The 115,343-nt window shown below is 51.8% G+C and carries 100 protein-coding genes (2 of these 100 cut by a window edge); 60 read left to right on the forward strand and 40 right to left on the reverse strand.

The window, feature by feature from the left end; translation table 11 throughout:
- The 14 genes from murF to mutT all read left to right on the forward strand — a co-directional run.
- Positions 1 to 619 carry the final stretch of a UDP-N-acetylmuramoyl-tripeptide--D-alanyl-D-alanine ligase gene (gene murF, locus D9742_RS02800; RefSeq protein ID WP_130235919.1) on the forward strand. The gene continues 740 nt to the left of window position 1, outside the view, so the window shows 619 of its 1,359 coding nt (coding positions 741-1,359); its start codon lies off the left edge, out of view; it ends in the stop codon at positions 617 to 619.
- Positions 613 to 1,695, forward strand: coding sequence for a phospho-N-acetylmuramoyl-pentapeptide-transferase (gene mraY, locus D9742_RS02805; RefSeq protein ID WP_000964122.1), 1,083 nt, complete (start codon positions 613 to 615; stop codon positions 1,693 to 1,695). The genes murF and mraY overlap by 7 nt, the downstream gene beginning before the upstream one ends.
- A 2-nt stretch (positions 1,696 to 1,697) precedes the next feature.
- Positions 1,698 to 3,014, forward strand: coding sequence for a UDP-N-acetylmuramoyl-L-alanine--D-glutamate ligase (gene murD / locus D9742_RS02810; RefSeq protein WP_130221632.1), 1,317 nt, complete (start codon positions 1,698 to 1,700; stop codon positions 3,012 to 3,014).
- Positions 3,014 to 4,258, forward strand: a complete 1,245-nt coding sequence (ftsW, locus tag D9742_RS02815; RefSeq protein WP_130204918.1) for a cell division protein FtsW — start codon at positions 3,014 to 3,016, stop codon at positions 4,256 to 4,258. Before murD ends, ftsW begins: the two co-directional genes overlap by 1 nt.
- On the forward strand, positions 4,255 to 5,322 hold the full coding sequence (gene murG / locus D9742_RS02820; RefSeq protein ID WP_130204920.1) for an undecaprenyldiphospho-muramoylpentapeptide beta-N-acetylglucosaminyltransferase: 1,068 nt from the start codon (positions 4,255 to 4,257) through the stop codon (positions 5,320 to 5,322). Before ftsW ends, murG begins: the two co-directional genes overlap by 4 nt.
- Before the next feature lie 53 nt (positions 5,323 to 5,375).
- A complete protein-coding gene (gene murC / locus D9742_RS02825) occupies positions 5,376 to 6,851 on the forward strand; it encodes a UDP-N-acetylmuramate--L-alanine ligase (RefSeq protein ID WP_130235920.1) in 1,476 nt (491 codons plus the stop codon).
- A complete protein-coding gene (ddlB, locus tag D9742_RS02830) occupies positions 6,844 to 7,764 on the forward strand; it encodes a D-alanine--D-alanine ligase (protein WP_130235921.1) in 921 nt (306 codons plus the stop codon). Before murC ends, ddlB begins: the two co-directional genes overlap by 8 nt.
- 1 nt (position 7,765) lies before the next feature.
- Entirely contained in the window at positions 7,766 to 8,596 is an 831-nt protein-coding gene (gene ftsQ, locus D9742_RS02835; RefSeq protein WP_000075731.1) for a cell division protein FtsQ, read from the forward strand.
- The gene (ftsA, locus tag D9742_RS02840; protein ID WP_000588474.1) at positions 8,593 to 9,855 is read left to right on the forward strand and encodes a cell division protein FtsA; all 1,263 of its coding nucleotides are present in this window, start codon (positions 8,593 to 8,595) and stop codon (positions 9,853 to 9,855) included. The genes ftsQ and ftsA overlap by 4 nt, the downstream gene beginning before the upstream one ends.
- A 60-nt stretch (positions 9,856 to 9,915) precedes the next feature.
- Positions 9,916 to 11,067, forward strand: a complete 1,152-nt coding sequence (gene ftsZ, locus D9742_RS02845; RefSeq protein WP_064525175.1) for a cell division protein FtsZ — start codon at positions 9,916 to 9,918, stop codon at positions 11,065 to 11,067.
- Positions 11,068 to 11,167: 100 nt separating this feature from the next.
- A complete protein-coding gene (gene lpxC / locus D9742_RS02850; protein ID WP_000595482.1) occupies positions 11,168 to 12,085 on the forward strand; it encodes a UDP-3-O-acyl-N-acetylglucosamine deacetylase in 918 nt (305 codons plus the stop codon).
- Positions 12,086 to 12,315: 230 nt separating this feature from the next.
- Positions 12,316 to 12,828 (forward strand): secA translation cis-regulator SecM, encoded by a 513-nt coding sequence (secM, locus tag D9742_RS02855; RefSeq protein ID WP_130235922.1) that lies wholly within the window; start codon positions 12,316 to 12,318, stop codon positions 12,826 to 12,828.
- Positions 12,829 to 12,889: 61 nt separating this feature from the next.
- Positions 12,890 to 15,595 carry a preprotein translocase subunit SecA gene (secA, locus tag D9742_RS02860; protein ID WP_130235923.1) on the forward strand — a complete coding sequence of 902 codons (2,706 nt, stop codon included), beginning with the start codon at positions 12,890 to 12,892 and terminating at the stop codon, positions 15,593 to 15,595.
- 59 nt (positions 15,596 to 15,654) lie between these two features.
- A complete protein-coding gene (gene mutT / locus D9742_RS02865) occupies positions 15,655 to 16,044 on the forward strand; it encodes an 8-oxo-dGTP diphosphatase MutT (RefSeq protein ID WP_130235924.1) in 390 nt (129 codons plus the stop codon).
- A gap of 562 nt (positions 16,045 to 16,606) precedes the next feature.
- Here mutT and yacG read toward each other — a convergent pair.
- The 3 genes from yacG to coaE are packed head-to-tail and all read right to left on the reverse strand — an operon-like array spanning position 16,607 to position 18,177.
- The gene (gene yacG / locus D9742_RS02870; protein ID WP_130235925.1) at positions 16,607 to 16,804 is read right to left on the reverse strand and encodes a DNA gyrase inhibitor YacG; all 198 of its coding nucleotides are present in this window, start codon (positions 16,802 to 16,804) and stop codon (positions 16,607 to 16,609) included.
- A 9-nt stretch (positions 16,805 to 16,813) separates the two neighbouring features.
- Positions 16,814 to 17,557: a cell division protein ZapD gene (zapD, locus tag D9742_RS02875; protein WP_130235926.1), complete on the reverse strand. Its 744-nt coding sequence runs from the start codon at positions 17,555 to 17,557 to the stop codon at positions 16,814 to 16,816.
- On the reverse strand, positions 17,557 to 18,177 hold the full coding sequence (coaE, locus tag D9742_RS02880; protein ID WP_130235927.1) for a dephospho-CoA kinase: 621 nt from the start codon (positions 18,175 to 18,177) through the stop codon (positions 17,557 to 17,559). Before coaE ends, zapD begins: the two co-directional genes overlap by 1 nt.
- A 224-nt stretch (positions 18,178 to 18,401) precedes the next feature.
- Between coaE and guaC the strand changes: the two genes are divergently transcribed.
- Positions 18,402 to 19,445: a GMP reductase gene (gene guaC, locus D9742_RS02885; RefSeq protein ID WP_001217354.1), complete on the forward strand. Its 1,044-nt coding sequence runs from the start codon at positions 18,402 to 18,404 to the stop codon at positions 19,443 to 19,445.
- 34 nt (positions 19,446 to 19,479) lie between these two features.
- Here guaC and hofC read toward each other — a convergent pair whose 3' ends face one another.
- From hofC to nadC, 4 genes are all read right to left on the reverse strand, one after another.
- A complete protein-coding gene (gene hofC, locus D9742_RS02890) occupies positions 19,480 to 20,682 on the reverse strand; it encodes a protein transport protein HofC (RefSeq protein WP_130235928.1) in 1,203 nt (400 codons plus the stop codon).
- Positions 20,672 to 22,057, reverse strand: coding sequence for a type II secretion system protein GspE (gspE, locus tag D9742_RS02895; RefSeq protein ID WP_130235929.1), 1,386 nt, complete (start codon positions 22,055 to 22,057; stop codon positions 20,672 to 20,674). Before gspE ends, hofC begins: the two co-directional genes overlap by 11 nt.
- 9 nt (positions 22,058 to 22,066) lie before the next feature.
- Entirely contained in the window at positions 22,067 to 22,507 is a 441-nt protein-coding gene (gene ppdD, locus D9742_RS02900; protein ID WP_130235930.1) for a prepilin peptidase-dependent pilin, read from the reverse strand.
- Positions 22,508 to 22,706: 199 nt separating this feature from the next.
- A complete protein-coding gene (gene nadC / locus D9742_RS02905; RefSeq protein WP_130235931.1) occupies positions 22,707 to 23,600 on the reverse strand; it encodes a carboxylating nicotinate-nucleotide diphosphorylase in 894 nt (297 codons plus the stop codon).
- An 87-nt stretch (positions 23,601 to 23,687) separates the two neighbouring features.
- On the opposite strand from nadC, the gene ampD reads away from it, so the two are divergent.
- Both ampD and ampE read left to right on the forward strand, forming a co-directional pair.
- Positions 23,688 to 24,239 (forward strand): 1,6-anhydro-N-acetylmuramyl-L-alanine amidase AmpD, encoded by a 552-nt coding sequence (gene ampD / locus D9742_RS02910; RefSeq protein ID WP_000923720.1) that lies wholly within the window; start codon positions 23,688 to 23,690, stop codon positions 24,237 to 24,239.
- A complete protein-coding gene (gene ampE / locus D9742_RS02915; RefSeq protein ID WP_130235932.1) occupies positions 24,236 to 25,090 on the forward strand; it encodes a beta-lactamase regulator AmpE in 855 nt (284 codons plus the stop codon). The genes ampD and ampE overlap by 4 nt, the downstream gene beginning before the upstream one ends.
- Positions 25,091 to 25,119: 29 nt before the next feature.
- On the opposite strand, the gene D9742_RS02920 is transcribed toward ampE, so the two are convergent.
- The 3 genes from D9742_RS02920 to aroP form a co-directional block, all read right to left on the reverse strand.
- Positions 25,120 to 26,070 (reverse strand): family 43 glycosylhydrolase, encoded by a 951-nt coding sequence (locus D9742_RS02920; protein WP_130235933.1) that lies wholly within the window; start codon positions 26,068 to 26,070, stop codon positions 25,120 to 25,122.
- Positions 26,070 to 27,476 (reverse strand): MFS transporter, encoded by a 1,407-nt coding sequence (locus D9742_RS02925; RefSeq protein WP_001088913.1) that lies wholly within the window; start codon positions 27,474 to 27,476, stop codon positions 26,070 to 26,072. Before D9742_RS02925 ends, D9742_RS02920 begins: the two co-directional genes overlap by 1 nt.
- A gap of 158 nt (positions 27,477 to 27,634) precedes the next feature.
- Positions 27,635 to 29,008, reverse strand: a complete 1,374-nt coding sequence (aroP, locus tag D9742_RS02930; protein WP_165382748.1) for an aromatic amino acid transporter AroP — start codon at positions 29,006 to 29,008, stop codon at positions 27,635 to 27,637.
- A gap of 540 nt (positions 29,009 to 29,548) precedes the next feature.
- Here aroP and pdhR point away from each other — a divergent pair.
- The 4 genes from pdhR (at position 29,549) to lpdA (ending at position 36,793) form a co-directional block, all read left to right on the forward strand.
- Positions 29,549 to 30,313: a pyruvate dehydrogenase complex transcriptional repressor PdhR gene (gene pdhR, locus D9742_RS02935; RefSeq protein ID WP_000331776.1), complete on the forward strand. Its 765-nt coding sequence runs from the start codon at positions 29,549 to 29,551 to the stop codon at positions 30,311 to 30,313.
- Positions 30,314 to 30,473: 160 nt separating this feature from the next.
- A complete protein-coding gene (aceE, locus tag D9742_RS02940) occupies positions 30,474 to 33,137 on the forward strand; it encodes a pyruvate dehydrogenase (acetyl-transferring), homodimeric type (protein WP_000003820.1) in 2,664 nt (887 codons plus the stop codon).
- Positions 33,138 to 33,151: 14 nt separating this feature from the next.
- Complete coding sequence (gene aceF / locus D9742_RS02945; RefSeq protein WP_130235934.1) at positions 33,152 to 35,044, forward strand: pyruvate dehydrogenase complex dihydrolipoyllysine-residue acetyltransferase; 1,893 nt, start codon at positions 33,152 to 33,154, stop codon at positions 35,042 to 35,044.
- 324 nt (positions 35,045 to 35,368) lie between these two features.
- On the forward strand, positions 35,369 to 36,793 hold the full coding sequence (gene lpdA / locus D9742_RS02950) for a dihydrolipoyl dehydrogenase (protein WP_000102485.1): 1,425 nt from the start codon (positions 35,369 to 35,371) through the stop codon (positions 36,791 to 36,793).
- A 70-nt stretch (positions 36,794 to 36,863) separates the two neighbouring features.
- On the opposite strand, the gene D9742_RS02955 is transcribed toward lpdA, so the two are convergent.
- On the reverse strand, positions 36,864 to 38,717 hold the full coding sequence (locus D9742_RS02955; RefSeq protein ID WP_130235935.1) for a DUF3300 domain-containing protein: 1,854 nt from the start codon (positions 38,715 to 38,717) through the stop codon (positions 36,864 to 36,866).
- Between the two features lie 354 nt (positions 38,718 to 39,071).
- On the opposite strand from D9742_RS02955, the gene acnB reads away from it, so the two are divergent.
- Entirely contained in the window at positions 39,072 to 41,669 is a 2,598-nt protein-coding gene (gene acnB / locus D9742_RS02960) for a bifunctional aconitate hydratase 2/2-methylisocitrate dehydratase (RefSeq protein WP_130235936.1), read from the forward strand.
- A 175-nt stretch (positions 41,670 to 41,844) separates the two neighbouring features.
- Positions 41,845 to 42,207 carry a protein YacL gene (gene yacL, locus D9742_RS02965; protein WP_000384306.1) on the forward strand — a complete coding sequence of 121 codons (363 nt, stop codon included), beginning with the start codon at positions 41,845 to 41,847 and terminating at the stop codon, positions 42,205 to 42,207.
- Between the two features lie 37 nt (positions 42,208 to 42,244).
- On the opposite strand, the gene speD is transcribed toward yacL, so the two are convergent.
- The 3 genes from speD to D9742_RS02980 form a co-directional block, all read right to left on the reverse strand.
- A complete protein-coding gene (gene speD / locus D9742_RS02970) occupies positions 42,245 to 43,039 on the reverse strand; it encodes an adenosylmethionine decarboxylase (protein ID WP_130235937.1) in 795 nt (264 codons plus the stop codon).
- A 15-nt stretch (positions 43,040 to 43,054) separates the two neighbouring features.
- Positions 43,055 to 43,921 carry a polyamine aminopropyltransferase gene (speE, locus tag D9742_RS02975; RefSeq protein ID WP_064525119.1) on the reverse strand — a complete coding sequence of 289 codons (867 nt, stop codon included), beginning with the start codon at positions 43,919 to 43,921 and terminating at the stop codon, positions 43,055 to 43,057.
- Positions 43,922 to 44,025: 104 nt separating this feature from the next.
- The gene (locus D9742_RS02980; RefSeq protein ID WP_000846617.1) at positions 44,026 to 44,373 is read right to left on the reverse strand and encodes a YacC family pilotin-like protein; all 348 of its coding nucleotides are present in this window, start codon (positions 44,371 to 44,373) and stop codon (positions 44,026 to 44,028) included.
- A gap of 164 nt (positions 44,374 to 44,537) precedes the next feature.
- On the opposite strand from D9742_RS02980, the gene cueO reads away from it, so the two are divergent.
- Together cueO and D9742_RS02990 are read left to right on the forward strand one after the other, a co-directional pair.
- Positions 44,538 to 46,091: a multicopper oxidase CueO gene (gene cueO / locus D9742_RS02985; RefSeq protein ID WP_130235938.1), complete on the forward strand. Its 1,554-nt coding sequence runs from the start codon at positions 44,538 to 44,540 to the stop codon at positions 46,089 to 46,091.
- Positions 46,092 to 46,419: 328 nt separating this feature from the next.
- Positions 46,420 to 46,788: a hypothetical protein gene (locus tag D9742_RS02990; protein ID WP_130235939.1), complete on the forward strand. Its 369-nt coding sequence runs from the start codon at positions 46,420 to 46,422 to the stop codon at positions 46,786 to 46,788.
- A gap of 152 nt (positions 46,789 to 46,940) precedes the next feature.
- Here the strand turns inward: D9742_RS02990 and gcd are convergent, their stop codons facing one another.
- Positions 46,941 to 49,331: a quinoprotein glucose dehydrogenase gene (gene gcd / locus D9742_RS02995; protein WP_130235940.1), complete on the reverse strand. Its 2,391-nt coding sequence runs from the start codon at positions 49,329 to 49,331 to the stop codon at positions 46,941 to 46,943.
- 205 nt (positions 49,332 to 49,536) lie between these two features.
- Between gcd and hpt the strand changes: the two genes are divergently transcribed.
- Complete coding sequence (gene hpt, locus D9742_RS03000; protein ID WP_130235941.1) at positions 49,537 to 50,073, forward strand: hypoxanthine phosphoribosyltransferase; 537 nt, start codon at positions 49,537 to 49,539, stop codon at positions 50,071 to 50,073.
- Between the two features lie 40 nt (positions 50,074 to 50,113).
- Here the strand turns inward: hpt and can are convergent, their stop codons facing one another.
- Positions 50,114 to 50,776: a carbonate dehydratase gene (gene can / locus D9742_RS03005; RefSeq protein WP_000651599.1), complete on the reverse strand. Its 663-nt coding sequence runs from the start codon at positions 50,774 to 50,776 to the stop codon at positions 50,114 to 50,116.
- 108 nt (positions 50,777 to 50,884) lie between these two features.
- Here can and D9742_RS03010 point away from each other — a divergent pair, with 108 nt between their 5' ends.
- From D9742_RS03010 to D9742_RS03025, 4 genes are all read left to right on the forward strand, one after another.
- Positions 50,885 to 51,811, forward strand: a complete 927-nt coding sequence (locus D9742_RS03010) for an ABC transporter ATP-binding protein (RefSeq protein WP_000150637.1) — start codon at positions 50,885 to 50,887, stop codon at positions 51,809 to 51,811.
- Entirely contained in the window at positions 51,808 to 52,578 is a 771-nt protein-coding gene (locus D9742_RS03015) for an ABC transporter permease (RefSeq protein ID WP_064525104.1), read from the forward strand. The genes D9742_RS03010 and D9742_RS03015 overlap by 4 nt, the downstream gene beginning before the upstream one ends.
- Positions 52,579 to 52,682: 104 nt before the next feature.
- Complete coding sequence (locus tag D9742_RS03020) at positions 52,683 to 53,123, forward strand: PTS sugar transporter subunit IIA (RefSeq protein WP_130235942.1); 441 nt, start codon at positions 52,683 to 52,685, stop codon at positions 53,121 to 53,123.
- 56 nt (positions 53,124 to 53,179) lie between these two features.
- The gene (locus D9742_RS03025) at positions 53,180 to 54,406 is read left to right on the forward strand and encodes a polysaccharide deacetylase family protein (RefSeq protein ID WP_130235943.1); all 1,227 of its coding nucleotides are present in this window, start codon (positions 53,180 to 53,182) and stop codon (positions 54,404 to 54,406) included.
- Positions 54,407 to 54,409: 3 nt separating this feature from the next.
- On the opposite strand, the gene panD is transcribed toward D9742_RS03025, so the two are convergent.
- Positions 54,410 to 54,790, reverse strand: a complete 381-nt coding sequence (gene panD, locus D9742_RS03030; protein ID WP_000621515.1) for an aspartate 1-decarboxylase — start codon at positions 54,788 to 54,790, stop codon at positions 54,410 to 54,412.
- A gap of 273 nt (positions 54,791 to 55,063) precedes the next feature.
- Between panD and rpnC the strand changes: the two genes are divergently transcribed.
- Positions 55,064 to 55,966 carry a recombination-promoting nuclease RpnC gene (gene rpnC / locus D9742_RS03035; RefSeq protein WP_130235944.1) on the forward strand — a complete coding sequence of 301 codons (903 nt, stop codon included), beginning with the start codon at positions 55,064 to 55,066 and terminating at the stop codon, positions 55,964 to 55,966.
- Between the two features lie 277 nt (positions 55,967 to 56,243).
- Here the strand turns inward: rpnC and panC are convergent, their stop codons facing one another.
- The 15 genes from panC to thpR all read right to left on the reverse strand — a co-directional run bounded on the left by panC (position 56,244) and on the right by thpR (position 70,128).
- Positions 56,244 to 57,095: a pantoate--beta-alanine ligase gene (gene panC / locus D9742_RS03040; RefSeq protein ID WP_000905368.1), complete on the reverse strand. Its 852-nt coding sequence runs from the start codon at positions 57,093 to 57,095 to the stop codon at positions 56,244 to 56,246.
- Positions 57,096 to 57,106: 11 nt separating this feature from the next.
- Positions 57,107 to 57,898, reverse strand: a complete 792-nt coding sequence (gene panB / locus D9742_RS03045; protein WP_098030058.1) for a 3-methyl-2-oxobutanoate hydroxymethyltransferase — start codon at positions 57,896 to 57,898, stop codon at positions 57,107 to 57,109.
- A 135-nt stretch (positions 57,899 to 58,033) separates the two neighbouring features.
- The gene (locus D9742_RS03050) at positions 58,034 to 59,146 is read right to left on the reverse strand and encodes a fimbrial protein (protein WP_130235945.1); all 1,113 of its coding nucleotides are present in this window, start codon (positions 59,144 to 59,146) and stop codon (positions 58,034 to 58,036) included.
- An 11-nt stretch (positions 59,147 to 59,157) separates the two neighbouring features.
- Positions 59,158 to 59,748, reverse strand: coding sequence for a fimbrial-like protein (locus D9742_RS03055; protein WP_130235946.1), 591 nt, complete (start codon positions 59,746 to 59,748; stop codon positions 59,158 to 59,160).
- Positions 59,749 to 59,768: 20 nt separating this feature from the next.
- Entirely contained in the window at positions 59,769 to 60,383 is a 615-nt protein-coding gene (locus tag D9742_RS03060; protein WP_113455338.1) for a fimbrial protein, read from the reverse strand.
- 14 nt (positions 60,384 to 60,397) lie between these two features.
- Positions 60,398 to 60,946 (reverse strand): fimbrial protein, encoded by a 549-nt coding sequence (locus D9742_RS03065; protein ID WP_130065358.1) that lies wholly within the window; start codon positions 60,944 to 60,946, stop codon positions 60,398 to 60,400.
- A gap of 13 nt (positions 60,947 to 60,959) precedes the next feature.
- The gene (locus tag D9742_RS03070; protein WP_130235947.1) at positions 60,960 to 63,560 is read right to left on the reverse strand and encodes an outer membrane usher protein; all 2,601 of its coding nucleotides are present in this window, start codon (positions 63,558 to 63,560) and stop codon (positions 60,960 to 60,962) included.
- Positions 63,561 to 63,601: 41 nt separating this feature from the next.
- Positions 63,602 to 64,327 (reverse strand): fimbrial chaperone, encoded by a 726-nt coding sequence (locus tag D9742_RS03075; RefSeq protein WP_000484309.1) that lies wholly within the window; start codon positions 64,325 to 64,327, stop codon positions 63,602 to 63,604.
- Between the two features lie 86 nt (positions 64,328 to 64,413).
- The gene (locus D9742_RS03080; protein WP_130235948.1) at positions 64,414 to 65,007 is read right to left on the reverse strand and encodes a fimbrial protein; all 594 of its coding nucleotides are present in this window, start codon (positions 65,005 to 65,007) and stop codon (positions 64,414 to 64,416) included.
- Positions 65,008 to 65,349: 342 nt separating this feature from the next.
- The gene (gene folK / locus D9742_RS03085) at positions 65,350 to 65,829 is read right to left on the reverse strand and encodes a 2-amino-4-hydroxy-6-hydroxymethyldihydropteridine diphosphokinase (RefSeq protein WP_130235949.1); all 480 of its coding nucleotides are present in this window, start codon (positions 65,827 to 65,829) and stop codon (positions 65,350 to 65,352) included.
- Positions 65,826 to 67,223, reverse strand: a complete 1,398-nt coding sequence (pcnB, locus tag D9742_RS03090) for a polynucleotide adenylyltransferase PcnB (protein ID WP_205712864.1) — start codon at positions 67,221 to 67,223, stop codon at positions 65,826 to 65,828. Before pcnB ends, folK begins: the two co-directional genes overlap by 4 nt.
- Positions 67,224 to 67,282: 59 nt before the next feature.
- Positions 67,283 to 68,179 carry a tRNA glutamyl-Q(34) synthetase GluQRS gene (gluQRS, locus tag D9742_RS03095; RefSeq protein ID WP_240780495.1) on the reverse strand — a complete coding sequence of 299 codons (897 nt, stop codon included), beginning with the start codon at positions 68,177 to 68,179 and terminating at the stop codon, positions 67,283 to 67,285.
- Between the two features lie 66 nt (positions 68,180 to 68,245).
- Entirely contained in the window at positions 68,246 to 68,701 is a 456-nt protein-coding gene (gene dksA / locus D9742_RS03100; protein WP_001155227.1) for an RNA polymerase-binding protein DksA, read from the reverse strand.
- 177 nt (positions 68,702 to 68,878) lie between these two features.
- Entirely contained in the window at positions 68,879 to 69,583 is a 705-nt protein-coding gene (gene sfsA, locus D9742_RS03105) for a DNA/RNA nuclease SfsA (RefSeq protein ID WP_130235952.1), read from the reverse strand.
- Between the two features lie 14 nt (positions 69,584 to 69,597).
- Positions 69,598 to 70,128 (reverse strand): RNA 2',3'-cyclic phosphodiesterase, encoded by a 531-nt coding sequence (thpR, locus tag D9742_RS03110; RefSeq protein WP_130235953.1) that lies wholly within the window; start codon positions 70,126 to 70,128, stop codon positions 69,598 to 69,600.
- A gap of 75 nt (positions 70,129 to 70,203) precedes the next feature.
- On the opposite strand from thpR, the gene hrpB reads away from it, so the two are divergent.
- From hrpB to fhuB, 6 genes are all read left to right on the forward strand, one after another.
- Positions 70,204 to 72,630 carry an ATP-dependent helicase HrpB gene (hrpB, locus tag D9742_RS03115; RefSeq protein WP_130235954.1) on the forward strand — a complete coding sequence of 809 codons (2,427 nt, stop codon included), beginning with the start codon at positions 70,204 to 70,206 and terminating at the stop codon, positions 72,628 to 72,630.
- Between the two features lie 131 nt (positions 72,631 to 72,761).
- The gene (gene mrcB / locus D9742_RS03120) at positions 72,762 to 75,284 is read left to right on the forward strand and encodes a bifunctional glycosyl transferase/transpeptidase (RefSeq protein WP_130235955.1); all 2,523 of its coding nucleotides are present in this window, start codon (positions 72,762 to 72,764) and stop codon (positions 75,282 to 75,284) included.
- Between the two features lie 218 nt (positions 75,285 to 75,502).
- Complete coding sequence (fhuA, locus tag D9742_RS03125) at positions 75,503 to 77,761, forward strand: ferrichrome porin FhuA (protein ID WP_130235956.1); 2,259 nt, start codon at positions 75,503 to 75,505, stop codon at positions 77,759 to 77,761.
- A gap of 50 nt (positions 77,762 to 77,811) precedes the next feature.
- Entirely contained in the window at positions 77,812 to 78,609 is a 798-nt protein-coding gene (gene fhuC / locus D9742_RS03130; RefSeq protein WP_072686427.1) for a Fe3+-hydroxamate ABC transporter ATP-binding protein FhuC, read from the forward strand.
- Complete coding sequence (gene fhuD, locus D9742_RS03135; protein ID WP_130235957.1) at positions 78,609 to 79,499, forward strand: Fe(3+)-hydroxamate ABC transporter substrate-binding protein FhuD; 891 nt, start codon at positions 78,609 to 78,611, stop codon at positions 79,497 to 79,499. The genes fhuC and fhuD overlap by 1 nt, the downstream gene beginning before the upstream one ends.
- Positions 79,496 to 81,478 (forward strand): Fe(3+)-hydroxamate ABC transporter permease FhuB, encoded by a 1,983-nt coding sequence (fhuB, locus tag D9742_RS03140; protein WP_130235958.1) that lies wholly within the window; start codon positions 79,496 to 79,498, stop codon positions 81,476 to 81,478. The genes fhuD and fhuB overlap by 4 nt, the downstream gene beginning before the upstream one ends.
- Before the next feature lie 157 nt (positions 81,479 to 81,635).
- On the opposite strand, the gene hemL is transcribed toward fhuB, so the two are convergent.
- The gene (gene hemL, locus D9742_RS03145) at positions 81,636 to 82,916 is read right to left on the reverse strand and encodes a glutamate-1-semialdehyde 2,1-aminomutase (protein WP_000045305.1); all 1,281 of its coding nucleotides are present in this window, start codon (positions 82,914 to 82,916) and stop codon (positions 81,636 to 81,638) included.
- A gap of 164 nt (positions 82,917 to 83,080) precedes the next feature.
- Between hemL and D9742_RS23325 the strand changes: the two genes are divergently transcribed.
- From D9742_RS23325 to erpA, 4 genes are read left to right on the forward strand one after another with little or no spacing between them, the layout of a single operon-like run.
- Positions 83,081 to 83,143, forward strand: coding sequence for a hypothetical protein (locus tag D9742_RS23325; RefSeq protein WP_240780496.1), 63 nt, complete (start codon positions 83,081 to 83,083; stop codon positions 83,141 to 83,143).
- Positions 83,140 to 84,561 (forward strand): H(+)/Cl(-) exchange transporter ClcA, encoded by a 1,422-nt coding sequence (gene clcA / locus D9742_RS03150; RefSeq protein WP_130235959.1) that lies wholly within the window; start codon positions 83,140 to 83,142, stop codon positions 84,559 to 84,561. Before D9742_RS23325 ends, clcA begins: the two co-directional genes overlap by 4 nt.
- Positions 84,562 to 84,584: 23 nt before the next feature.
- A complete protein-coding gene (yadW, locus tag D9742_RS03155; protein WP_130235983.1) occupies positions 84,585 to 84,650 on the forward strand; it encodes a small protein YadW in 66 nt (21 codons plus the stop codon).
- Entirely contained in the window at positions 84,643 to 84,987 is a 345-nt protein-coding gene (gene erpA, locus D9742_RS03160; RefSeq protein WP_001295564.1) for an iron-sulfur cluster insertion protein ErpA, read from the forward strand. The genes yadW and erpA overlap by 8 nt, the downstream gene beginning before the upstream one ends.
- Before the next feature lie 46 nt (positions 84,988 to 85,033).
- Here the strand turns inward: erpA and D9742_RS03165 are convergent, their stop codons facing one another.
- From D9742_RS03165 to mtnN, 3 genes are read right to left on the reverse strand one after another with little or no spacing between them, the layout of a single operon-like run.
- The gene (locus tag D9742_RS03165; protein ID WP_064525034.1) at positions 85,034 to 85,657 is read right to left on the reverse strand and encodes a TRIC cation channel family protein; all 624 of its coding nucleotides are present in this window, start codon (positions 85,655 to 85,657) and stop codon (positions 85,034 to 85,036) included.
- A 37-nt stretch (positions 85,658 to 85,694) separates the two neighbouring features.
- The gene (btuF, locus tag D9742_RS03170; protein WP_130235960.1) at positions 85,695 to 86,495 is read right to left on the reverse strand and encodes a vitamin B12 ABC transporter substrate-binding protein BtuF; all 801 of its coding nucleotides are present in this window, start codon (positions 86,493 to 86,495) and stop codon (positions 85,695 to 85,697) included.
- Positions 86,488 to 87,186, reverse strand: a complete 699-nt coding sequence (mtnN, locus tag D9742_RS03175; RefSeq protein ID WP_064525028.1) for a 5'-methylthioadenosine/S-adenosylhomocysteine nucleosidase — start codon at positions 87,184 to 87,186, stop codon at positions 86,488 to 86,490. Before mtnN ends, btuF begins: the two co-directional genes overlap by 8 nt.
- Before the next feature lie 83 nt (positions 87,187 to 87,269).
- Here mtnN and dgt point away from each other — a divergent pair, with 83 nt between their 5' ends.
- From dgt to cdaR, 3 genes are all read left to right on the forward strand, one after another.
- Positions 87,270 to 88,787: a dGTPase gene (gene dgt, locus D9742_RS03180; RefSeq protein WP_130235961.1), complete on the forward strand. Its 1,518-nt coding sequence runs from the start codon at positions 87,270 to 87,272 to the stop codon at positions 88,785 to 88,787.
- A gap of 129 nt (positions 88,788 to 88,916) precedes the next feature.
- The gene (gene degP, locus D9742_RS03185; RefSeq protein ID WP_130205012.1) at positions 88,917 to 90,344 is read left to right on the forward strand and encodes a serine endoprotease DegP; all 1,428 of its coding nucleotides are present in this window, start codon (positions 88,917 to 88,919) and stop codon (positions 90,342 to 90,344) included.
- A gap of 154 nt (positions 90,345 to 90,498) precedes the next feature.
- Positions 90,499 to 91,656: a DNA-binding transcriptional regulator CdaR gene (cdaR, locus tag D9742_RS03190; RefSeq protein WP_130235962.1), complete on the forward strand. Its 1,158-nt coding sequence runs from the start codon at positions 90,499 to 90,501 to the stop codon at positions 91,654 to 91,656.
- A gap of 88 nt (positions 91,657 to 91,744) precedes the next feature.
- Here the strand turns inward: cdaR and D9742_RS03195 are convergent, their stop codons facing one another.
- The 4 genes from D9742_RS03195 to map all read right to left on the reverse strand — a co-directional run bounded on the left by D9742_RS03195 (position 91,745) and on the right by map (position 97,022).
- Positions 91,745 to 92,131, reverse strand: coding sequence for a DUF3461 family protein (locus D9742_RS03195; RefSeq protein ID WP_000272188.1), 387 nt, complete (start codon positions 92,129 to 92,131; stop codon positions 91,745 to 91,747).
- Positions 92,132 to 92,441: 310 nt separating this feature from the next.
- Entirely contained in the window at positions 92,442 to 93,266 is an 825-nt protein-coding gene (dapD, locus tag D9742_RS03200) for a 2,3,4,5-tetrahydropyridine-2,6-dicarboxylate N-succinyltransferase (protein WP_001186656.1), read from the reverse strand.
- A 30-nt stretch (positions 93,267 to 93,296) separates the two neighbouring features.
- Positions 93,297 to 95,969, reverse strand: coding sequence for a bifunctional uridylyltransferase/uridylyl-removing protein GlnD (glnD, locus tag D9742_RS03205; protein WP_130235963.1), 2,673 nt, complete (start codon positions 95,967 to 95,969; stop codon positions 93,297 to 93,299).
- A 258-nt stretch (positions 95,970 to 96,227) separates the two neighbouring features.
- On the reverse strand, positions 96,228 to 97,022 hold the full coding sequence (map, locus tag D9742_RS03210; RefSeq protein WP_130235964.1) for a type I methionyl aminopeptidase: 795 nt from the start codon (positions 97,020 to 97,022) through the stop codon (positions 96,228 to 96,230).
- Positions 97,023 to 97,389: 367 nt separating this feature from the next.
- Between map and rpsB the strand changes: the two genes are divergently transcribed.
- The 16 genes from rpsB to dnaE all read left to right on the forward strand — a co-directional run.
- Positions 97,390 to 98,115: a 30S ribosomal protein S2 gene (gene rpsB / locus D9742_RS03215; RefSeq protein ID WP_000246882.1), complete on the forward strand. Its 726-nt coding sequence runs from the start codon at positions 97,390 to 97,392 to the stop codon at positions 98,113 to 98,115.
- Between the two features lie 257 nt (positions 98,116 to 98,372).
- Positions 98,373 to 99,224 carry a translation elongation factor Ts gene (gene tsf, locus D9742_RS03220; protein WP_000818112.1) on the forward strand — a complete coding sequence of 284 codons (852 nt, stop codon included), beginning with the start codon at positions 98,373 to 98,375 and terminating at the stop codon, positions 99,222 to 99,224.
- 146 nt (positions 99,225 to 99,370) lie between these two features.
- Entirely contained in the window at positions 99,371 to 100,096 is a 726-nt protein-coding gene (pyrH, locus tag D9742_RS03225) for a UMP kinase (RefSeq protein WP_000224573.1), read from the forward strand.
- 291 nt (positions 100,097 to 100,387) lie between these two features.
- On the forward strand, positions 100,388 to 100,945 hold the full coding sequence (frr, locus tag D9742_RS03230) for a ribosome recycling factor (RefSeq protein WP_000622418.1): 558 nt from the start codon (positions 100,388 to 100,390) through the stop codon (positions 100,943 to 100,945).
- Between the two features lie 92 nt (positions 100,946 to 101,037).
- On the forward strand, positions 101,038 to 102,234 hold the full coding sequence (ispC, locus tag D9742_RS03235; RefSeq protein WP_130235965.1) for a 1-deoxy-D-xylulose-5-phosphate reductoisomerase: 1,197 nt from the start codon (positions 101,038 to 101,040) through the stop codon (positions 102,232 to 102,234).
- Positions 102,235 to 102,422: 188 nt separating this feature from the next.
- Positions 102,423 to 103,181 (forward strand): (2E,6E)-farnesyl-diphosphate-specific ditrans,polycis-undecaprenyl-diphosphate synthase, encoded by a 759-nt coding sequence (ispU, locus tag D9742_RS03240; protein WP_112014149.1) that lies wholly within the window; start codon positions 102,423 to 102,425, stop codon positions 103,179 to 103,181.
- 12 nt (positions 103,182 to 103,193) lie between these two features.
- On the forward strand, positions 103,194 to 104,051 hold the full coding sequence (gene cdsA, locus D9742_RS03245) for a phosphatidate cytidylyltransferase (protein WP_130235966.1): 858 nt from the start codon (positions 103,194 to 103,196) through the stop codon (positions 104,049 to 104,051).
- An 11-nt stretch (positions 104,052 to 104,062) separates the two neighbouring features.
- Positions 104,063 to 105,415, forward strand: a complete 1,353-nt coding sequence (gene rseP / locus D9742_RS03250) for a sigma E protease regulator RseP (RefSeq protein ID WP_130217326.1) — start codon at positions 104,063 to 104,065, stop codon at positions 105,413 to 105,415.
- Between the two features lie 29 nt (positions 105,416 to 105,444).
- Positions 105,445 to 107,877, forward strand: coding sequence for an outer membrane protein assembly factor BamA (gene bamA, locus D9742_RS03255; protein ID WP_130235967.1), 2,433 nt, complete (start codon positions 105,445 to 105,447; stop codon positions 107,875 to 107,877).
- A gap of 121 nt (positions 107,878 to 107,998) precedes the next feature.
- Positions 107,999 to 108,484: a molecular chaperone Skp gene (skp, locus tag D9742_RS03260; protein ID WP_000758956.1), complete on the forward strand. Its 486-nt coding sequence runs from the start codon at positions 107,999 to 108,001 to the stop codon at positions 108,482 to 108,484.
- A 3-nt stretch (positions 108,485 to 108,487) separates the two neighbouring features.
- On the forward strand, positions 108,488 to 109,513 hold the full coding sequence (gene lpxD / locus D9742_RS03265) for a UDP-3-O-(3-hydroxymyristoyl)glucosamine N-acyltransferase (protein WP_001139282.1): 1,026 nt from the start codon (positions 108,488 to 108,490) through the stop codon (positions 109,511 to 109,513).
- Positions 109,514 to 109,617: 104 nt separating this feature from the next.
- The gene (fabZ, locus tag D9742_RS03270; protein WP_000210739.1) at positions 109,618 to 110,073 is read left to right on the forward strand and encodes a 3-hydroxyacyl-ACP dehydratase FabZ; all 456 of its coding nucleotides are present in this window, start codon (positions 109,618 to 109,620) and stop codon (positions 110,071 to 110,073) included.
- Between the two features lie 3 nt (positions 110,074 to 110,076).
- Positions 110,077 to 110,865, forward strand: a complete 789-nt coding sequence (gene lpxA / locus D9742_RS03275; protein ID WP_130076121.1) for an acyl-ACP--UDP-N-acetylglucosamine O-acyltransferase — start codon at positions 110,077 to 110,079, stop codon at positions 110,863 to 110,865.
- Complete coding sequence (gene lpxB / locus D9742_RS03280; protein WP_130235968.1) at positions 110,865 to 112,013, forward strand: lipid-A-disaccharide synthase; 1,149 nt, start codon at positions 110,865 to 110,867, stop codon at positions 112,011 to 112,013. The genes lpxA and lpxB overlap by 1 nt, the downstream gene beginning before the upstream one ends.
- Positions 112,010 to 112,606: a ribonuclease HII gene (gene rnhB, locus D9742_RS03285; RefSeq protein WP_130235969.1), complete on the forward strand. Its 597-nt coding sequence runs from the start codon at positions 112,010 to 112,012 to the stop codon at positions 112,604 to 112,606. The genes lpxB and rnhB overlap by 4 nt, the downstream gene beginning before the upstream one ends.
- A 36-nt stretch (positions 112,607 to 112,642) precedes the next feature.
- Positions 112,643 to 115,343, forward strand: partial view of a DNA polymerase III subunit alpha gene (gene dnaE, locus D9742_RS03290; protein ID WP_130205034.1) — the 5' portion only. It continues 782 nt past the right edge of the window; the window shows 2,701 of its 3,483 coding nt (coding positions 1-2,701); the start codon lies at positions 112,643 to 112,645; the stop codon falls past the right edge of the window.

Raw genomic sequence — 115,343 nt, forward strand, 5'->3', positions numbered from 1 at the left:
CTTTACTGCCGCCAATATCCATGTGACCTCGCACGGTACTGAATTTACCCTGCAAACCCCAACGGGGAGCGTAGATGTTCTGCTGCCGTTGCCGGGGCGTCACAATATTGCTAATTCGCTGGCAGCTGCGGCGCTCTCCATGTCAGTGGGTGCAACGCTTGATGCTATTAAAGCGGGGCTGGCGAATCTGAAAGCCGTTCCCGGGCGTCTGTTCCCTATTCAACTGGCAGAAAACCAGTTGCTGCTCGATGACTCCTACAACGCCAATGTCGGTTCAATGACCGCAGCAGTCCAGGTGCTGGCTGAAATGCCGGGCTACCGCGTGCTGGTGGTGGGCGATATGGCGGAACTGGGCGCTGAAAGCGAAGCCTGCCATGTACAGGTGGGCGAAGCGGCGAAGGCGGCTGGTATTGACCGCGTGTTAAGCGTGGGTAAACAAAGCCATGCTATCAGCACCGCCAGCGGCGTTGGCGAACATTTTGCTGATAAATCCGCATTAATTTCGCGTCTTAAGTCACTGATTGCAGAGCAACAGGTCATTACGATTTTAGTTAAGGGTTCACGTAGTGCCGCCATGGAAGAGGTGGTACGCGCTTTACAGGAGAATGGGACATGCTAGTTTGGCTGGCCGAACATTTGGTCAAATATTATTCCGGCTTTAACGTCTTTTCCTATCTGACGTTTCGCGCCATCGTCAGCCTGCTGACCGCGCTGTTCATCTCATTGTGGATGGGCCCGCGCATGATTGCCCATTTGCAAAAACTCTCCTTTGGTCAGGTCGTTCGTAACGATGGCCCGGAATCGCACTTCAGTAAGCGCGGTACGCCGACCATGGGCGGGATAATGATCCTGACGGCGATTGTGATCTCCGTTCTGCTGTGGGCTTACCCCTCCAACCCGTACGTCTGGTGCGTACTCGTGGTGCTGGTGGGTTACGGCATCATTGGTTTTGTCGATGACTATCGCAAAGTGGTGCGTAAAGACACCAAGGGCCTGATTGCGCGCTGGAAGTATTTCTGGATGTCGGTGATCGCGCTGGGCGTTGCCTTTGCGCTGTATCTTGCCGGGAAAGATACACCAGCGACGCAGCTGGTGGTGCCGTTTTTTAAAGATGTGATGCCGCAGCTGGGGCTGTTCTACATCCTGCTGGCTTACTTCGTCATTGTTGGCACTGGCAACGCGGTAAACCTGACCGATGGCCTCGATGGGCTGGCGATTATGCCAACCGTATTTGTCGCAGGTGGTTTTGCGCTGGTGGCGTGGGCAACCGGCAACATGAACTTTGCCAGCTACTTGCATATACCGTATCTGCGGCACGCCGGGGAACTGGTTATTGTCTGCACCGCGATAGTCGGGGCAGGGCTGGGCTTCCTGTGGTTTAACACCTATCCGGCGCAAGTCTTTATGGGCGATGTAGGTTCGCTGGCATTAGGCGGCGCGCTGGGCATTATCGCTGTGCTGCTGCGTCAGGAATTCCTGCTGGTGATTATGGGCGGTGTGTTTGTGGTTGAAACCCTGTCGGTTATTTTGCAGGTCGGCTCCTTTAAACTGCGCGGACAACGTATTTTCCGCATGGCGCCGATTCACCACCACTATGAACTGAAAGGCTGGCCGGAACCGCGCGTCATTGTGCGCTTCTGGATTATTTCGCTGATGCTGGTCCTGATTGGTCTGGCAACGCTGAAGGTACGTTAAGCATGGCTGATTACCAGGGTAAAAATGTCGTTATTATCGGCCTGGGCCTCACCGGGCTTTCCTGCGTGGACTTTTTCCTTGCTCGCGGCGTGACGCCGCGCGTTATGGATACACGAATGACACCGCCAGGCCTGGATAAATTACCCGAAGCGGTGGAACGTCACACTGGCGGTCTTAATGACGAGTGGCTGATGGCAGCCGATCTGATCGTCGCGAGCCCCGGTATTGCGCTGGCGCATCCATCTTTAAGTGCCGCTGCTGATGCTGGAATTGAAATTGTTGGCGATATCGAACTGTTCTGCCGCGAAGCGCAGGCACCGATTGTGGCGATCACTGGCTCTAACGGCAAAAGCACTGTCACCACTTTAGTGGGCGAAATGGCGAAAGCGGCAGGTGTTAACGTCGGCGTGGGTGGCAACATTGGCCTGCCAGCGTTGATGTTGCTGGATGCTGAGTGCGAACTGTACGTGCTGGAATTGTCGAGTTTCCAGCTGGAAACCACCTCCAGCTTACAGGCGGTGGCGGCGACCATTCTGAACGTGACAGAAGATCATATGGATCGCTATCCGTTTGGATTGCAGCAATATCGTGCGGCAAAGCTGCGCATTTACGAAAATGCGAAAGTTTGTGTCGTCAATGCCGATGATGCCTTAACGATGCCGATTCGCGGTGCGGATGAACGCTGCGTCAGCTTTGGCGTCAACATGGGTGACTATCACCTGAATCATCAGCAGGGCGAAACCTGGCTGCGGGTGAAAGGCGAGAAAGTGTTGAACGTGAAAGAGATGAAACTTTCCGGGCAACATAACTATACCAATGCGCTGGCGGCGTTGGCGCTGGCTGATGCCGCAGGTTTACCGCGCGCCAGCAGCCTGAAAGCGTTAACCACGTTCACCGGTCTGCCGCATCGCTTTGAAGTGGTGCTGGAGCACAACGGCGTGCGCTGGATTAACGATTCGAAAGCCACCAACGTCGGGAGTACAGAGGCGGCGCTGAATGGCCTGCAGGTAGACGGCACGCTGCATTTGTTGCTGGGCGGCGATGGTAAATCGGCGGACTTCAGTCCATTGGCGCGCTATCTGAATGGCGACAACGTGCGTTTGTACTGTTTTGGTCGTGATGGCGCACAGTTAGCGGCGCTGCGTCCGGAAGTGGCAGAGCAAACCGAAACCATGGAGCAGGCGATGCTCTTGCTGGCGCCACGCGTGCAGCCAGGGGATATGGTGCTGTTGTCACCAGCCTGTGCCAGCCTCGATCAGTTCAAGAACTTTGAACAACGGGGCAATGAGTTTGCCCGTCTGGCGAAGGAGTTAGGTTGATGCGTTTATCTCTCCCTCGCCTGAAAATGCCGCGCCTGCCAGGACTCAGTATCCTGGTCTGGATCTCCACGGCGCTTAAAGGCTGGGTGATGGGCTCGCGGGAAAAAGATACCGACAGCCTGATCATGTACGATCGCACCTTGCTGTGGCTGACTTTCGGCCTCGCGGCGATCGGCTTTATCATGGTGACTTCGGCGTCAATGCCCATTGGGCAGCGCTTAACCAACGATCCGTTTTTCTTCGCGAAGCGTGATGGCGTCTATCTGATTCTGGCGTTCATTCTGGCGATCATTACGCTGCGTCTGCCGATGGAGTTCTGGCAACGTTACAGCGCCACGATGCTGCTGGGATCAATCATCCTGCTGATGATCGTGCTGGTGGTAGGTAGCTCAGTTAAAGGGGCATCACGTTGGATCGATCTCGGTCTGCTGCGCATTCAGCCTGCGGAGCTGACCAAGCTGTCGCTCTTTTGTTACATCGCCAACTATCTGGTGCGCAAAGGCGACGAAGTACGTAACAACCTGCGCGGCTTCCTGAAACCGATGGGCGTGATTCTGGTACTGGCAGTGTTACTGCTGGCGCAGCCAGACCTTGGTACAGTGGTTGTGTTGTTCGTCACCACACTGGCGATGTTGTTCCTGGCGGGGGCAAAATTGTGGCAGTTCATTGCCATTATCGGCATGGGGATTTCAGCGGTCGTGCTGCTGATCCTCGCCGAACCGTACCGTATCCGCCGTGTTACTGCGTTCTGGAACCCGTGGGAAGATCCCTTCGGTAGCGGTTATCAGTTAACGCAATCCCTGATGGCGTTTGGTCGTGGCGAACTGTGGGGGCAAGGTTTAGGTAATTCGGTACAAAAACTGGAGTATCTGCCAGAAGCTCACACTGACTTCATTTTCGCCATTATCGGCGAAGAACTGGGGTATATCGGTGTGGTGCTGGCGCTTTTAATGGTATTCTTCGTCGCTTTTCGCGCGATGTCGATTGGCCGTAAAGCGTTAGAAATTGACCATCGTTTTTCCGGTTTTCTCGCCTGTTCAATTGGTATCTGGTTTAGCTTCCAGGCGCTGGTTAACGTAGGTGCGGCGGCGGGGATGTTGCCAACTAAAGGTCTGACATTACCGCTGATCAGTTACGGTGGTTCGAGCTTACTGATTATGTCGACAGCCATCATGATGCTGTTACGTATTGATTATGAAACACGCCTGGAGAAAGCGCAGGCGTTTGTACGAGGTTCTCGATGAGTGGTAAAGGGAAGCGATTAATGGTGATGGCAGGCGGTACCGGCGGACACGTGTTCCCGGGACTGGCTGTTGCGCACCATTTAATGGCCCAGGGGTGGCAAGTTCGCTGGCTGGGTACTGCCGATCGTATGGAAGCGGACTTAGTGCCGAAGCACGGTATCGAGATCGACTTTATTCGTATTTCTGGTCTGCGCGGCAAGGGTATTAAAGCGTTGCTCGCGGCTCCGCTGCGGATCTTTAACGCCTGGCGTCAGGCGCGGGCGATTATGAAAGCTTACAAGCCCGATGTGGTGCTCGGTATGGGCGGCTATGTTTCCGGGCCTGGTGGTCTGGCAGCATGGTCGTTAGGCATTCCGGTCGTACTTCACGAACAAAACGGCATTGCTGGCTTGACCAATAAATGGCTGGCGAAAATTGCTACCAAAGTGATGCAGGCGTTTCCGGGGGCTTTCCCTGATGCCGAAGTTGTTGGTAACCCGGTGCGTACTGATGTGCTGGCGCTGCCGTTGCCACAGCAGCGTATGGCTGGCCGTGAAGGGCCGGTTCGCGTTCTGGTTGTGGGGGGGTCCCAGGGAGCACGCATCCTTAACCAGACAATGCCGCAGGTTGCAGCAAAACTGGGCGATTCAGTAACCATCTGGCATCAGAGCGGCAAAGGTTCGCAACAAACCGTTGAACAGGCTTATGCCGAAGCGGGTCAACCGCAGCATAAAGTGACGGAATTTATTGATGATATGGCGGCGGCCTATGCGTGGGCGGATGTCGTCGTTTGCCGCTCCGGCGCGTTGACGGTGAGTGAAATTGCTGCGGCAGGACTACCGGCGTTGTTTGTGCCGTTTCAACATAAAGACCGCCAGCAGTACTGGAATGCGCTACCGCTGGAAAAAGCGGGCGCAGCCAAAATTATCGAGCAGCCTCAGCTTACTGTGGATGCCGTCGCCAACACCCTGGCCGGGTGGTCGCGAGAAACCTTATTAACCATGGCAGAACGCGCCCGAGCCGCATCCATTCCGGATGCCACCGAGCGAGTGGCAAATGAAGTGAGCCGGGCTGCCCGGGCGTAATTGTAGCGATGCCTTTTGCATCGTATGAATTTGAGAAGTTAATGGCGTAAAGAATGAATACACAACAATTGGCAAAACTGCGTTCCATCGTGCCTGAAATGCGTCGCGTTCGGCACATACACTTTGTCGGCATCGGTGGTGCCGGTATGGGCGGTATTGCCGAAGTTCTGGCCAATGAAGGGTATCAGATCAGTGGTTCCGATTTAGCGCCAAACCCAGTCACGCAACAGTTAACAAATCTGGGAGCGACGATTTACTTCAACCATCGCCCGGAAAATGTGCGTGATGCCAGTGTGGTCGTAGTTTCCAGCGCGATTTCTGCCGATAACCCGGAAATTGTTGCTGCCCACGAGGCACGTATTCCGGTTATTCGTCGTGCTGAAATGCTGGCTGAGTTAATGCGTTTTCGTCATGGCATCGCCATTGCCGGAACTCATGGCAAAACCACGACCACCGCGATGGTGTCCAGCATCTACGCAGAAGCGGGCCTCGACCCGACCTTCGTGAACGGTGGGCTGGTAAAAGCGGCGGGTGTACATGCTCGTTTAGGCCACGGTCGTTACCTGATTGCTGAAGCGGATGAAAGCGATGCATCGTTCCTGCATCTGCAACCGATGGTGGCGATTGTCACTAATATCGAAGCCGACCATATGGATACCTACCAGGGCGACTTTGAGAATTTAAAACAGACCTTTATTAATTTTCTGCACAACCTGCCGTTTTACGGTCGTGCGGTGATGTGTGTTGACGATCCGGTAATTCGCGAATTGTTACCGCGTGTAGGCCGTCAGACCACCACTTATGGCTTCAGCGAAGATGCTGACGTGCGTGTAGAAGATTATCAGCAGATTGGCCCGCAGGGACACTTTACGCTGTTGCGTCAGGACAAAGAGCCAATGCGCGTTACACTGAATGCGCCAGGTCGTCACAATGCCCTGAATGCTGCTGCTGCCGTTGCGGTCGCCACGGAAGAGGGGATTGAAGACGAGGCTATTTTGCGTGCGCTGGAGAGTTTCCAGGGGACCGGACGCCGCTTTGATTTCCTCGGTGAATTTCCATTGGAACCCGTGAATGGTAAAAGCGGTACGGCAATGCTGGTTGATGACTATGGTCACCACCCGACCGAAGTGGACGCCACTATTAAAGCGGCGCGTGCAGGTTGGCCGGATAAAAATCTGGTGATGCTGTTTCAGCCGCACCGTTTCACCCGTACGCGCGACCTGTATGACGATTTTGCCAATGTGCTGACTCAGGTGGATACCCTGCTGATGCTGGAAGTGTATCCGGCAGGCGAAGCGCCTATTCCGGGAGCGGACAGTCGTTCGTTGTGTCGTACAATCCGTGGCCGTGGGAAAATTGACCCGATTCTGGTGCCGGACCCGGCGCAGGTGGCTGAGATGTTAGCACCAGTATTAACTGGTAACGACCTGATCCTCGTTCAAGGGGCAGGAAATATCGGAAAAATTGCTCGATCTTTAGCTGAAATCAAACTGAAGCCGCAAACTACGGAGGAAGAGCAACATGACTGATAAAATCGCGGTCCTGTTGGGCGGGACCTCCGCGGAGCGGGAAGTTTCTCTGAATTCTGGTGCGGCAGTGTTAGCTGGGCTGCGTGAAGGCGGTATTGACGCGTATCCTGTCGACCCGAAAGAAATTGACGTAACACAACTGAAGTCGATGGGCTTTCAGAAAGTGTTTATCGCTCTGCACGGTCGCGGTGGTGAAGATGGCACGTTGCAGGGTATGCTCGAGCTTATGGGCTTGCCTTATACCGGCAGTGGAGTGATGGCATCTGCGCTTTCAATGGATAAACTACGCAGCAAACTGCTTTGGCAGGGCGCTGGTTTACCGGTAGCGCCGTGGGTAGCATTAACCCGCGCAGAGTTTGAAAAAGGCCTTAGTGATAAGCAGTTAGCAGAAATTTCTGCCTTAGGTTTGCCGCTTATCGTCAAGCCGAGCCGCGAAGGTTCCAGTGTGGGAATGTCAAAAGTAGTAGCAGAAAATGCTCTACAAGATGCATTAAGATTGGCATTTCAGCACGATGAAGAAGTATTGATTGAAAAATGGCTAAGTGGGCCGGAGTTCACGGTTGCGATACTCGGTGAAGAAATTTTACCGTCAATACGTATTCAACCCGCTGGAACCTTCTATGATTATGAGGCGAAGTATCTCTCTGATGAGACACAGTATTTCTGCCCGGCAGGTTTAGAAGCGGCTCAAGAGGCAAATTTGCAGGCATTAGTGCTGAAAGCATGGACGACTTTAGGATGCAAAGGATGGGGACGTATTGACGTCATGCTGGACAGCGATGGACAGTTTTATCTGCTGGAAGCTAATACCTCACCGGGTATGACCAGTCACAGTCTGGTGCCGATGGCGGCACGCCAGGCGGGTATGAGCTTCTCGCAGTTGGTAGTACGAATTCTGGAACTGGCGGACTAATATGTCGCAGGCTGCTCTGAACACGCGAAACAGTGAAGAAGAGATTTCTTCTCACCGCAATAATGGAACGCGTCTGGCGGGGATCCTTTTCCTGCTGACCGTTTTAACGACAGTGTTGGTGAGCGGCTGGGTCGTGTTGGGCTGGATGGAAGATGCGCAACGCCTACCGCTCTCAAAGCTGGTGTTGACCGGTGAACGCCATTACACGCGTAATGACGATATCCGGCAGTCGATCCTGGCATTGGGTGAGCCAGGTACCTTTATGACCCAGGATGTAAACATCATCCAGACGCAAATTGAACAACGCCTGCCGTGGATTAAGCAGGTGAGCGTCAGAAAGCAGTGGCCTGATGAATTGAAGATTCATCTGGTTGAATATGTGCCGATTGCGCGTTGGAATGATCAGCATATGGTTGACGCTGAAGGAAACACCTTCAGCGTTCCGCCAGATCGCACCAGCAAGCAGGTGCTCCCAATGTTGTATGGTCCGGAAGGCAGCGCAAATGAAGTGTTGCAGGGCTATCGCGAAATGGGGCAGATGCTGGCAAAGGACAGATTTACTCTGAAGGAAGCGGCGATGACCGCGCGGCGTTCCTGGCAGTTGACGCTGAATAACGATATTAAGCTCAACCTTGGCCGGGGCGATACGATGAAACGTTTGGCTCGCTTTGTAGAACTTTATCCGGTTTTACAGCAGCAGGCGCAAACCGATGGCAAACGGATTAGCTACGTTGATTTGCGTTATGACTCTGGTGCGGCAGTCGGCTGGGCGCCCTTGCCGCCAGAGGAATCTACTCAGCAACAAAATCAGGCACAGGCAGAACAACAATGATCAAGGCGACGGACAGAAAACTGGTAGTAGGACTGGAGATTGGTACCGCGAAGGTTGCCGCTTTAGTAGGGGAAGTTCTGCCCGACGGTATGGTCAATATCATTGGTGTGGGCAGCTGCCCGTCACGTGGTATGGATAAAGGCGGGGTGAACGACCTCGAATCCGTGGTCAAGTGCGTACAGCGCGCTATTGACCAGGCAGAGTTGATGGCAGATTGTCAGATCTCTTCGGTATATCTGGCGCTTTCTGGTAAGCACATCAGCTGCCAGAATGAAATTGGTATGGTGCCCATTTCTGAAGAAGAAGTGACACAAGAAGATGTAGAAAATGTCGTCCATACCGCGAAATCGGTGCGCGTGCGTGATGAACATCGTGTGCTGCATGTGATCCCGCAAGAGTATGCGATTGACTATCAGGAAGGGATCAAAAATCCGGTGGGACTTTCTGGCGTGCGGATGCAGGCAAAAGTGCATCTGATCACATGTCACAACGATATGGCAAAAAACATTGTGAAAGCCGTTGAACGTTGTGGCCTTAAAGTTGACCAACTGATATTTGCCGGACTGGCATCAAGTTATTCGGTATTGACGGAAGACGAACGTGAGCTGGGCGTCTGCGTCGTCGATATCGGTGGTGGTACAATGGATATCGCCGTTTATACCGGCGGGGCATTGCGTCACACTAAGGTAATTCCTTATGCTGGCAATGTCGTGACCAGTGATATCGCTTATGCCTTTGGCACACCGCCAAGCGACGCCGAAGCGATTAAAGTTCGTCATGGCTGCGCGCTGGGCTCCATCGTCGGTAAAGACGAGAGCGTGGAAGTGCCGAGCGTAGGTGGTCGTCCGCCGCGTAGTCTGCAACGTCAGACGCTGGCTGAGGTGATTGAGCCGCGCTATACCGAGCTGCTCAACCTGGTCAACGAAGAGATATTGCAGCTGCAGGAAAAGCTTCGCCAACAAGGCGTAAAGCATCACCTGGCTGCGGGTATTGTATTAACCGGTGGCGCGGCGCAGATCGAAGGTCTTGCCGCCTGCGCTCAACGCGTGTTTCATACGCAGGTGCGTATCGGCGCGCCGCTGAATATCACCGGTTTAACTGATTACGCTCAGGAGCCGTATTATTCAACGGCAGTGGGATTGCTTCATTACGGGAAAGAGTCACATCTTAACGGTGAAGCGGAAGTTGAAAAACGTGTTACAGCATCTGTTGGCTCGTGGATCAAGCGACTCAATAGTTGGCTGCGAAAAGAATTTTAATTTTTATGAGGCCGACGGTGATTACGGCCTCAGGCGACAGGCACATATCGGAGAGAAACTATGTTTGAACCAATGGAACTTACCAACGACGCGGTGATTAAAGTCATCGGCGTCGGCGGCGGCGGCGGTAATGCTGTTGAACACATGGTGCGTGAGCGCATTGAAGGTGTTGAATTTTTCGCGGTAAATACCGATGCACAGGCGCTGCGTAAAACAGCGGTTGGGCAGACGATTCAGATCGGTAGTGGTATCACCAAAGGACTGGGAGCTGGCGCTAATCCAGAAGTTGGCCGTAATGCGGCTGATGAGGATCGTGATGCACTGCGTGCAGCGCTGGAAGGTGCAGACATGGTCTTTATTGCTGCGGGCATGGGCGGTGGTACCGGTACAGGTGCAGCACCGGTTGTTGCTGAAGTGGCTAAAGATTTAGGTATTCTGACCGTTGCTGTCGTGACCAAGCCTTTCAACTTTGAAGGCAAGAAACGCATGGCATTTGCCGAGCAGGGGATCACTGAATTGTCCAAACATGTGGACTCACTGATCACAATCCCGAACGACAAACTGCTGAAAGTTCTGGGCCGCGGTATCTCCCTGCTGGATGCGTTTGGCGCAGCTAACGATGTGCTGAAAGGCGCTGTTCAGGGTATCGCCGAGCTGATTACTCGTCCGGGTCTGATGAACGTGGACTTTGCAGACGTGCGTACTGTGATGTCTGAAATGGGCTACGCAATGATGGGTTCTGGCGTGGCGAGCGGTGAAGATCGTGCGGAAGAAGCGGCAGAAATGGCTATTTCTTCTCCGCTGCTGGAAGATATCGACCTGTCTGGCGCACGCGGCGTGCTGGTTAACATCACTGCGGGCTTTGACCTGCGTCTGGATGAGTTCGAAACCGTAGGTAACACCATCCGCGCATTTGCTTCGGACAACGCGACTGTGGTTATCGGTACTTCTCTTGACCCGGATATGAACGACGAACTGCGTGTAACTGTGGTTGCGACGGGCATTGGCATGGACAAACGTCCTGAAATCACCCTGGTGACCAATAAGCAAGTTCAACAGCCAGTGATGGATCGCTACCAGCAGCATGGTATGGCGCCGCTGACCCAAGAGCAGAAGCCTGTGGCCAAAGTGGTGAACGACAATACGCCACAAACCGTGAAAGAGCCGGATTACCTGGATATCCCGGCATTCCTGCGTAAGCAAGCTGACTAAGAATTAGCTGGAATTTGGGTTGCGAGGCTCTTTGTGCTAAACTGGCCTGCCGAATGTATAGTACACTTCGGTTGGATAGATAATTTGGCGAGATAATACGATGATCAAACAAAGGACACTTAAACGTATCGTTCAGGCGACGGGTGTCGGTTTACATACCGGCAAGAAAGTCACCCTGACCTTACGCCCTGCGCCGGCCAACACCGGGGTCATCTATCGTCGCACCGACTTGAATCCACCGGTAGATTTCCCGGCCGATGCCAAATCTGTGCGTGATACCATGCTCTGTACGTGTCTGGTCAACGAGCATGATGTACGGATTTCAACCGTTGAGCACCTGAACGCAGCGCTCGCGGGCTTAGGCATCGATAACATTGTTATCGAAGTTAACGCGCCGGAAATCCCAATCATGGACGGCAGTGCCGCTCCGTTTGTTTACCTGCTGCTTGATGCTGGTATCGACGAGCTGAACTGCGCCAAGAAATTTGTTCGCATCAAAGAGACTGTTCGTGTCGAAGATGGCGATAAGTGGGCTGAATTCAAGCCGTACAATGGTTTTTCGCTGGACTTCACCATCGATTTCAACCATCCGGCTATCGATTCCAGCAATCAACGCTATGCGATGAACTTCTCTGCTGATGCGTTTATGCGCCAGATCAGCCGTGCGCGTACGTTTGGTTTCATGCGTGATATCGAATATCTGCAGTCCCGTGGCCTGTGCCTGGGCGGCAGCTTCGATTGTGCCATCGTTGTTGACGATTATCGCGTACTGAACGAAGACGGCCTGCGTTTTGAGGACGAGTTTGTACGTCACAAAATGCTCGACGCGATCGGTGATTTGTTCATGTGTGGTCACAACATTATCGGTGCATTTACCGCTTATAAATCCGGTCACGCACTGAATAACAAACTGTTGCAGGCTGTCCTGGCGAAACAAGAAGCCTGGGAATATGTGACCTTCCAGGACGACGCAGAACTGCCGTTGGCCTTCAAAGCGCCTTCAGCCGTACTGGCATAACGACATCTATACTGTCGTACAAAATTCGACTGGCAAATCTGGCACTCTCTCCGGCCAGGTGACCCAGTCGTTTTTTTTTGAGTTTTTACAGCGTCGTAAGAAATCGGTGCGAACGCTGCTTTCTTAAGCACTTTTACGTGTTACTTATCTTGAATACTGCTGTGGACTTCTGGCTTTAATGATAAGATTTGTGCGCTAAAAACGTTGAATACGATCGGGATGGCAATAACGTGAGTGGAATACTGACGCGCTGGCGACAGTTAGGTAGACGCTACTTCTGGCCGCATCTCTTATTAGGGATGGTCGCGGCGAGTTTAGGTTTGCCTGCGCTCAGCAACGCTGCCGAGCCAAACGCGCCCGCAAAAGCGACAACGCGCAATCACGAGCCTTCCGCCAAAGTTAACTTTAGTCATTTGGCCTTGCTGGAAGCGAACACGCGCCGCCCGAACTCGAACTATTCCGTTGATTACTGGCATCAACATGCTATTCGCACGGTAATCCGCCATCTCTCCTTTGCAATGGCGCCGCAAACGCTGCCCGTTGCCGAGGAATCTTTACCGCTTCAGGCGCAACATCTTGCTTTACTGGATACGCTCAGCGCGCTGCTGACCCAGGAAGGCACGCCGTCTGAAAATGGTTATCGCATTGATTATGCGCATTTTACCCCTCAAGCAAACTTCAGCACGCCCGTCTGGATAAGCCAGGCGCAGGGCATCCGTGCTGGCCCTCAACGCCTCTGCTAACAACGAAAAACCTTTACTTCATTTTATTTACACCGCAATGCGGGGTGTTTGAGATTTTATTATGCTAATCAAATTATTAACTAAAGTTTTCGGTAGTCGTAACGATCGTACCCTGCGCCGGATGCGCAAAGTCGTCAACATTATCAATGCCATGGAACCGGAGATTGAAAAACTCTCCGACGAAGAACTGAAAGGAAAAACGGCAGAGTTCCGCGCGCGTCTGGAAAAAGGCGAAGTGCTGGAAAACTTGATCCCGGAAGCCTTCGCTGTGGTGCGTGAAGCCAGTAAGCGTGTTTTTGGCATGCGCCACTTCGACGTACAGCTGCTCGGCGGTATGGTTCTTAACGAACGCTGCATCGCCGAAATGCGTACCGGTGAAGGTAAAACCCTGACCGCAACGCTGCCTGCTTATCTGAACGCACTAACCGGTAAAGGCGTGCACGTAGTTACCGTCAACGACTACCTGGCGCAACGTGACGCCGAAAACAATCGTCCGCTGTTTGAATTCCTTGGCCTGACTGTCGGTATCAACCTGCCGGGCATGCCAGCACCGGCAAAGCGTGAAGCTTACGCAGCTGACATCACTTATGGTACGAACAACGAATACGGCTTTGACTACCTGCGCGACAACATGGCGTTCAGCCCTGAAGAACGTGTACAGCGTAAACTGCACTATGCGCTGGTGGACGAAGTGGACTCCATCCTGATCGATGAAGCGCGTACACCGCTGATCATTTCTGGCCCGGCTGAAGACAGCTCGGAAATGTATAAACGCGTGAATAAAATTATTCCGCACCTGATCCGTCAGGAAAAAGAAGACTCCGAAACCTTCCAGGGCGAAGGCCACTTCTCGGTGGATGAAAAATCTCGCCAGGTGAACCTGACCGAACGTGGTCTGGTGCTGATTGAAGAACTGCTGGTGAAAGAAGGCATCATGGATGAAGGGGAGTCTCTGTACTCTCCGGCCAACATCATGTTGATGCACCACGTAACGGCGGCGCTGCGCGCTCATGCGCTGTTTACCCGTGACGTCGACTACATCGTTAAAGATGGTGAAGTTATCATCGTTGACGAACACACCGGTCGTACTATGCAGGGCCGTCGCTGGTCTGATGGTCTGCACCAGGCTGTGGAAGCGAAAGAAGGGGTACAGATCCAGAACGAAAACCAGACACTGGCTTCGATCACCTTCCAGAACTACTTCCGTCTGTATGAAAAACTGGCGGGTATGACCGGTACTGCTGATACCGAAGCCTTCGAATTCAGTTCCATCTACAAGCTTGATACGGTAGTCGTTCCGACCAACCGCCCGATGATTCGTAAAGATCTGCCGGATCTGGTCTACATGACCGAAGCGGAAAAAATTCAGGCGATCATTGAAGATATCAAAGAACGTACTGCGAAAGGCCAGCCGGTGCTGGTGGGTACTATCTCCATCGAAAAATCGGAGCTGGTGTCAAACGAACTGACCAAAGCCGGTATTAAACACAACGTCCTGAACGCCAAATTCCACGCCAACGAAGCAGCGATTGTTGCTCAAGCAGGTTATCCGGCTGCGGTGACTATCGCGACCAACATGGCGGGTCGTGGTACTGACATTGTGCTCGGTGGTAGCTGGCAGGCAGAAGTTGCTGCGCTGGAAAATCCGACCGCAGAGCAAATTGAAAAAATTAAAGCCGACTGGCAGGTACGTCACGACGCAGTACTGGCAGCAGGTGGCCTGCATATCATCGGTACTGAGCGTCACGAATCTCGTCGTATCGATAACCAGTTGCGTGGCCGTTCTGGTCGTCAGGGTGATGCCGGTTCTTCCCGTTTTTACCTGTCGATGGAAGATGCGCTGATGCGTATTTTTGCCTCTGACCGCGTATCCGGCATGATGCGTAAGCTGGGGATGAAACCAGGCGAAGCCATTGAACACCCGTGGGTAACCAAAGCGATTGCCAACGCCCAGCGTAAAGTTGAAAGCCGTAACTTCGACATTCGTAAACAGCTGCTGGAATACGATGACGTAGCTAACGATCAGCGTCGCGCCATTTATTCCCAGCGTAACGAACTGCTGGATGTCAGCGATGTGAGCGAAACCATCAACAGCATTCGTGAAGATGTGTTCAAAGCGACCATCGATGCCTACATTCCACCACAGTCACTGGAAGAAATGTGGGACATTCCAGGTTTGCAAGAGCGTCTGAAAAACGACTTCGATCTTGATTTGCCGATTGCCGAGTGGCTGGACAAAGAGCCAGAACTGCATGAAGAGACGCTGCGTGAGCGTATCCTGGAGCAGTCCATCGAAGTGTATCAGCGTAAAGAAGAAGTGGTTGGCGCTGAGATGATGCGTCACTTCGAGAAAGGGGTGATGCTGCAAACGCTCGATTCCCTGTGGAAAGAGCATCTGGCGGCGATGGACTATCTGCGTCAGGGTATTCACCTGCGTGGCTACGCGCAGAAAGATCCGAAGCAGGAGTACAAACGTGAATCGTTCTCCATGTTCGCGGCGATGCTGGAATCGTTGAAATATGAAGTCATCAGCACGTTGAGCAAAGTACAGGTACGCATGCCGGAAGAAGTTGAAGAGCTGGAGCAGCAGCGTCGTATGGAAGCTGAGCGTTTAGCGCAAATGCAGCAGCTTAGCCATCAGGATGACGACTCTGCAGCCGCAGCTGCGTTGGCAGCACAAACTGGCGAACGTAAAGTTGGACGTAACGATCCTTGCCCGTGCGGTTCTGGTAAAAAATACAAGCAGTGCCACGGTCGCCTGCAATAAAAGCTAATTGTTGAAATAAAAGGCGCAGGATTCTGCGCCTTTTTTATAGGCTTAAGACAATGAAAAAACTGCAAATCGCGGTAGGTATTATTCGCAACGAAAACAACGAAATCTTTATAACCCGTCGCGCCGCAGATGCGCACATGGCAAATAAGCTTGAGTTTCCGGGCGGAAAAATAGAAACGGGAGAAACGGTAGAACAAGCGATGGTGCGGGAGCTTCAGGAAGAAGTCGGCGTTACCCCACAACGTTTTTCGTTGTTTGAAAAGCTGGAATATCAGTTCCCTGACAGGCATATCACACTGTGGTTTTGGTTGGTCGAGAGCTGGGAAGGGAAACCGTGGGGGAAAGAGGGACAACCCGGTGAGTGGATGGCGCTGGCCAGCCTCAATGCAGAAGATTTTCCGCCAGCCAATGAACCGGTAATTGCGAAGCTTAAGCGTCTGTAGGTCAGATAAGGCATTTTCGCCGCATCCAACATTCGCACACGATGCCTGATGCGACGCTGGCGCGTCTTATCAGGCCTACGTGGATTTCTAACTCATTGATAAATTTGTTTTTTTAGGTCGGATAAGGCATTTTCGCCGCATCCGACATTTGCATACGATGCCTGATGCAACGCTGGCGCGTCTTATCAGGCCTACGTGGATTTCTAACTCATTGATAAATTTGTTTTTGTAGGTCGGATAAGGCGTTTACGCCGCATCCGACATTTGCACACGATGCCTGATGCGACGCTGGGCGTCTTATCAGGCCTACGTGGATTTCTAACTCATTGATAAACTTGTTTTTGTAGGTCGGATAAGGCGTTTACGCCGCATCCGACATTCGCACACGATGCCTGATGCGACGCTGGCGCGTCTTATCAGGCCTACGTGGATTTCTAACTCATTGATAAATTTGTTTTTGTAGGTCGGATAAGGCGTTTACGCCGCATCCGACATCCGCACACGATGCCTGATACGACGCTGACTGCGTCTTATCAGGCCTGCGTGGGGCATCAGACAAATGTCAATGCTTTGGCTCTTCGCTCCAGTCATCGCTTTCGGAAAGATCGCCACTGCTGGGGATTCGTTTTTCTTCAGCTGCCCATTCTCCGAGGTCGATCAACTGGCAGCGTTTGGAACAAAATGGCCGAAATGGGCTGACTTCACCCCAGACCACCGTTTTCCCGCAGGTTGGGCAGTTCACCGTAATAGTTTCTGACATTTTTACTCCTTAGCAACAGGCCAGTTCGAAATCCAGACGTTCCGGTACTTGTCCATTTTCACTGTCCAGCGGCATAAAGCGAATGGCAAAACGGCTTTTATGACCGGATATTTGCGGATAAAGCTGTGAATCGAGTGCCAGATTCAGGCGTAACAAATCGGCGTCTTCGCCATTATCCTGATAAAAACCGTTAAGACTGGTCAGTTTGCGGAACGGTGCCGACTGACGAATCAAATCCAGCACCATTGTAAGTGCCTGTGTCAGCGGGCTCAGGCTGGCAATCCACGTTTCTACCTGACTGTCGCGCTGCGACTGGGGTAAATGCAACCAGATATGCAACGTAGGTAAATCAAAGCTGCAACACCCGCCGGGAATGCTTAGACGCTGGCGCACTAGGGCAATCATTCTGTCTTCACGCAGAAATTGCCCGATACGCGGCGCGGAAATCAGCACGCTACCGGCGGCCTTCAACTGCTGAATTAATGCTTCAATACGGCTCTGGTCCACGCCAGGCACACCAATCCAGGTCTGGAGTTTACGTTGCTGCCGGTCAAGTTCTTTCAACAGCTCAGTGCGGACTTCGCCGCGCTCGAAAACATCCAGTAATTCACTAACATTACGGAAGAAATGCAGAGCACCAGCGTAGTCAGCAATAGGTAAATTTACGGTGAGTTGTTGAATCAAAAACTCAATGCGCAGCCATGTACGCATTTTTTCATTTAGCGGATGTTCAAAAAGGACCTGGGTCTGCATTAAGGTTTTTCCTGTGAGACAAACTGCGACGCGAGCTGCAAATAGTGTGCGTGCAGGCGGGCAACATCTGATGCAATAGCATTCGGTGTGCCGTTATTATCAATGACGTCATCTGCCACCGCAAGACGGGCTTCGCGCGTTGCCTGGGCAGCAAGAATTTGTTCAACATGCTCGCGAGTGACATCATCACGTTGCATAGTGCGCATAAGCTGAGTTTCTGGACTGACATCCACCACCAGTACACGATTCGCTTTTTTATACAGCGAATTTTCTACCAGCAAGGGCACAACCCACAGTACATAAGGTGACGTTGATTGCTGGATCTGGCGTTGCGTCTCCTGCTGAATCAGAGGATGCAGCAGGGCATTAAGCCAGTTTTTCTCTTCCGGATAGGCGAAGATCCGCTCGCGCAAGGCGCGACGTTGCAATGTTCCATCAGCAGCAATCATGTCAGCGCCAAAGTGTTCAGCAATGGCATGCAGTGCAGGTGTACCTGGTTCAACCACCTGACGCGCAATAATATCGGCATCAATGACATTAATTCCGAGGTCAGCAAATGCATTTGCAACAGTACTCTTGCCACTGCCAATGCCGCCTGTTAAGGCAACTGTATACCTCATAATCTATATTCCTGGGAATTCATCATGATTATCAAAATGTTAATAAAGAGCACGCGAAAGCGAAATTGATGAAACGTTCGCCCACTATTTACCAGGTAAATTTATGGGATTGTAGCGTAAAAAAAGACAATTTCGCAGTCTTGCGCCATATCGATTAGTGCGTATGATAGCGTCACTGGAGTTGCGCTCTTACCCTTATAGCCATTAACCCCAGGAATCTGCACATGCGTATCGAAGAAGATCTGAAGTTAGGTTTTAAAGACGTCCTCATCCGCCCTAAACGCTCTACTCTTAAAAGCCGTTCCGATGTTGAACTGGAACGTCAATTCACCTTCAAACATTCAGGTCAAAGCTGGTCCGGCGTGCCAATTATTGCCGCAAATATGGACACCGTAGGCACTTTTACCATGGCTACGGCATTGGCTTCTTTCGATATTCTGACCGCTGTACATAAACATTACTCTGTTGAAGAGTGGCAAGCGTTTATCAACAATTCTTCCGCTGATGTGCTGAAACATGTGATGGTTTCTACCGGCACGTCTGATGCGGATTTCGAAAAAACTAAACAGATTCTCGACCTGAACCCGGCATTAAACTTCGTTTGTATTGACGTGGCGAATGGTTATTCCGAACACTTCGTGCAGTTCGTTGCGAAAGCGCGTGAAGCGTGGCCGACCAAAACGATTTGTGCAGGCAATGTGGTAACTGGCGAAATGTGTGAGGAGCTTATTCTCTCCGGTGCCGATATCGTTAAAGTTGGCATTGGCCCTGGTTCTGTTTGTACAACTCGCGTGAAAACGGGCGTCGGTTATCCGCAGCTTTCTGCGGTAATCGAATGTGCCGATGCTGCGCACGGTCTGGGCGGAATGATTGTCAGCGATGGCGGCTGTACCACTCCGGGCGATGTGGCTAAAGCTTTTGGCGGCGGTGCCGATTTCGTAATGCTTGGCGGCATGCTGGCGGGTCACGAAGAGAGCGGCGGCCGTATTGTTGAAGAGAACGGCGAGAAATTTATGCTGTTCTACGGTATGAGCTCTGAGTCCGCGATGAAACGTCACGTTGGCGGCGTTGCGGAATATCGCGCAGCAGAAGGTAAAACCGTTAAGCTGCCTCTGCGAGGTCCGGTTGAAAATACCGCGCGTGATATTTTAGGCGGCCTGCGTTCAGCCTGCACTTACGTTGGGGCTTCACGCCTGAAAGAACTGACCAAGCGCACCACATTTATCCGTGTGCTGGAACAAGAAAACCGCATCTTCAACAACCTGTAATCTTCCAACGCTGGTGTGGAGCAACACGCCAGCGTTATCCCATCCCACTCATCGCATCGCCTAAATGGAAAATTGGCAGATACATCGCCACCACCAGCGTACCGATAATTCCTCCGGTAATGACCAGCAACGCCGGTTCCAGTAAGGCGGCAAGGTTATCTGCCAGCGCCAGCGTGTTATCCCGATGATGATGGGCAAGATTCTCCAGCATGAGATCCAGCGACCCGGACGCCTCTCCTGTTCTCACTAACTGCAAACAGAGTGGGCTAAACTCCCCTGCATTTTTTAGCGCCAGCCAGATGGGGTGACCGTTACTGATATCATGCTGAATTTGTGTCAGAAGTTGCGCCCAGTACGGGCAGCGCATCGTCTCTCTGGCGCTCTCCACTCCCTGTAAAAAAGTAATCCCCGCACTTTGTGTCAGCGCCAGAATCGTAAAGATCTGTGTGAGTTTTTGTCCCCGCATCAGGGCTCCCATGATCGGGATGCGTAATAACCATTTCTGCCGCGCAATAAGCCAAATTGGGTAACGCATCAGCAGTTTGTTGGCTATCGCCAGCAGAAAGCCGAGCACTATCAGCAGCCAGCCCCATTCGCCACTCAAGTCTGCCAGCGTCATGATCCCCTGCGTTAGTGCCGGTAACGGGGTGTTAAAGGTTTTATAGATAGCGGCAAACTCCGGCAGCACAAAATGCAGCATTGCCATTACTACCATTATCGCCATCGTTAAAATGATGATGGGGTAACGCAACGCTGATTTCACTTTGTCGGTTAACTGGCGCTGGGCTTTTTGCTGACGCGCCAGTTCAAAGCAGCATTCATCCAGCTTGCCGGTCACTTCCCCCGTGCGGATCATCGACTGGTAAAGCGGCGGAAAAACCTCTGACCAGGGCAATAAGGCACTGGAAAAGGCCACGCCCTGTTCGAGATCGTGAGCCAGCGATTGCAACAATGCCTGCCATTGCTTACTTGGATGCTGTTCAGCCAGCAGAACCAGCCCTTCAGAAAGCGTTAACCCGGCTTTAAGTAGCGTTGCCAGTTGATGAATGACTTCCGCGCTTTTATCTCCGCGCCACTGTGCAGAACTGATATTGATTCGCTTCAGTTGCAGTGGAGTAACCCTTTGCTGCTGTAGAGTCAAAAGTAGCAAAGCGCGGCTTTCTGACCATTGCATCCCATCTTGCGCGCTGCCGTCACGAGTTATGCCATGCCATCGCCAGAGTTGCTTATTCGCCATGCGGCATCCCCAACACGCGGATTAACTCTTCAAAGGTGGTTAAGCCCTGTTCCACGGCCAGGCAGCCGTTTTCAAAAAGTGAGCGCATACCTGTCCGCCTGGCGTGCGTTTCCAGCGATTCAACTTCAGTATTAGAGGAAATAAGCTGGCGTATGGCTGGTGTAATGGGCAGGACTTCAAACAAGGCGGTACGACCATAAAAACCGTGGTAGCAATGTTCACAACCCGGTGCCTGCCAGCGGGACAGCGGAGATGACCATACATTGTCCGGAAGGCGGATCGGTTCCCCTTGCCGCTGGCGGCAATGCGGACAAAGTTTACGTACCAGGCGCTGGGCTATTACCAGAGTGAGGGCCGACGAGAGCATCCAGCGAGCAACGCCCATTTGCTGTAAACGCACCAGCGTTTCGCAGGTGGAGTTGGTGTGTAGCGTGGACAATACCAGATGACCCGTTTGCGCGGCTTTAATGGCAATTTCTGCCGTTTCGCCATCGCGGATCTCTCCGATCATGATGACGTCAGGATCCTGGCGCAATAACGCACGCAAAACGCCCTGAAAGGTGAGTCCGGCACGCGGATGGATTTGTGTCTGGTTTAGCCCAGCGATGGGGATCTCAACCGGATCTTCCACGCTGCAAATATTAATATCGGCGGTATTCAGCGTTTGCAGTGCGCTATACAGCGTGACTGTTTTGCCGCTGCCGGTAGGGCCAGTTACCAGCACCAGTCCCTGTGGTTGCTGCAAGGCGTGGGTAAAGTCCGTCAGTTGTGATGGTTGCATTCCCAGCGTGTTGACATCCAGCGCCTGGTCCACCTGCTGTAACAACCGTAATACCACCTTTTCACCGCCGCGACATGGCAAGGTAGCAATACGAAATGAGACGGCGTTCCCTGCCAGTTCGACAGTGAATTGCCCGTCCTGCGGCAGGCGATGTTCCGCAATATCCAGGCTTCCCAGCACTTTTAACCTGGCGGTTAAAGCGACTCCGGCATCCAGTGAAACATCAGGTAAAGGATGCAGCACGCCGTCGATACGCAAGCGGATGTGATAGCTATTGTCCGCTGGTTCGATATGAATATCTGATGCGCGTTGTTCCAGTGCAGATTGCAAGGTATGAGTCAGCAACTCTGCTTTCGGCTGATGCTTCTCCTGAACGGCTACGGGCAATGTCTGTTGTGAGCGACTGGTGTGACCTTCCATCTGTTGGCGTGTCCAGCAGGTGATCTCGATACGTTTGGTGGTAGCGAAATGCAATGCGTCCAGCAATTCATGTGAGGGGGCATCGACCACCGCAACATGAACCACTTCTTCGCTGGCATCCAGCAAGACTCCCTGATAACGCAAACACAGGGCGGTGAGCTGTGGAATATTCATTGCCGTTCCTTAGTTGGCGTCATCAAAACGGAAGACATCTTCGCAGGCTTGCTGCAATGCGCTGTCATTTTGAATATTGCAGTTGCGCGTCCAGCCGGTGACGCCGTTTGCGTTATCCCAACCCGGCGTCATGATGACGCTTAGCCCATTGAGACTTTCTTGCCCGGTCAGCGACACCACGCCTTTTGCCACACTCATGGCTGAAACATAGCGGGTGGTGGTAGGCGAGGGAATGCCATTGCTGCCACCGTCGCAGGTATCTAATCCACCATGTTCCAGCGCGCACAACTCTACGGCGGTGCGGTAAGGCACAAAGGTTTGTAGCATGTCGGTGAGAGCTGCTTTGCGCAGGTAGTTCTGATAAGCCGGAATGCCAATAGCGCTTAAAATGGCAATGATGCCAATAACCACCATCAGTTCGATAAGTGTAAAACCGCGTTGCTTGTCCATCTGTTTCGCTCCTTGATTTGGTTGGCGCTACTTTGGCAAACGCCATCAGCACAAGCGAGGGGCAAAAAACGAAACGGGAAAGCAGCTTCCGAGGTTTTTTATTACGTTGCAGCGAAAGACAAGAAATTTGCGAGGCGTTACGAAGAAAGGGGGGGGGAAGATTATCCGCCCGCTATAGAGCGGATAAATCTGTCAGCAATTAGCGAAAACGCATTGAGAGATCGAGTGCCTGTACGTGCTTGGTCAGCGCGCCGACGGAGATAAAGTCCACGCCCGTTTCGGCAAATTCGCGCAGCGTTTTGTCGGTGACGTTGCCAGACACTTCCAGCAGCGCTTTGCCATTGGTGCGTTTAACGGCTTTGCGCATCTGTTCTGTGTCGAAGTTATCCAGCATGATGATATCGGCACCTGCTTTCAGTGCTTCATCAAGTTCTTCCAGATTCTCTACTTCAACTTCTACTGGCGCATCCGGATGCAGCCAGGACGCTTTTTCGACAGCCTGGCGCACTGAGCCGGAGGCAATAATATGGTTTTCTTTGATCAGGAAGGCGTCAGAAAGCCCCAGACGGTGATTAGCTCCGCCGCCGCAAAGTACCGCATATTTCAATGCAGAGCGCAGACCGGGCAAAGTTTTACGCGTATCCAGCAGTTGTGTGTCGGTGCCCTCCAGCAATTCGACATAGTGGCGGACCTTACTGGCTACGCCAGAAAGAGTTTGTACAAAATTAAGCGCCGTGCGTTCGCCAGTTAACAGCACGCGGGATGGGCCTTCGAGTTCGAAAAGAAGTTGATTGGCGTTGATGACATCGCCGTCATCCACATGCCAGCTAATGGTGACATCGTCGCCTGCCAGTTGAATAAACACCTCTTCAACCCAGCGTTTGCCGCAAAATACGCCATTCTCGCGGGTGATCACCGTGGCATGAGAGCGAGAGTTTTCCGGTAAAAGTTTTGCCGTAATGTCGTTATTGGCATCGACTGTTCCGCCTAAATCTTCCCGCAGCGCCTGGGCCACCGCGCCGGGGATATCGAGATTAATGCGTTCCAGCAGCTCGTCACGTCGGGTGTCAGGGTTATAGCGGCGAGGCGGCATGTTAAAACTCCAGATAGCTAACGAATCATAAGGTAGAAACATGCTACTCTGAACCGGGTATTAGCACCACATATAAGGAGATCCTGCATGTTGTTAGAACAGGGGTGGCTGGTCGGCGCGCGCCGCGTTCCCTCACCACATTACGATTGTCGCCCGGATGACGAAACTCCCACCTTGCTGGTGGTGCACAATATTAGCCTGCCGCCAGGCGAGTTTGGCGGTCCGTGGATTGATGCATTATTCACTGGAACTATTGATCCGCAGGCACATCCCTTCTTTGCAGAGATTGCCCATTTACGCGTCTCCGCTCACTGTTTGATTCGCCGTGATGGTGAAATAGTCCAGTATGTTCCTTTCGATAAACGTGCCTGGCATGCGGGAGTCTCTCAGTATCAGGGGCGCGAACGCTGCAATGATTTTTCTATTGGGATTGAGCTTGAAGGCACCGATACGCTGGCGTATACCGATGCGCAGTATCAACAGCTTGCGGCGGTTACGCGGGCACTGATTGATTGCTATCCGGATATCGCTAAAAACATGACGGGCCATTGTGATATTGCGCCGGATCGGAAAACCGATCCCGGTCCTGCATTTGATTGGGCACGGTTTCGTGCGCTGGTCAGCAAGGAGACAACATGACGCTATTTACAACCTTACTGGTGTTAATTTTCGAGCGCCTGTTTAAGTTGGGCGAGCACTGGCAGCTTGATCATCGTCTTGAAGCGTTCTTTCGGCGGGTGAAACATTTTTCTCTCGGGCGCACGTTAGGCATGACCATTATTGCGATGGGGGCGACCTTTTTACTGTTGCGCGCGTTGCATGGGCTATTGTTTAACGTCCCGACGCTGGTGGTGTGGCTGTTGATTGGTTTGTTGTGTATTGGCGCAGGTAAAGTTCGTCTCCATTATCATGCTTATCTGACCGCAGCTTCTCGTAACGACAGCCATGCCCGTTCCACGATGGCTGCTGAGTTAACCATGATTCATGGCGTCCCCGCCGGCTGCGATGAGCGTGAGTTTTTGCGTGAACTGCAAAATGCCCTGCTGTGGATTAACTTTCGTTTTTACCTTGCGCCACTCTTCTGGCTAATTGTAGGCGGTATCTGGGGACCCGTTACGTTGATGGGGTATGCGTTTTTACGTGCATGGCAATACTGGCTGGCGCGTTACCAGACGCCGCATCATCGTTTACAGTCCGGCATTGATGCAGTGCTTCATGTACTGGATTGGGTGCCAGTTCGCCTTGCGGGCGTAGTTTATGCCTTGATTGGTCACGGTGAGAAAGCGTTACCAGCCTGGTTTGCCTCACTGACCGATTTCCATACATCGCAATACCAGGTATTAACGCGTCTGGCACAGTTCTCACTGGCGCGTGAACCGCATGTCGATAAGGTTGAGACGCCGAAAGCAGCAGTTTCAATGGCGAAGAAAACCTCGTTTGTGGTCGTGGTGGTAATTGCGCTACTGACGATTTACGGGGCGTTGGTGTAGTGCCCGGCGATATACACCGGGCATTGTAATCAGTAAGTCTCCGCAGGAGGGATGCCAAAGTCAGGCATCCCATTTTCGTCCCAGCGAATCAATTTTAAGCGCGTATGGCGATTAGGATCGTAAAGTGGATCGCCTTCTATTTCGGTGTAATTACGTGCGTGGTAGACCAGCACATCCTCACCCTCGGGCGTTTGGGTAAAACTGTTATGTCCGGGGCCATACTGGCGATTTTCATAGCTGGTCGAAAAGACCGGACGCGGCGATTTATGCCAGTTCTCAGGCACTCTCGGATCAGCGTCGATGTCTATCCACAATAACCCCATGCAGTAGTTCTCGTCGGTAGCGCTGGCTGAGTAGCTGATGAATAACCGCTCGCCATGCATCACGACAGCCGGACCTTCATTGACCCAGAATCCGCGACATTCCCAGTCATACTCCGGTTTGCTCAACATCACCGGCTCGCCTTTGATCGTCCACGGATTTTCCATTTCGGCCAGGTAAATATTGGAGTTCCCGGCGATATCCGGTGCTTTTTGCGCCCACAAATACCACTGTTTACCCTGATGGTGAAAAGTGGTGGCATCCAGGGCAAAGGTATCAAATGGTGTTTTAACTTGTCCTTTTTCAATCCACGTTCCGCTGAGCGGATCGGCATCACAACATTCAAGGGCAAACATCCGGTGCTGAAACATCCCCAGTTTGTCGAGCGCCTGAGTATGGGTGGCGGCAAAATAGATATACCACCGACCTGCAATATGATGCAGCTCCGGCGCCCAGATAAGTTCGCTCATGGGGCCGCTTTGCGGTTTACGCCACACCACGACAGGCGTGGCGCTGCGCAGCCCGACGAGCGAGTCTGCCCGGCGAATTTCCAGCCGGTCGTACTCTGGCACCGAGGCGATAAAATAATAGTGGTTGCCATCGCGCAGTATAAAGGGATCGGCGCGTTGCTCGATAAATGGATTCGGCCAGTCTTGCATTAGGCTTTCCTTACTGTTTCTACAGCGTTTATTTCCTGATAGTCATTCAGTTCGCGGTAATTGGTGCGACGTTTTTCCAGATCGGTCTGGATGCGTTTCATCAGTTCGCGGTCTACTTTCAGTAGGCGGACGACGCCTGCGGTAATCAGATAGCCCACCCCAGGAATGACGGTAAAGAGCAGTACAATACCGTTAATCGCCGTGGCGCTTTGGGCTTTCGCACCGGCATCGTAGCCGTACCATGAGAGCAGAAAGCCCACCATCGCCCCGGCAATGGCCAGGCCCAGTTTGAGGAAGAAAAGGTTACCGGAGAAGCTGATGCCGGTGATGCGTTTACCGGTTTTCCATTCGCCGTAGTCGTCGACGTCTGCCATCAGCGACCAGTGCAGCGGGGAGGGGATCTGGTGCAGAATGTTGAGCAGGAAGTAGAGCACCACAATCATCACCGTGGCGTGCGGATTAAAGAAATAAAAGGCGCAGGAGAAAATTGCCAGCGCGATGTTGGTCCAGAAAAAGACTTTCAGTTTGCACCAGCGGTCGGTTAACACTTTCGCCAACATACTGCCGATCATCATTCCGACAACGCCGAGGCTAATAAAGAGGGTTGCAAACTGAGTACTCTCACCCATTACCCAGGTGACATAGTACATGGTTGCCGCCATGCGGATAAATCCAGGGCAGACGTTGCACAAGGTGAGCAGCAGAATGCGCACCCACTGATCGTTTTTCCAGACATCTTTAAAATCGTTCTTCATGTCGTCATGGGTTTGTACCGCCGGGCGAATGCGCTCACGAACCGTGGCGAAACAGAACAAAAACATACACATACCGATGATTGCCAGCACGGTCATAGCCAGCTGATACCCTTTCGCTTTGTCGCCGCCGCCAAATAGATCCACCATCGGCAATAGCGTCAGCGAGAGCAGAAGGGTAGCGATGCCCACCATCACAAAACGGTACGACTGGCAGGCCACGCGCTCTTGTGGGTCATTAGTAATCACGCCACCTAACGAGCAGTAAGGAATGTTAATGGCGGTATAGGTCAGGGAGAGCAGGAAATAGGTAACAAAGGCATAGATAACCTTGCTGCTATAGCTCCATTCTGGCGTGGTAAACATCAGGATGCTGAATAGCGCGTAGGGGAAGGCAATCCACAATAGCCAGGGGCGAAAACGACCATATTTGCTTTGGGTGCGGTCGGCAATGGCCCCCATAATAGGGTCAGTGACGGCATCGATAACCCGTACAGAGAGCAGTAATACGCCAACGAGTGCCGGGGCCAGACCAAAAATATCCGTATAAAAATAGTTAACAAACAGCATGATAGCGCCAAAGATGATGTTGCATCCTGCGTCGCCCATCCCGTAGCCGATCTTTTCTCTTACTGATAATTTACTGCTATTCATAGAGAAGACTCCCCATCAAGTGATGAGGATAATTATTCGCTCGCTATGGATAAATTGCGTTGCAGGATAACGCCGCTGATATGGATAAAATCGCTTTGCACGGAAAAGTGTGAGGCAGGTAACAACCCTCACCCTGCACGGGTGAGGGCGTAGAGAGATTAATGCGCTTTTACGGCTTTGGCGGTTTTCTCTTTAAACAGATAGCCGATACCTAACACGATCAGCCATACCGGGATCAGGTATACCGAAATCGCCATTCCTGGGGTCATCAGCATAATCACCAGTACCGCCGCCATAAACAGCAGGCAGATCCAGTTACCCAGCGGATAAAGCAGAGCAGGGAAGCGAGTTACCACGCCTTGTTCCTGCTTGGCGCGACGGAATTTCATATGCGCCAGGCTAATCATCGCCCAGTTGATCACCAGTGCAGATACCACCAGCGCCATTAACAGGCCAAATGCGGATTCCGGAGCAAGATAGTTAATCAGTACGCACAATGCCGTAACCAGCGCAGATACCAGAATGGTATTTACCGGTACGCCGCGTTTATCGACGGACGCCAGCGCTTTTGGCGCGTTACCCTGTTGTGCCAGACCAAACAGCATACGGCTGTTGCAATATACGCAGCTGTTGTACACGGAGAGCGCAGCAGTCAGTACCACGATGTTCAGCGCATTCGCCACAAAGGTATCGCCTAACTCGTGGAAGATCAGCACAAACGGACTGGTATCGGCGGTAACGCGGGTCCACGGCATCAGCGAGAGCAGAACGGCTAACGAACCAATGTAGAAAATCAGGATGCGGTAAATAACCTGGTTGGTCGCTTTCGGGATGCTTTGCTCCGGGTTATCAGCTTCTGCTGCGGTGATCCCCACCAGTTCCAGACCACCGAACGAGAACATGATAATCGCCATCATCATCACCAGCCCGGTGAAGCCGTGCGGCAGGAAACCACCCTGAGCCCACAGGTTGCTAACGGTCGCCTGCGGACCGCCGTTACCACTGAACAGCAGCCAGCCGCCGAAGATGATCATCGCTACTACCGCAATAACTTTGATAATGGCAAACCAGAACTCCATCTCACCAAACACTTTTACGTTGGTCAGGTTGATGGCGTTGATCACCACAAAGAACACGGCGGCAGAAGCCCAGGTGGGGATTTCCGGATACCAGAACTGAATGTATTTGCCGACAGCCGTAAGTTCTGCCATGGCAACTAAAACGTACAATACCCAGTAGTTCCAGCCAGAGGCGAAACCGGCAAAACTGCCCCAGTATTTATAAGCAAAGTGGCTAAAGGAGCCTGCGACAGGTTCTTCGACCACCATTTCACCTAGCTGACGCATGATCAGAAAGGCGATAAAACCAGCAATGGCGTAACCCAGGATAATCCCTGGCCCTGCGGACTGTATTACGGAGGCGCTACCCAGGAATAACCCGGTCCCTATCGCGCCGCCCAGCGCGATAAGCTGGATATGGCGGTTTTTAAGGCCGCGCTTTAGCTGCTCGCCGTGCTGTTGACCTTCCATCATTAAACCTCGTGCGGTGATTGTTTTTTTGATCTACGCAATGATGCGTGTGTAAGTTTGCAATTCCGTTTGTTGTATTAATTTGTTTACATCAAAGAAGCTTGAATTGTTACAGAAAGTCTTCCGTCAGATCAAGAATAATGGTATGAGCCAACGAATGCACCCGCTTTATGCATGGTTGAAGATGGGTTGCTTAAAAAGAAACCGTTTGTAAAGTCCCGCCCAAATTATCTTCGTCTAAATGCATGAATATAAATTCATATTAATTGAATTAAAAATCGAAAAATTGGTAAGTGAATCGGTTCAATTTGGATTTTTATAGTTTAATAATCGTTAAAAAACTCCTTTCGCACGTAAAGCCTACATTTGTGCATAGTTACAATTTTGAAACGTTATATATGTCAAGTTGTTAAAATGTGCACAGTTTCATGATTTCAATCAAAACCTGTATGGACATAAGGTGAATACTTTGTTACTTTAGCGTCACAGACATGAAATTGGTAAGACCAATTGACTTCGGCAAGTGGCTTAAGACAGGAACTCATGGCCTACAGCAAAATCCGCCAACCAAAACTCTCCGATGTGATTGAGCAGCAACTGGAGTTTTTGATCCTCGAAGGCACACTGCGCCCGGGCGAAAAACTCCCACCGGAACGCGAACTGGCGAAACAGTTCGACGTCTCCCGTCCCTCCTTGCGTGAGGCGATTCAACGTCTCGAAGCAAAGGGCTTGTTGCTTCGTCGCCAGGGTGGCGGCACGTTTGTTCAGAGCAGCCTCTGGCAAAGTTTCAGCGATCCGCTGGTGGAGCTGCTCTCCGACCATCCTGAGTCACAGTATGACTTGCTCGAAACACGACACGCCCTGGAAGGTATCGCCGCTTATTACGCCGCGCTGCGTAGTACCGATGAAGACAAGGAACGCATCCGTGAACTCCATCACGCCATAGAGCTGGCGCAGCAGTCTGGCGATCTGGACGCGGAATCAAACGCCGTACTCCAGTATCAGATTGCCGTCACCGAAGCGGCCCACAATGTGGTTCTGCTTCATCTGCTAAGGTGTATGGAGCCGATGTTGGCCCAGAATGTCCGCCAGAACTTCGAATTGCTCTATTCGCGTCGCGAGATGCTGCCGCTGGTGAGTAGTCACCGCACCCGCATATTCGAAGCGATTATGGCCGGTAAGCCGGAAGAAGCGCGCGAAGCATCGCATCGCCATCTGGCCTTTATCGAAGAAATTTTGCTCGACAGAAGCCGTGAAGAGAGTCGCCGTGAGCGTTCTCTGCGTCGTCTGGAGCAACGAAAGAATTAGTGATTTTTCTGGTAAAAATTATCCAGAAGATGTTGTAAATCAAGCGCATATAAAAGCGCGGCAACTAAACGTAGAACCTGTCTTATTGAGCTTTCCAGCGAGAGTTCAATGGGACAGGTTCCAGAAAACTCAACGTTATTAGATAGATAAGGAATAACCCATGTCAGAACGTTTCCCAAATGACGTGGATCCGATCGAAACTCGCGACTGGCTCCAGGCGATCGAATCGGTCATCCGTGAAGAAGGTGTTGAGCGTGCTCAGTATCTGATCGACCAACTGCTTGCTGAAGCCCGCAAAGGCGGTGTCAACGTAGCCGCAGGCACCGGTATCAGCAACTACATCAACACCATCCCCGTTGAAGAACAACCGGAGTATCCGGGTAATCTGGAACTGGAACGCCGTATTCGTTCAGCTATCCGCTGGAACGCCATCATGACGGTTCTGCGCGCGTCGAAAAAAGACCTCGAACTGGGCGGCCACATGGCGTCCTTCCAGTCTTCCGCAACCATTTATGATGTGTGCTTTAACCACTTCTTCCGTGCACGCAACGAGCAGGATGGTGGCGACCTGGTTTACTTCCAGGGCCACATCTCCCCGGGCGTTTACGCACGTGCTTTCCTGGAAGGTCGTCTGACTCAGGAGCAGCTGGATAACTTCCGTCAGGAAGTTCACGGCAATGGCCTCTCTTCCTATCCGCACCCGAAACTGATGCCGGAATTCTGGCAGTTCCCGACCGTATCTATGGGTCTGGGTCCGATTGGTGCTATTTACCAGGCTAAATTCCTGAAATATCTGGAACACCGTGGCCTGAAAGATACCTCTAAACAGACCGTTTACGCGTTCCTCGGCGACGGTGAAATGGACGAACCGGAATCCAAAGGTGCGATCACCATCGCTACCCGTGAAAAACTGGATAACCTGGTCTTCGTTATCAACTGTAACCTGCAGCGTCTTGACGGCCCGGTCACCGGTAACGGCAAGATCATCAACGAACTGGAAGGCATCTTCGAAGGTGCTGGCTGGAACGTGATCAAAGTGATGTGGGGTAGCCGTTGGGATGAACTGCTGCGTAAAGATACCAGCGGTAAACTGATCCAGCTGATGAACGAAACCGTTGACGGCGACTACCAGACCTTCAAATCGAAAGATGGTGCGTACGTTCGTGAACACTTCTTCGGTAAATATCCTGAAACCGCAGCACTGGTTGCAGACTGGACTGACGAGCAGATCTGGGCACTGAACCGTGGTGGTCACGATCCGAAGAAAATCTACGCTGCATTCAAGAAAGCGCAGGAAACCAAAGGCAAAGCGACGGTAATCCTTGCTCATACCATTAAAGGTTACGGCATGGGCGACGCGGCTGAAGGTAAAAACATCGCGCACCAGGTTAAGAAAATGAACATGGATGGCGTGCGTCACATTCGCGACCGTTTCAATGTGCCGGTGTCTGATGCAGATATCGAAAAACTGCCGTACATCACCTTCCCGGAAGGTTCTGAAGAGCATACCTATCTGCACGCACAGCGTCAGAAACTGCACGGTTATCTGCCAAGCCGTCAGCCGAACTTCACCGAGAAGCTTGAGCTGCCGAGCCTGCAAGACTTCGGCGCGCTGTTGGAAGAGCAGAGCAAAGAGATCTCTACCACTATCGCTTTCGTTCGTGCCCTGAACGTGATGCTGAAGAACAAGTCGATCAAAGACAGGCTTGTGCCGATCATCGCCGACGAAGCGCGTACTTTCGGTATGGAAGGTCTGTTCCGTCAGATTGGTATTTACAGCCCGAACGGTCAGCAGTACACCCCGCAGGACCGCGAGCAGGTTGCTTACTATAAAGAAGACGAGAAAGGTCAGATTCTGCAGGAAGGGATCAACGAGCTGGGCGCAGGTTGTTCCTGGCTGGCAGCGGCGACCTCTTACAGCACCAACAATCTGCCGATGATTCCGTTCTACATCTATTACTCGATGTTCGGCTTCCAGCGTATCGGCGATCTGTGCTGGGCGGCTGGCGACCAGCAAGCGCGTGGCTTCCTGATCGGCGGTACTTCCGGTCGTACCACCCTGAACGGTGAAGGTCTGCAGCACGAAGATGGTCACAGCCACATTCAGTCGCTGACTATCCCGAACTGTATCTCTTACGATCCGGCTTACGCTTACGAAGTTGCTGTCATCATGCATGACGGTCTGGAGCGTATGTACGGTGAAAAACAAGAGAACGTTTACTACTACATCACCACGCTGAACGAAAACTACCACATGCCGGCAATGCCGGAAGGTGCTGAGGAAGGTATCCGTAAAGGTATCTACAAACTCGAAACCATTGAAGGTAGCAAAGGTAAAGTTCAGCTGCTGGGCTCCGGTTCTATCCTGCGTCACGTCCGTGAAGCGGCAGAGATCCTGGCGAAAGATTACGGCGTAGGTTCTGACGTTTATAGCGTGACCTCCTTCACCGAGCTGGCGCGTGATGGTCAGGATTGTGAACGCTGGAACATGCTGCACCCGCTGGAAACTCCGCGCGTTCCGTACATCGCTCAGGTGATGAACGACGCTCCGGCAGTGGCATCTACCGACTATATGAAACTGTTCGCTGAGCAGGTCCGTACTTACGTACCGGCTGACGACTATCGCGTACTGGGTACTGATGGCTTCGGTCGTTCCGACAGCCGTGAGAACCTGCGTCACCACTTCGAAGTTGATGCTTCTTATGTCGTGGTTGCGGCGCTGGGCGAACTGGCTAAACGTGGCGAAATCGATAAGAAAGTGGTTGCTGACGCAATCGCCAAATTCAACATCGATGCAGATAAAGTTAACCCGCGTCTGGCGTAAGAGGTAAAAGAATAATGGCTATCGAAATCAAAGTACCGGACATCGGGGCTGATGAAGTTGAAATCACCGAGATCCTGGTCAAAGTGGGCGACAAAGTTGAAGCCGAACAGTCGCTGATCACCGTAGAAGGCGACAAAGCCTCTATGGAAGTTCCGTCTCCGCAGGCGGGTATTGTTAAAGAGATCAAAGTCTCTGTTGGCGATAAAACCCAGACCGGCGCACTGATTATGATTTTCGATTCCGCCGACGGTGCAGCAGACGCTGCACCTGCTCAGGCAGAAGAGAAGAAAGAAGCAGCTCCGGCAGCAGCACCAGCGGCTGCAGCGGCAAAAGACGTTAACGTTCCGGATATCGGCAGCGACGAAGTTGAAGTGACCGAAATCCTGGTGAAAGTTGGCGATAAAGTTGAAGCTGAACAGTCGCTTATCACCGTAGAAGGCGATAAAGCTTCTATGGAAGTTCCGGCTCCGTTTGCCGGCACCGTGAAAGAGATCAAAGTGAACACCGGCGACAAAGTGTCTACCGGCTCGCTGATTATGGTCTTCGAAGTCGCGGGTGAAGCAGGCGCGGCAGCTCCGGCAGCTAAACAGGAAGCGGCTCCGGCAGCGGCCCCTGCACCAGCGGCTGGCGTGAAAGAAGTTAACGTTCCGGATATCGGCGGTGACGAAGTTGAAGTGACTGAAGTGATGGTGAAAGTGGGCGACAAAGTTGCCGCTGAACAGTCACTGATCACCGTAGAAGGCGATAAAGCTTCTATGGAAGTTCCGGCTCCGTTTGCAGGCGTCGTGAAGGAACTGAAAGTCAACGTTGGCGATAAAGTGAAAACTGGCTCGCTGATTATGATCTTCGAAGTTGAAGGCGCAGCGCCTGCGGCATCTCCTGCGAAACAGGAAGCAGCAGCGCCGGCTCCGGCAGCAAAAGCTGAAGCCCCGGCAGCAGCACCGGCTGCGAAAGCTGAAGGCAAATCTGAATTTGCTGAAAATGACGCTTACGTTCACGCGACTCCGCTGATCCGCCGTCTGGCACGCGAGTTTGGCGTTAACCTTGCGAAAGTGAAGGGCACTGGCCGTAAAGGTCGTATCCTGCGCGAAGACGTTCAGGCTTACGTGAAAGAAGCTATCAAACGTGCAGAAGCAGCTCCGGCAGCGACTGGCGGCGGTATCCCTGGCATGCTGCCGTGGCCGAAGGTGGACTTCAGCAAGTTTGGTGAAATCGAAGAAGTGGAACTGGGCCGCATCCAGAAAATCTCTGGTGCGAACCTGAGCCGTAACTGGGTGATGATCCCGCATGTTACTCACTTCGACAAAACCGATATCACCGAGCTGGAAGCGTTCCGTAAACAGCAGAACGAAGAAGCGGCGAAACGTAAGCTGGATGTGAAGATCACCCCGGTTGTCTTCATCATGAAAGCCGTTGCTGCAGCGCTTGAGCAGATGCCTCGCTTCAACAGTTCGCTGTCGGAAGACGGTCAGCGTCTGACCCTCAAGAAATACATCAACATCGGTGTGGCGGTGGATACCCCGAACGGTCTGGTTGTTCCGGTATTCAAAGACGTCAACAAGAAAGGCATCATCGAGCTGTCTCGCGAGCTGATGACTATTTCTAAGAAAGCGCGTGACGGTAAGCTGACTGCGGGCGAAATGCAGGGCGGTTGCTTCACCATCTCCAGCATCGGCGGCCTGGGTACTACCCACTTCGCGCCGATTGTGAACGCGCCGGAAGTGGCTATCCTCGGCGTTTCCAAGTCCGCGATGGAGCCGGTGTGGAATGGTAAAGAGTTCGTGCCGCGTCTGATGCTGCCGATTTCTCTCTCCTTCGACCACCGCGTGATCGACGGTGCTGATGGTGCCCGTTTCATTACCATCATTAACAACACGCTGTCTGACATTCGCCGTCTGGTGATGTAAGTAAAAGAGCCGGCCCAACGGCCGGCTTTTTTCTGGTAATCTCATGAATATATTGAGGTTATTAGCGAATAGACAAATCGGTTGCCGTTTGTTGTTTAAAAATTGTTAACAATTTTGTAAAATACCGACGGATAGAACGACCCGGTGGTGGTTAGGGTATTACTTCACATACCCTATGGATTTCTGGGTGCAGCAAGGTAGCAAGCGCCAGAATCCCCAGGAGCTTACATAAGTAAGTGACTGGGGTGAGGGCGTGAAGCTAACGCCGCTGCGGCCTGAAAGACGACGGGTATGACCGCCGGAGATAAATATATAGAGGTCATGATGAGTACTGAAATCAAAACTCAGGTCGTGGTACTTGGGGCAGGCCCCGCAGGTTACTCCGCTGCCTTCCGTTGCGCTGATTTAGGTCTGGAAACCGTAATCGTAGAACGTTACAACACCCTTGGCGGTGTTTGCCTGAACGTCGGCTGTATCCCTTCTAAAGCACTGCTGCACGTAGCAAAAGTTATCGAAGAAGCCAAAGCGCTGGCTGAACACGGTATCGTCTTCGGCGAACCGAAAACCGATATCGACAAGATTCGTACCTGGAAAGAGAAAGTGATCAATCAGCTGACCGGTGGTCTGGCTGGTATGGCGAAAGGCCGCAAAGTCAAAGTGGTCAACGGTCTGGGTAAATTTACCGGGGCTAACACCCTGGAAGTTGAAGGTGAGAACGGCAAAACCGTGATCAACTTCGACAACGCGATCATTGCAGCGGGTTCTCGCCCGATCCAACTGCCGTTTATTCCGCATGAAGATCCGCGTATCTGGGACTCCACTGACGCGCTGGAACTGAAAGAAGTACCAGAACGCCTGCTGGTAATGGGTGGCGGTATCATCGGTCTGGAGATGGGGACCGTATACCACGCGCTGGGTTCACAGATTGACGTGGTTGAAATGTTCGACCAGGTTATCCCGGCAGCTGACAAAGACATCGTTAAAGTCTTCACCAAGCGTATCAGCAAGAAATTCAACCTGATGCTGGAAACCAAAGTTACCGCCGTTGAAGCGAAAGAAGACGGTATTTACGTGACGATGGAAGGCAAAAAAGCACCAGCTGAACCGCAGCGTTACGACGCCGTGCTGGTAGCGATTGGTCGTGTGCCGAACGGTAAAAACCTCGACGCAGGCAAAGCTGGCGTGGAAGTGGACGACCGTGGTTTCATCCGCGTTGACAAACAGTTGCGTACCAACGTACCGCACATCTTTGCTATCGGTGATATCGTCGGTCAGCCGATGCTGGCACACAAAGGTGTTCACGAAGGTCACGTTGCCGCTGAAGTTATCGCCGGTAAAAAACACTACTTCGATCCGAAAGTTATCCCGTCCATCGCCTATACCGAACCAGAAGTTGCATGGGTGGGGCTGACTGAGAAAGAAGCGAAAGAGAAAGGCATCAGCTACGAAACCGCCACCTTCCCGTGGGCTGCTTCTGGTCGTGCTATCGCTTCCGACTGCGCAGACGGTATGACCAAGCTGATTTTCGACAAAGAATCTCACCGTGTGATCGGTGGTGCGATTGTTGGTACCAACGGCGGCGAGCTGCTGGGTGAAATCGGCCTGGCAATCGAAATGGGTTGTGATGCTGAAGACATCGCACTGACCATCCATGCGCACCCGACTCTGCACGAGTCTGTGGGCCTGGCGGCAGAAGTGTTCGAAGGTAGTATTACCGACCTGCCGAACCCGAAAGCGAAGAAGAAGTAATTCTTCGTTTGCCGGGACATCCGGCAATTAAAAAAGCGGCTAACCACGCCGCTTTTTTTACGTCTGTAATTTACCTTTCCAGTCGTCTTGCTCCACGTTCAGAGAGACGTTCGCGTACTGCTGACCGTTGCTCGTTATTCAATCGGGCAGTACGGTTACTGTCGTTTAGACTTTGCGGGTGGCTCTCCTGAACTTTCTCTCGAAAAACCTGACGTTGTTCAGGTGATGCCGATTGAACACGCTGGCGGGCGTTATCACGTTGCTGTTGGTTCAGTGGGCGCTGCTGTACTTTTTCCTTAAACACCTGGCGCTGCTCTGGTGATGCGGACTGAATACGCTCACGCGCTGCCTCTCTTCGCTGCCGGTTCTGCGGGTTAGTCTGCATTTTCTCGCGGACTGCCTGGCGCTGCTCAGGCGAGGCGGGCTGAATGCGCTCACGCGCTGCCTCTCTTCGCTGCTGGTTCTGCGGGTTAGTCTGCATTTTCTCGTGAACTGCCTGGCGCTGCTCAGGAGAAGCTGACTGATAACGCTGACGAGCGGCGTCCTTTTGTTGCTGGGTCAGTGGTTGGCGACGGCTGAAGTCGCGGAAGTCGTCATAGCTCCCATAGTGTTCAGCTTCATTAAACCGCTGTGCCGCTGCCTGACGTTGGGTATCTCGTGTAATGACGGGGGCGGCGTGTGTTCGTTGCTGAAACTGACTTGCTGCCGCCTGGCGCTGGCTGTCGCGCGTTGGGGCAGGTAACTGCGTGGCGCTCATTCCGCCGTTGACATCGGTTTGATGAAACCGCTTTGCCATATCCTGATCATGATAGGGCACACCATTACGGTAGTTTGGATTGTGCCGCCATGCCATATTCTTATCAGTAAGATGCTCACCAGTAATGCGGTTGAAATTGTTGACGTCGATATTGATGTTGTCGCCGTTGTGTTGCCAGCCATTACCGTCACGATGACCGCCATCGTGGTGATGATAATCATCATCGTCATGATGATGATGGTCATGATCGTCGTCATCCCAGTCGATGCTGCTGAATAGTGCGTACGTGGTAGCAACGCCCATGCTATAGCCGAATCCGCGCACAAAGCTGTCAACAAACGGTTCTCCGGCTGGTGGTGGCAGATAAACCGGCGGATACGCAGTATTGGCCCAGTTCCCGTAAACCACGGTTGGGTTGTAGTTGGGAATATAGACCACATCAGGATTGGCGGGCTCAATGGAAATGACGGTTGTTGCAGGCTCTGTAATGACGGGGTTGGCAGTTGAAACGGTATTGGATGGTATGACGGGAGCCGTGACTGTCTGTGTTACCGGTACAGTTTTCTTCGTTGTGGTAATAACTTTCTGTTCGGTTGATGACTTCAGCGAGCCGGTTTGTTGCGCCAGTTGCCGCAATCGCTGTACCGAGTCCATCACGTCCTGCGGCTGCGCCAGAAAAGCATCGCCCAGGTTTTGCACCCATTGCGGGTTTTCGCCCATCAACGCCATCAATTGTGGAAAGGCCACCAGTGATTTGACGCTAGCGTCCCACGGCTGGTCAGATACCGCCTGAATAGCAGCATCGCCTTGTTTAAGTGGATTATCGTGCGACCATTGCACTGCTTGAGCAACGTTTGCCGGATAGGTTGATGCCATTAACACTTGTGAAAGCAGAGAGTCGGGGTATAGCGCGACGGGCGCGACCCATTGATCTATTTGTGCAGTGCTGAATGCGGATTTAACGACGGCGGGTGTTACGGGAGGCGCGGAAACCGTTGCAGGAAGCGTAACCGCGGTAGCGTCAGACACAGCCAGTTGTGTCGATTGCGTTTCCACAGGCGCTTCCACTGTGCGGCTTTTTATATATAGCCCGGCAGAGGCGGCACAAAGCCCGGCACTGCAAATTAGCGCCAGCACATGGGGTTTAAACGGCAAAGTCATTTTCATAATTCGGATCTCAAGGAAATCGCAATGGTCGGCGAACTGCCACCCGCAGGTGCTGTGAATCCAAGTATAAAGAGGCGGTAGTTTAAATTTTGACTAATCTTGGGATTCGTTGAGAAAGGTGATTATCACCATGCGAATTAACGAAGTTTTTACGGAGGGAAACAATCTCTAGACCATCCTTAACGATTCAGCCACTTTTTTATGTTGCTTTTTTGTAAACAGATTAACACATCGTCAAAATCCTGCTATTCTGCCCGTTGCGGTACTGGGCATTTACCCTACAAACTGCTGTCTCACAGGAGCGTGAAGAGAATCGCCTGCCGCACTATGACAATGAGAGCGAGGAGAACCGTCGTGCTAGAAGAATACCGTAAGCACGTAGCTGAGCGTGCCGCTGAGGGGATTGCGCCCAAACCCCTGGATGCAAACCAAATGGCCGCACTTGTAGAGCTGCTGAAAAACCCGCCCGCGGGCGAAGAAGAATTCCTGTTAGATCTATTAACCAACCGTGTTCCCCCTGGCGTCGATGAAGCCGCCTATGTCAAAGCAGGCTTCCTGGCTGCTGTCGCGAAAGGTGAAGCCAAATCCCCACTGCTGACTCCGGAAAAAGCCATCGAACTGCTGGGCACCATGCAGGGTGGTTACAACATTCATCCGCTGATCGACGCGCTGGATGATGCCAAACTGGCACCGATCGCTGCCAAAGCACTTTCTCACACACTACTGATGTTCGATAACTTCTATGACGTAGAAGAGAAAGCGAAAGCAGGCAACGAATATGCGAAGCAGGTTATGCAGTCCTGGGCTGATGCCGAATGGTTCCTGAATCGCCCGGCGCTGGCTGAAAAACTGACCGTTACCGTCTTCAAAGTCACTGGCGAAACCAACACCGATGACCTTTCTCCAGCACCGGATGCCTGGTCACGTCCGGATATCCCACTGCACGCGCTGGCGATGCTGAAAAACGCCCGTGAAGGTATTGAGCCAGATCAGCCTGGTGTTGTTGGTCCGATCAAGCAAATCGAAGCTCTGCAACAGAAAGGTTTCCCGCTGGCGTACGTCGGTGACGTTGTGGGTACGGGGTCTTCGCGTAAATCCGCCACTAACTCCGTTCTGTGGTTTATGGGCGATGATATTCCACATGTGCCGAACAAACGCGGCGGTGGTTTGTGCCTCGGCGGTAAAATTGCACCAATCTTCTTTAACACGATGGAAGACGCGGGTGCGCTGCCAATCGAAGTCGACGTCTCTAACCTGAGCATGGGCGACGTAATTGACGTTTACCCGTACAAAGGTGAAGTGCGTAACCACGAAACCGGCGAGCTGCTGGCGACCTTCGAACTGAAAACCGACGTGCTGATTGATGAAGTGCGTGCGGGTGGCCGTATTCCGCTGATTATCGGTCGTGGCCTGACCACCAAAGCGCGTGAAGCACTTGGTCTGCCGCACAGTGATGTGTTCCGTCAGGCGAAAGATGTCGCTGAGAGCGATCGCGGCTTCTCGCTAGCGCAGAAAATGGTTGGCCGTGCCTGTGGCGTGAAAGGCATTCGTCCAGGCGCTTATTGCGAGCCGAAAATGACCTCTGTCGGTTCTCAGGACACCACCGGTCCAATGACCCGTGATGAACTGAAAGACCTGGCGTGCCTGGGCTTCTCGGCTGACCTGGTGATGCAGTCTTTCTGCCACACCGCGGCGTATCCGAAGCCAGTTGACGTGAACACGCACCACACGCTGCCGGACTTCATTATGAACCGTGGCGGTGTGTCGCTGCGTCCGGGTGACGGCGTAATCCACTCCTGGCTGAACCGTATGTTGCTGCCGGATACCGTCGGTACTGGCGGTGACTCCCATACCCGTTTCCCGATCGGTATCTCTTTCCCTGCGGGCTCTGGTCTGGTGGCGTTTGCTGCCGCAACTGGCGTAATGCCGCTGGATATGCCGGAATCCGTTCTGGTGCGCTTCAAAGGCAAAATGCAGCCAGGTATCACCCTGCGCGATCTGGTACACGCGATCCCGCTGTATGCGATCAAACAAGGTCTGCTGACCGTTGAGAAGAAAGGCAAGAAGAACATCTTCTCTGGTCGCATCCTGGAAATTGAAGGTCTGCCGGATCTGAAAGTTGAGCAGGCATTTGAGCTGACCGATGCGTCCGCCGAGCGTTCTGCTGCCGGTTGTACCATCAAGCTGAACAAAGAACCGATCATCGAATACCTGAACTCCAACATCGTCCTGCTGAAGTGGATGATCGCGGAAGGTTACGGTGATCGTCGTACTCTGGAACGCCGTATTCAGGGCATGGAAAAATGGCTGGCGAATCCTGAGCTGCTGGAAGCCGATGCAGATGCGGAATACGCGGCAGTGATCGACATCGATCTGGCGGATATTAAAGAGCCAATCCTCTGTGCTCCGAACGATCCAGACGACGCACGTCCGCTGTCTGCGGTACAGGGCGAGAAGATCGACGAAGTGTTTATCGGTTCCTGCATGACTAACATAGGTCACTTCCGTGCTGCTGGTAAACTGCTGGATGCGCATAAAGGCCAGTTGCCGACCCGCCTGTGGGTGGCACCGCCAACCCGTATGGACGCCGCGCAGCTGACGGAAGAGGGCTACTACAGCGTCTTCGGTAAGAGTGGTGCGCGTATCGAGATCCCTGGCTGCTCCCTATGTATGGGCAACCAGGCGCGTGTAGCAGACGGTGCGACGGTGGTTTCCACCTCTACCCGTAACTTCCCGAACCGTCTGGGTACTGGCGCGAATGTCTTCCTGGCTTCTGCGGAACTGGCTGCTGTTGCGGCGCTGATTGGCAAACTGCCGACGCCGGAAGAGTACCAGAACTACGTTGCGCAAGTAGATAAAACTGCCGTTGATACTTACCGTTATCTGAACTTCAACCAGCTTTCTCAGTACACCGAAAAAGCGGACGGGGTGATTTTCCAGACTGCGGTTTAAAAAGTCAGCGCACGCGCTGCGCATAAACGACACAATGCCCGGTGAATGAGATTCCCGGGCATTTTTTTATCTCTAAACCATCGCCGTTCCGCTGTTTTTCTCCGATAAGGCTGCGATAATTACATCAATGGCGCAATGCGATTTCGGCGCATTGCCGGGAGCAGAGGAACACACTATGGATTACGAATTTCTGCGCGATATTACCGGAGTTGTAAAAGTGCGTATGTCCATGGGGCATGAAGTGGTCGGGCACTGGTTTAATGAAGAGGTGAAAGAAAACCTGGCCTTGCTTGATGAAGTGGAACAAGCGGCGCACGCACTGAAAGGTAGCGAACGGTCCTGGCAACGGGCAGGGCATGAATACACTCTGTGGATGGACGGTGAAGAGGTGATGGTTCGCGCCAATCAACTGGAATTCGCTGGCGATGAAATGGAAGAGGGGATGAACTACTACGACGAAGAAAGCCTGTCGCTATGCGGCGTTGAGGATTTTCTGCAGGTGGTGGCGGCTTACCGTAATTTCGTGCAGCAGAAGTAAATAAATCTGGCGGAGCCTGGGAGCTCCGCCAGAGCCGTTAAACAGCTGGCATATTGCGGCCGTAATAAATCTCGCGCATTTCTTTCCACAGCGCAGCGGTAATTTCCTGGCGCTCGCTGTCGGTTAAGTCTTCCGGTTTGGTATGGAACATGTAGTGCTTAAGGTCGAACTCTTTAAGCAACATCTTGGTATGGAAGATATTTTCCTGATAGACGTTTACATCCACCATGTCATACAGCGCCTTCATATCGTCAGACATAAAGTTCTGAATCGAATTAATCTCATGGTCGATAAAGTGCTTCATGCCGTTTATGTCGCGGGTAAAACCGCGCACACGATAATCAATGGTTACGATATCGGACTCAAGCTGGTGGATCAGGTAATTCAGTGCCTTTAGCGGGGAAATCACGCCGCAGGTAGAGACTTCAATATCGGCGCGGAAGGTACATAAACCGCCTTCAGGATGGCTTTCCGGATAGGTATGTACGCAAATATGGCTTTTATCGAGATGCGCAACCACGGTTTCTGGCAGTGGGCCGGGGTGTTCTGTGTTGTCGATAAGTTTCGGGTCGACCGGTTCTTCGCTCACCAGAATAGTGACGCTGGCACCTTGTGGTTCGTAATCCTGGCGGGCAATGTTAAGAATATTGGCCCCGATAATGGAACAGGTTTCTGACAGGATTTCGGTCAGACGGTTGGCATTATAGAGTTCATCGATATAAGCAATATAACCGTCGCGCTCTTCGGCGGTTTTGGCGTAGCAGATATCGTAAATACAAAAACTCAGACTTTTGGTCAGATTATTAAAACCATGCAGTTTCAGTTTTTTCAATTTCTTATCTTCTCCTTAGGACGGCTGTGAAGCCAGTGCGTCTTGCAGATACTGAGGTAAGGCAAAAGCTGCCGTATGGACTGCCGGGTTGTAATAACGGCATTTCAGGCCGGAGGCGAGAAAACGCGCCTGAATAATTTCGGTAGAGAGATGGCGTAAAGCGTCGTTATCTGTCGCCCATGCAAAGGTCATGATGCCGCCGTAATAGGTCGGGATCGCCGCCTGATAAAAACCGACATCGCTGAAGTAATGGCTGAGTTTACGATGGCTGTCGATGGCTTCTTCCTGCTGTAAAAAACAGACGCCGTTTTGTGCGACGAAGATACCGCCAGGATTCAGGCAACGTTTGCAACCTTCATAAAATGCGGAAGTGAACAGACTTTCGCCGGGGCCGATGGGATCGGTGCAGTCGGAGATGATCACATCAAAGGTCTGGCTGGTTTGATTCACGAAATTGACGCCATCGTCGATCACCAGTTTAAAGCGCGGATCGTCGTAGCTACCGGCGTTATGGTTGGGCAGATACTGACGGCAGAACGACACTACACCCGCATCGATTTCCACCATTGTGATTGACTCAACGTTTTTGTGCCGGGTCACTTCACGCAGCATGGCACCGTCGCCGCCACCGATAATCAGCACATGCTTCGCGTGGCCGTGGGCCAGCAGCGGAACGTGGGTCATCATCTCATGATAGATAAACTCGTCGCGCTCGGTGGTTTGTACTACGCCATCCAGCGCCATTACGCGACCAAATGCAGCGTTCTCAAAAATGATCAGATCCTGGTGATCGGTCTTTTCATGATACAGAACGTTATCTACAGCAAAGTACTGCCCAAACTGGTCGTGTAGCGTTTCATGCCACAGTTTATTTTCGGCCATGGGTTGATACCTCCTTTGTTAACACTCGTAAAAAAAGAGCGCAACATAATAGCTAACATTGACCGTGGTTGCACGGTCAATATTTCTACAAAAAGGAGCAGAGATTATTTAACGTAGGCAAGCAGGCTTAAGGAATCGCGGGCCAGGGCTTTGCACTTTTTAGCGACGGGAATGCCGATACCGCTGAGATCGCGGTAGCTGTCTTCACCGAGGGATTTCATGTCGAAGGTGTCGTAGTTGCTGAGATCCCACTGGTTTTGCTGGGCGAAAAAGACCAGTGCGCGACGAATTTGTCCGTTAGGTAAGTTCTGGTAACCACAATCGTTCTTCAGAAAAACAAAAACTGCCGTTAAATCGGCCATATCTTCGGCTTCAGACTCGCTGAGCGCGTAACTGTTTGCGCAAACGGCCATCAGGCTGCCGAATAACACTGTTCTGAAAAACGTCTTCATTGCTTCTACCAGGACTTAAAGAAGATAAACGTTAGCACACTGTGAGCGAGGCGACGACCATTATTGTCGATTAAATTGTGTCTGCGGCTTGACCTTCCCGTAAGGGTAAGGACTATGCTCAACGTTTGATTTTGTTTCGCCTGCTTGAGAATAAGGAAATAACTATGCAACGCCGTGATTTCTTAAAATATTCCGTCGCGCTGGGCGTGGCTTCGGCTTTGCAGCTATGGAGTCGGTCTGTTTTTGCCGCAGAACGGCCAACGCTACCGATTCCCGATCTCCTCACCTCTGATGTTCGTGGCCGCATAAGATTATCAATCATGCAAGGCCAGTCCACTTTTGGCGGAAAAACCGCGACCACCTGGGGCTATAACGGCAATCTGTTGGGGCCTGCTGTGAAGTTACAGCGCGGCAAAGCCGTAACGGTTGATATCTATAACCAACTGGCGGAAGAGACGACGTTGCACTGGCACGGGCTTGAAGTGCCGGGAGAAGTGGACGGCGGCCCACAGGGGATTATTCCGCCTGGCGGTCAACGCACGGTGACGCTGAACGTCGATCAACCTGCCGCCACCTGCTGGTTCCATCCGCATCAGCACGGCAAAACCGGACGTCAGGTAGCGATGGGGCTGGCTGGTCTGGTGGTGATTGAAGATGACGAGATCCTGAAATTAATGCTGCCAAAACAGTGGGGTATCGATGATGTTCCGGTGATCGTTCAGGATAAGAAATTTAGCGCCGACGGGCAGATTGATTATCAACTGGATGTGATGACCGCTGCCGTTGGCTGGTTTGGCGATACGTTGCTGACCAACGGTGCAATCTACCCGCAACACGCTGCCCCGCGTGGTTGGCTGCGCCTGCGTTTGCTCAATGGCTGTAACGCCCGCTCGCTCAATTTCGCTACCAGCGACAATCGCCCGCTGTATGTGATTGCCAGTGATGGTGGTCTGCTGCCTGAACCGGTGAAGGTGAGCGAACTACCGGTGCTGATGGGCGAGCGTTTTGAAGTGCTGGTGGAGGTTAACGACAACAAACCGTTTGACCTGGTGACGCTGCCGGTCAGCCAGATGGGGATGGCGATTGCGCCGTTTGACAAGCCTCATCCGGTAATGCGGATTCAGCCGATTGCCATTAGTGCCTCTGGTGCTTTGCCAGACACATTAAGTAGCCTGCCTGCGTTACCTTCTCTGGAAGGGCTGACGGTACGTAAGCTGCAACTCTCTATGGACCCGATGCTCGATATGATGGGTATGCAGATGCTGATGGAGAAATATGGCGATCAGGCGATGGCCGGGATGGACCACAGCCAGATGATGGGCCATATGGGGCACGGCAATATGAATCATATGAACCACGGCGGGAAGTTCGATTTCCACCATGCCAATAAAATTAACGGTCAGGCGTTTGATATGAACAAGCCGATGTTTGCGGCGGCGAAAGGGCAGTACGAACGTTGGGTTATCTCTGGCGTGGGCGACATGATGCTGCATCCGTTCCATATTCACGGCACGCAGTTCCGTATCTTGTCAGAAAATGGCAAACCGCCAGCCGCTCACCGCGCAGGCTGGAAAGATACCGTTAAGGTAGAAGGTAACGTCAGCGAAGTGCTGGTGAAGTTTAATCACGATGCACCGAAAGAACATGCTTATATGGCGCACTGCCATCTGCTGGAGCATGAAGATACGGGGATGATGTTAGGGTTTACCACTGTATAACGTGCGACGCCTGTATTTTGTAATACAGGCGAAATTCTTAAAAATAGTCTCAGGTGAGAGATTATAAGTCTGAAAAGCATAAACTGGGCAAACACAATGGAATGCTGGGGCACCTGATTACGTGTTTTGTGTCGTAATACCTTGCAGGCACCACCACAATAATCAAAAAGGGAAATTTATGATTACGTTTCGACATCTGATTCTGACGTTTCTGCTTTCGTTTATGGTTGCGAATGCTAACGCCGACATAAAGCTGAAAAGCTAGTCTCTCCCAAACCTTAAATTGAGTATCGCAATCCCCGAAAATCTTCATGTTATGTCAGAGGAAATGGTAGCGACACTGCAACTGCCTCAGGAACCACAGGCAAATTATTACGATGAAGTAAAACGGGTACATCTTAATATTACGCAATGGCATCAGTCTTTGCCTGGCGAGCACCTGGATAGATTCAAGGAAATAACGCTTAACTCCCTGAAAAATTCTGCTCCCCAGGCTGAAGAAGTGGTGGTGGATGGGCATAAAGCATGGCTGCTTTCATATAGTTTGATACCAGGGAAAGTCAATAATTTAAGGTTGATTACATCACGGGACGGTAAGCTTCTCACGGGGGAGGTTTCTATGCCTGAAAATGCCGTTACGCAGTATCAGACACTAATGAAAAATGCACTCCTGTCGCTGAAATTTTCGAATGAGTAAATGATAAATACGAAATTGCCTGATGCGCTACGCTTATCAGGCCTACGTCAACTCTTCAATATATTGAATTTGAAGGGTTTTGTAGGCCGGATAAGGCGTTCACGCGCATCCGGCATGAACAAAGCGCACTTTGACAGCAATATGAGCAAATCTTAATTCACATCATCCGGCAGCGTATAAGCCACAATATAGTCGCCCATCTTCGTACCAAATGAACCGTGACCGCCTGCGGAGATCACCACATACTGCTTGCCATTCACTTCATAGGTCATCGGCGTCGCCTGACCACCCGCTGGTAAACGACCCTGCCACAGTTTTTCACCGTTGCTCATGTTGTAAGCGCGCAGGTAGTTATCTGCCGTAGCGGCGATAAACAGCACGTTACCCGCCGTGGAGATTGGCCCGCCCAGCATCGGCATACCCATATTGAACGGCACCGGAACAGGCATCGGGAACGGCATGCTGTCCTGCGGCGTACCAATACGTTTCTTCCACACGACTTCGTTGGTTTTCAGATCCAGCGCCGAGATATAGCCCCATGCTGGCTGTTTACACGGCAGACCAAACGGTGAAAGGAATGGATTGAGCGTGACGCCATACGGTACGCCATACTGCGGCTGAATGCCGGATTCCGTACCCGTGCCTTTGGCATCTTTCGGCTGTTCCATCGGATTACCCGGACCGCGCGGGATCAGTTTCGAAACAAACGGCAGCGCCATTGGGTTGGCAATTGCCACTTCGCGATTCGGATCAACGGAAATCCCCCCCCATTCGAACATCCCCAGGTTACCCGGGAAGACCAGCGTGCCCTGTTCAGATGGCGGCGTGAAAATGCCTTCATAGCGCATCTGGTGGAACATCACGCGGCACACCAGTTGGTCAAACATGGTGGCGCCCCACATATCCGCGCCGCTCAAATCTTTCGTCGGACGGAAACTCAGTTCAGAGAACGGTTGAGTAGGGGTAACGTAATCGCCTTTCGCAGCACCCTGCGGAACTGGTTTTTCCGGGGCCGGAACCACCAGTTCACCATTGCGACGATCGAGCACAAAAATGTTGCCGGTTTTCGCCGGAGCGTAAATGACCGGAACCTTTTGACCGTTAACGGTGATATCCGCCAGCGTTGGCTGTGCCGGAAGGTCCATATCCCACAGGTCGTGGTGAACGGTCTGATAGCTCCACGCCAGTTTCCCGGTAGTGGCATTCAGCGCCAGAATCGAGCTGGCATAACGTTCCTGTTCCGGTGTGCGGTTACCGCCCCAGATATCCGGCGTGGTCACGCCCATCGGCAGATAGACCAGATCAAGCTTCGCGTCATAGGCCGCTGGTGCCCACGAGTTTGGCGAGTTAAAGGTAAAGGTGTGTTCGTCAGACGGGATTGCGTTCGGATCTTTCGCGCCCGGATCAAAAGCCCACAGCAGCTCCCCGGTGTTAACATCAAAACCACGGATCACGCCAGACGTCTCGCGGGTTGAGAAGTTATCGGTGACTGAACCGGCCATCACGATGGTTTTATCGGTGATAATCGGCGGCGAAGTCGGCTCATACAGACCCGGTTTGGTGTCCGGCATATTGCTTTGCAGATTGAGCACGCCTTTATTGGCGAAGGTTTCGCACAGCTTGCCGTTTTCAGCGTTAATCGCAATCAGGCGACCATCATTGACCGGAAGAATGATACGACGCGGGCAATCCGCCATCACTTCCGGCGAGGCCGTTTCTGCTTTGGCTTCATGATAAGAGACGCCACGGCAGGTTACGTGCTGGAAAGACTCGTTGGTTTTCAGCTCAGGGTCGTAATGCCATTTCTCTTTACCGCTGGCGGCATCGAGCGCAAACAGACGCTGGTGAGCGGTACACAGGTAAAGGGTGTCGCCCACTTTAATTGGCGTCACTTCATTGGTGATTTCACCCGGATCGTTCGGCTGCTTCACATCGCCAGTACGGAACACCCAGGCTTCTTTCAGGTTGTGGACGTTATCGGCGTTAATTTGTTTCAGCGGCGAAAAGCGTTGACCTTCCTGATTACGGCCATATGCAGGCCAGTCCTGATCGGCAACGGGTGAGATAGCTTCGGCAGGCGCGGCATCGGCGCTTAAGGTGCCGTTGATTTCCTGCGGATCGTTAAATCCGGCCCAGGTCAGGATACCACCGCTAATCAGCAGTGCGACCACCAGTGCGGCAACTGCGCCGCTGGCAGGAATGACCAGGCGACGCCAGACAAACGGCAGGATCAGCCAGATGCCGAAGAAGACCAGAATGTCACTGCGCGGAGTCAGCGCCCAGAAGTCGAAACCAACTTCCCAGACGCCCCAAATCATAGTGCCAAGCAGCAGGGCGGCGTACAGCCAAAGTGCGGCACGTTTACTGCGCCACAGCATCCAGGCGACGCCGAGCATCACAAGGCCAGCGATAGGGTAGTACCAGGAGCCGCCAATCGCGACCAGCCAGCCTCCGCCAATGAGAAGATACAGCCCGCAAAGCGCTGCAAAAAGGGCTGTTAGCGTCACGAGTAGTCGTGGCGAGCCTGCATTGTTAATTGCCATAAAGAGATACCATTTCAATTCATTAATATTTTAGTAGCAATTAATTATAGGTTTTAACATGTGTGATCGTCATCACAATTTGAGCTTTATTAACAGATTCCGCGAATGAATCGTTTTGCTGGTATACTGCGTGTCTTGCGCTTTGTTGCGGTGCCAAAACCTGCCCGTGCGAAGTGATTTGTTTTTAAATCATATGGTTAGAGATATGAAACATACTGTAGAAGTAATGATCCCCGAAGCGGAGATTAAAGCGCGTATCGCCGAACTGGGTCGTCAGATTACTGAGCGTTACAAAGACAGCGGCAGCGATATGGTGCTGGTTGGTCTGCTGCGTGGCTCATTTATGTTTATGGCGGACCTGTGCCGTGAAGTTCAGGTATCTCATGAAGTCGACTTTATGACCGCCTCCAGCTACGGTAGCGGCATGTCCACCACCCGCGATGTGAAAATCCTCAAAGATCTGGATGAAGATATCCGTGGCAAGGACGTGCTGATTGTTGAAGATATCATCGACTCGGGGAATACACTGTCGAAAGTGCGTGAGATCTTAAGCCTGCGCGAACCGAAGTCGTTGGCGATTTGTACGCTGCTGGATAAACCGTCCCGCCGTGAAGTGAACGTACCTGTGGAATATATCGGTTTCTCGATCCCGGATGAGTTTGTGGTGGGCTACGGTATTGATTACGCACAGCGTTACCGTCATCTGCCGTATATCGGCAAAGTGGTGCTGCTGGACGAGTAAGTGTGAAGCTGCCGGATGTGTTGCATCCGGCATGGCATTTTTATTTGTGGTTGGCGTGTTTCAGCTTGAGGTTGGAAATCCCGTGACGGTAACGTTGCTCAAGGGTTTCGCGGTTGGTGGCGGTAACATCCAGATCACGCAGCAAGCCGTCGTGAATACCGTAGGCCCAGCCGTGAATGGTAACTTTCTGCCCGCGTTTCCACGCTGATTGCATAATGGTGGAATGGCCCAGGTTATACACCTGTTCCATAACGTTCAGTTCACACAAGGTATCCAGACGGCGCTCTTGCGGCATTTCGCCGAGCAATGAGCTATGTTTGAACCAGATATCACGGATATGCAGCAGCCAGTTGTTGATAAGCCCCAGTTCCGGGTTTTCAACCGCCGCTTGTACGCCGCCGCAACCGTAGTGGCCACAGATAATAATGTGTTCAACTTCGAGTACATCCACTGCATACTGAACCACGGAAAGGCAGTTCAGGTCGGTGTGAATGACCAGGTTAGCAACATTACGGTGAACAAAGAGTTCGCCCGGCTCAAGACCGGTTAAACGTTCTGCAGGAACGCGACTGTCGGAACATCCAATCCATAGAAAGCGCGGTTTTTGCGCTTGTGCCAGTTTCTCAAAAAACCCGGGATCCTCTTCCACCAGCATTTTTGACCATAGTGCATTATTGCTGATGAGTGTATCTATGTCTTTCATGGAGGTTAACGACCTGTAACCAAATAATTACGTTTGGCTAATATAGGGCAACTCCGGGACGATTTAAACCACAGATAAAGTGTAAGAACGTAAGGTAAGTAAAAATTTATGACCATTGCACTGGAACTTCAACAGCTTAAAAAAACCTATCCAGGCGGCGTTCAGGCGCTTCGTGGAATAGATTTGCAGGTCGAAGCGGGTGATTTTTATGCGCTTCTCGGGCCGAACGGGGCCGGAAAATCAACCACTATCGGTATTATCAGCTCTCTGGTAAATAAAACCTCCGGGCGGGTCAGCGTATTTGGTTACGATCTCGAGAAGGATGTCGTGAACGCTAAACGTCAGTTGGGACTGGTGCCGCAGGAATTTAACTTCAACCCGTTTGAAACCGTGCAGCAAATTGTGGTGAATCAGGCAGGGTACTATGGTGTGGAGCGCAAAGAAGCGTACATCCGCAGCGAAAAGTATCTTAAACAGCTCGATCTATGGGGAAAACGCAACGAACGTGCGCGTATGTTATCTGGCGGGATGAAGCGCCGTTTAATGATTGCCCGTGCGTTAATGCATGAACCTAAACTACTGATTCTCGATGAGCCGACCGCAGGCGTGGATATTGAACTTCGCCGCTCAATGTGGGGCTTTTTGAAGGATTTAAACGACAAAGGCACCACTATCATTCTCACCACACACTACCTGGAAGAAGCAGAAATGCTGTGCCGCAATATCGGCATTATTCAACACGGTGAGCTGGTGGAAAATACCTCGATGAAGGCGCTGCTGGCGAAGCTGAAATCGGAAACCTTTATTCTCGATCTCGCACCGAAAAGCCCGTTACCGAAGCTCGATGGCTATCAGTATCGACTGGTGGATACCGCGACGCTGGAAGTTGAAGTGCTGCGTGAGCAGGGGATCAACAGCGTATTCACGCAGTTAAGTGAGCAGGGCATTCAGGTATTAAGTATGCGTAACAAGGCTAACCGTCTGGAAGAGCTGTTTGTTTCACTGGTTAATGAAAAACAAGGAGATCGCGCATGATGCATCTTTACTGGGTGGCGCTAAAAAGCATCTGGGCGAAAGAGATCCATCGCTTTATGCGTATCTGGATACAGACGCTAGTGCCACCGGTCATCACCATGACCCTTTATTTTATTATCTTCGGTAACCTGATTGGTTCACGCATTGGCGATATGCATGGCTTCAGCTATATGCAGTTTATCGTGCCGGGGCTGATCATGATGTCGGTGATCACCAATGCCTACGCCAACGTCGCTTCATCATTTTTTGGCGCCAAGTTCCAGCGTAATATTGAAGAGTTGCTGGTCGCTCCGGTTCCGACGCATGTGATTATTGCCGGATATGTTGGTGGTGGCGTGGCGCGCGGACTACTTGTTGGCATGCTGGTAACAGCAATTTCGCTGTTCTTTGTGCCGTTTCAGGTGCATTCGTGGGTATTTGTCGCTTTAACGCTGGTGCTCACGGCGGTATTGTTCTCTCTTGCCGGATTGCTTAACGGCGTGTTTGCCAAAACGTTTGATGACATCAGCCTGGTGCCAACTTTTGTGTTAACGCCACTCACGTATTTGGGCGGGGTGTTTTACTCACTGACCTTGCTGCCACCGTTCTGGCAGGGGCTGTCGCACCTGAACCCAATCGTTTATATGATCAGCGGCTTCCGCTACGGCTTCCTCGGCATTAATGATGTGCCGCTGGTCACTACTTTTGGCGTGCTGGTTATATTTATTATTGCGTTTTATCTGATCTGCTGGTCGCTGATCCAGCGCGGACGCGGTCTGCGCAGCTAAGGCTATTTCCTCTCCTCTGGATTCGGGGGAGAGGAGTTTTGACGACTATCACCCTTTATCAACAATGGTCAGGGTAGACTGATTTTCGGCTAAGGAGGAAGGTGATGTTAGGTTGGGTAATTACCTGTCACGATGACCGGGCGCTCGAGATGCTTGATGCGCTGGAGAAAAAAAACGGATCGCTTCTTCAGTGCCGGGCGGTGAATTTCTGGCGCGGATTAAGTTCCAATATGCTAAGTCGCATGATGTGCGATGCTTTGCATGAAACAGATTCTGGCGATGGAGTTATCTTTTTAACTGATATTGCAGGTGCTGCGCCTTATCGTGTTGCGTCGTTATTAAGCCACAAACATTCTCGTTGCGAAGTGATTTCTGGTGTCACGTTACCGTTAATTGAGCAGATGCTGGCCTACCGTGAAACGTTATCCAGTGCGGAGTTTCGCGAGCGAATTGTCGAACTGGGTGGGCCTGAAGTCAGTAGTCTTTGGCACCAACAACAAAAAAATCCCCCCTTTGTCCTCAAGCATAATTGGTTCGAGTATTAAATCGCATCCCGATTTTGTTACACTAACGGCGCTGTTTCTCGCCTGGTAGTTTTCTCATGATTAAAAAGATTATTTTTTTACTGCTGCTGGTTTCATCTGGTGTCAGCGCAGCGCTTCCCGCGCGTTATATGCAAACGACTCAGGATGCGGCTATCTGGGGAAAAATTGGCGACAAAACGGTAACCGTCGGCAACATTCGCGCCGGGCAGATTATTTCGGTTATCCCAACCGCAGCCGATTATTATAAATTCAACTTTGGTTTTGCTACGGGATATATTGATAAAGGGCATCTGGAGCCTGTACAAGGGCGGCAAAAAGTTGAAGATGGCCAGGGGGATCTGAATAAGCCACTGAGTAACCAAAATCTTATTACATGGAAAGATACTCCGATATACAACGCGCCTGACGCGGGGAGTGCGCCATTTGGCGTGCTGGCTGATAATTTGCGTTATCCCATTATTAATAAATTAAAAGATCGCCTGAATCAAACCTGGTATCAAATTCGTATTGGCGAACGTCTGGCCTATATCAGTGCGCTCGATGCGCAGCAGGATAACGGTATTCCTGTATTGACCTATCATCATATTTTACGCGATGAAGAGAACACCCGTTTTCGTCATACTTCGACCACGACGTCGGTACGAGCTTTCAATAACCAGATGACCTGGTTGCGCGATCGTGGATATACCACGTTAACCTTGTATCAACTGGAAGGGTATCTGCGTAATTCAATGAATCTTCCGGCTCGCGCGGTGGTGCTGACGTTTGATGATGGCTTGAAATCAGTGAGTCGCTATGCGTACCCCATTCTGAAGCAATATGGAATGAAGGCGACGGCGTTTATTATTACCTCTCGCATCAAACGTCATCCACAGAAATGGAATCCGCAGTCATTACAGTTTATGAGTATTTCTGAACTGCGTGATGTTAGTGATGTTTTTGATTTCCAGTCACACACCCACTTTTTACATCGGGTTGATGGCTATCGCCGACCAATATTACTCAGCCGCAGTGAGCATAATATTCTGTTTGATTTCGAACGCTCTCGCCGGGCATTAAACCAATTTAATCCTCATGTTTTGTATCTTTCGTATCCGTTTGGTGGATTTAATGACAAAGCGGTGAAGGCAGCAAACGATGCCGGATTTCACCTGGCGGTGACAACCATGAAAGGCAAAGTAAAACCGGGGGATAATCCGTTGTTACTAAAACGACTTTATATCTTAAGAACGGATTCGCTGGAGACGATGTCGCGGCTGGTGAGTAACCAGCCGCAGGGATAACAATCAAGCAACCTGTACCGGAATCGCTTTCGCGGTACGTTTCATTTCATTGTCGCCTTCAAAATAGGCGACGTTGGGTCGCCAGGTGCGAGCTTCTTCATCTGGCATGGTAACGAAGCTGGCGATGATGACAATATCGCCGACACTGGCGCAGTGGGCCGCCGCACCGTTAACAGAAATAATTCTCGAACCGCGTTCTGCCGCGATGGCATAAGTGGAGAAACGCTTGCCGTTGGTGACATTCCAGATATCAATGGCTTCGTTTTCGAGAATACCGGCTGCGTCAAGAAAATCCTGGTCAATGGCGCAAGAACCTTCATAGTGCAGGTCCGCATGAGTCACTTTCACGCGGTGGAGTTTGCCCTGCAGCATCGTGCGAATCATAACTTCTACCTTTCTACCCTGTCGTTAACGAAGCAGGCGGTGCCTGCTTTGAGGAAATTCTCACGCAGTATTGCCCGATTTTTGTTTAGTGTCTACTCATCTGACGGCATTTGCATCAGCAGTTTGCGTACCGCGCCGAAGCGTGCCATGTATCGCCTGTAACGAATTGATATTTCTCTGAACGCTGCTCGGTAAACAATAAAGAGGTGGCTGACGATAGCACGCCTTGACTGGATACTGCCTTCACGCAAGACAACACGGAAGACAGGGAAGATGGATGCACCGAGTACTACACCGCATGACGCGGTATTTAAACAATTTTTAATGCATGCGGAGACGGCTCGCGACTTTCTGGAGATACATTTGCCAGTGGAATTACGCGAACTTTGTGACCTCAACACGCTTCATTTAGAGTCGGGGAGTTTCATTGAAGAGAGCCTGAAAGGGCACAGCACTGACGTGCTCTATTCCGTACAGATGCAGGGTAGTACGGGTTATCTGCATGTTGTGATTGAACACCAAAGCAAGCCGGATAAGAAAATGGCCTTTCGCATGATGCGCTATTCCATTGCTGCCATGCACCGGCATCTGGAGGCGGATCACGATAAGCTACCGCTGGTGGTGCCGATTCTGTTTTATCAGGGCGAGGCCACACCTTATCCGCTCTCAATGTGCTGGTTTGATATGTTTTACTCGCCGGAGCTGGCGCGACGAGTCTACAACAACCCTTTCCCGCTGGTGGATATCACCATCACACCGGATGACGAAATCATGCAGCACCGGCGGATTGCGATTCTCGAACTGCTGCAAAAACATATTCGCCAGCGCGACTTAATGTTATTGCTGGAGCAACTGGTCACGCTGATTGACGAAGGGTACACTAGCGGAAGTCAGTTAGTTGCCATGCAAAACTATATGCTGCAACGTGGTCATACTGAACAAGCGGATTTGTTTTATGGTGTGGTGAGAGACAGGGAAACAGGAGGGGAGTCTATGATGACGCTGGCGCAGTGGTTTGAAGAGAAAGGAATTGAGAAGGGGATTCAGCAGGGAAGACAGGAGGAAAGGCAAGAATTCGCCCAGCGTTTTCTGAGTAAAGGGATGTCTCGGGAAGACGTTGCAGAGATGACAAATTTATCTCTTGCAGAGATTGATAAGATAATTACCTCTAACTAAGTTGTCTGCGTTATGAATAATCGCTTACAGATAACGTGGCAATGAATAATTGGCGCCATCAGCCGTAGCGCCAGTTATACTCGTCATACTTCAAGTTGCATGTGCTGCGCCTGCGTTCGCTCACCCCAGTCACTTACTTATGTAAGCTCCTGGGGATTAATGAGAGACATCCATGTCTCTCACCGAAGTCCAGCCTGCGGCTGGGCAAATTCGTTCCTGACGAATTTGTCACTCGCTTGCCGCCTTCCTGCAACTTGAATTATTTAGAGTAAAAGCATTACGCCAGTTCGACGATTTTGTTGTCGATCAGGCGAGCATCGCCAAGCCAGGCGGCTACCAGAATTACTGCCCGTTTGCTGTTTTCAGAGACTTCCAGCAGCGTGTCGGCATCGCGAATCTGAATATCATCGGCGCGGAAGCCTTTTTCATTCAGTTCTTGCCCTGCAATGGCAATAATTTCATCGAGATCCCGCTCGCCAGCCTGTAATTTGTCGGCAATCGAACTTAAAACTTTGTACAGACCGGGCGCAATTTTGCGTTGTTCTGCCGTCAGATAACCATTACGGGAACTGAGCGCAAGGCCATCTTTGGCGCGCATAATCGGGACGCCAACAATCTCAATATCGAAGCCCATATCGGCAACCATTTTGCGGATCAGCGCCAGTTGCTGAAAGTCCTTTTCACCGAAGCAGGCGATGTCCGGCTGGACCAGGTTAAACAGCTTGCTGACGATAGTCGAAACGCCGCGAAAATGCCCCGGACGGCTCGCGCCTTCCAGCATGGTCGAAAGCCCGGGAACGTCAACGTAAGTATGGGTCTCAGTACCGTTCGGGTAGATCTCTTTTACCGAGGGCGCGAAAACCAGATCCACTTTGCGCTTGTTCAGCTTTTCGCAGTCTTCCTGTAAGGTCCGTGGGTAACGAGCCAGGTCTTCCGGGCGGTCGAACTGCATCGGGTTAACGAAAATACTGACGACGACCACATCGGCGCGGGCTTTGGCTTCGTCGACCAGCTTCATGTGACCATCATGCAGGTTGCCCATGGTAGGTACCAGCGCCACGCGCTTGCCCTCCATACGCAGGCGGCGAATTTGCTGGCGCAGCAGTGGCAGGGTTTCGATAATTAACACAACGTCACTCCTTAATGGAAACTGTGTTCTTCGCCCGGATAAACGCCGGACTCCACTTCAGCCATATACTGCCGCACAGCCGCGCGGATGTCGCCCGTTTCAGCGAGGAAATTTTTGGCAAATTTAGGGATATGGCCGCCGGTAATGCCGAACGCATCGTGCATCACGAGGATCTGCCCGTCAGTGACGTTGCCTGCGCCAATGCCTATAACCGGGATCGCCAGTGCTTCGGTAATACGTTTTGCCAGTTCAACCGGCACGCATTCCAGCACCAGAAGTTGTGCGCCTGCCGCTTCTAATGCTAATGCATCGCTGAGCAGTTGATCGCCTGCCTCGCCACGCCCTTGTACTTTGTAGCCGCCGAAAATGTTCACTGACTGCGGCGTTAAACCTAAATGACCACATACCGGAACCGCGCGTTCAGTCAGCATCTGCACGGTTTCCACCAGCCATGCGCCACCTTCGATTTTGACCATATTGGCTCCGGCACGCATTACTGTGGCGGCATTTTCAAAGGCTTGTTCCGGCGTGGCATATGCCATAAACGGCAGGTCAGCAAGTAGCAGGCAGTTTGGTGCGCCGCGACGTACAGCGGCAGTGTGGTAGGCAATATCGGCAACGGTTACCGGCAGAGTGGAGTCGTGGCCCTGAACGGTCATGCCCAGCGAATCACCCACCAGCATCACGTTCAGACCTTCGTCAGCAAACAGTTTGGCGAAGCTGTAGTCGTAGGCAGTGATGGTTGCGAAACGTTTTTTTTCCTGTTTGCATTTTTGCAATGAAGCAATGGTGGTCGGTTTCATAACGTACCCTGATGGCTAAAGTCAGATTGATCGCATTCTAACAGTCGAAATCAGGGGGGCAATGGTTTTTAGTGTGGGGAAAATGTTCGCACCAGAGCAGAACTCTGGTGCGATGAGGAAGGAATGACGTTTTACTTATTCGTAGGTAAAGGAGAAGGTCGCGTTACCAGAGAAGGTTCCAACACCGACAGCAGCACCACTGCCATCCGGTACCAACTGAGCCGTAAAAGGTAAAAGCAGCAGGTTGTTTGACCAGATTGCGAAGTTGTAGTCAACCGTGTTGCTACCATCTGCTTTTAACAATACTTTGCTATTGTCATAAGTTGAATTTACTTTTACAGCCACGCCTGAAGCAGAGCCAGTCGTTTTACCTACTAGTGTGGCGTCGCTGGGTTTATTTGCCGCTTTCAACTTAACCGTAATTTTACTGGCATAACAGTATTCAGCACGGATAGAAAAAGGGATTTCCCGCGTAAGCCCATTTTTCACTTCCGAAACATAGCTGTTCCCAAGCGTTACCTGGTTGCCACTGACGTTGCCCTGATCTTGTGCGAGGGCAACTGTTGCACAGGTCGGTTCGTCAACGTAAAAATGAACGGAGCTTGTATCAACGAAAAAATTTATCCATGGTTGTTCATTATTGCCTATATACCAGGAGGCTATTTTACCTGGCATCGCGGTTCCTTCTGAAACCCCATTTTGAGGTTTAAATTCCGGGGTCCAGTAAAAACGAAATCGTAAATACCAGCTATCGTCACTATACTCATAGGCCCACTTTGAGCTGGCGTTATCTGTATGATTATCTGCACCACTTTGTGCAGGAAGATACAAATCAAGCTCCTCCGCGGCTCCACAACTTGTACATACTAATTCTACTGAATAAACAATACCGGGAACGGTTGTTTTCAATAAAGCATTGCCATGGTTGGTAGTATAGGTTGATAAGAGGCTGGCATCAGCAGTATTAAGAAAATGCACCGAGCTTGTGTTACTACCTAAGGATTTACAACCAATCTTATCGCCCCGAAGATCAATATGAGAATCCCAGGTCGCGAAGGATATTTCTTCCGGGACTGTGACCATCGCTGACTGTATACTGAAGGGCTTTGGGTTTATCACCATATCATAAGGCCCTTCAGCATTTCTCTCTATATAACATTCATTCGCCAATGCATACCAGGATGTGGTAAAAAATAGCAGTATCGCACTGCATAACTGAATCAACAGTTTATTGCCTTTCCTTTGCATAATTATCCTTATTATTCGTAAGTTACGTTAACAATAACCTGGCTTCTCACCATTCCCGATTCAGGAGGAAGGGCATTATTCACCCGCTGCATACGGGAATAAAAGGTCCAGGTTGAGGGAACAGCATTGCCAGGCGCGACCGAATAAATTGCTGTCGAGGAACCATCCGTTCCTCGCACGTTAAATGTCTGCTGATTTGGTTGGGCCGAAAATATCACAATGCCGACGTTTTTCGCCCCGGTAGCCTGCTGTTCATATTCATTACTAAATATTTGATTATTCACCTGCGAAAGCGATCCCGCCTGCGGCTGAAAATCTAATTTCATTTGCGACTGTGTCGTTTGAATGTTGTCGCAGGAGACCACATTCACATTAAACGTTTTGCCGCCCGCATAATCCGTTGTTGGGGTCACATTGTCGGCAAAATAGTCCAGCGTCACAGTGCCGAGATCGACAACGCCATTATTACTGACTTCCACCTGACAGGTGCTGGCCACAATCTGCGCCGTGAGATCCACATCCTGGCCGGCATAGGCAAAAGGCGTAATGAGGGCTGTTGCCAGCCCCAAAAAACGTACAAATTTATGATGCCTGCATAGCATTCTAATATCCTTATCCGCTATTACTGATAAGTGATTGTGAAAGTCGTAGGAGAGAGGAATCTACCCGGTAATACGTCATTGACCGACCATCCTTCAGCGATAATCATTCGTGCGCTTAAATCAAAATCATAAGGCTGTGTTGTGCTGGCATTAGAAAGATCGACATTGATGACGTTTCGCTGATAACAATTGAATTGCTCACTGCCATTTCCCTCGGGGCTTGTAGTCGTCCATACTTCGACTGCTGCTCTGCTTGAACCACCATCGGTGGTGGAGTTGAGTTGATTTGAAAAGGCAGCAGTGTTAGACATGCCGCCTGCACAACCGACATTTGCTCTGGGCGCTAAGACGAGTTGAGCACTCTTTCCTGGAAGGCCGGCACAATCGCTGAAGCGGATTTTAAATGGTTGTACCTTGCTTTTGGCTACCAGTTCAGAAATATAAACATTGCCCAAGACAACGGTGTCGATCACGGCACCACTGGTATCCACTACCTTCGCACTACAGGTACCCATAGTCAGGTTACTGTTTACGGTTAAAGAGGCGGATGTCGTACTCGCATAAGTGAGATTGTTGCTAACGCTGGCACCCACGGCAACAGTAGCAATCAGTGTAGCGATGACTTTTAATTTCATGGTGGCTGTCCCTGTTATTCGTAGGTGAAGTTAAAGGTGGCTTTTGCCTGAAACGCACCGGTGCGTCCTGCTCCCGCCGTTGTTTCGCGCAGTGCTACGGTCAGAGGCACACCGTTAGCTTTCTCATCGGTACTCCATTCAAATTTGTCAGTATTATTTGGCGTAAAGAAAGTCGAGTCTGCGGTATCTCTACGCTTAATCCCCATACCCACACCCGTAGCGCCAGAGCTTGCTTCATTGACAATCAACTTACCTGAAACAGATGCACCTGTAAGTGTGGTAAAAATCTTTGAATAACCATTGCTGCAATCGGAAGCCAGTAATTTAAAGTTGGCTTGAGCTGCAACATCTCCAGTGACAACCTTATCCAGGCCAACATCGGGAATTGTCAGGCTATATTCACCGTTGCTACCCGTCACAACTGGGCCACCATCTTGTACGATGGTTATCGTACAAGTGGTAGCTAATACGGTGGCCGTAAAATCGACATTAAGATCTGTTGCAGAGCCAACCGCCGGTAAACCCAGACCTATTAACGCGGATGTTAGTAGTATCCTTTTCATAGAATTTTCCATATTAGTGATTTGCTACCTGACAGGTAAGATTGTTAAGTAATAAGGTGTTAGTACTTCCCAGCGTTTGTGGCTGGGCCGGGAACTGGTAGTGCAACTTACAGTCAATGGTTTGGTTGTTTTCATACCAACGCACTGTTAATTCCCCGCTGTCGTTAATACCGCGCACAAATGCCTGACCACCCTGGCCCATGCTGCCGATCATCACCTCACCCTGGTAAACCTCCGCAGCAAACGGAATGGATTTACCATTGGCGGCAGTAATATTCAGCACGGCAGAACGCCCCTCGTCAGTTTCGAAGCGGGTCAAAACAACGGAGCCGCTGCGTGGTACGGTGGTTGCGCTGGTACTTTTCAGTTCAACATCGTTTTCCAGTGTTTCAATGTTCAGACCTACCCGGTTTTCACGGTAGGGGCTGACAGAGGACGTCACGGCATATCCCCAGCGATCGATTTCGTTATTACTGTTATTGATTCGTGCGCCTTTAGCACCAGGGGCGTTGATTAACACCAGCGTATCGTTACTGCTGAAACTGTTGTTAGTGAACGTTAAACCACCACTGTGTAATACAAAGCCGCCATCGGTGGAGATGGAGTACTGCTGGCTATTATCAGAAGTGGCCGAGGCCGAAGCGGAAATACCGCCTAACCCAGACTCATAGTTGAGATAACCGCCAACAGAGGCTAAATCGCCGGAGTTTTTATCGAGGCTATAACCAGCGTTGACACTGTAGTTCACCAGATTGTTTTCAGTGTTACCGGAACTGTTAACATTCAACTGATGTGAACCATCGAAATCGGTATTGAGCTGAGTATTTAAATTGCGGAAACCAGAAGATTTGCGCTTGCCACCTAAAATATTCTCAATAGGTACGCTAACGCTGATGTACATCGCGTCATCTTTCTCGCCGTCTTCATTCCAGCTACGTTGCAGGTTGACGCTGAAACTGCCCCACGAAACGCTCTTACTGTAACCAACATTATATTCAGTGCGGCTATTGTTCGCCGCCCAGTAATCCGTCCAGCTACCGGAAATAAACAGTGAACCGTAATCTTCGTAAGTCGTTTTCAGCGGCTGGTTGATGCTGACGGTAAACTGGTTTTTCATACGTGAGTATGTCTGCATGGTGTTTTTGTCTTCATCGGCAGACAAATGTTTGGCGTCGTCAATGAGGACTAACGCATCATGCAGGCCCAGGTAATCCTGGGTGGAATAGCGGTACGCCGCGAGGTTAAATGATGTCCCGGTATCCTGGAATAATTTGTTCCAGGTCACGCGATAACTTTGCCCCTGGTAAGTTTTATCATCCGGAATCTCAGCGCGAGAATGGGTAACGTCTACCGCAAAGGCGCCGATGCTGGTGTTGATACCCACACCTAACAGCCCGGCAAGATAGTTATTATCGGTGAACTGAATGCCGGTATACCCCGTGAAGAGGTTATTCAGACAATAGTAATAAGAGGCTTGCCCCATATTGGGTTCGGATCGCAGACTGTCATCAATGACTTTACCCGCGCTGAAATCCCAACGGCCCACACCAGGACGTTGCATTTGTACAACCGACGAGAAGGGTTGCGTAAAGGTGCGTTTGGAACCATCCGCTTCTTCAATGGTCACGACCAGTTCGCTACCAAAGCCGGAAGGGCTAATGTCGTCTATAACAAATTCACCGGGTGGTACGGTGGTTTCATAGATTTTATAACCGCTTTGCGTCACCGTGACTTTGGCGTTGGAGTTTGCTACACCGCGGATGGTCGGAGCGTAACTGGCCAGCGCCGAAGGCAGCATACGGCTATCGCTGTACAGACGAACACCACGGACGTTGACAGAGTCAAACGTTTCACCGGTGGTATAGGCATCACCCATAATTATCTGTGAACGGATTGCCGGAATGTCACGCTGTAAGTAACGATCCTGGAAATCGAAATCGCTGCCGTTATCTGTTGTCCAGTTATAGTTACCGCGCGCACGGAAGTGCCAGGCTCCTAAATTGATACCTGAGTTGAACGCGCCATACACGCTGTCATTATTGTTGTTATCTGAACTTGTGTGATACGCGTTCAGGGTATATGCCAGTGTGGCAGCGTTAATTCCCGATTCCCATAAAGAAGGGTCAACGTAGCCGCCATAGCTTTTCAGAACATAGGCCTGAGGAATAGTCAGATCGAGAAACTGGTCACTGCCGTCAAAGCGCACATCCGCCTTTTCGTATGACTTTGCCAGATCCAGACAATCCTCTTCTTCACCTTCTCTGGCGAGTAAAGTGACAGGCTGTTCAGGTTGCTTAATGTGAAGTTGCGCCAGGTTTTTGTGGGTAATACAAGCCGCTGCGCTGGCTTCGCCAATATCCACAAACGGAATTTCTAAGCTGGACGTCGCCTGACCGTTTACAAACACGCGGACATTATAGAGACCCGGCGGTGTCGGGTTGCCTTGAGCATAACGTTTAACATCAATCGTTGATGCGCCAGTTCCCATTAAAAAGGAACTGTCATATTCCACTGTGTCCGCCGCAGCACCGTTGCTGCTATAAAACAGGGCACAACAGGCCGCAAGTAGCGTTTTTTTCGGGATACGGCTTTTTTGATGAGTAAACTGGTACAAGGTTGCATTCCTGGCGATGTTAAAAAGAATCCGTTTATTTTTTAGAATGTTGCGGAACCATCAATGTTGCCGCCAAAGTCGTTGATCGCTTTAAAAACCACTTTTCCGGATGACACGCTTCCTGGCAGACCGGTTACGCCAAAGCTTGCCTGGCTGAACGGCGCGACCATGCTGGAATTGACGTTGTAGGTTTTGCCGCCGCTTTCCAGCTTGACCTCATTAAAGGACACGTAATATGGCGTTGGGTTATTTGCCTGTAACTGAGCGTTGTTTAATTTCCAGGTGATTTTCGCCGGTGCTTCAGCCGGTTCTCCCTGTAACCCACTCGGGCGATAAAAGAGTTTGATGCGTGTGCGGAAAGCCAGCTGTAACAAGTTTTTGTCAGCCTCGGCATCTTTCGGCTTAGGCGGCACTTCCAGCACGTTAAACCAGTAGACACTTTCACGGTCTTTCGGCAGGGCTGTTGCACCGGTATACATCACTTTTACGGTTTGACCGCGTTTTGGCTCCACGCGTGAAACAGGCGGGGTCGCGGTAAACGGCACTTTGATTTGGCTGGGATCGGCATTGTCATCGCCAGTATCCAACCAGTTTTGAATCAGTAAGGGGCGATTCCCTTTATTTTCCAGACGAACGTTAACATCTTTTTTATCAGCGTTATAAATGATACGAGTTCCGGAAATAATAATGTCAGCGAATGCAGGCGCACTGGCTAACAGAGTACTTACAAATAATGCACTAACCGTTTTTTTAACCAAGGGAAACATAAGCACTCCTTGCTGTCTGTAGAAAGATTAAATTAGAGAAAATAAGGTCTGCCTGGCGGCAAACCTTATGCTCAATACGCCATCAATTACTCATAAGCAATGGTGTACAGTGCGTTAGTAGTTACATGACCTTCAGTTACAGCCTGGCTATTCGGTGCCTTAACGTAAGATGCGTTAAACACGTACTGGCCATCGCCTTGTGCGTCTAATGTCAGTTCCTGAACTTCAGAAGAGTTGTTCATATGGACTTGCTTAATTTCAGCAGCGCCAGCTTTGTTTTTCATGTTATGAATAGCAATGTTCACGTTCTGAGCCGGTGCAATACCGTTAATCGTGATATTGGTATTGTTGTTCAGGGTGCCGCTGGTGTTCGCGTAGCTCGCAGAACCCATGGTCAACTTAGCAGTTGTTTTACCAGGGACACAATCAACAGAAATCATGAACTCTTTCGGCAGTAAGCCGACAGCAGCCGCGCTTACTTCAGCAAAAGTATCAGTAACATTCGCAGTATCCAGTGTAACCACGCCATCAGTGGAAACGCTGTGCATACCGGTATCTACTACACCAACTTTACAGGTACCGGACTGTACCATACCGTTAAAGTCGATATGACCACCATCTACAGCCAGGGCGGAACCAGAAGCCATAACCAGAGCGGCTGCGAGAAGTGCTTTTTTCATTACATGCATCCTTACAAAAATTATATGAAATTAATATTGCGAGCGGATATTACTCAAAGTTTTTGGAGGATGTAATAGGGGTGAATTATCACGGGTGTGAATATATTTATGTGGCGTATTGAATTGTTGTTATTTTAGGTCGTTTAAACAAAAAATGCCTAATCTATTTGCATGAAGTGCTATTTCATGAATGAATTAAAAAAAACTAAAATGTAAATTAAGTATATTTAATGTGTAAGGGGGGATGTGAGGAGTAAGATAAGAAAATAATTTTTTCTTGGTGGATGAAATAGCCGTATCATTTTGTATTCCTCTCGTCAAGAAAATAAAATAATACAGCTATTACCAGATGGCAGGTTGTGGTACTGCTAGTGAAGTGAGTATTTCACGTAATGTCTCCCCATCAGGAAACACGAGTTCCGGGGCAATCTCAAACAGCGGCCACAGCATAAAGCCGCGATTCTTCATATCGTAATGCGGGACGGTGAGTCGTTCGGTATTAATGGTTTCATTACCAAACAACATGATATCAAGATCGAGTGTGCGCGGTCCCCAGCGTTCTGCTTTACGGACACGGCCTTGCTGTAATTCGATACGTTGTGTGTGATTTAGTAATTCTTCAGGCGCAAGTGTTGTTTTCAACGCCACGGCTGCGTTTAAGTAATCAGGTTGATCTTGCGGCCCCAGAGGTGGGGTGCGGTAAAACGAGGAAATGGCGAGAATGCGGCTTTCAGGGATATCGCCTAATGCTTTTACGGCAGCATTGACCTGCTCCAGCGGAGAGGCCAGATTGCTGCCTATGGCAATATACGCCACCGTCATGCGGTGCCCTCACGACGCGGGGCGCGTCTACGTGGGCGGCGAGTACGACGGCGCGGTGTTGGATCTTCATCCAGCTCGTTGAGCATACCTTTTTGATCTGGCGGCGCAGAAACCTGGAACTCACCCCACCATTTCGCCAGACGTTGTAGCTCGGCGTTGCGTTCCACTTCAGCTCGCAGGGCTAGCAGATCGTAGGCGGCGCGGAACTTCGGATGCTCCAGCAGTTTCCATGCGCGTTTACCTTGACGACGGGACATACGAAGCTGCAACTGCCAGATATCGCGGGTTAGCGTAGTCAGACGTTTCGGGATCGCCAGTGAACGGCAAGCTTCGTCCAGCACATCGTTCATTGCCAGCGCGAAAGCATCGTGATAGGTCAGACCGCTTTCCTGTGCAATTTTCTGTGCTGTTTCCAACAGTGGATACCAGAACATGGCGGCAAACAAAAACGCCGGGTTAACGCGCATATCGTTATGAATACGCGTATCGGTGTTCTTCAGTACCTGCTCAATGATCCGCTCCATTGGGCTGTCGCCATTTTCCGTGAAGTAACGGGTAATGGTCGGGAACAGCGGCTGGAACAGATTATATTCACACAGCAGTTTATAGGTTTCGTAACCGTAGCCCGCTTGCAACAGTTTAAGAGACTCTTCAAACAGCCGTGCTGGCGGAATATCGTTTAGCAGAGTAGCAAGGCGTGGAATCGGCTCGGCGGTTTCTGGGCTGATACGCATACCCAGTTTCGCGGCAAAACGTACTGCGCGCAACATACGAACAGGATCTTCACGGTAGCGCGTTTCCGGGTTACCAATCAGGCGGATAACACCGTCTTTCAGATCCTGCATGCCACCAACGTAATCACGGACGGTAAAATCCGCGACGCTGTAATACAGGCTATTAATAGTGAAATCGCGGCGCTGGGCATCTTCTTCGATGGAGCCGAAAATGTTGTCGCGTAGCAACATGCCGTTTTGCCCGCGCTGAGAAGTCGTGCGGTCGCTGACATTGCCTTCGTGGTGACCACGGAAGGTGGCGACTTCGATAATCTCCGGGCCAAACATTACGTGAGCCAGACGGAAACGGCGACCTACCAGGCGGCAGTTACGGAACAGTTTGCGCACCTGCTCAGGCGTGGCATTGGTGGTCACGTCAAAATCTTTCGGCTTTTTGCCAAGTAACAGGTCGCGTACGCCGCCGCCAACCAGCCAGGCTTCGTATCCCGCTTTATTGAGCCTGTACATTACCTTCAGGGCATTTTCACTGATATCTTTGCGGGAAATAGCATGCTGCTCACGCGGGATCACCGTCACCTGTGGACGGGCGACTGCCTGTTCAGCTTCGCTCTCCTCGCGGCTCAACACCTTGCGGCAAAAATTAGCGACTCGGGTAAAAATAATACACCTCGGTAGTGTCAAACATCATTCAGGACAAAAAAATAGCGGCTAATCATAGCTCAGCATGACGCGTTTGAGAACGTTGAATTTACAATTGCCGACTCTGGCACGGCGGTCAGCGTCCAGTTTTTGACTGCTGACTGAAGGATTTGCTCTATGCTGTAATCCTGCCAGTGCGCTTCTGCCTGCTGACCCAGAAAATGAAGTGCCGCGATTAACACCGGGCGCGGATCGCCTTTCGGTAACGCAGGCGCATGATTCTGCTTGGAAAGTTTAGCGCCTTGTGCGTTTAGCGCCAGCGGTAAATGAATGTAATCTGGCACCTGCCAGCCAAAAAGCTGGTACAGCGAGATTTGCCGCACTGTCGGTTCGATCAAATCCGCCCCTCGAACAATTTCTGTGACGCCCTGGAAGTGATCATCGACCACCACCGCCAGGTTATAGGCAAACAAACCATCACGACGATGAATAATAAAATCTTCTCGCGCCAGTTTTTCGTCAGCGTGAATAATTCCGCGTAGTTGATCAGTAAACTGCGTGACCGGATGCAACTGCCGAATGCGCACAGCCGCATTGTCTGGTCCATGATGCAATGCTCGACAATGACCGTCGTAAATACCGCCAATGCTTTGAATACGCGCACGCGTGCAGGTGCAGTAATAACTTAGCCCTTGCTCACGTAACCAGGTGAGTGCTTCGCGATAGGCGTCGTGACGTTGGGATTGCCAAAGAACATCGCCGTCCCAGTAAAGGCCGTAATGTTCCAGCTGGCGCAGGATAGTTTCTGCGGCACCGGGAACTTCACGAGGCGGGTCGATATCTTCAATGCGTACCAGCCAGCGACCTTGCCGGGCGCGAGCCTGCAAATAGCTGCCAAGCGCGGCGATCAGAGAGCCAAAATGAAGTTCGCCGGAAGGTGAGGGGGCGAAGCGGCCAATATACTGTGTGTCTGTCATCTCTTTGAACAAAAAATAAGGCGGGAGCATTTCCCGCCTGTGGTAAACGTGATGGAACGGCTGTAATTAGCCAGCCATCTGTTTTTCGCGAATTTCAGCCAGTGTTTTGCAGTCGATGCACAGATCGGCTGTCGGGCGCGCTTCCAGACGGCGAATACCAATTTCGACGCCGCAAGATTCGCAGTAGCCGAAATCTTCGTCTTCCACTTTTTTCAGCGTCTTCTCGATCTTTTTGATCAGCTTACGCTCGCGATCGCGGTTACGCAGTTCGAGGCTGAACTCTTCTTCCTGGGCTGCACGGTCTACCGGGTCCGGGAAGTTGGCTGCTTCATCCTGCATATGTGTAACGGTGCGATCGACTTCATCCCTGAGTTGATTACGCCATGCTTCCAGAATACGACGGAAGTGCGCCAGCTGGGCTTCGTTCATATACTCTTCGCCCGGCTTCTCCTGATATGGCTCCACCCCAGCGATGGCGAGAATACTCAGGGACGATGTTTTACGGTTTTGCCCTTCTTGCATGTTGCTTCTCCTTAACACGCACTATCGATCCCCATGTTCGGGGGAAAAATGAGGCCGCTATAAATAGCAGATGCTTTTCCGGATAGCAATTATCTAAACGTAACACTTGACAACTGTGTGAGGAAAAGCGTATTTGCGCACGCGACCAGAATGTAAATTAACCAGTTACTTACACTACTACAATGTAACAGGCAGTGATTTTTTAAGAGCCATACCTTCAGCAGAAAGTTCCGCTTTATAAGCCAGAATTTCTACTCCCCTCTGTTGTGCTTCTGACAATAGTTGCGCGTATTTCTCATCGATGTGGCGCGCGGGTGAAAACCGTGTAATGGCTGAATGCAGTACAGCGAAAAAAATCACCGCACGTTGGCCTTCAGCCGCTACGCTCATCAACTCCCGAAGGTGTTTCTGCCCACGTTGGGTAACGGCATCGGGAAAGTAACCTTGCTCGTGATCCGCTAACGTAACCGATTTCACTTCAATATAGCAGTCAGGTCGAAACCCTGCCTGTAGCAAGAAATCGATACGGCTGCGTTCGACGCCGTATTTTACTTCGCTTTTCAGCGAGCTATATCCTGACAGCTCCGAAATCTCTCCGTTAAGGATAGCCTCTTTCGTCAACCTGTTAGCCCAAAGCGTATTAACGCATATAAATGCGCCACTTTGGTTTTGGGTTAATTCCCAGGTGTGCGGGTATTTCCGTTTTGTATTGTCGGAAGTCGAATACCAGACGGTATCACCAGGCGTTGCACAACCGGTCATCGCGCCAGTGTTGGGGCAGTGTAGCGTTAATTCACGACCATCAGGTGTGATCACATCGGCTAAAAAGCGTTTATAGCGCTGAATTAGCTTAGCGCGCTGTAGAGGAGGAGAAAATTCCATTATGACAATCCTTGTTATTGCGTCAGCGTCCAGCGTTTGAGCGGTGTGTAGCGTGTGCGCCCACGGGCAAACGAGGAAGCATAAAGAGTGAACTCCGTCACCTCATACGACCAGTTAAAACCAGGCGGTGGGATTGTTACCGCCTCGCTGGCGTCGCGCAATAAGGTGATATGCGGATGAAACGGTCGATTGCTTTGAAAACAACCACTGCGTGCTGCCTGCGAACGGAGCATATTTGCCAGTTGGATTAAGCCGCGTGGCGGCTGACGCATTCCTAACCACACCACGCGTGAACGCAGCCACTGACCGGCGTCATCAAGCGTGAGTGTAAAACCTGGTTGACGAATCCGCCCGGCCAGAAGTGAGAGCGCCTTCTCTTTGTCTGCGCTTACTTCGCCTAAAAACGCCAACGTCAGATGCAAATTCTCAGCAGCGACCGGGCGGCCCGCTTCAGGTGGAAACTGTGCGGCGCGCCAGTGAATAATCTGTTCACGGATTTCAGCAGGTAGGTCAATGGCAAAGAACAGCCGTTGCGGTTCAGACATGTCAGGCACTCGGTTATGAATTACCGCGATGCTACAATGTGGCGCGAAGAATGTTAACCCTCTGGAGCGTTTTGTGTGTCGTTACCCGTTGCAGCCGTCTTACCTGAATTACTTGCCGCCCTCGATTATGCGCCGCAGGTGTTATTAAGTGCGCCAACCGGGGCCGGAAAATCGACCTGGCTACCGCTGCAACTGCTGGCGCATTCAGGTATTCACGGGAAAATCATCCTGCTGGAACCACGTCGACTGGCGGCGCGTAACGTTGCGCAACGCCTGGCGGAGCTGCTGAACGAAAAGCCTGGCGACACGGTCGGCTACCGGATGCGCGCGCAAAACTGTGTCGGGCCGAATACTCGTCTGGAAGTGGTCACTGAAGGTGTGTTGACGCGCATGATCCAGCGCGACCCGGAACTGAACGGCGTGGGAGTGGTGATCCTCGATGAATTTCATGAACGCAGTTTGCAGGCAGATTTGGCGCTGGCATTGTTACTCGATGTGCAACAAGGTCTGCGCGATGACCTCAAGCTGCTGATTATGTCGGCTACGCTGGATAACGATCGCTTACAGCAGATACTGCCAGAAGCGCCCGTTGTTGTTTCCGAAGGGCGTTCGTATCCGGTGGAACGGCGCTATTTGCCGTTGCCTGCACATCAACGCTTTGACGAAGCGGTTGCGGTCGCTACCGCCGAATTACTGCGCCAGGAAAGCGGATCATTACTGCTATTTTTACCTGGCGTCGGAGAAATTCAGCGCGTGCAGGAACAGCTGGCGTCGCGCATCGGCAGTGATGTGTTGCTCTGCCCACTGTATGGCGCGTTGTCGCTGAACGATCAGCGAAAAGCTATCCTCCCTGCGCCGCAAGGAATGCGCAAAGTGGTGCTGGCGACCAACATCGCTGAAACCAGTCTAACCATCGAAGGTATCCGTCTGGTGGTGGATTGCGCCCAGGAAAGGGTAGCGCGCTTTGATCCGCGTACTGGTCTTACGCGATTGATCACTCAGCGCGTTAGTCAGGCGTCGATGACGCAACGTGCCGGGCGCGCCGGGCGTCTGGAGCCAGGTATTTGCCTGCATTTAATCGCTAAAGAACAGGCGGAACGTGCCGCAGCGCAAAGTGAACCGGAGATCTTACAAAGCGATCTCTCCGGTTTGTTGATGGAATTACTGCAATGGGGATGTAGCGATCCGGCACAGATGAACTGGCTGGATCACCCCCCAGCGGTGAATCTACAGGCGGCGAAACGTCTGTTACAAATGCTGGGGGCGCTGGACGGTGAGCGACTTAGTGCGCAAGGGCAAAAAATGGCGGCGCTGGGTAACGATCCACGTTTAGCGGCAATGCTGGTGAGCGCGAAGAGTGACGATGAAGCGGCTACCGCCGCAAAAATTGCCGCCATTCTCGAAGAGCCGCCACGGATGGGTAATTGCGATCTTGGCGTGGCGTTCTCGCGCAATCAACCTGCCTGGCAGCAACGTAGTCAGCAACTGTTGAAACGCTTAAACGTACGCGGCGGTGAGGAGGACAGTTCACTTATTGCGCCGCTACTCACCCGAGCGTTTGCCGATCGTATTGCTCGTCGGCGTGGGCAAGATGGCCGCTATCAACTGGCGAACGGTATGGGGGCGATGCTGGATGCTGACGACGCGTTAAACCGCCACGAATGGCTGATCGCACCGTTATTATTGCAGGGCAGCGCCTCGCCGGATGCGCGGATTTTGCTGGCACTGCCGGTCGATATTGATACGTTAGTAGAACGTTGCCCGCAACTGGTGCAGCAGTCTGACACTGTGGAGTGGGACGATGCTCAAGGCACGCTGAAAGCCTGGCGTCGGCTGCAAATTGGCCAACTCACGGTAAAAGTGCAGCCACTGGCAAAACCTTCAGAAGAAGAATTACATCAGGCGATGCTTAACGGGATACGCGATAAAGGATTAAACGTCCTCAACTGGACGCCAGAAGCGGAACAACTACGCCTGCGTTTACTGTGCGCTGCGAAGTGGTTACCAGAGTATGACTGGCCAGCGGTCGATGACGCGAGTTTATTGGCGACGCTTGAAATGTGGTTGCTGCCACATATGAGCGGCGTACATTCGCTACGTGGCCTGAAATCAGTCGATATTTACCAGGCGCTGCATGGATTACTCGATTGGGGAATGCAGCAACGTCTGGTGAGTTCCCTGCCTGCGCATTACACTGTGCCGACGGGAAGTCAGATCGCCATTCGTTATCATGAAGATAACCCGCCTGTGCTGGCAGTAAGAATGCAGGAGATGTTTGGCGAAGCCACCAATCCGACTATCGCCCAGGGGCGTGTACCGCTGGTGCTGGAGTTACTTTCACCCGCCCAAAGGCCGCTGCAAATCACGCGTGATTTGGGGGCCTTCTGGAAAGGAGCGTATCGTGAGGTGCAAAAGGAGATGAAAGGGCGTTATCCCAAACACGTCTGGCCGGACGACCCGGCGAATACCGCACCAACGCGGCGCACGAAAAAATATTCGTAAGGTTGGTTTTCTCCCTCTCCCTGTGGGAGAGGGGACCGATCGAGCACAAATTTTGAGAGATATCTTCTTCTGTCTTGTCACAGAAGAACAGAAAATCGGGCTTTTGCGCCTGAATATTGCGGAGAAAAAGCATGGCCGGGAATGACCGCGAGCCAATTGGACGCAAAGGGAAACCGACGCGTCCAGTCAAACAAAAGGTAAGCCGTCGTCGTTACGAAGATGACGATGATTACGACGATTATGATGACTATGAGGACGAAGAACCGATGCCGCGCAAAGGAAAGGGCAAAGGAAAAGGGCGTAAGCCTCGTGGCAAACGCGGCTGGTTATGGCTGCTGCTAAAACTGGCTATCGTTTTTGCCGTGCTGATCGCCATTTACGGCGTTTATCTCGATCAAAAAATTCGTAGCCGTATTGATGGCAAGGTCTGGCAATTGCCTGCCGCGGTCTATGGCCGAATGGTTAACCTTGAGCCAGATATGACCATTAGCAAGAACGAGATGGTGAAACTGCTGGAGGCGACCCAGTATCGTCAGGTGTCGAAGATGACCCGTCCTGGCGAATTTACCGTGCAGGCCAACAGCATTGAAATGATCCGCCGTCCGTTTGATTTCCCGGACAGTAAAGAAGGGCAGGTGCGTGCGCGTCTGACCTTTGATGGCGATCATCTGGCGACCATCGTCAATATGGAAAACAACCGTCAGTTCGGTTTCTTCCGTCTTGATCCTCGCCTGATCACCATGATCTCCTCACCAAACGGTGAGCAGCGTTTGTTTGTGCCGCGCAGTGGTTTCCCGGACTTGCTGGTTGATACTTTGTTGGCGACAGAAGACCGTCATTTCTACGAGCATGACGGCATCAGCCTCTACTCCATCGGACGTGCGGTGCTGGCAAACCTGACTGCCGGACGCACGGTGCAGGGGGCGAGTACGCTGACGCAACAGTTAGTGAAAAACCTGTTCCTCTCCAGCGAACGCTCTTACTGGCGTAAAGCGAACGAAGCCTATATGGCGCTGATCATGGATGCGCGTTACAGCAAAGATCGCATTCTTGAGCTGTATATGAACGAGGTGTATCTCGGTCAGAGCGGCGACAACGAAATTCGTGGCTTCCCGCTGGCGAGCCTGTACTACTTTGGTCGCCCGGTGGAAGAGCTGAGCCTTGACCAGCAGGCGCTGTTAGTTGGCATGGTAAAAGGCGCGTCGATCTACAACCCGTGGCGTAATCCGAAACTGGCGCTGGAGCGACGTAACCTGGTGCTGCGTTTGCTGCAACAACAGCAGATTATCGACGGCGAACTGTATGAAATGCTGAGTGCGCGTCCGCTGGGCGTACAGCCACGCGGCGGGGTAATCTCTCCGCAGCCAGCCTTTATGCAACTGGTGCGTCAGGAGTTGCAGGCGAAACTGGGCGATAAGGTGAAAGATCTCTCTGGCGTGAAGATCTTCACTACGTTTGACTCAGTGGCCCAGGACGCGGCAGAAAAAGCCGCCGTGGAAGGCATTCCGGCACTGAAGAAACAGCGTAAGTTGAGCGATCTGGAAACGGCGATTGTCGTCGTCGACCGCTTTAGTGGTGAAGTTCGTGCGATGGTCGGGGGAGCTGAACCGCAGTTCGCGGGCTACAACCGTGCGATGCAGGCGCGTCGTTCGATTGGTTCTCTTGCAAAACCAGCGACTTACCTTACGGCGCTAAGCCAGCCGAAAATCTATCGTCTGAACACGTGGATTGCCGATGCGCCAATCGCGCTGCGTCAGCCGAACGGTCAGGTCTGGTCACCGCAGAACGATGATCGTCGCTATAGTGAAAGCGGCAGAGTGATGCTGGTAGATGCGTTGACCCGTTCGATGAACGTGCCGACGGTGAATCTGGGGATGGCGCTGGGGCTGCCTGCGGTTACGGATACCTGGATCAAACTGGGCGTGCCGAAAGACCAGTTGAATCCAGTTCCGGCAATGTTGTTGGGGGCGCTGAACTTAACGCCAATCGAAGTGGCGCAGGCTTTCCAGACTATCGCCAGCGGCGGTAACCGCGCGCCGCTCTCCGCGCTGCGCTCAGTCATTGCAGAAGATGGTAAGGTGCTGTATCAGAGCTTCCCGCAGGCGGAGCGCGCAGTTCCGGCGCAGGCTGCGTATCTGACGTTGTGGACCATGCAACAGGTTGTGCAACGTGGTACAGGGCGTCAGCTTGGGGCGAAATATCCCAATCTGCATCTGGCAGGGAAAACGGGTACTACCAACAACAACGTTGATACCTGGTTTGCTGGCATTGACGGCAGCACGGTGACCATCACTTGGGTAGGCCGCGATAACAACCAGCCGACTAAGCTGTACGGTGCCAGCGGGGCGATGTCGATTTACCAGCGTTATCTGGCTAATCAGACACCAACGCCGCTTAATCTTGTACCGCCGGAAGATATCGTGGATATGGGCGTGGATTACGACGGTAACTTTGTTTGCAGCGGTGGTATGCGTACCTTGCCGGTCTGGGCCAGCGATCCGCAATCTCTGTGCCAGCAGAGTGAGATGCAGCAGCAACCGTCAGGCAATCCGTTTGATCAGTCTTCTCAGCCGCAACAGCAACCTGCTCAACAGGAGCAGAAGGATAGCGACGGCGTAGCAGGCTGGATCAAGGATATGTTTGGTAGTAATTAACGTCTAAGCGTGACATACCGGATGGCGAGTAGCCATCCGGTAAAATAACATCCCATCTAAATTATTAACCCTTCTTTTTCATCTGGTTATTCCTTAACCTTTTAGCTTCATCTCTGATGGGTACTGCTTGCTATCGCCTCGGCGTTTCGAATATTATTTCATCTTTATAATAATCATTCTCGTTTACGTTATCATTCACTTTCATCAGAGATATACCAATGGCGCGTTCCAAAACTGCTCAGCCAAAACACTCGCTGCGTAAAATCGCAGTCGTAGTCGCCACAGCGGTTAGCGGCATGTCTGTTTATGCACAGGCAGCGGTTGAACCGAAAGAAGACACTATCACCGTTACCGCTGCACCTGCGCCACAAGAAAGCGCATGGGGTCCGGCTGCAACTATCGCGGCGCGACAGTCCGCCACCGGTACCAAAACAGATACACCGATTCAAAAAGTGCCGCAGTCTATTTCTGTTGTGACTGCTGAAGAGATGGCGCTGCATCAGCCGAAGTCAGTAAAAGAAGCGCTCAGTTACACTCCGGGTGTTGCCGTGGGAACCCGTGGTGCGTCCAACACTTACGATTACTTGATCATCCGTGGTTTCGCCGCTGACGGCCAAAGTCAGAACAACTATCTGAATGGCCTGAAGATGCAGGGCAACTTCTATAACGATGCGGTTATCGACCCGTATATGCTGGAGCGCGCTGAAATTATGCGTGGGCCGGTTTCCGTACTTTATGGGAAAAGCAGCCCTGGCGGCCTGTTGAACATGGTCAGCAAGCGCCCGACTACGGAACCGCTGAAAGAAATTCAGTTTAAAGCCGGGACTGACAGCCTGTTCCAGACCGGTTTTGACTTCAGCGATGCGCTGGATGATGACGGCGTTTACTCTTATCGTCTGACCGGACTGGCGCGCTCTGCCAATGCCCAGCAAAAGGGCGCGGAAGAGCAGCGTTATGCTATTGCTCCAGCGTTTACCTGGCGCCCGGATGATAAAACCAATTTCACCTTCCTTTCTTATTTCCAGAATGAGCCGGAAACCGGTTATTACGGCTGGTTGCCGAAAGAAGGGACCGTTGAGGCACTGCCGAACGGTAAGCGTCTGCCGACTGACTTTAACGAAGGGGCGAAGAACAACACCTATTCTCGTAATGAGAAGATGATTGGCTACAGCTTTGACCACGAATTTAATGACACCTTTACCGTGCGCCAGAACCTGCGCTTTGCGCAAAATAAAGTCTCGCAAAAGAGCGTATATGGCTACGGCATGTGCTCGGATCCGCTGTATACCAAAGACGACGATGCACTCAAGGCGAGTCCATGTTTAAGTATCCCGCAGTCAGAATGGAATCATACACTGACTCGTCAGTACGTTATCGATAATGAGAAATTAGAAAACTTCTCTGTTGATACTCAGTTGCAAAGTAAATTTGCAACCGGCTCGGTTGAGCACACCCTGCTGACCGGCGTCGACTTTATGCGGATGCGTAACGACATCGACTCCTGGTTTGGCTATGCCGGTTCCGTTGCACCGTCTGATATCTATAATTTAGACCGCAGTGACTTTGATTTTGGCGCGCACCCGGATCCGTCTGGCCCATACCGCGTTCTGCTGAAACAGAAACAAACCGGTCTGTATGTTCAGGATCAGGCGCAGTGGGATAAGGTGCTGGTAACGCTCGGCGGTCGCTATGACTGGGCCGATCAGTCATCTTTCAACCGTGATTACGGTAATAAATCCGATCGTGATGACAAACAGTTCACCTGGCGTGGCGGCGTAAACTACCTGTTTGACAACGGCGTAACGCCTTACTTCAGCTATAGCGAATCATTTGAACCCGCTTCGCAGACCGATGCGAACGGCGATCTGTTTGCTCCTTCGAAAGGCAAACAGTATGAAGTCGGCGTGAAATACGTACCGGACGATCGCCCAATTGTGGTGACTGGCGCGCTGTATCAGCTCACCAAATCCAACAACCTGATGGCGGATCCGAACGGTTCACTGTTCTCGGTTGAAGGCGGTGAGATCCGCGCGCGTGGCGTAGAGCTGGAAGCGAAAGCGGCGCTGTCGGCGAGTGTTAACGTGGTCGGTTCTTATACTTACACCGATGCGGAATATACCACCGACACCAGCTACAAGGGCAATACCCCTGCGCAGGTGCCAAAGCATATGGCTTCTCTGTGGGCTGACTACACCTTCTTTGAAGGCCCGCTCTCCGGCCTGACGCTCGGTACTGGCGGTCGCTTTACTGGCTCCAGCTATGGTGATCCGGCGAACTCCTTTAAAGTGGGAAGTTATACGGTCGTGGATGCGTTAGTGCGTTATGATCTGGCGCGAGTCGGTATGGCTGGCTCCAACGTGGCGCTGCATGTTAACAACCTGTTCGATCGTGAATACGTCGCCAGCTGCTTTAACACCTATGGCTGCTTCTGGGGCGCAGAACGTCAGGTCGTTGCAACCGCAACCTTCCGTTTCTAATTTTCTCTTTGGGGCACGGATTTCCGTGCCCGTTTCACAAGTTGGCTGTTATGCAGGAATACACGAATCATTCCGATACCACTTTTGCACTGCGTAATATCTCCTTTCGTGTGCCAGGGCGCACGCTTTTGCATCCGCTGTCGTTAACCTTTCCTGCCGGGAAAGTGACCGGTCTGATCGGTCACAATGGTTCTGGTAAATCCACTCTGCTCAAAATGCTTGGTCGTCATCAGCCACCGTCGGAGGGCGAGATTCTTCTTGATGCCCAGCCGCTGGAAAGCTGGAGTAGCAAAGCGTTCGCCCGCAAAGTGGCTTATTTGCCGCAGCAGCTTCCTCCGGCAGAAGGGATGACCGTGCGTGAACTGGTGGCGATTGGACGCTACCCGTGGCACGGTGCGCTGGGGCGCTTTGGCGCGGCAGATCGCGAAAAGGTTGAAGAGGCGATTTCGCTGGTAGGTTTAAAACCGCTGGCGCATCGGCTGGTCGATAGCCTCTCCGGCGGCGAACGTCAGCGGGCGTGGATCGCCATGCTGGTGGCGCAGGACAGCCGTTGCCTGCTGCTGGATGAACCGACCTCGGCGCTGGATATCGCCCACCAGGTGGACGTGCTAGCGCTGGTGCACCGTTTAAGTCAGGAACGTGGTCTGACGGTCATTGCCGTGTTGCACGATATCAATATGGCGGCGCGCTACTGTGATTATCTGGTCGCCCTGCGCGGCGGTGAAATGATTGCTCAGGGAACGCCTGCGGAAATTATGCGCGCTGAAACCCTCGAAATGATTTATGGCATCCCGATGGGGATTTTGCCGCATCCGGCGGGTGCCGCACCTGTGAGTTTTGTTTATTGATGAGCGGCTTACCTCTTATTTCGCGCCGCCGACTGTTAACGGCGATGGCGCTTTCTCCGTTGTTATGGCAGATGAATACCGCCCACGCGGCGGCTATTGACCCAAATCGTATTGTGGCGCTGGAGTGGTTGCCGGTGGAATTACTACTGGCGCTCGGCATCGTGCCTTACGGCGTGGCGGACACCATCAACTATCGCCTGTGGGTCAGCGAACCACCATTGCCGGACTCAGTGATTGACGTTGGTTTGCGTACAGAACCTAACCTCGAACTGCTGACCGAAATGAAACCGTCGTTTATGGTCTGGTCGGCGGGATATGGTCCTTCGCCAGAAATGCTGGCACGTATTGCGCCGGGGCGCGGATTTAATTTCAGCGACGGCAAACAGCCGCTGGCGATGGCGCGTAAATCGCTGACGGAAATGGCAGATTTACTTAACCTGCAAAGTGCAGCAGAAACGCATTTAGCGCACTATGAAGACTTTATCCGCAGCATGAAACCCCGCTTCGTGAAGCGTGGAGCGCGCCCGTTATTGCTGACGACACTTATCGATCCGCGCCATATGCTGGTCTTCGGCCCAAACAGCCTGTTCCAGGAAATTCTTGATGAGTACGGCATCCCAAATGCCTGGCAGGGAGAAACAAATTTCTGGGGCAGTGCCGCCGTCAGTATCGATCGTCTGGCGGCGTATAAAGACGTTGATGTACTGTGTTTTGATCATGACAACAGCAAGGAGATGGACGCGCTATTGGCAACCCCGCTTTGGCAGGCGATGCCGTTTGTCCGTGCAGGACGTTTTCAGCGCGTTCCGGCGGTCTGGTTCTATGGTGCGACGCTTTCGGCAATGCACTTTGTGCGTATTCTGGATAACGCCATTGGAGGTAAAGCGTGAGTAAACGAATTGCGCTTTTCCCGGCGTTATTGCTGGCGTTGCTGGTGATTGCCGCTACGGCACTGACCTGGATGAACTTCTCGCAGGCGCTGCCGCGTAGCCAGTGGGCGCAGGCTGCCTGGTCGCCGGATATTGACGTCATCGAGCAGATGATTTTTCACTACAGCTTGCTGCCGCGTCTGGCGATTTCGCTGCTGGTGGGCGCAGGCCTGGGGCTGGTGGGCGTGCTGTTTCAGCAAGTGCTGCGTAATCCGCTGGCGGAACCGACGACACTTGGCGTTGCAACAGGTGCGCAACTGGGGATTACCGTCACTACGCTCTGGGCGATCCCAGGGGCGATGGCGAGTCAGTTTGCTGCGCTGGCGGGCGCTTGCGTTGTTGGCTTAATCGTCTTTGGCGTCGCGTGGGGGAAACGGCTTTCGCCGGTAACGCTGATCCTCGCGGGGCTGGTAGTGAGCCTTTATTGTGGGGCAATCAATCAGTTATTGGTTATCTTCCACCATGACCAACTGCAAAGCATGTTCCTGTGGAGCACCGGAACGCTGACGCAAACCGACTGGGGCGGCGTTGAGCGTTTATGGCCGCAGTTGCTGGGCGGTGTGATGCTGACGTTGCTGCTACTTCGTCCGTTAACCCTGATGGGGCTTGATGATGGCGTGGCGCGCAATCTCGGGCTGGCCTTGTCGCTGGCGCGTCTGGCGGCGCTGTCGCTGGCGATTGTCATCAGTGCGCTGCTGGTGAACGCGGTGGGGATTATCGGCTTTATCGGTTTGTTCGCGCCGTTGCTGGCAAAAATGCTGGGGGCGCGGCGTCTGCTGCCGCGGCTGATGCTGGCGTCGCTGATTGGTGCGCTGATCCTCTGGCTTTCTGATCAAATCATCCTTTGGCTAACCCGTGTGTGGATGGAAGTGTCCACCGGTTCGGTGACTGCGTTGATTGGTGCGCCGCTGCTGCTGTGGCTGCTGCCGCGTTTACGCAGCATTAGCGCACCGGATATGAAGGTGAACGATCGTGTCGCGGCTGAACGCCAACATGTGCTGGCGTTTGCCCTCGCTGGCGGCGTGCTGCTGTTAATGGCTATAGTGGTGGCGTTGTCGTTTGGCCGAGATGCGCATGGCTGGACGTGGGCGAGCGGGGCGCTGCTCGATGATTTAATGCCCTGGCGCTGGCCGCGAATTATGGCGGCACTGTTTGCAGGTGTAATGCTGGCAGTGGCGGGCTGCATTATTCAGCGGCTGACCGGAAACCCGATGGCAAGCCCGGAAGTGCTGGGGATTAGCTCCGGCGCGGCGTTTGGCGTGGTACTGATGCTGTTTCTGGTGCCGGGTAATGCCTTTGGCTGGCTGTTACCCGCGGGAAGTCTCGGCGCGGCGGTGACGCTGTTGATCATTATGATCGCCGCCGGGCGCGGTGGATTTTCCCCACACCGCATGTTACTGGCGGGGATGGCATTAAGCACCGCGTTTACCATGCTTTTAATGATGTTGCAGGCGAGTGGTGACCCGCGAATGGCGCAAGTGCTGACCTGGATCTCTGGTTCGACCTACAACGCCACCGATGCGCAGGTCTGGCGCACGGGAATTGTGATGGTGATTTTGCTGGCGATTACTCCACTGTGCCGCCGCTGGCTGACCATTTTACCGCTGGGTGGTGATACCGCGCGGGCGGTAGGGATGGCGTTAACGCCGACGCGAATTGCGCTGTTGATGTTAGCGGCCTGTCTGACAGCGACCGCGACAATGACCATTGGACCGTTGAGTTTTGTTGGTTTAATGGCACCGCATATCGCGCGGATGATGGGCTTTCGACGGACGATGCCGCACATCGTGATTTCGGCGCTGGTGGGAGGATTACTGCTAGTGTTCGCTGACTGGTGTGGGCGGATGGTGCTGTTTCCATTCCAGATCCCGGCGGGGCTGCTGTCGACCTTTATCGGCGCGCCATATTTTATCTATTTGCTGAGAAAGCAGAGCCGTTAATTTTTCCATATAACGGCCCTGAACGCCTGGACGGATAAAGCGTTTACGCGGCAACCGATGCCCGATGCGACGCTGGCGCGTCTTATCGGGCCTACAAACGCCCCCGAATTGTAGGTCGGATAAGGCGTTTACGCCGCATCCGACAAACCATGCTGGATCACAACTTCGCAAACACCCGACGTGCGGCATCGATGGTGTTATTGATATCTTCCATGCTGTGCGCCACAGACATAAAGCCCGCTTCAAACGCTGACGGTGCCAGGTAAACACCTTCATCCAGCATCATATGGAAGAAACGCTTAAAGCGCTCGACGTCACAGGCCATCACATCCTGATAGCACGTCACGGACTCGGCGTCGGTAAAGAAGATACCGAACATACCACCGACGTGGTTAACGACCAGCGGAATTCCCGCTTCTTCTGCCGCCTCCAGCAGACCTTCTGCCAGACGCGTTGTCAGCTCATCCAGCGTTTCGTGAACGCCCGGCTGCGCGACTTCATTCAGACAGGCGAAACCGGCTGCCATCGCGATCGGGTTACCGGAAAGCGTACCCGCCTGGTAGACCGGACCAGTCGGGGCCAGAGCATCCATTACATCACGACGACCACCGAAGGCACCTACCGGCATTCCTCCGCCGATGATTTTGCCCAGGCAGGTGAGATCTGGCACTACGCCGTAATAATCCTGAGCACCCGCTAACGCCACGCGAAAACCGGTCATCACTTCATCGATGATCAGCAACGCGCCAAATTCGTCGCACAGCGCGCGCAGACCCGGCAGGAACTCTGGCAGCGGCGGAACACAGTTCATATTGCCTGCCACAGGTTCGACGATAATACAGGCAATCTCTTGCGGGTATTGCTCAAACGCGGCGCGTACAGAGGCCAAATCGTTATAAGTACAGGTTAATGTATGTTTGGCGAAATCTGCCGGAACACCCGGTGAGTTTGGCTGACCTAAAGTGAGCGCGCCAGAACCGGCTTTCACCAGCAGGCAGTCAGCGTGACCGTGGTAGCACCCTTCGAATTTAATGATCTTGTCGCGGCCAGTAAAACCACGGGCAAGGCGGATGGCGCTCATTGTCGCCTCGGTGCCGGAGTTCACCATGCGCACCATATCCATGGTCGGGACCAGTTCGGTCACCAGTTGCGCCATTTTCACTTCCATTTCGGTTGGCGCGCCAAAGCTCAGACCGCGTTCAGCGGCTTCAATCACGGCATTACGGATCGCCGGATGGTTATGGCCCAGCACCATCGGCCCCCAGGAACCGACATAATCGATATAGGCTTTGCCATCAACATCATACAGATAAGCGCCGTCCGCTTTTTCGATAAACAGTGGAGTGCCGCCCACGCCAGTAAAGGCGCGAACAGGGGAGTTCACACCGCCAGGGATCAGCTCGCGCGCTGCGCTGTAAAGATTTTCAGACTTACTCATGGAGGGTTCCTGATTCGTAGAAAAAGTGAATGGCTGCTATTCTAGGTTATTCATAACAAGTTAAATACTCGCCAACCTCAAGTTGCTTTTACTGCTGCAACGTTGACTTCGTAGAGTATAAAAGTTTTGTGCATTTGAAACATTACGCTTTGCAAAGGATTTTCATGGAACGAGCGAGTAGAATGCCGTCATCTTATTTGTATGACCAATATGTGATCATCGGATGAAAATTGATACTCCTTCTTATGAAATACAGCAGGCTGCGCGCCTGCGACGTAGAAAACTGATTCGTCAGCTTCTTGAGCGTGATAAAACGCCATTAGCCATTTTGTTTATGGCGGCACTCATCGGTACTCTTGTTGGGCTGGCTGCAGTCGCTTTCGACAAAGGCGTCGCCTGGTTACAGAACCAACGTATGGGCGCGCTGGTACACACTGCCGATAATTATCCCCTCCTGTTGACTGTCGCTTTTCTTTGTTCGGCGGTGTTAGCAATGTTCGGCTATTTTCTGGTGCGCAAATACGCGCCGGAAGCAGGTGGTTCGGGTATCCCGGAAATTGAAGGGGCACTGGAAGATCAGCGTCCCGTTCGCTGGTGGCGTGTACTGCCGGTGAAATTCTTTGGCGGGCTGGGGACACTCGGCGGAGGCATGGTGCTGGGGCGCGAAGGGCCAACCGTGCAGATTGGCGGTAATATCGGTCGGATGGTGCTTGATATTTTCCGTATGAAAGGCGATGAAGCTCGCCATACGTTGCTGGCAACCGGTGCAGCCGCGGGTCTGGCGGCGGCCTTTAACGCACCGCTGGCAGGCATCTTATTTATTATTGAAGAGATGCGTCCGCAGTTTCGCTATACGCTAATTTCGATTAAGGCGGTATTTATTGGCGTCATTATGTCGACCATTATGTACCGGGTATTTAATCACGAAGTTGCGCTTATTGATGTTGGTAAACTTTCTGACGCCCCGCTCAATACGCTTTGGCTTTATCTTATCCTCGGTATTATTTTTGGTATCTTCGGCCCTATTTTTAATAAATGGGTGCTGGGGATGCAAGATTTGCTGCATCGCGTGCACGGCGGCAATATTACTAAATGGGTACTGATGGGCGGTGCAATTGGCGGTTTGTGTGGGCTGCTGGGGTTTGTCGCACCTGAAACCTCAGGTGGCGGTTTTAACCTGATTCCTATCGCCACGGCGGGGAACTTCAGCATGGGAATGCTGGTATTTATCTTTGTCGCGCGGGTTATTACCACCTTACTCTGCTTCTCTTCCGGCGCGCCGGGCGGTATTTTCGCTCCGATGCTGGCGCTGGGTACCGTGCTGGGAACTGCGTTCGGAATGGTTGCTGTAGAGCTGTTTCCGCAATATCACCTTGAAGCTGGCACCTTTGCTATTGCCGGAATGGGCGCGTTACTGGCGGCGTCCATTCGCGCGCCGTTAACGGGGATCATCCTGGTACTGGAGATGACTGATAACTATCAGCTCATTTTGCCAATGATTATTACCGGTCTTGGCGCGACACTATTAGCACAATTTACAGGCGGAAAACCGCTATACTCGGCGATCCTTGCGCGTACGTTGGCGAAACAGGAAGCGGAACAACTGGCGCGAACCAAGGCCGCACCAGCCAGCGAGAATACTTGAACGAAATACCAGGGTATTAGATAATGGCGACTATTATTGGGTTACAATTTGCCCAATTGCCGATGTCGTTTGGAGCAAAATATGAGTGATGACGTAGCACTGCCGCTGGAGTTTACCGACGCAGCAGCCAACAAAGTTAAAAGCCTGATCGCTGACGAAGATAACCCGAATCTGAAATTACGTGTGTATATCACCGGTGGCGGTTGCAGCGGCTTCCAGTATGGCTTCACCTTTGATGATCAGGTGAACGAAGGCGATATGACCATTGAAAAACAGGGCGTAGGCCTGGTCGTTGACCCAATGAGCCTGCAATATCTGGTTGGCGGTTCCGTTGATTATACTGAGGGACTGGAAGGTTCGCGTTTCATCGTGACCAACCCGAACGCGAAAAGCACCTGCGGTTGCGGTTCTTCCTTCAGCATCTAATCTGCTGTTAATGTGCCGGATAAACTATCCGGCACATCTTCTCTCTTTAACGCCCATTCTCATCCAGCGCAAACGTCGGCAGTTTAAGATGCCAACGGATAGCCGCCAGTCGAATCAATAGCGTTACCACCATCCCCATCATACTGGCCGTTTCTAACGGGACGGAAAACGTATAATAAGCCGTAGCGTGGACAATACCGCCAATAATACAGGCTGTTGCGTAGATTTCTGTACGTAAAATCATGGGGATTTCGCGCGCCAGCACATCGCGAATGATCCCGCCGCCAACGCCCGTAATAACGCCCATACATACCGCAATCAATGGACCCGCATCCGCATTAAAGGCTTTGTTGACGCCAATGCCAACAAATACTGCCAACCCAACAGCATCCAGCACCGGCAGCATCCATTTTGGCAAGCGTCTTGGCTGGCGTACCAGGACGATCGTCAGCATGCTGGTTACCATTGCAACGACCAGATCGGTGGGATCTTTCACCCAAAATACCGGGCCGTGATCCAGCGCCATGTCGCGAATGGTTCCGCCGCCTACCGCGGTAACCACGCCTAAAACCAGGACGCCAAAAGGGTCCATACGTAATTTTCCGGCAAGTAAAACGCCGGAGATGGCAAATACCGCTGTGCCGACTATATCCAGCCAATAGACGAGCATTGTTCAATCCCCACAGAGCACCTGAAAAGGTCAGGCGCTAATCCACTTGTGAAAGCGCATTACAGAGTTGTTGTGCAGCGAGGATAATACGTGGGCTTGCGCGCTCAAACCAGTCACTTGTGAGAGGAATAATGGGAATTTTGAGCTGTTCACCCCAGTATTGCTCAATTTTAGGAGTTTGGTCCGATCCGCCAGTGATGACAATAGCCTGTGGCGCGCGTGCTAATACCTGTTCGCGGCTAACCTGCGGCCAGGGAACACGGCTGTTTTTAAAGATGTTTTCTCCACCGCAAACTTCCAGTACCTGGTTCTGAATCGACTCTTTTCCACTGGTGAACGGCGGATTAATGCCGAATTGTAAGAAAACACGTTTTTTAGGTTTATCGGCGAATTTAGCTTTGAGTTGCGCATACTGTTCCAGCAAGGTTTGCGCGGCTTTCTCGGCCTTGTCAGGTTGCGGGCTCCACGGGGCCAGTTGACGTAACGCATCGGCAATTTGTTCAATGCTTGTCGCATCGACCCACATGACTTTTATTCCCAGCGAAGCAAGCTGGTCAACCTGCCGCTCGGCGTTACCCCCGCGCCAGGCAACGACCAGATCGGGCTTTAGCGCGACAATGCGTTCCAGATTCATCCCTTGCCAGGTGGAAACCTGCTCTATCTTCTGTGCTTCTGGCGGATAGTCAGAATAACTGCTGACCCCTACCGGCGTGATCCCGGCGGCAAACGCGAGTTCGGTGTTAGCGGGGGAAAGAGTGATAACTCGCGGCGCGGCGTTGAGCCACAGTGGCGCAAGAAAAGACAGGGCGACCAGCGCCCTGAAGAGTGACTTAGCCATGAGCCAGTTTCTGCACCAGTGACTCAACCATCAGGCTGGACTGTTTAGCAGCAACGGCCAGGAACTCGTCGAAGCTAAGGTGAGACTGTTGATCGGCGACGTCAGAGATGGCGCGCACTACCACAAACGGGACGTTAAAATTGTGGCAGACATGAGCGATAGCCGTCGCTTCCATTTCTACAGCAATGGCCTGCGGGAAATTGTGGCGGATTTTCGCCAGACCAACAGAGCCGTTGATGAAAGCGTCGCCGCTAACAATCAGGCCACGTACAGCGTTAAGATTCAGTTCGGCAATGCAGGACTCTGCGGCAGCGATCAGTTTATCGTCAGCTTTGAAGCCTGCAGGGCAGCCAGGCAGTTGACCGTATTCGTAGCCAAACGCCGTGACATCCGCATCGTGATAACGTGCTTCGTCCGAGACAACGATATCGCCCACTTTCAGCGTTGGCGCCAGGCCGCCCGCGGAACCGGTGTTAATAATCACATCTGGCTTGCAGTGTTCCAGCAGCAAAGTTGCGCCCAGCGCCGCAGCGACTTTACCAATGCCTGATTTCAGAAGCGCAACTTCGGTTCCATTCAGTTGGCCGGTATAGATTTCGCAACCGCCCAGGCTGATAGTTTGACGGTTTTCGATTTTGTCACGCAGCAGCGTAACTTCTTCTTCCATTGCACCAATGATGCCGATTTTCATAGATTTACTCGCGATAAGCTCGATTTGAAGGCATAGTTTATCATGCGCTTGAGGGGAAGCGTATTTCTCACGCGGGAGAGGACATGGCACAGATTGATTTCCGAAATAAAATAAACTGGCATCGTCGTTATCGTTCACCGCAGGGCGTTAAAACTGAACATGAGATCCTGCGGATCTTCGAGAGCGATCGCGGGCGTATTATCAACTCCCCGGCGATTCGCCGTTTGCAACAGAAGACCCAGGTCTTCCCACTTGAGCGCAATGCCGCCGTGCGCACGCGTCTTACCCACTCTATGGAAGTTCAGCAGGTGGGGCGTTATATCGCTAAAGAGATTTTAAGCCGCCTGAAAGAGCTTAAATTGCTGGAAGAGTACGGTCTGGACGAGTTGACCGGGCCGTTTGAAAGCATTGTCGAAATGTCGTGCCTGATGCATGACATAGGAAATCCGCCGTTTGGTCATTTTGGCGAGGCAGCCATTAATGACTGGTTCCGTCAGCGTTTGTACCCGGCGGATGCCGAAAGCCAGCCATTAACCGACGATCGCTGTAGCGTGGCAGCGTTGCGATTGAGGGAAGGGGAGGAGTCGCTCAACGACCTGCGGCGAAAAATTCGTCAGGACTTATGTCATTTTGAAGGTAATGCACAGGGTATTCGTCTGGTGCATACATTGATGCGGATGAATCTTACCTGGGCGCAGGTAGGCGGTATTTTAAAATATACCCGTCCGGCATGGTGGCGTGGCGAAACGCCCGAGACTCACGATTATTTAATGAAAAAGCCGGGCTACTACCTTTCTGAAGAATTCTATATTGCGCGTTTACGTAAAGAACTTAATTTAGCACTTTACAGTCGCTTCCCATTAACGTGGATTATGGAAGCGGCCGACGATATATCTTATTGTGTGGCTGACCTTGAAGATGCGGTAGAAAAAAGAATATTTACCGTTGAACAGCTTTATCATCATCTGCATGAAGCGTGGGGCCAGCATGAGAACGGTTCTCTGTTTGCGCAGGTGGTAGAAAATGCCTGGGAAAAATCGCGCTCAAATAGCTTAAGTCGTAGCACGGAAGATCAGTTTTTTATGTATTTACGCGTAAATACCTTAAATAAACTGGTGCCGTATGCGGCACAACGATTTATTGATAACTTACCTGCAATTTTTGCTGGAACCTTTAATCATGCACTGTTAGAAGATGCCAGTGAATGTAGCCAATTGCTGAAATTATATAAAAATGTCGCTGTAAAACATGTGTTTAGCCATCCAGATGTCGAGCAGCTTGAATTGCAGGGCTACCGGGTGATTAGCGGTTTATTAGAGATATATCGACCGTTGTTAAACATGTCGTTATCAGACTTTACCGAACTTGTTGAAAAAGAACGTGTGAAACGTTTCCCCATTGAAACGCGTTTATTCCATAAGCTCTCAACGCGCCATCGCTTGGCCTATGTTGAGGCTGTCAGTAAATTATCGTCAGATTCACCTGAGTTCCCGCTATGGGAATATTATTACCGCTGCCGGCTGTTACAGGATTATATCAGCGGTATGACAGACCTTTATGCGTGGGATGAATACCGACGTCTGATGGCCGTAGAACAATAACCAGGCTTTTGTAAAGACGGACAATAAATTTTTACTTTTTGCAGAAACTTTAGTTCGGAACTTCGCGCTATAAAACGAATCTGAAGAACACAGCAATTTTGCGTTATCTGTTAATCGAGACTGAAATACATGAAAAAAACCACATTAGCACTGAGTGCACTGGCTCTGAGTTTAGGTTTGGCGTTATCTCCGCTCTCTGCAACGGCGGCTGAGACTTCTTCAGCAACGACAGCCCAGCAGATGCCAAGCCTTGCACCGATGCTCGAAAAGGTGATGCCTTCAGTGGTCAGCATTAACGTAGAAGGTAGCACAACCGTTAATACGCCGCGTATGCCGCGTAATTTCCAGCAGTTCTTCGGTGATGATTCCCCGTTCTGCCAGGAAGGTTCTCCGTTCCAGAGCTCCCCGTTCTGTCAGGGCGGTGGACAAGGTGGTAACGGCGGTGGCCAGCAACAAAAATTCATGGCGCTGGGTTCTGGCGTCATTATTGATGCCGATAAAGGCTATGTCGTGACTAACAACCACGTTGTCGATAACGCGACGGTCATTAAAGTTCAACTGAGCGATGGCCGTAAGTTCGACGCGAAGATGGTCGGCAAAGATCCGCGCTCTGATATCGCGCTGATCCAGATCCAGAACCCGAAAAACCTGACCGCGATTAAGATGGCGGATTCCGATGCGCTGCGCGTGGGTGATTACACTGTCGCTATCGGTAACCCGTTTGGTCTGGGCGAGACAGTAACTTCCGGTATCGTCTCTGCACTGGGGCGTAGCGGTCTGAACGCCGAAAACTACGAAAACTTTATCCAGACGGACGCAGCAATCAACCGGGGCAACTCCGGTGGTGCGCTGGTGAACCTGAACGGTGAACTGATCGGTATTAACACCGCGATCCTTGCACCAGACGGCGGTAACATCGGTATCGGTTTTGCTATCCCGAGCAACATGGTGAAAAACCTGACCTCACAAATGGTGGAATATGGCCAGGTGAAACGCGGTGAGTTGGGCATTATGGGGACCGAGCTGAACTCTGAACTGGCGAAAGCGATGAAAGTTGACGCCCAGCGTGGCGCTTTCGTAAGCCAGGTTCTGCCGAACTCCTCTGCTGCAAAAGCGGGTATTAAAGCGGGTGATGTGATCACTTCACTGAACGGTAAGCCGATCAGCAGCTTTGCCGCGCTGCGTGCTCAGGTGGGTACTATGCCGGTGGGCAGCAAACTGACCCTGGGCTTGCTGCGCGATGGTAAGCAGGTCAACGTGAATCTGGAACTGCAGCAGAGCAGCCAGAATCAAGTTGATTCCAGCTCTATCTTCAACGGCATTGAAGGCGCTGAAATGAGCAATAAAGGCAAAGATCAGGGCGTAGTCGTGAACAACGTGAAAACCGGTACCCCGGCTGCGCAGATTGGCCTGAAAAAAGGTGATGTGATTATTGGCGCGAACCAGCAGACAGTGAAAAACATCGCTGAACTGCGTAAAGTTCTCGACAGCAAGCCGTCAGTGCTTGCGCTGAACATTCAGCGCGGCGATAGCACCATCTACCTGCTAATGCAATAATCTCCCTCAACCCCTTCCTGCAAACGGGAAGGGGTTCTCTTTTCAATTTGTGACCCCCTCCACAACTCCATATTTCTCCGTCATCCTTTGTGCATTTGCACAATGCCGTACGTTGCATACTTCCTTATGCTAAACCGTGCACAACGGAGGGCTTATGGCTGGCTGGCATCTTGATACCAAAATGGCGCAGGATATTGTGGCGCGCACCATGCGCATCATCGATACCAATATCAACGTAATGGATGCTCGCGGGCGAATTATCGGCAGCGGCGATCGTGAGCGTATTGGTGAATTGCACGAAGGTGCATTACTGGTACTGTCGCAAGGGCGGGTGGTCGATATTGATGATGCGGTGGCGCGCCATCTGCACGGCGTACGTCAGGGGATTAACCTGCCGTTACGGCTGGAAGGCGAGATTGTCGGCGTTATCGGCCTGACCGGTGAACCGGAGCATTTGCGCAAATATGGTGAACTGGTCTGTATGACAGCGGAGATGATGCTGGAACAGTCGCGGTTGATGCACCTGCTGGCGCAGGATAGCCGACTGCGTGAAGAGTTAGTCATGCATCTGATTCAGGCTGAAGAAAATACGCCAGCGTTAACTGAATGGGCGCAACGACTGGGCATCGATCTCAATCAACCCCGAGTGGTGGCCATTGTCGAGGTCGACAGCGGTCAACTTGGCGTGGACAGCGCGATGGCGGAACTACAGCAACTGCAAAATGCACTCACCACGCCGGAACGCAATAATCTGGTGGCGATAGTCTCGCTAACCGAAATGGTGGTGTTGAAACCGGCATTGAATACGTTTGGACGCTGGGATGCGGAAGACCATCGTAAGCGAGTAGAGCAACTTATTACTCGTATGAAGGAGTACGGTCAGCTGCGTTTTCGCGTGTCACTGGGCAATTATTTTACCGGTGCTGGCAGTATTGCGCGTTCTTATCGTACGGCGAAAACAACGATGGTAGTGGGTAAACAGCGGATGCCAGAAAATCGCTGCTATTTTTATCAGGATCTGATGCTACCAGTATTACTCGACAGTTTGCGTGGCGACTGGCAAGCCAATGAACTGGCGCGCCCTTTGGCACGGCTAAAAGCGATGGATAATAACGGATTGCTGCGGCGGACGCTGGCAGCGTGGTTTCGCCATAATGTGCAGCCGTTGGCAACGTCAAAGGCTTTGTTTATTCATCGTAATACCCTGGAGTATAGGCTTAATCGTATATCGGAACTGACCGGGCTGGATTTGGGCAATTTTGATGACAGGTTGCTGCTGTATGTTGCGTTGCAACTGGATGAAGAGCGGTAGGTTATGCGTTAAAGTCGAGGCGACACAGGCTTGTTCCCCTCACCCCGAAGGGAAGAGGGGACTGCCCGAGCTAACCGTCAGTTCGGGATTATTTACGCGTCAGTTTTTCCAGATCCGCTTCAATCTCGCTGATCTTATTGGTCACTACCGACTCAAGATGACGTAAATCGTCGAGGATCTTACGCTTAAGATCAACTTCGCTACGATCGCGCTGGCAGATTTGATCAAGTTCATCAATGATATACCGCAGATTCGGGCTGATCTCCTGCACTTCTTTATAACCCTGACCCACACCATCGGCGACCACGGTTTTGCGCTGACGCGGATATTTAAACTTCACGCTCTTAGCGAAAAACTCGCCTTTGTCTTTCTGAAAATAGATTTTCAGAATATCGTTGTTGGCTTCCTGCCGGAGGCTGTAACGATCAATTTCTTCAGGATTGGTAATACCCAGACTTTTCAGATTGTCGTACATAGCGTTACCTCAAAATGAGTCAGTAAATTGTGCTTATCTTAGCATTTGGCCTGGCCCGCCCGGCTCGACTGTGATCGCAGAAAGCCTTTTTCTTCCAGACTTCTATCATGGCGTAAAATTAATAAAATTACCTGCTTTATTCTGGCGATATTCCATGGGATGGATTAGCACATTTATCTTCGTTTTGCGAATTACATGACAGTTCGAAACAAGATGAAAAAGTATTTAAAAAAGGAGGAAGAATGAGTAGGACGAATAAATCTGAGCCAGAAAGCAAACGGGCAGCATCATGCTGCCCGTGTACGTACTCTTAATCGATAGTGCGTAACAGTTCGTTAATACCAACTTTACCGCGAGTTTTCGCGTCAACTTTCTTAACGATAACCGCACAGTAAAGGCTGTATTTACCATCTTTTGATGGCAGGTTGCCAGAAACCACCACCGAACCTGCCGGTACGCGACCGTAGTGGATTTCGCCGGTTTCACGGTCGTAAATACGGGTGCTCTGACCGATGTATACGCCCATGGAAATGACGGAACCTTCTTCGACAATCACGCCCTCAACGACCTCAGAACGTGCGCCGATGAAGCAGTTATCTTCAATAATGGTCGGGTTAGCCTGCAGCGGTTCCAGCACGCCACCAATGCCTACGCCGCCAGACAGATGCACGTTTTTACCAATCTGCGCACAGGAACCGACGGTGGCCCAGGTATCAACCATCGTACCTTCATCAACGTATGCGCCGATGTTGACGTAAGATGGCATCAGCACGGTATTACGGGCGATAAATGCACCCTGACGTACTGCTGCTGGTGGTACGACGCGGAAGCCTTCTTTCTGGAAACGCGCTTCATCGTAGTTAGCGAATTTCATCGGCACTTTATCGAAGTAGCGGCTTTCTGCCCCTTCGATCACCTGATTATCATTAATACGGAAAGAGAGCAGCACCGCTTTTTTCAACCACTGATGCGTCACCCACTGACCGTCAATTTTTTCCGCAACACGCAGTGCGCCGGAATCCAGCAGTGCGATCACCTGATTTACCGCTTCGCGGGTAACGGTGTCTGCATTGGCTGGCGTGATCTCGGCACGGCGTTCAAAAGCGGTTTCAATAATGTTCTGTAACTGCTGCATTGTTAAACTCTTTTCATATCAGTAAACACATCACCCTTTATCGTTTGGATTGAGGGCCTCTGTCAACCGCTGATGCACTTCCTGCTGCAACTCGTTATTAAGTGCGCGCCGATCAGCGGTGGCAATTATGAATAAATCTTCTACTCGCTCGCCAATGGTTGTAATTCGGGCGCCATGAAGCGAAATTCCCAGATCGGCAAAAATTTTACCAACTCGGGCCAGTAGTCCAGGTTGGTCGAGAGCGATCAATTCGAGGAATGATTTTCGGTCGGTATGGGTCGGCAAAAATGTCACTTCGGTTTCAACAGTAAAGTGACGTAGTTTGGCCGGTTGACGACGCGGCTGCGGTGGCTGCCAGCTGCTTTGTGTCAACACCTGCTCCAGCCCAAAACGAATGACTTCATGGCGATCTGCGGAAAGTGGGCTGCCGTCCGGCTCCAGCACGATGAAGGTATCCATCGCCATTCCGTCGCGGGTAGTGAAAATTTGTGCGTCGTGAACGCTTAAATTGCGGCGGTCTAATTCGGCACAGACGGCGGCAAACAGATAGGGGCGGTCCGGACTCCAGATAAATATCTCCGTTCCACCGCGTGTGGCTTGCGGACTAAGCAATACCAGCGGCTTGCTTAAATCATGCAGCAATAAATGGCGCGCATGCCAGGCCAGTTGATTTGGGCTATGGCGGACAAAATAGTTAGCGCGGCAGCGAGACCAAATTTGGTGCAGCGCTTCTTCGTCGATGTTATCCATGCGCAGCAGTGCCAGTGCCTGGAGCTGGTGATGGCGAACCCGTTCGCGCATATCCGGCGTATTTTGCATTCCGCGTCGTAGCTGCTTTTCGGTGGCAAAATAGAGTTCGCGCAACAGGCTTTGCTTCCAGCTATTCCACAGTGTTTCGTTGGTGGCACAAATATCAGCCACTGTCAGGCATACCAGATAACGCAGCCGGGTTTCCGTTTGCACTTCTTCGGCAAACTGCTTGATCACTTCCGGATCCTGAATATCGCGGCGTTGGGCGGTAACCGACATCAGCAAGTGCTGGCGAACCAGCCAGGCGACCAGTTGCGTTTCGCGCGAGTTCAGCCCGTGGAGTTCGGCAAAATGCACTACGTCTTGTGCGCCGAGTATAGAGTGGTCGCCGCCACGCCCTTTGGCGATATCGTGAAACAGTGCGGCGATAAAAATAAGCTCAGGTGACGGCAATCGCGGCCAGACATCCACACACAACGGATGGCGTTGGCGCGTTTCTTCACTGGCAAAACTCTCCAGTTTCAACATCACGCGAATAGTATGTTCATCTACCGTGTAGGCGTGGAACAGGTCAAACTGCATCTGCCCAACGATATGCGACCATTGCGGCATATAGGCACCGAGCACGCTATGGCGATGCATCGGTAACAGTCCACGACGCACCGAACCAGGGTGGTGCAGAATGCTCAAAAATAGCTTTCGTGCTTCAGGGATGTTGCACAGCGGTTGTTGCAGATGGCGACGGGCGTGACGTAACTGGCGCAACGTGGTGGAGTAAATGCCGGTGATCGTGCTATTGCGCACCATGGTATAGAACATGCGTAATATCGCTTCTGGCTGGCGCATAAACAGCGTTTCATCGCGCAGATCGATAAGCGTGCCGCGTAGCTGAAATTCATCGTCGATTGGTCGCGGTTTTTCGTCGGCAGGGAGGGCGAGGATAGCCTCGTCGAACAGTTGCAATAGCATATGGTTAAGTTCGCTAACGCGGCGCGTAACGCGAAAATAATCCTTCATCATCTGTTCGACTGGCTCGTTACCTTCGCCACCGTAATTCAGGCGTTGGGCAACACTAAGCTGGCGATCAAATAACAGGCGATTATCATAACGGTTGACTACCAAATGCAGGGCAAAGCGAATTCGCCAGAGAATATGCAAACACTCATTTAGTTCCGCACGTTCCGCAGACGTTAAGAAGCCAAATCCGACCATTTCATCGAGTGATGTTGCGCCAAAATGGCGGCGGGCAACCCACTGTAAGGTGTGGATATCACGCAAGCCACCGGGGCTGCTTTTGATGTCTGGTTCAAGATTGTAGCTGGTGCCGTGATAACGCTGGTGGCGCTGGTTTTGCTCTTCAACTTTCGCCGCGTAAAACTTATCGGACGGCCAGAATCCTTCGCTGAAAATATGCTTTTGCAGTTCAAGAAATAGCGCCACATCGCCAATTAACAAGCGGGATTCGATCAGGTTGGTGGCGACGGTTAAATCTGATAACCCTTCCAGCATGCACTCTTCAAGCGTGCGCACGCTATGGCCGACTTCCAGCTTCACATCCCAGAGCAGCGTTAACAGCTCGCCCACTCTTTGCGCCTGCTCGTCCGGAAGTTTTTTACGGCTTAAGATCAGTAAATCGACGTCTGAAAGCGGATGCAGCTCGCCACGACCATAGCCACCGACGGCGACCAGTGCCAGATCGGCAATCTGGCTGAACCCAGCTTCAATCCATAACCGTTGCAGGAGTTGGTCGATGAATTCAGTGCGCGCTTCAATTAATTGCTCTGCGGAAATCCCGCTGTCAAAGGCATCGCCCAGCCAACGCTGGAAGGTATCGATGTGGGCTTTTATCCCACCGACGGTTAATTCGTCACGGGGCCAGACGCCCGGGTTCTGCGGTTGACCGGGAAGGGTGGGGAGTGCGGTGTTTGCGTACTGTTCTGGAAGGGTATTCATTGTGCGCCACCCATAAGATTAAATTATCGCATTAAAAAAGCCGGCATTCGCCGGCTTCAGATGACTGACAAACTGGCTCAATAGCCACAATAGACACGCTTTTCCCCCTCGCCCTTTTAGGGAGAGGGGCGGGGTGAGGGTAATTATTCGCACCAGAGCTGGTCTGTTCCCCTCACCCTAACCCTCTCCCCAGAAGGGGCGAGGGGACTGTCCGAGCTCTTTTTTAGACCTTGTCATCAGTCTGAAGCCAGCTTTATTTTATTCGTCGTGCGAGATTATCGCCGGGATGGTGTCATCCTTGCGTAGCGTCAGAATTTCGCAGCCGTTATCTGTCACCACAATAGTATGCTCGTATTGTGCAGACAAGCTGCGATCTTTGGTTTTTACCGTCCAGCCATCTTTCATGGTGCGGATCTCTTTTTTACCCGCGTTGACCATTGGCTCGATAGTGAAGGTCATCCCCGGTTTCAGCACGACGTTGGTTTCAGGGGAGTCATAGTGCAGTACCTGCGGTTCTTCATGGAAGCCACGACCAATACCGTGTCCGCAATATTCGCGAACGACAGAGAAGCCTTCTGCTTCGACAAATTTCTGAATCGCTGCACCGATTTCGCGCAGATTGATGCCTGGCTTCACCATACGCAGCGCCAGGTACAGGCTTTCTTGCGTGATGCGACACAGACGTTCTCCCATGATGGTTGGCTTACCGACGATAAACATTTTCGAGGTATCACCGTGGAAACCATCCTTAATAACGGTGACATCGATGTTAACGATGTCGCCATCTTTCAGCAGCTTGGTATCGTCCGGAATACCGTGGCACACCACTTCATTAATAGAGATGCAAACGGATTTCGGATAACCGTGATAGCCGAGGCAGGCAGAAACCGCGTGTTGTTCATTAACAATGTAATCATTACAGATGCGATCCAGCTCGCCGGTGCTGACGCCCGGTTTAACATACGGTTCGATCATCTCCAGCACTTCGGCAGCCAGGCGGCCAGCGACGCGCATTTTTTCAATATCTTCAGGGGTCTTGATTGAGATAGCCATTAATTCTGTCCATCAGCGTCGGTGATACCGACAATATATATGTAAGTGCCGTCAATGGTATCACACCCGGGCAAATTGAGAATCATTCTGAATTTCGCCAAACGTGCCACTGAACGTTTTCTATAATAGAAAATTCATCGTCTGATGCTGTACACAGCGCCAACAATTATTGGTGTCCACGACGTATTTGTGGTATAAAGCGCGCCGGACTTCCGATCCATTTCGTATACACAGACTGGACGGAAGCGACAATCTCACTTTGTGTAACAACACACACGTATCGGCACATATTCCGGGGTGCCCTTTGGGGTCGGTAATATGGGATACGTGGAGGCATAACCCCAACTTTTATATAGAGGTTTTAATCATGGCAACTGTTTCCATGCGCGACATGCTCAAGGCTGGTGTTCACTTCGGTCACCAGACCCGTTACTGGAACCCGAAAATGAAGCCGTTCATCTTCGGTGCGCGTAACAAAGTTCACATCATCAACCTTGAGAAAACTGTACCGATGTTCAACGAAGCTCTGGCTGAACTGAACAAGATTGCTTCTCGTAAAGGTAAAATCCTTTTCGTTGGTACTAAACGCGCTGCAAGCGAAGCGGTGAAAGACGCTGCTCTGAGCTGCGACCAGTTCTTCGTGAACCATCGCTGGCTGGGCGGTATGCTGACTAACTGGAAAACCGTTCGTCAGTCCATCAAACGTCTGAAAGACCTGGAAACTCAGTCTCAGGACGGTACTTTCGACAAGCTGACCAAGAAAGAAGCGCTGATGCGCACTCGTGAGCTGGAGAAACTGGAAAACAGCCTGGGCGGTATCAAAGACATGGGCGGTCTGCCGGACGCTCTGTTCGTAATCGATGCTGACCACGAACACATTGCTATCAAAGAAGCAAACAACCTGGGTATCCCGGTATTTGCTATCGTTGATACCAACTCTGATCCGGACGGTGTTGACTTCGTTATCCCGGGTAACGACGACGCAATCCGTGCTGTGACCCTGTACCTGGGCGCTGTTGCTGCAACCGTACGTGAAGGCCGTTCTCAGGATCTGGCTTCCCAGGCGGAAGAAAGCTTCGTAGAAGCTGAGTAATAAGGCTTGATAACTCCCCCAAAATAGTTCGAGTTGCAGAAAGGCGGCAAGCTCGAGAATTCCCGGGAGCTTACATCAGTAAGTGACCGAGATGAGCGAGCGAAGGCAAAGCACCTGCGGCGCGAAATATGAAGGGGGAGAGCCCTTATAGACCAGGTAGTACACGTTTGGTTAGGGGGCCTGCATATGGCCCCCTTTTTCACTTTTATATCTGTGCGGTTTAATGCCGGGCAGATCACATCTCCGAGGATTTTAGAATGGCTGAAATTACCGCATCCCTGGTAAAAGAGCTGCGTGAGCGTACTGGCGCAGGCATGATGGATTGCAAAAAAGCACTGACTGAAGCTAACGGCGACATCGAGCTGGCAATCGAAAACATGCGTAAGTCCGGTGCTATCAAAGCAGCGAAAAAAGCAGGCAACGTTGCTGCTGACGGCGTGATCAAAACCAAAATCGACGGCAACTACGGCATCATTCTGGAAGTTAACTGCCAGACTGACTTCGTAGCGAAAGACGCTGGTTTCCAGGCGTTCGCAGACAAAGTTCTGGACGCAGCTGTAGCTGGCAAAATCACTGACGTTGAAGTTCTGAAAGCACAGTTCGAAGAAGAGCGTGTTGCACTGGTAGCGAAAATCGGTGAAAACATCAACATTCGCCGCGTTGCTGCGCTGGAAGGCGACGTTCTGGGTTCTTATCAGCACGGTGCGCGTATCGGCGTTCTGGTTGCTGCTAAAGGCGCTGACGAAGAGCTGGTTAAACACATCGCTATGCACGTTGCTGCAAGCAAACCAGAATTCATCAAACCAGAAGACGTATCCGCTGAAGTGGTAGAGAAAGAATACCAGGTACAGCTGGACATCGCGATGCAGTCTGGTAAGCCGAAAGAAATCGCAGAGAAAATGGTTGAAGGCCGCATGAAGAAATTCACCGGCGAAGTTTCTCTGACCGGCCAGCCGTTCGTTATGGAACCGGCAAAAACTGTTGGTCAGCTGCTGAAAGAGCATAACGCTGAAGTGACTGGCTTCATCCGCTTCGAAGTAGGTGAAGGCATCGAGAAAGTTGAGACTGACTTTGCAGCAGAAGTTGCTGCGATGTCCAAGCAGTCTTAATTATCGAAAAGGAGCCGCCTGAGGGCGGCTTCTTTTTACGCCCATCTTGTAAATTCAGCTAACCCTTATGGGGCGGCGCTGAAAAGCGACGTACAATGTCGCTGGTATTAATTCATTTCAATCGTTGACAGTCTCAGGAAAGAAACATGGCTACCAATGCAAAACCCGTCTATAAACGCATTCTGCTTAAGTTGAGTGGCGAAGCTCTGCAGGGCACGGAAGGCTTCGGTATTGATGCAAGCATACTGGATCGCATGGCTCAGGAAATCAAAGAGCTGGTTGAACTGGGTATTCAGGTTGGTGTGGTGATTGGTGGGGGTAACCTGTTCCGTGGCGCTGGTCTGGCGAAAGCGGGTATGAACCGCGTTGTGGGCGACCACATGGGGATGCTGGCTACCGTAATGAATGGTCTGGCAATGCGTGATGCACTGCACCGCGCCTATGTGAACGCTCGTCTGATGTCCGCTATTCCGTTGAATGGCGTGTGCGACAGTTACAGCTGGGCAGAAGCTATCAGCCTGTTGCGCAACAACCGTGTGGTTATTCTCTCCGCTGGTACGGGCAACCCGTTCTTTACCACCGACTCCGCAGCGTGCCTGCGTGGTATCGAAATTGAAGCTGATGTGGTGCTGAAAGCGACCAAAGTTGATGGTGTGTTTACCGCTGACCCAGCGAAAGATCCAACTGCAACTATGTATGAGCAGCTGACTTACAGCGAAGTGCTGGAAAAAGAACTGAAAGTCATGGACCTGGCGGCCTTTACGCTGGCTCGTGACCACAAATTACCGATTCGTGTTTTCAACATGAACAAACCGGGTGCGCTGCGCCGTGTGGTAATGGGTGAAAAAGAAGGAACATTAATCACGGAATAATTCCCGTGATGGATAAATAAGGGTAAGATTCCGCATAAGTATCGCGGGGGCGTAAGTCTGGTTATGAGGCGTTATTGTTGTAGGCAGTCTGGTCACGGCCAGCGCGCAGCAACCGGAGCGTACAAAAGTACGTGAGGATTGCGAGCACTGCCCGGGGCCAAAATGGCAAATAAAATAGCCTAATAATCCAGACGATTACCCGTAATATGTTTAATCAGGGCTATACTTAGCACACTTCCACTGTGTGTGACTGTCTGGTCTGACTGAGACAAGTTTTCAAGGATTCGTAACGTGATTAGCGATATCAGAAAAGATGCTGAAGTACGCATGGACAAATGCGTTGAGGCGTTCAAAACCCAAATCAGCAAAATACGCACGGGTCGTGCTTCTCCCAGCCTGCTGGATGGCATTGTCGTGGAATATTACGGCACGCCAACGCCGCTGCGTCAGCTGGCAAGCGTAACGGTAGAAGATTCCCGTACTCTGAAAATCAACGTGTTTGATCGTTCAATGTCTCCGGCCGTTGAAAAAGCGATTATGGCGTCCGATCTCGGCCTGAACCCGAACTCTGCGGGTAGCGACATTCGTGTTCCGCTGCCGCCGCTGACGGAAGAACGTCGTAAAGATCTGACCAAAATCGTTCGTGGTGAAGCAGAACAAGCGCGTGTTGCAGTACGTAACGTGCGTCGTGACGCGAACGACAAAGTGAAAGCACTGTTGAAAGATAAAGAGATCAGCGAAGACGACGATCGCCGTTCTCAGGACGATGTACAGAAACTGACTGATGCTGCAATCAAGAAAATTGAAGCGGCGCTGGCAGACAAAGAAGCAGAACTGATGCAGTTCTGATTTCTTGAACGACAAAAAACGCCGCTCAGTAGATCCTTGCGGATCGGCTGGCGGCGTTTTGCTTTTTATTCTGTCTCAACTCTGGATGTTTCATGAAGCAACTCACCATTCTGGGCTCGACCGGCTCGATTGGTTGCAGCACGCTGGACGTGGTGCGCCATAATCCCGAACACTTCCGCGTAGTTGCGCTGGTGGCAGGCAAAAATGTCACTCGCATGGTAGAACAGTGCCTGGAGTTCTCTCCGCGCTATGCTGTTATGGACGATGAAGCGAGTGCGAAACTTCTTAAAACGATGCTACAGCAACAGGGTAGCCGCACCGAAGTCTTAAGTGGTCAGCAGGCAGCTTGTGATATGGCAGCGCTTGAAGATGTTGATCAGGTGATGGCGGCGATTGTCGGCGCTGCTGGCTTGTTACCTACTCTTGCCGCGATACGCGCCGGTAAAACCATCCTGCTGGCAAACAAAGAATCACTGGTCACCTGCGGACGTCTGTTTATGGACGCAGTAAAGCAGAGTAAAGCACAGTTATTACCGGTCGATAGCGAACACAACGCCATTTTTCAGAGTTTACCGCAACCTATCCAGCATAATCTGGGATACGCTGACCTTGAGCAAAATGGCGTGGTGTCCATTTTACTTACCGGGTCTGGTGGCCCGTTCCGTGAGACGCCCTTGCTCGATTTGGCAACAATGACGCCCGATCAAGCATGCCGTCATCCGAACTGGTCGATGGGACGTAAAATTTCCGTCGATTCGGCTACCATGATGAACAAAGGTCTGGAATACATTGAAGCGCGCTGGTTGTTTAACGCCAGCGCCAGCCAGATGGAAGTGCTGATTCACCCGCAGTCAGTGATTCACTCGATGGTGCGTTATCAGGACGGCAGCGTTCTGGCGCAACTGGGCGAACCCGACATGCGTACGCCAATTGCCCACACCATGGCATGGCCGAATCGTGTGAACTCTGGCGTGAAGCCGCTCGATTTTTGCAAACTGAGCGCGTTGACATTTGCCGCACCGGATTATGATCGCTATCCATGCCTGAAACTGGCGATGGATGCGTTCGAACAAGGCCAGGCAGCGACGACCGCATTGAATGCCGCAAACGAAATCACCGTTGCAGCCTTTCTTGCGCAACAAATTCGCTTTACGGATATCGCCGCGTTGAATTTATCCGTGCTGGAAAAAATGGATATGCGCGAACCACAATGTGTGGACGATGTGTTGTCTGTCGATGCCAGTGCGCGAGAGGTCGCCAGAAAAGAGGTGATGCGTCTCGCAAGCTGAGGATAATCCGGCTACAGAGAGTCGTGCTATTTGTTAGCGTAGGGCTTCAGTGATATAGTCTGCGCCATCTGATCGTAAGTAGTTGGCTTTATAAGGTCAGATATGCCGTGGTTTTACACGGCTTTTTTTTGTATAGGCTTCAGTATTCCTGAGTACCGTAAACCCTGTCAGGGAATAAAAAACGCGTGATGTTGTCTGCTACTCAACCACTTAGCGAAAAATTGCCAGCGCATGGCTGTCGCCATGTTGCGATCATTATGGACGGCAATGGTCGCTGGGCAAAAAAGCAAGGGAAGATTCGTGCCTTTGGGCATAAAGCCGGGGCAAAATCCGTCCGCCGGGCTGTCTCTTTTGCGGCCAACAACGGTATTGAGGCGTTAACGCTGTATGCCTTTAGTAGTGAAAACTGGAACCGACCAGCGCAGGAAGTCAGTGCGTTAATGGAACTGTTTGTGTGGGCGCTTGATAGCGAAGTAAAAAGTCTGCACCGACATAACGTGCGTCTGCGTATTATTGGCGATACCAGTCGCTTTAACTCGCGTTTGCAAGAACGTATTCGTAAATCTGAAGCGTTAACTGCCGGGAATACCGGTCTGACGCTGAATATTGCGGCGAACTACGGTGGACGTTGGGATATTGCCCAGGGAGTCAGGCAACTGGCTGAAAAGGTGCAGCAAGGAAACCTGCAACCGGATCAGATAGATGAAGAGATGCTTAACCAGCATGTCTGTATGCATGAACTGGCCCCTGTAGATTTAGTTATTAGGACTGGGGGGGAGCATCGCATTAGTAACTTTTTGCTTTGGCAAATTGCCTATGCCGAACTTTACTTTACAGATGTTCTTTGGCCCGATTTCGATGAACAAGACTTTGAAGGGGCGTTAAATGCCTTTGCTAATCGTGAGCGTCGTTTCGGCGGCACCGAGCCCGGTGATGAAACAGCCTGATGGGGGTCGCTTTTGCTGAAGTATCGCCTGATATCTGCTTTTGTTTTAATACCCGTAGTCATCGCGGCGCTGTTTTTGTTGCCGCCGGTGGGGTTCGCCATTGTTACGCTGGTAGTTTGTATGCTGGCGGCGTGGGAATGGGGACAGCTTAGCGGTTTTACTACTCGCTCGCAGCGGGTATGGCTGGCGGTGCTGTGCGGGTTATTGCTGGCGCTGATGCTTTTTCTATTGCCGGAATATCATCGGAATATTCATCAACCACTGGTTGAAGTCTCACTTTGGGCTTCACTTGGTTGGTGGGTTGTTGCGTTATTATTAGTGCTATTTTACCCCGGTTCGGCGGCAATCTGGCGCAACTCTAAAACGTTACGCATTATTTTCGGTGTATTAACCATTGTACCTTTCTTTTGGGGCATGCTGACGTTACGTGCGTGGCACTATGACGAGAATCATTACAGTGGCGCGATATGGCTGCTCTATGTCATGATCCTGGTCTGGGGAGCTGACTCAGGGGCATATATGTTTGGCAAATTATTTGGCAAACATAAGCTGGCACCGAAGGTTTCTCCGGGTAAAACCTGGCAAGGTTTTATTGGCGGACTCGCGACCGCAGCAGTAATCTCATGGGGTTACAGTATGTGGGCGAATCTCGACGTCGCACCCGTCACCTTACTCATTTGCTCCATTGTCGCAGCGTTAGCCTCTGTGCTCGGCGACTTAACTGAGAGCATGTTTAAGCGCGAAGCAGGAATTAAGGACAGCGGTCATTTAATTCCAGGACACGGCGGTATTTTAGATCGTATTGATAGCCTGACGGCTGCGGTGCCGGTCTTTGCTTGCCTGTTGTTGCTGGTATTCAGGACGCTTTAACGGAAGGTATTATGCTGAGTTTTCTCTGGGATTTGGCTTCGTTCATCGTTGCACTGGGTGTGCTTATCACCGTGCATGAATTTGGTCATTTCTGGGTTGCCCGGCGCTGTGGTGTTCGCGTTGAGCGTTTCTCAATAGGTTTTGGTAAGGCGCTCTGGCGCCGCACCGACAAACTCGGCACCGAATATGTCATCGCCCTGATCCCCCTGGGCGGTTATGTCAAAATGCTGGATGAACGCGCAGAACCGGTTGTTCCGGAACTTCGTCACCATGCCTTCAACAATAAAACTGTTGGCCAGCGTGCAGCGATAATCGCCGCAGGTCCGGTTGCAAACTTCATTTTTGCTATCTTTGCTTACTGGCTGGTTTTTATCATTGGTGTTCCCGGCGTTCGCCCGGTTGTTGGTGAAATATCAGCCAACTCGATTGCTGCACAAGCACAAATTGTACCTGGCACGGAACTAAAAGCTGTAGATGGTATCGAAACGCCTGATTGGGATGCCGTGCGCTTACAACTGGTTGACAAAATCGGCGACGAAAGTACCACCCTTACGGTGGCACCTTTTGGCAGCGATCAACGACGAGATGTAAAGCTTGATTTGCGAAACTGGGCGTTTGAGCCTGATAAGGAAGATCCGGTATCTTCTTTGGGTATTCGCCCTCGTGGGCCGCAAATTGAACCTGTACTGGAAAATGTGTCACCAAACTCAGCGGCAAGTAAGGCGGGTTTGCAAGCGGGCGACAGGATCGTTAAAGTCGATGGTCAGCCATTAACGCAATGGCTGACGTTTGTGATGCTTGTCCGGGATAACCCGGATAAACCGCTAGCGTTAGATATCGAAAGGCAGGGGAGTCCCTTGTCTTTGACATTAATCCCGGAGAGCAAACCGGGTAAGGGTAAAGCGATTGGTTTTGCCGGCATTGAGCCGAAAGTCATTCCTTTGCCAGACGAGTATAAAGTTGTACGCCAGTATGGGCCGTTCAACGCCATCGTTGAGGCCACGGACAAAACGTGGCAATTGATGAAGCTGACGGTCAGTATGCTGGGAAAATTGATCACCGGTGATGTGAAACTGAACAACCTCAGTGGGCCGATCTCTATCGCCAAGGGGGCTGGGATGACAGCGGAACTCGGGGTTGTTTATTACCTGCCGTTCCTTGCGCTTATTAGCGTGAACTTAGGGATAATTAACCTGTTTCCGTTGCCCGTACTTGACGGGGGGCATCTGCTGTTCCTTGCGATCGAAAAGATCAAGGGCGGACCGGTATCCGAGCGGGTTCAAGACTTTTGTTATCGCATTGGCTCGATTCTGCTGGTGCTGTTAATGGGGCTTGCACTTTTCAATGATTTCTCTCGGTTATGAGAGTTAGTTAGGAAGAACGCATAATAACGATGGCGATGAAAAAGTTGCTCATAGCGTCGCTGCTGTTTAGCAGCGCCACCGTATACGGTGCTGAAGAGTTCGTAGTGAAAGACATTCATTTCGAAGGCCTTCAGCGTGTCGCCGTTGGTGCGGCCCTCCTCAGTATGCCGGTGCGCACAGGCGACACGGTTAATGATGAAGATATCAGTAATACCATTCGCGCTCTGTTTGCTACCGGCAACTTTGAGGATGTTCGCGTCCTTCGTGATGGTGATACCCTTCTGGTTCAGGTAAAAGAACGTCCGACCATTGCCAGCATTACTTTCTCCGGTAATAAATCGGTGAAAGATGACATGCTGAAGCAAAACCTCGAGGCTTCTGGCGTGCGTGTGGGCGAATCTCTCGATCGCACCACCATTGCCGATATCGAGAAAGGTCTGGAAGACTTCTACTACAGCGTCGGTAAATACAGCGCCAGCGTAAAAGCTGTCGTGACCCCACTGCCGCGTAACCGTGTTGACCTAAAACTGGTGTTCCAGGAAGGTGTGTCAGCTGAAATCCAGCAAATCAACATTGTTGGTAACCATGCTTTCACCACCGACGAACTGATCTCTCATTTCCAGCTGCGTGACGAAGTGCCGTGGTGGAACGTGGTAGGCGATCGTAAATATCAGAAACAGAAACTGGCGGGCGACCTTGAAACCCTGCGCAGTTACTATCTGGATCGCGGTTATGCCCGTTTCAACATCGACTCTACCCAGGTCAGTCTGACTCCAGATAAAAAAGGTATCTACGTCACGGTAAACATCACCGAAGGCGATCAGTACAAACTCTCTGGCGTTGAAGTGAGCGGTAACCTTGCCGGGCACTCTGCGGAAATTGAACAGTTGACTAAGATCGAGCCAGGTGAGCTGTATAACGGCACCAAAGTGACCAAAATGGAAGATGACATTAAAAAACTTCTCGGTCGCTACGGTTATGCCTATCCGCGCGTGCAGTCGATGCCTGAAATCAACGACGCCGACAAAACCGTTAAATTACGTGTGAACGTTGATGCGGGTAACCGTTTCTATGTACGTAAGATCCGTTTTGAAGGTAACGACACCTCGAAAGATGCAGTCCTGCGCCGTGAAATGCGTCAGATGGAAGGTGCATGGCTGGGGAGCGATCTGGTCGATCAGGGTAAAGAACGCCTGAATCGTCTGGGCTTCTTTGAAACGGTTGATACCGATACCCAACGTGTTCCGGGTAGCCCGGACCAGGTTGATGTGGTCTACAAGGTGAAAGAGCGCAACACCGGTAGCTTCAACTTTGGTATTGGTTACGGTACTGAAAGTGGTGTGAGCTTCCAGGCTGGCGTGCAGCAGGATAACTGGTTAGGTACCGGTTATGCTGTTGGTATCAACGGTACCAAAAACGATTACCAGACTTATGCTGAATTGTCGGTAACCAACCCGTACTTCACTGTAGATGGTGTAAGCCTTGGCGGTCGTGTCTTCTATAATGACTTCCAGGCAGATGACGCCGACCTGTCCGACTATACCAACAAGAGTTATGGTACAGACGTAACGTTGGGCTTCCCGATCAACGAATATAACTCGCTGCGTGCAGGTCTGGGTTATGTCCATAACTCCCTGTCCAACATGCAGCCGCAGGTTGCGATGTGGCGTTATCTCTACTCTATGGGTGAACATCCAAACACCTCTGATCAGGATAACAGCTTCAAAACGGACGACTTCACGTTCAACTATGGTTGGACCTATAACAAGCTCGACCGTGGTTACTTCCCGACGGATGGTTCCCGTGTCAACCTGACCGGTAAAGTGACCATTCCGGGATCGGATAACGAATACTATAAAGTGACGTTAGACACGGCGACCTATGTGCCGATCGACGACGATCACAAATGGGTTGTTCTGGGTCGTACTCGTTGGGGCTATGGCGATGGTTTAGGCGGCAAAGAAATGCCGTTCTATGAAAACTTCTATGCCGGTGGTTCCAGCACTGTGCGTGGCTTCCAGTCCAATACCATCGGTCCGAAAGCGGTTTACTTCCCGCATCAGGCCAGTGATTATGATCCGGACTACGATTATGAATGTGCAACTCAGGATGGTGCTACCGACCTGTGTAAATCGGATGATGCTATCGGGGGTAACGCTATGGCGGTTGCCAGCCTGGAATTAATCACCCCGACGCCGTTCATTAGCGACAAGTATGCCAACTCGGTCCGTACCTCCTTCTTCTGGGATATGGGTACCGTTTGGGATACTAACTGGGATTCAAGTCAGTACTCTGGATATCCGGACTATAGTGATCCAAGCAATATCCGTATGTCTGCGGGTATCGCATTACAATGGATGTCCCCATTGGGGCCGTTGGTGTTCTCCTACGCCCAGCCGTTCAAAAAGTACGATGGAGACAAGGCAGAACAGTTCCAGTTTAACATTGGTAAAACCTGGTAAGTGTTCTCCACAAAGGAATGTAGTGGTAGTGTAGCGATGACTTTAGGCGATCTCGATAAGATCGCCGGGCCACGCAAAGAACTGCACCTTCCGGTGCAAATGGGATGGTAAGGAGTTTATTGTGAAAAAGTGGTTATTAGCAGCAGGTTTGGGTTTAGCACTGGCAACTTCTGCTCAGGCGGCTGACAAAATTGCAATCGTCAATATGGGCAGCCTGTTTCAGCAGGTAGCACAGAAAACCGGTGTTTCTAACACGCTGGAAAATGAGTTCAAAGGCCGTGCCAGCGAACTGCAGCGTATGGAAACCGATCTGCAAGCTAAAATGAAAAAGCTGCAGTCCATGAAAGCCGGCAGCGATCGCACTAAGCTGGAAAAAGACGTGATGGCTCAGCGCCAGACTTTTGCTCAGAAAGCGCAGGCTTTTGAGCAGGATCGCGCACGTCGTTCCAACGAAGAACGCGGTAAACTGGTTACTCGTATCCAGACTGCTGTGAAATCCGTTGCCAACAGCCAGGATATCGATCTGGTTGTTGATGCAAACGCCGTTGCTTACAACAGCAGCGATGTAAAAGACATCACTGCCGACGTACTGAAACAGGTTAAATAAGTAATGCCTTCAATTCGACTGGCTGATTTAGCGCAGCAGTTGGATGCAGAACTACACGGTGATGGCGATATCGTCATCACCGGCGTTGCGTCCATGCAATCTGCACAAACAGGTCACATTACGTTCATGGTTAACCCAAAATACCGTGAGCATTTAGGCTTGTGCCAGGCGTCCGCGGTTGTCATGACCCAGGACGATCTTCCTTTCGCGAAAAGTGCCGCGCTGGTAGTGAAGAATCCCTACCTGACTTACGCGCGCATGGCGCAAATTTTAGATACCACGCCGCAGCCCGCGCAGAACATTGCACCCAGTGCGGTGATCGACGCGACGGCGAAGCTGGGTAACAACGTATCGATTGGCGCTAACGCGGTGATTGAGTCCGGCGTTGAACTGGGCGATAACGTGATTATCGGTGCCGGTTGCTTCGTAGGTAAAAACAGCAAAATCGGTGCAGGTTCGCGTCTTTGGGCGAACGTAACCATTTACCATGAGATCCAGATCGGTCAGAATTGCCTGATCCAGTCCGGAACAGTGGTAGGCGCAGACGGCTTTGGTTATGCCAACGATCGTGGTAACTGGGTGAAGATCCCACAGATTGGTCGCGTAATTATTGGCGATCGCGTGGAGATCGGTGCCTGCACAACCATCGATCGCGGCGCGCTGGATGACACGGTTATTGGCAATGGCGTGATCATTGATAACCAGTGCCAGATTGCACATAACGTCGTGATTGGCGACAATACGGCGGTTGCCGGTGGCGTCATTATGGCGGGCAGCCTGAAAATTGGTCGTTACTGCATGATCGGCGGAGCCAGCGTAATCAACGGGCATATGGAAATATGCGACAAAGTGACGGTTACGGGCATGGGTATGGTGATGCGTCCCATCACTGAACCAGGCGTCTATTCCTCAGGCATTCCGCTGCAACCCAACAAAGTCTGGCGCAAAACCGCTGCACTGGTGATGAACATTGATGACATGAGCAAGCGTCTGAAATCGCTTGAGCGCAAGGTTAATCAACAAGACTAACGTTCCATCTTTTGTTCGCCAAACTTTACGGCCTGTCTCATTCTTACGATTGCGGCAGGCCGTGTTATTATTGTCGTTTCTTATATTTTGACAGGAAGAGTATCTTGACTACTAACACTCATACTCTGCAGATTGAAGAGATTTTAGAACTTCTGCCGCACCGTTTCCCGTTCTTACTGGTGGATCGCGTGCTGGATTTTGAAGAAGGTCGTTTTCTGCGCGCAGTAAAAAATGTCTCTGTCAATGAGCCATTCTTCCAGGGCCATTTCCCTGGAAAACCGATTTTCCCGGGTGTGCTGATTCTGGAAGCTATGGCACAGGCAACAGGTATTCTGGCGTTTAAAAGCGTAGGAAAACTGGAACCGGGTGAGCTGTACTATTTCGCTGGTATTGACGAAGCGCGCTTCAAGCGCCCGGTCGTGCCTGGCGATCAAATGATCATGGAAGTCACTTTCGAAAAAACGCGCCGCGGCCTGACCCGTTTTAAAGGGGTTGCTCTGGTCGACGGTAAAGTAGTTTGCGAAGCAACGATGATGTGTGCTCGTAGCCGGGAGGCCTGATACGTGATTGATAAATCCGCCTTTGTGCATCCAACCGCCATTGTGGAAGAGGGCGCGTCAATTGGCGCCAACGCCCACATTGGTCCTTTTTGTATCGTTGGACCCCATGTCGAAATTGGTGAGGGTACCGTACTGAAATCTCACGTTGTCGTGAATGGTCATACTAAAATTGGCCGCGATAATGAGATTTATCAGTTCGCCACCATCGGCGAAGTTAACCAGGATCTGAAATATGCTGGCGAACCGACCCGTGTGGAAATCGGCGATCGTAACCGCATTCGCGAAAGCGTCACCATTCATCGTGGCACAGTCCAGGGCGGTGGATTGACGAAGGTGGGCAGCGACAACTTACTGATGATCAACGCGCACATTGCGCACGATTGTACGGTAGGTAACCGCTGTATTCTCGCCAACAACGCAACGCTGGCGGGTCACGTATCGGTTGACGACTTCGCGATCATCGGCGGCATGACCGCAGTCCATCAGTTCTGCATCATTGGTGCGCATGTGATGGTTGGCGGCTGCTCCGGTGTGGCGCAGGACGTCCCTCCTTATGTCATTGCGCAGGGTAACCACGCAACGCCGTTCGGTGTCAATATCGAAGGGCTGAAGCGCCGCGGATTTAGCCGCGAGGCGATTACCGCTATCCGCAATGCGTATAAGCTAATTTATCGTAGCGGTAAAACGCTCGATGAAGTGAAACCGGAAATTGCTGAACTGGCGGAAACGTATCCGGAAGTGAAAGCTTTTACCGATTTCTTTGCACGCTCAACGCGCGGTCTGATTCGTTAATGACTGAACAGCGTCCATTAACGATTGCCCTGGTCGCCGGAGAAACCTCCGGCGATATCCTGGGGGCCGGTTTAATCCGCGCTCTGAAAGAACGTGTGCCCAACGCCCGCTTTGTTGGCGTTGCCGGGCCACGAATGCAGGCTGAAGGCTGCGAAGCCTGGTACGAAATGGAAGAGTTGGCGGTGATGGGCATTGTTGAAGTGCTCGGTCGTCTGCGTCGCTTACTGCATATTCGTGCCGATCTGACAAAGCGTTTTGGTGAACTAAAGCCAGATGTTTTTGTTGGCATTGATGCGCCTGACTTCAATATTACCCTCGAAGGTAGCCTTAAAAAGCAGGGTATCAAAACCATTCATTATGTCAGTCCGTCCGTCTGGGCGTGGCGACAGAAACGCGTTTTCAAAATAGGCAGAGCCACCGATCTGGTGCTCGCATTTCTGCCTTTCGAAAAAGCGTTTTATGACAAATATAATGTGCCGTGCCGTTTTATCGGTCACACGATGGCTGATGCCATGCCGTTAGATCCAGATAAAAACGCCGCCCGTGATGTGCTGGGTATCCCTCACGATGCCCACTGTCTGGCGTTGCTGCCTGGCAGCCGTGGGGCGGAAGTGGAGATGCTTAGCGCCGATTTCCTGAAAACGGGCCAGCTTTTGCGCCAGCGGTACCCCGATCTGGAGATCGTGGTACCGCTGGTAAATGCCAAACGCCGTGAGCAGTTTGAGCGTATCAAAGCGGAAGTTGCGCCAGATCTTTCGGTTCATCTGCTGGATGGGATGGGCCGTGAGGCGATGGTTGCCAGCGATGCGGCGCTACTGGCGTCGGGTACGGCAGCACTGGAGTGCATGCTGGCGAAATGCCCGATGGTGGTGGGGTATCGCATGAAGCCTTTCACCTTCTGGCTGGCGAAGCGGCTGGTGAAAACCGATTATGTCTCTCTGCCAAACCTGCTGGCGGGCAGAGAGTTAGTCAAAGAGCTATTGCAGGAAGAGTGTGAGCCGCAAAAACTGGCTGAGGCGCTGTTACCGCTGTTGGCGAACGGGAAAACCAGCCACGCGATGCACGATACCTTCCGCGAACTGCATCAGCAGATCCGCTGCAATGCCGATGAGCAGGCGGCACAAGCCGTTCTGGAGTTAGCACAATGATCGAATTTGTCTATCCGCACACAAACCTGGTTGCGGGTGTGGATGAAGTTGGGCGCGGGCCATTGGTTGGCGCGGTCGTTACCGCTGCCGTGATCCTCGACCCGGCGCGTCCGATAGTTGGGCTGAATGATTCCAAAAAGCTAAGTGAAAAACGCCGTCTGGAGCTCTGTGAAGAGATCAAAGAGAAGGCATTAAGCTGGAGTCTGGGCCGCGCGGAACCTCATGAAATCGATGAGCTGAATATTTTACACGCGACTATGCTGGCTATGCAGCGTGCCGTTGCAGGGCTGCATATTGCGCCGGAATATGTGTTGGTTGATGGTAACCGCTGTCCGAAATTACCGATGCCATCGATGGCAGTGGTGAAAGGCGATAGCCGCGTACCGGAAATCAGTGCCGCGTCTATCCTGGCGAAAGTGACGCGTGACGCTGAAATGGCCGCGCTGGATATTGTTTTCCCGCAATATGGTTTTGCCCAACACAAAGGGTATCCAACCGCTTTTCATCTGGAAAAACTGGCTGAACACGGCGCGACCGAACATCATCGGCGCAGCTTTGGGCCAGTCAAACGCGCACTGGGACTTGCGTCCTGATTCTTGTGTCGAGATTAAGTAAACCGGAATCTGAAGATGTCTGAACCACGTTTCGTACACCTGCGGGTGCACAGCGACTACTCGATGATCGATGGCCTGGCCAAAACCGCGCCGCTGGTAAAAAAGGCGGCGGCGTTGGGTATGCCAGCACTGGCGATCACCGATTTCACCAACCTTTGCGGTCTGGTGAAGTTCTACGGAGCGGGACATGGCGCAGGGATTAAGCCTATCGTCGGGGCAGATTTTAACGTCCAGTGCGACCTGCTGGGTGATGAGTTAACCCACCTGACGGTACTGGCTGCGAACAATACCGGCTATCAGAATCTGACGTTGCTGATCTCAAAAGCGTATCAGCGCGGGTACGGTGCCGCCGGGCCGATCATCGATCGCGACTGGCTTATCGAATTAAACGAAGGGTTGATCCTTCTTTCCGGCGGGCGCATGGGCGACGTCGGACGCAGTCTTTTGCGTGGTAACAGCGCGCTGGTAGATGAGTGTGTCGCGTTTTATGAAGAACACTTCCCGGATCGCTATTTTCTCGAGCTGATCCGCACCGGCAGGCCGGATGAAGAAAGCTATCTGCACGCGGCGGTGGAACTGGCGGAAGCGCGCGGTTTGCCCGTCGTGGCGACTAACGATGTGCGCTTTATCGACAGCAGCGACTTTGACGCACACGAAATCCGCGTCGCGATCCACGACGGCTTTACCCTCGACGATCCTAAACGCCCGCGTAACTATTCGCCGCAGCAATATATGCGTAGCGAAGAGGAGATGTGCGAGCTGTTTGCCGACATCCCAGAAGCCCTTGCCAACACCGTTGAGATCGCCAAACGCTGTAACGTAACTGTGCGTCTTGGTGAATACTTCCTGCCGCAGTTCCCGACCGGGGACATGAGCACCGAAGATTATCTGGTCAAGCGTGCAAAAGAGGGCCTGGAAGAGCGTCTGGCCTTTTTATTCCCTGATGAGGAAGAACGTGTTAAGCGCCGCCCGGAATATGACGAACGTCTGGAGACTGAACTTCAGGTTATCAACCAGATGGGCTTCCCGGGCTACTTCCTCATCGTTATGGAATTTATCCAGTGGTCGAAAGATAACGGCGTACCGGTAGGGCCAGGCCGTGGCTCCGGTGCGGGTTCACTGGTGGCCTACGCGCTGAAAATCACCGACCTCGATCCGCTGGAATTTGACCTGCTGTTCGAACGTTTCCTTAACCCGGAACGTGTCTCCATGCCTGACTTCGACGTTGACTTCTGTATGGAGAAACGCGATCAGGTTATCGAACACGTAGCGGACATGTACGGTCGTGATGCGGTATCGCAGATTATCACCTTCGGTACGATGGCGGCGAAAGCGGTGATCCGCGACGTAGGCCGCGTGCTGGGGCATCCGTACGGCTTTGTCGATCGTATCTCGAAACTGATCCCGCCCGATCCGGGGATGACGCTGGCGAAAGCGTTTGAAGCCGAGCCGCAGCTGCCGGAAATCTACGAAGCTGATGAAGAAGTTAAAGCGCTGATTGACATGGCGCGCAAGCTGGAAGGGGTCACCCGTAACGCCGGTAAGCACGCCGGTGGGGTGGTTATCGCGCCGACCAAAATTACCGATTTTGCGCCGCTTTATTGCGATGAAGAGGGCAAACATCCGGTCACCCAGTTTGATAAAAGCGACGTTGAATACGCCGGACTGGTGAAGTTCGACTTCCTTGGTTTGCGTACGCTCACCATCATCAACTGGGCACTGGAGATGATCAACAAGCGGCGGGCGAAGAATGGCGAGCCGCCGCTGGATATCGCCGCGATCCCGCTGGATGACAAGAAAAGCTTCGACATGCTGCAACGCTCGGAAACCACGGCGGTATTCCAGCTTGAATCGCGCGGCATGAAGGACCTGATCAAGCGTCTGCAACCTGACTGCTTCGAAGATATGATCGCACTGGTGGCACTGTTCCGCCCTGGTCCGTTGCAGTCAGGGATGGTGGATAACTTTATCGACCGTAAACATGGTCGCGAAGAGATCTCCTATCCGGACGTACAGTGGCAGCATGAAAGCCTGAAACCGGTACTGGAGCCAACCTACGGCATCATCCTGTATCAGGAACAGGTCATGCAGATTGCCCAGGTGCTTTCTGGTTATACCCTCGGTGGCGCGGATATGCTGCGTCGTGCGATGGGTAAGAAAAAGCCGGAAGAGATGGCGAAGCAGCGTTCTGTATTTGCTGAAGGTGCAGAAAAGAACGGGATCAACGCCGAACTGGCGATGAAAATCTTCGACCTGGTGGAGAAATTCGCGGGTTACGGATTTAACAAATCGCACTCTGCGGCCTATGCTTTGGTGTCATATCAAACGTTATGGCTGAAAGCGCATTATCCGGCAGAGTTTATGGCGGCGGTAATGACCGCTGATATGGACAACACCGAGAAGGTGGTGGGCCTGGTGGATGAGTGCTGGCGGATGGGACTGAAAATCCTGCCACCAGATATAAACTCCGGTCTTTACCATTTCCACGTCAACGACGACGGCGAAATCGTGTATGGTATTGGCGCGATCAAAGGGGTAGGTGAAGGTCCGATTGAGGCGATCATCGAAGCCCGTAATAAAGGCGGCTACTTCCGCGAACTGTTTGATCTCTGCGCCCGTACCGACACCAAAAAGTTAAACCGGCGAGTGCTGGAAAAACTGATCATGTCCGGGGCGTTTGACCGTCTTGGGCCACACCGCGCGGCGCTGATGAACT

The organism is Escherichia sp. E1V33 (genome assembly GCF_004211955.1).
GTDB lineage: Bacteria > Pseudomonadota > Gammaproteobacteria > Enterobacterales > Enterobacteriaceae > Escherichia.

What these genes read in the sequence shown, in the direction of transcription:
- mrcB (WP_130235955.1), top strand. Translation starts at nt 72,762, where the DNA reads ATGGCCGGGAATGACCGCGAGCCAATTGGACGCAAAGGGAAACCGACG.
- D9742_RS03055 (WP_130235946.1), bottom strand. Translation starts at nt 59,748, where the DNA reads ATGCTATGCAGGCATCATAAATTTGTACGTTTTTTGGGGCTGGCAACA.
- gcd (WP_130235940.1), bottom strand. Translation starts at nt 49,331, where the DNA reads ATGGCAATTAACAATGCAGGCTCGCCACGACTACTCGTGACGCTAACA.
- tsf (WP_000818112.1), top strand. Translation starts at nt 98,373, where the DNA reads ATGGCTGAAATTACCGCATCCCTGGTAAAAGAGCTGCGTGAGCGTACT.
- ftsZ (WP_064525175.1), top strand. Translation starts at nt 9,916, where the DNA reads ATGTTTGAACCAATGGAACTTACCAACGACGCGGTGATTAAAGTCATC.
- zapD (WP_130235926.1), bottom strand. Translation starts at nt 17,557, where the DNA reads ATGCAGACCCAGGTCCTTTTTGAACATCCGCTAAATGAAAAAATGCGT.
- gspE (WP_130235929.1), bottom strand. Translation starts at nt 22,057, where the DNA reads ATGAATATTCCACAGCTCACCGCCCTGTGTTTGCGTTATCAGGGAGTC.
- D9742_RS03020 (WP_130235942.1), top strand. Translation starts at nt 52,683, where the DNA reads ATGTTAGGTTGGGTAATTACCTGTCACGATGACCGGGCGCTCGAGATG.
- D9742_RS02955 (WP_130235935.1), bottom strand. Translation starts at nt 38,717, where the DNA reads ATGAAAATGACTTTGCCGTTTAAACCCCATGTGCTGGCGCTAATTTGC.
- nadC (WP_130235931.1), bottom strand. Translation starts at nt 23,600, where the DNA reads ATGCCGCCTCGCCGCTATAACCCTGACACCCGACGTGACGAGCTGCTG.
- ampE (WP_130235932.1), top strand. Translation starts at nt 24,236, where the DNA reads ATGACGCTATTTACAACCTTACTGGTGTTAATTTTCGAGCGCCTGTTT.
- secA (WP_130235923.1), top strand. Translation starts at nt 12,890, where the DNA reads ATGCTAATCAAATTATTAACTAAAGTTTTCGGTAGTCGTAACGATCGT.
- clcA (WP_130235959.1), top strand. Translation starts at nt 83,140, where the DNA reads ATGAAAATTGATACTCCTTCTTATGAAATACAGCAGGCTGCGCGCCTG.
- ftsA (WP_000588474.1), top strand. Translation starts at nt 8,593, where the DNA reads ATGATCAAGGCGACGGACAGAAAACTGGTAGTAGGACTGGAGATTGGT.
- cueO (WP_130235938.1), top strand. Translation starts at nt 44,538, where the DNA reads ATGCAACGCCGTGATTTCTTAAAATATTCCGTCGCGCTGGGCGTGGCT.
- pyrH (WP_000224573.1), top strand. Translation starts at nt 99,371, where the DNA reads ATGGCTACCAATGCAAAACCCGTCTATAAACGCATTCTGCTTAAGTTG.
- gluQRS (WP_240780495.1), bottom strand. Translation starts at nt 68,179, where the DNA reads ATGACAGACACACAGTATATTGGCCGCTTCGCCCCCTCACCTTCCGGC.
- hofC (WP_130235928.1), bottom strand. Translation starts at nt 20,682, where the DNA reads ATGGCGAATAAGCAACTCTGGCGATGGCATGGCATAACTCGTGACGGC.
- lpxC (WP_000595482.1), top strand. Translation starts at nt 11,168, where the DNA reads ATGATCAAACAAAGGACACTTAAACGTATCGTTCAGGCGACGGGTGTC.
- hpt (WP_130235941.1), top strand. Translation starts at nt 49,537, where the DNA reads ATGAAACATACTGTAGAAGTAATGATCCCCGAAGCGGAGATTAAAGCG.
- lpdA (WP_000102485.1), top strand. Translation starts at nt 35,369, where the DNA reads ATGAGTACTGAAATCAAAACTCAGGTCGTGGTACTTGGGGCAGGCCCC.
- ampD (WP_000923720.1), top strand. Translation starts at nt 23,688, where the DNA reads ATGTTGTTAGAACAGGGGTGGCTGGTCGGCGCGCGCCGCGTTCCCTCA.
- murG (WP_130204920.1), top strand. Translation starts at nt 4,255, where the DNA reads ATGAGTGGTAAAGGGAAGCGATTAATGGTGATGGCAGGCGGTACCGGC.
- D9742_RS02980 (WP_000846617.1), bottom strand. Translation starts at nt 44,373, where the DNA reads ATGAAGACGTTTTTCAGAACAGTGTTATTCGGCAGCCTGATGGCCGTT.
- murD (WP_130221632.1), top strand. Translation starts at nt 1,698, where the DNA reads ATGGCTGATTACCAGGGTAAAAATGTCGTTATTATCGGCCTGGGCCTC.
- ispU (WP_112014149.1), top strand. Translation starts at nt 102,423, where the DNA reads ATGTTGTCTGCTACTCAACCACTTAGCGAAAAATTGCCAGCGCATGGC.
- D9742_RS03010 (WP_000150637.1), top strand. Translation starts at nt 50,885, where the DNA reads ATGACCATTGCACTGGAACTTCAACAGCTTAAAAAAACCTATCCAGGC.
- rpnC (WP_130235944.1), top strand. Translation starts at nt 55,064, where the DNA reads ATGGATGCACCGAGTACTACACCGCATGACGCGGTATTTAAACAATTT.
- lpxB (WP_130235968.1), top strand. Translation starts at nt 110,865, where the DNA reads ATGACTGAACAGCGTCCATTAACGATTGCCCTGGTCGCCGGAGAAACC.
- panB (WP_098030058.1), bottom strand. Translation starts at nt 57,898, where the DNA reads ATGAAACCGACCACCATTGCTTCATTGCAAAAATGCAAACAGGAAAAA.
- dgt (WP_130235961.1), top strand. Translation starts at nt 87,270, where the DNA reads ATGGCACAGATTGATTTCCGAAATAAAATAAACTGGCATCGTCGTTAT.
- mtnN (WP_064525028.1), bottom strand. Translation starts at nt 87,186, where the DNA reads ATGAAAATCGGCATCATTGGTGCAATGGAAGAAGAAGTTACGCTGCTG.
- lpxD (WP_001139282.1), top strand. Translation starts at nt 108,488, where the DNA reads ATGCCTTCAATTCGACTGGCTGATTTAGCGCAGCAGTTGGATGCAGAA.
- ftsW (WP_130204918.1), top strand. Translation starts at nt 3,014, where the DNA reads ATGCGTTTATCTCTCCCTCGCCTGAAAATGCCGCGCCTGCCAGGACTC.
- D9742_RS03195 (WP_000272188.1), bottom strand. Translation starts at nt 92,131, where the DNA reads ATGTACGACAATCTGAAAAGTCTGGGTATTACCAATCCTGAAGAAATT.
- coaE (WP_130235927.1), bottom strand. Translation starts at nt 18,177, where the DNA reads ATGAGGTATACAGTTGCCTTAACAGGCGGCATTGGCAGTGGCAAGAGT.
- murC (WP_130235920.1), top strand. Translation starts at nt 5,376, where the DNA reads ATGAATACACAACAATTGGCAAAACTGCGTTCCATCGTGCCTGAAATG.
- cdaR (WP_130235962.1), top strand. Translation starts at nt 90,499, where the DNA reads ATGGCTGGCTGGCATCTTGATACCAAAATGGCGCAGGATATTGTGGCG.
- D9742_RS03015 (WP_064525104.1), top strand. Translation starts at nt 51,808, where the DNA reads ATGATGCATCTTTACTGGGTGGCGCTAAAAAGCATCTGGGCGAAAGAG.
- aceE (WP_000003820.1), top strand. Translation starts at nt 30,474, where the DNA reads ATGTCAGAACGTTTCCCAAATGACGTGGATCCGATCGAAACTCGCGAC.
- ispC (WP_130235965.1), top strand. Translation starts at nt 101,038, where the DNA reads ATGAAGCAACTCACCATTCTGGGCTCGACCGGCTCGATTGGTTGCAGC.
- D9742_RS03060 (WP_113455338.1), bottom strand. Translation starts at nt 60,383, where the DNA reads ATGAAATTAAAAGTCATCGCTACACTGATTGCTACTGTTGCCGTGGGT.
- mutT (WP_130235924.1), top strand. Translation starts at nt 15,655, where the DNA reads ATGAAAAAACTGCAAATCGCGGTAGGTATTATTCGCAACGAAAACAAC.
- D9742_RS03080 (WP_130235948.1), bottom strand. Translation starts at nt 65,007, where the DNA reads ATGAAAAAAGCACTTCTCGCAGCCGCTCTGGTTATGGCTTCTGGTTCC.
- D9742_RS03050 (WP_130235945.1), bottom strand. Translation starts at nt 59,146, where the DNA reads ATGCAAAGGAAAGGCAATAAACTGTTGATTCAGTTATGCAGTGCGATA.
- ddlB (WP_130235921.1), top strand. Translation starts at nt 6,844, where the DNA reads ATGACTGATAAAATCGCGGTCCTGTTGGGCGGGACCTCCGCGGAGCGG.
- panD (WP_000621515.1), bottom strand. Translation starts at nt 54,790, where the DNA reads ATGATTCGCACGATGCTGCAGGGCAAACTCCACCGCGTGAAAGTGACT.
- aroP (WP_165382748.1), bottom strand. Translation starts at nt 29,008, where the DNA reads ATGATGGAAGGTCAACAGCACGGCGAGCAGCTAAAGCGCGGCCTTAAA.
- D9742_RS02920 (WP_130235933.1), bottom strand. Translation starts at nt 26,070, where the DNA reads ATGCAAGACTGGCCGAATCCATTTATCGAGCAACGCGCCGATCCCTTT.
- rseP (WP_130217326.1), top strand. Translation starts at nt 104,063, where the DNA reads ATGCTGAGTTTTCTCTGGGATTTGGCTTCGTTCATCGTTGCACTGGGT.
- fhuD (WP_130235957.1), top strand. Translation starts at nt 78,609, where the DNA reads ATGAGCGGCTTACCTCTTATTTCGCGCCGCCGACTGTTAACGGCGATG.
- guaC (WP_001217354.1), top strand. Translation starts at nt 18,402, where the DNA reads ATGCGTATCGAAGAAGATCTGAAGTTAGGTTTTAAAGACGTCCTCATC.
- map (WP_130235964.1), bottom strand. Translation starts at nt 97,022, where the DNA reads ATGGCTATCTCAATCAAGACCCCTGAAGATATTGAAAAAATGCGCGTC.
- glnD (WP_130235963.1), bottom strand. Translation starts at nt 95,969, where the DNA reads ATGAATACCCTTCCAGAACAGTACGCAAACACCGCACTCCCCACCCTT.
- yacG (WP_130235925.1), bottom strand. Translation starts at nt 16,804, where the DNA reads ATGTCAGAAACTATTACGGTGAACTGCCCAACCTGCGGGAAAACGGTG.
- rnhB (WP_130235969.1), top strand. Translation starts at nt 112,010, where the DNA reads ATGATCGAATTTGTCTATCCGCACACAAACCTGGTTGCGGGTGTGGAT.
- speE (WP_064525119.1), bottom strand. Translation starts at nt 43,921, where the DNA reads ATGGCCGAAAATAAACTGTGGCATGAAACGCTACACGACCAGTTTGGG.
- degP (WP_130205012.1), top strand. Translation starts at nt 88,917, where the DNA reads ATGAAAAAAACCACATTAGCACTGAGTGCACTGGCTCTGAGTTTAGGT.
- folK (WP_130235949.1), bottom strand. Translation starts at nt 65,829, where the DNA reads ATGACGGTGGCGTATATTGCCATAGGCAGCAATCTGGCCTCTCCGCTG.
- D9742_RS03025 (WP_130235943.1), top strand. Translation starts at nt 53,180, where the DNA reads ATGATTAAAAAGATTATTTTTTTACTGCTGCTGGTTTCATCTGGTGTC.
- btuF (WP_130235960.1), bottom strand. Translation starts at nt 86,495, where the DNA reads ATGGCTAAGTCACTCTTCAGGGCGCTGGTCGCCCTGTCTTTTCTTGCG.
- D9742_RS03165 (WP_064525034.1), bottom strand. Translation starts at nt 85,657, where the DNA reads ATGCTCGTCTATTGGCTGGATATAGTCGGCACAGCGGTATTTGCCATC.
- D9742_RS02990 (WP_130235939.1), top strand. Translation starts at nt 46,420, where the DNA reads ATGGTAGCGACACTGCAACTGCCTCAGGAACCACAGGCAAATTATTAC.
- dapD (WP_001186656.1), bottom strand. Translation starts at nt 93,266, where the DNA reads ATGCAGCAGTTACAGAACATTATTGAAACCGCTTTTGAACGCCGTGCC.
- dksA (WP_001155227.1), bottom strand. Translation starts at nt 68,701, where the DNA reads ATGCAAGAAGGGCAAAACCGTAAAACATCGTCCCTGAGTATTCTCGCC.
- fhuA (WP_130235956.1), top strand. Translation starts at nt 75,503, where the DNA reads ATGGCGCGTTCCAAAACTGCTCAGCCAAAACACTCGCTGCGTAAAATC.
- sfsA (WP_130235952.1), bottom strand. Translation starts at nt 69,583, where the DNA reads ATGGAATTTTCTCCTCCTCTACAGCGCGCTAAGCTAATTCAGCGCTAT.
- erpA (WP_001295564.1), top strand. Translation starts at nt 84,643, where the DNA reads ATGAGTGATGACGTAGCACTGCCGCTGGAGTTTACCGACGCAGCAGCC.
- D9742_RS03065 (WP_130065358.1), bottom strand. Translation starts at nt 60,946, where the DNA reads ATGAAAAGGATACTACTAACATCCGCGTTAATAGGTCTGGGTTTACCG.
- D9742_RS03075 (WP_000484309.1), bottom strand. Translation starts at nt 64,327, where the DNA reads ATGTTTCCCTTGGTTAAAAAAACGGTTAGTGCATTATTTGTAAGTACT.
- hemL (WP_000045305.1), bottom strand. Translation starts at nt 82,916, where the DNA reads ATGAGTAAGTCTGAAAATCTTTACAGCGCAGCGCGCGAGCTGATCCCT.
- ftsQ (WP_000075731.1), top strand. Translation starts at nt 7,766, where the DNA reads ATGTCGCAGGCTGCTCTGAACACGCGAAACAGTGAAGAAGAGATTTCT.
- can (WP_000651599.1), bottom strand. Translation starts at nt 50,776, where the DNA reads ATGAAAGACATAGATACACTCATCAGCAATAATGCACTATGGTCAAAA.
- ppdD (WP_130235930.1), bottom strand. Translation starts at nt 22,507, where the DNA reads ATGGACAAGCAACGCGGTTTTACACTTATCGAACTGATGGTGGTTATT.
- thpR (WP_130235953.1), bottom strand. Translation starts at nt 70,128, where the DNA reads ATGTCTGAACCGCAACGGCTGTTCTTTGCCATTGACCTACCTGCTGAA.
- pdhR (WP_000331776.1), top strand. Translation starts at nt 29,549, where the DNA reads ATGGCCTACAGCAAAATCCGCCAACCAAAACTCTCCGATGTGATTGAG.
- yacL (WP_000384306.1), top strand. Translation starts at nt 41,845, where the DNA reads ATGGATTACGAATTTCTGCGCGATATTACCGGAGTTGTAAAAGTGCGT.
- mraY (WP_000964122.1), top strand. Translation starts at nt 613, where the DNA reads ATGCTAGTTTGGCTGGCCGAACATTTGGTCAAATATTATTCCGGCTTT.
- D9742_RS02925 (WP_001088913.1), bottom strand. Translation starts at nt 27,476, where the DNA reads ATGAATAGCAGTAAATTATCAGTAAGAGAAAAGATCGGCTACGGGATG.
- fhuC (WP_072686427.1), top strand. Translation starts at nt 77,812, where the DNA reads ATGCAGGAATACACGAATCATTCCGATACCACTTTTGCACTGCGTAAT.
- aceF (WP_130235934.1), top strand. Translation starts at nt 33,152, where the DNA reads ATGGCTATCGAAATCAAAGTACCGGACATCGGGGCTGATGAAGTTGAA.
- rpsB (WP_000246882.1), top strand. Translation starts at nt 97,390, where the DNA reads ATGGCAACTGTTTCCATGCGCGACATGCTCAAGGCTGGTGTTCACTTC.
- bamA (WP_130235967.1), top strand. Translation starts at nt 105,445, where the DNA reads ATGGCGATGAAAAAGTTGCTCATAGCGTCGCTGCTGTTTAGCAGCGCC.